Below are 115,343 nucleotides of genomic sequence, written 5' to 3' on the forward strand. Positions count from 1 at the left end.
GATTGAGCAAGGACTATGAGTTGTATTCGGAGACGAGTGAAGGGATGATCTATGGCTGCTTAATGCATTTGATGGTGAGAAGATTGGCTGCTCTAGATGCTTAATAATTGATTTATAAATCAGCTCTTAGAGGATGTTTGAAAAGTATCTTTTGGCCCGTGCCAAGCACCAATAATTGTGGGGGCAAGGGGCTTAGGGCCTGTCGTCATTTCCTAGGATCAGGCGGAAACGATTGACTTTCCATGTCCCAGTCGTTGTAGCAAGGGGCCTGAGCATCTTGTCCCCCACGATCTGCCAACGACGGAATCAAGGTTTCAGGCTAGTTTGACGACACACCCTAAACCCCTTGTCTACGTCGATCACTGGAGCGGACAGAGTAGCAATTTTGGCTTTTCAGACATCCTCTTAGACTAATTAGCTTTTATTTTTTAATTGATTATCTAAAATAATCGATCCTCGAAATCAATAACAAGCTCCAAAAAATGATTCGATGGGTAACCGAAAGTTATAAGATGCAAGGCTACCGATGATAAAACACAGCCTCCACAGTCAAAAATCAGTTTGACAATCTCTATCCATACATTGGTGAATATTTGCGATTCATCAGTCAGCACATTCACAAATCAACACAGTCACAAGTAAAAACATCACAGGTCAGCTTAAAAAGCAATGGAGATCTCCCTGAAATTTCATTGGGCGATCGCCTGGTTGTGGTTTTTACTTAACAAAAGTTCAAAATCAATGACACAAGAAACGATCGTGACCCGAAGCAAACAACCTTGGGGTAATCGTTGGCTCACATGGATTTTAGCCATGCTGGTTGGTGTAGGGGTTGTTCTCCGATTTAGCCATCTCGAAACGAAAGTGTATTGGGGTGATGAAGTATTCACCTCCTTTCGGATTGCGGGCTACACCCTCGCGGAAGTCAACAGGGAACTGCTGGATGAGCGCCCTCGCACTGTGGCTGAACTGCAAGCCACCTATCAGCAACCCCATGCACAGCGATCGATGAATGACACCATTCGATCGCTCGCGGAAGACGATCCTCAACACCCTCCTTTTTTCTATATATTCGCCAGGGTTTGGGAACAAATTTTAGGCAGTGAATTGGGCACAAAACGCGCTTTTGCAGCTTTTTGTAGCCTTTTGCTGATTCCAGCATCGGCCGGCATTGCTGTGGAATTGTTTGGTAGTCAATTGGCTGGCTGGATTGCGGCGGCCATGGTTTCCCTATCGCCATTTCACTTACTTTATGCCCAAGAAATGCGGGAGTATGGCCTTTGGGCAGCCATGATTGCTCTCTCCGGTTGGCTACTTTTGCGGGCACTCAGAACGGGTGGTGCTTGGGCTTGGGTTGGTTGGAGCTTGTCGCTCACTCTGTTGCTCTATACCCATCTGTTTTCAGTCTTAATTGCTGGGGGATATTGCTTGGTTGCAACCTATTGGCTCTGGCGATCGAGTCAGTCTGTTTCGGCTGATCAATCTACTCTCACTCGATCATCTTCTGCGGCCAATCCATCCGCAATAACCGAGCAGGTTGCTCTAGCAAATTCCCCCCCAGCTCCACTGCCCAGGCAATGGCAATCCTTTGGAATCAGTACCTTCAGTGCTGGTGTTTTATTTTTGCCTTGGATCGTTGCCACCCTCCAAAATCTCAGCACCATTTCTCGCACCAATGGATTCACTGCCCAAGCCGTTTCTTTCAACACATTGCTTTATAACTGGTGGCTGAATTTGGCCCGACCATTTGCAGATTGGGAGCCAACAGGACAGATTTTGAGCAACCCGATCGCAGCTCAGGCAACTGTCTTGGGTATTGCAATTTTGGTGGCCATCAGTTTTTGGAACTTGGCTTATCGTCAACCGCTGTTGAGTCGGTTGTTGTTGTGGGCAATGATGGGATCGCAGGGCTTGGCATTGGTGATTTTAGATCTCAGTCAAGGAGGATTTCGATCGACCATTATTCGCTATCTTGCGCCTTGTTATCTGGGCTTGCAACTGACCATTACGGGCTATTTGTCAACGCTGTTATTGTCAAAAACAATTCCCGATCGTCCTGATCAGCAAGCTCATCATTCATCCAAATTTTTGTTCATCAAGCAGAACATTGATCAGAGCATTCATCACATGCATCGGCGGCTCATTGCCTATAGCCTTTTGGCTATACTTTTGACTGCAGGTGGCAGTTCTTGCGCCATGATTCTGACTGCCAATACTTGGTGGAACAAACAAGGGAGCTATGCAATTCCTCCCTTGGCTCAAGTCATCAAGGACTATGAATCACCTTGGATTATTGCTTACGACACCATGCCGCGCATGTTCTCCCTCAGCTATCACCTCAATTCTCGGGTCGTGATGCAATTTATACATGCTCAATCACCTGTGAATGTGCCCCCCAATTATGATCTTCTGTTGTTTCGCAGTTCCCTTGAGGTGCGCGATCGACTGCAACGTTCTGGCTGGCAGCTCGATCGCCAATTTCAAACCAACACCATCTATCCCTATTTATCTCCCCTGAACGAACAGGCTCAGCTTTGGCTGGATTCGGCACAGCGCAATTCCTTGCTTCCTTAAATGGGCTTTCAACTGACCAAATCTTGATTGAGCACGATCAAACTCGATCAGTCTCAATGAATCTCGATCCATTCCGACCCATCCAGACAAATCGAAATTCATTGGGATTGATCCGACCCAGCAGCATCAGGTTAAGGGGAAATTTACCGGATTCAGCCTGTGTCGCCTGTCTAGTTAGTTATCAGTAATTTTGAAAGATAATTAAACCCAAGGAGGTGAATTAGTGCTAGAACAAATTTAGAGCGTTGCAGGAAGCTTCTATGCGATCGACTACCATTTAGTCCACAATGGAGAAGGTGCTCAGTTTGTTCTTTGTTTTTTTCGATTCGGATCGCCCTCGAATTCAACTGCCTCGTAATGTATAAAAAAGCTCTTTGCTATCACGGAAATAACGATTAAATGGAAATTGATAGCCACTTTGATAAAATTATCAGCGAGAATTGATACAACTCCTTTGCCCTAGATTTGCAGAACTCTTGGGCTGTTCCAGTCAGCAGCAGCGGATCCAGGAAAAAATCGGTGAAAAAACTTGAATCTCAAATGACGACGATCGACTCATTTTCTTAAAGATAGTAAGGCGCTGATAGTTGCATAATCTTTCAAGGAATTAAACTTCCAAGGAATTAGTAGTCATGAAGCCTATTCTCAGCTTGCTATTGTTTCAAGCCTCAGATGAGGATGTTTTATCGATTATTCGAGAACTCTATCATCATCACTTTAATTTAAGTTGGAAGTGGGTTAAAAACACCAAGCAATTACAAATCGCTTTGGCGAAACAGTCATGGGATTTAATTATTTCTAATCATCAAAATCCTGGATTAAGTGCCTTCGATGTGCTTAAAATCTTGCAATCATCCAAACGTGATATACCGCTGATTGTTATTTCAGAGGCGATCGAGGATAGTCTAGCCGTTGACCTCATGCAGGCGGGCGCGGTGGACTGTTTTGTTAAGGGAAATACAACCCGTCTCCCGGAAGTGATCCGTCGCGAAATTCGCGAAGTCCAAATTCGCAGGGAACAACGCTTAGGGGCATCCCAATTAGAAGCAGTTCAAGAGCGGTTGCAATTGGCGATCGAAAGTTCAGGGTTGGGATTGTGGGATTGGTTTATCGATCGCGGCGAGGTCACTCTCAACGAACGTTGGGCTGAGATGATTGGCTACACCCTCGAAGAACTGACCCCCATTCAATTAGGAACCTGGCAAAAATACACCCACCCTGAAGATTGGCCGAAGGCAGTCTCGGCGTTGGACAGCCATTTTCAGAATCAAACCAGCGCCTATGAATGTGAATTGCGAATGCGCCATCGATCGGGGCACTGGGTTTGGGTGCTAGCAAGGGGCAAAGTTGTTGAGCGCGATGCAACGGGTCGTCCTCTGCGGATCACAGGAACACATCTAGATATTACAGAGCGCAAAGAATCTGAATCCTTGCTCAGCAAACGGGAGCGTTATCTAACCGCAATTGTTGAGATCCAAAAGCAGCTTTTATCCAACCACACGGATCAGAATATCTATCAAATAATTTTGGAAATTTTGGGCCCAATTGCCGGAGCCGATCGGATCTATGTGTTTGAAAAGCATCAGGATCGGTTTGGCAATTCTCTCATTAGCCAACATGGAGAATGGTGCCGCCCTGGTATCCAACCTCAGCTCAATAATCCCAAATTTCAGAACTTGCGTTGCAACCCTGAGTCAAGCCATTGCCTTTCTCGGCTGACTCAGGGGCAGTCAATTAACAGCTTAGTTTCTGATTTTTTGCAATCGGAATTGCAGTCTTTAATTGCACCAGAGGTGGCGGCGGTTTTGATGCTGCCCTTGATGGTGGATGGCCAATTTTTTGGATTTGTTGGGTTCGATCGCGTCGCTCCAGATTTGTGGGATACGATCGAAATTAATCCCCTCAGTTCCGTTGCGGCTGCGATTGCCCTGTTCAAAGAACGGGAACTGGCGGTGCGGGCCTTGGCGCGCTTAAACCAAGAGCTAGAAGAGCGGGTGGAACAGCGAACCGCTGCCTTGCAGGACAGCGAAGCCCGATTACAAGCAATTATTGATTTTGCACCTGCTGTTATTTATGTTAAAGATCTTCAGGGTCGTCACACTTTGGTTAATCGATCGTTCTTGAAGTTTTTTAGCTGTACCAAGCGCGAGATTTTAGGTAAGACAAACCAAGACCTGTTTGAGCCAGAATTAGCAAAAATTCTGGATGAAAATGACAATGAGGTCTATCGGCTTGGTCGTTTTCAGCAATATGAAGAAGAGGTGGAAATTAATGGCAAACTCTATACGTTTTTGTCGAATAAGTTTTTGTTGCTCGATCGGGACTGGCAGCCCTACGGTCTTTGTGGAATTTCGGTAAACATCACATCCCGCAAAGAAGCTGAAAAAGCCATTCAGCGACAACTGGCAATGATGGAAGCTGCCATTGATGGCATTGCTCTCATCGAAAATGGTCAGTTGACCTATGCAAACCAAGCCCATGCCAATTTGCTTGGTTTTGATCGGGTTGAAGAACTCATCGGTCAGCCTTGGCAACGGTTCTATGACCCTCCAGAAACTGAACGATTTGAGCAGCATATTTTGCCCCAGCTCCAGCGCGATCGCTCCTGGCAAGGAGAGGCGATCGCCCGGCGCAAAGATGGCAGCACGTTCTATGAAGGGCTATCTCTCACACTGTCCGAAGATGGCACTTTAATTTGTGTCTGTCGGGATATTAGTCATCAAAAACACACGGAAGCACAGCTAACTAGTCTTTCTAATCGTTTGGCCTTGGCGTTGCAATCGGCAGCGATCGGGACATGGGAATGGAACTTTCAAGATGAAGTTCAATGGGATCAGCGAATTCGTGAAATCTATGGCTGGCATAACTCTGATCGCAATCCCACTTACCAAGATTGGCTGAACTGCTTACACCCAGAAGATGCCATGGCGATGGAAGCCTTGAAGCAGTGCTCCATGAACTATCAAGAGGAATTAAACCTGGAGCTTCGCATTAATCGCCCCAGTGGGGAGCAACGGTTTGTGCAGTGCTTTGCCATCATTGAGCACGACACCAATCATCAACCTTTGCGCATGGTTGGGGTTAACTATGACATCACTGAACATAAACAAGCAGAGCATGAAAATCAATCACTAAAGGAACGATTGGAATTTGTTCTTTCGTCCAACCCAGCGATTATTTACACTTGTCAATTAGGCAAAAATTATCAATTTACCTTTGTTAGCCGCAACATTGAATCAATTTTGGGCTATCCCAAGGAAGAATTTTTGAATAATCATGCCTTTTGGCTAGAGCATATTCATCCGGAGGATTTGACTTATGTTCTCGACAGCCTACACAACTTAAAAGATCTAAAATATCATGTTCGCGAATATCGATTCTTGAAGCACAATGGTGACTATTGTTGGCTGCATGATGAATTTCGGGTGGTTTACGATGCCCAAGGCAAGCCCCTAGAGCTGGTGGGCTACTTTGCCGATATCAGCGATCGCAAGGACACCGAAGAAGCCCTCAAGCAAACCAATGCACAACTGGAGCGGGCCACTAGACTCAAGGATGAATTTTTGGCTAGCATGAGCCATGAGCTAAGAACGCCTCTTAATGCCATTTTGGGCATGTCGGAAAGTTTGCAGGAAGATATCTTTGAACCAATTACACCAGAGCAAACGAAGGCCGTTGCCACCATTGAAAAAAGTGGACGGCATTTGCTGGAGCTGATTAACGATATTCTGGATTTGTCGAAAATTGAAGCCAATCGCTTGGAATTGGATTTAGATTTGGTTTCGGTCTGGGATCTGTGCGAAAACAGTTTAGCTTTTGTGAAGCAGTTAGCTTCGCAGAAAAAGATTTCCCTGAAAGCCTCGATCGCTGAAAATCTGCGAGATTTGTCGATTCAAGTGGATGGGCGACGGATGCGGCAGGTTTTAATTAACTTGTTGAGCAATGCGGTCAAATTCACGCCGGATTCTGGGGCCGTTGAGCTGGTGGTGATGATGGAAGAAGCACCGCAAAAACCACCCTATGAACCGCTCGATCGAGAACCGATCTCAACATCCATTTCAGCATCGCTTGAAACTTGCAACCCGCAAACTTCCAACCCACAAGCTTCAGGTTCCCAATCGTCAAGCTCCCAAAGTTCCTATTCAGATTTTCGACCGGCCCAAATTTGCTTCACCGTTCGCGACACAGGCATTGGCATTGCGCCAGAAAACCTATCAAAACTGTTCCAATCTTTCGTACAAATCGACAGCCGCCTCAGCCGCCAATATGCAGGCACAGGTCTAGGCTTAGCGCTGGTGAAGCGCATCACTGAATTGCATGGCGGTCGGGTCAGCGTCAGAAGCGAAGTGGGCCAGGGCAGTTGTTTTCAGGTGTATTTGCCCTGTTGGTCAAAGGGGCCAGCGCGATTGCCCAGTTCTTCTGAAATAGCCCCGGGACTCCATAGCTCACTGCCTGACTGCAATGGAACCCAATTAATTGACCTACAGGCGATTGAAACCGGTCAGCCATTGATTTTGTTGGCGGAAGATAACGAAGCCAACATCATGACCATTTCCAGCTATCTAAAGGCACAAAACTATCAGATTCTATCGGCCCAAAATGGCCGAGAAGCTATCGAAATGGTGCGATCGCACCAACCCGCTTTGGTGTTAATGGATATCCAAATGCCAGAAATGGACGGGCTGACCGCCATCGCTCAAATTCGCCAAGATCCTGACTTTCAATCCTTGCCGATCATTGCCTTAACGGCCCTCGCCATGGCAGGCGATCAGGAACGGTGCTTACAAGCGGGAGCTACCGCCTACTTGAATAAGCCCGTGAAACTCAAGCAATTGACTAACATGATCCAAGAGTTATTAAAGCAATAACCCAAAAACCTGGAGTTAAGAATCTGGAGTTAAGAATCTGGAGTTGAAACCTGGAGTTGAAACCTGGAATTAAAGATCTGGAATCAAGCCTCTAGAGCAAAACCAAGGGGCTGTGGCAAAGGCTCAGTTACCAATACCTAAAAGGATGTCTGAAGAGCCAAAGTTTCTCTCTGTGTGTCTTAGCAATCAACATAGATAAGATGCTTCAGCTCCTTGCCCCTACGATAATTGATGCTTGACCCGCACTAAAAGATCCCTCTCAGACCTCTTTTCAGCAAATTCAGCAAATATTTAAAAAGCCCAAAGTTGAATTTGGGTATGTTTCACGTTATCAAACCGGGCTGCATATCCTAATCTAGAACTGAATGAAACCTTGAATAGGCTTGCTACATCACCAACCATGACCCTTGCCCCCCTATCTTGGACTGATTTAGCAGCGCTGACCCAATGGCAACCGAACTTAGTCCATGGGCCCACCAACTCCCAGGCAAAATTGCGACTATTTGGGCAACCGGATGCTGAACCCCGCGTCACGCTCTATCGCGATCACCATGCTTGGTGTCCCTATTGCCAAAAGGTTTGGCTTTGGCTAGAGGAAAAGCAAATTCCTTACCGCATCGAAAAGGTCACGATGTTTTGCTACGGCCAAAAGGAGCAGTGGTATAAGCAAAAAGTGCCCTCGGGCATGTTGCCAGCCCTGGAACTAGATGGGTATTTGATCACAGAAAGTGATGATATTTTGCTGGCTTTGGAACAAGCATTTGGGCCATTGGTCTATGGCATGGAGTCGGCGCTGGTGTTGCCTTTGCGCCGTTTGGAACGATTGTTGTTTCGGGCTTGGTGTTCCTGGCTTTGCTATCCAACCTTGTCTGAGCAGCAGGAGGCTCGAAATCGGCGGCAATTTCTGGAGGTGGTGACCTCCGTTGAGGCGGCCTTGGCGGCAACTTCTGGGCCTTATTTTTTAGATCAATTCAGTACGGCAGATGTGATTTTCACGCCCTATGTGGAGCGGATGAATGCCAGCTTGTTTTACTACAAAGGCTATTCATTACGGGACGAAAATCCCCGTTTAAAAGATTGGTTTGCGGCGATGGAAACTCGATCGACCTATCGCGGAACCCAAAGCGATTTTCACACCCACGCCCATGATTTGCCGCCACAAATGGGCGGCTGTTGGGAAAACCAAGATCCACAAACTGCGATCAATCAAACCAAGGTGGATCATGGCCCTTGGTTGGGCTTGCCGGACGCAACCTATGAGGAGCCAGACACAGCCCGATCGGAGGCGCTGTTTCGGGTTTTGAAGCATCGGGCGAACTTAATTCGGGTGAATCCCAGTCACGATGAGTTGGTGGATCAGGCGTTGCGCTGTGCCCTGACGCGGATGATGACGGGTGAGGTTTGTGTGCCGCCGTCGGGGTCGGATGTGGCGTTGCGATATCTACGCGATCGAATCAGCGTGCCTCGGGATATGTCGATTTATGCGGCGAAATATCTGCGTGAAGCCCTGGAGGCGACGGCGGCTTTGGCGGGCGATCGCCAGGGGCCACCGATTCCCACCAAGCACCGCCGCGATCAGGATCCAGCGAATTTCTTGCGCTGAGGATCGATGCTGAGGTATCGATCGAGGGCGGTTGGGAATGGCTCAGTTGGCACACGATCGCGCCCCATACAGCCACAGCACCACCTGATCCAGCGCGGCCCGCAAGTCACGGGTGGGGGTGTTGGCATGGTCAATCATCAAACTGAAGGCCACGGGCCCCCACTCAGGATGATTCAGGTAGCCAGACAGGGCCGCCACGCCGGTCAGCGTACCGGTTTTGGCGCGTAACTGGCCCGCTAGGGGAGTGTCCCGAAAGCGGTTGGCCAACGTGCCGGTTTCCCCCGCGATCGGCAGGGAATTTTCGTAAACCTGGGCATGGGGCGATCGAGCCATGATCGTCAGCAGTTGCACGATCGCCTCGGGGCTAACCAGGTTTTGGCGCGACAGGCCCGCACCGTCCACCAGCCGATAGGCCGTTGGATCCAAACCCAAATCAGTCAAGACGGTTGTGAGCCGATCCATGGGGCGATCGGGATCCAACCAACGCAACAGGGCCTCCGCCCCCAAGTTATCGCTGGCTTGGTTCACCTGGCTGATCACCGCTGCCAGATTGGCCGATGCCAGTTCCGCCGTGGGCTGTCCCAAGGGCGTGGGCGGATTCCGCAGATTCACGATCGGGACAACGGGCGGATTCCGAAACCGATCGTAGGCAGGGGCAGGCAGGGGGGCCACTTCCAGGGGTGATCGCTGCCAATTCACGGGTGGCGGTAGTGGCGGGGCCGCCAACGGGCGCGATCGCACCTGGCGCAAAAATTGCTCCGACAGGCGATCGGCAATGAGCCAAGCGAATTGTTGGCCCGGTCGGGGATGGGCCACTTCCGCTTGGGCCGATGTGCCCATGGGCAGCCCCCCAGTGAACAGAATCAATCCCGTTTGTCGATCGCGTTGCAATTGCCAGGTGGGTTCCGCGTCGGCCGGCAAAGCCTGAAATCCCCGAGGCTGAAACCAATTCAACAACCCTTCCACTGGCTCTTGGGTTTGCACTTCCAAACTCGGCGCACCGTCCAAAAACTGAGGGCGAAAGGTCAAGGAAACGGCGTTGCGATCGACCATGGCCCGGTTCACCACGGGAGCATAACCATAGGTCAAATCATCCCATTCCCAACTGGGCGGAGTTTCTGAGCGATCGAACACCACCACATCCAGCGCCTCCGTGGGCGGGTGCAACGTCGCTAGGCGATCGGCCCAAGCCTGGAGTTGTTGGTGGGTGATGGTGGGGTCACCACCGGGCACAATCCACCAAGCGGGCCGGGGTTGGGTAGCGCTTTTGGGTCGCCAATAGGCCCGCGTGGGCGATCGAAACTCGGGGCCCAACACCGCCAGGGCCGCCGCCGTGGAAAACAACTTGGCATTGGAGGCCGGCACAAAAAATTGCTGAGCTTGCCCCTGAATCAAGGTTTGGGGATTGGCAGGATCCAAGGTGCGGGCCAAGAATCCCCAGTGTGATCGGGCCCAGCGGGGATCCTGTTGCCACTGGGCGATCGCGGAGGGCAAGTCCGCCAAGCAACGGGGTTGGGCTGGCTCCGTGGCCCCGGCAACTCCAGCCCCCAACAGCCCGATCGCCCCGATCGCCGCCAACCCTTGAGCAGCCCAGCGTCCCTTGATTCGATCGTCCATGACGATGTTTATTGACAAGATTGATTGGTAATGTTCGCTTGAAAACGCTCGTTAACCGTCCATTAGACTGCAATTCGCGCACCGGGCTTCAGCTTCAACTCAGCTTTAACTCAACGCCTAGTCAAGTCCTAATTCAGATCCAATCCAGATCCAATCCAGATCCAATTCAGATCTAAGTTGCAGCTATGACAGATTGCTCCCGCCGCCGCCCCCTACAATAGGAGGCAGTCGAGCTTCTGAACCGCCTGCCCAGTGCTAGGCGATCGATCCGCCCGGTCTCATTGGTAGCCATTCTGCCAGGGCGATCAACCCGATCGCGCCCCCCGTTTTCATTGCCCCATCCAACTGATCGCCGTTTTCGATTTTTCCTAATTTATGGAGTTTCAGCTCACCGAACGCCAAGAGCGCATTTTGTTCGCCACCATCCGTCACTACATCTCCACGGCCGAGCCGGTGGGGTCAAAGGTGCTGGTGGAAGAATATCAACTGGATGCGAGTCCGGCGACGGTGCGAAATGCCATGGGGGCCTTGGAAAAGGCCGGCTTGCTCTACCAACCCCACACGTCAGCCGGGCGCGTCCCATCGGACTCGGGCTATCGGGTCTATGTCGATCGTTGCGCTGTCCCGTCCGATCGCACAGCTCAAAAGGTAAATCAGCTCCTGAGCGATCGCCTGGATGCTTCGTCGCCCCACTTGGAAGTGTTGCTGAAGGGAGCGGCCCAATTGTTGGCTCGCCTCAGCGGTTGCATTGCGGCGATCGCCTTGCCCCAAACCCGCACGGTTCAGGTGCGCCACGTGCGACTGCTGCCCATGGAGGTCGATCGGGTGATGGTGTTGGTGGTGACGGATGATTACCAAAGCCACTCCGCGATCGTGCCCTTACCGAACACCGAAGAGGCTCCCCTACCGGATCCAGAAACCCTGGAGCGGGAGTTGGTGATTCTGTCGAACTTCTTGGATGCTCGCCTGCGGGATCACTCCCTCTTGGCCGTGGCCCATTTGGATTGGGATGAGCTGGGCCGGGAGTTCGATCGCCGGGGCCAAGCCCTGCGAGAAGCCTTGATTCATTTGGCGCGCCGGGCCCAAACCCCGATCGCCACCCGAATTTTGATTAGCGGCGTGTCGGAGGTGTTGCGCCAACCGGAGTTTTCGGAGCTGCAACAGGTGCAAACCCTGATTCATCTGCTGGAAGCGGAACAGGATCGACTGTGGTCGCTGATTTTTGATGAGCCAGAAGATGAGCGCCGGGTGCGCATCCGCATTGGCATGGAAAACCCCTGGGAACCCATTCAGGGTTACACGCTCATTTCTTCCCTCTACGGCAACGGCCTATCGCCCCTTGGCAGTGTGGGCATTTTGGGTCCGACTCGGCTGGACTACGATCGGGCGATCGCCGCCGTGGGGGCCACTGCCGACTATCTATCCGAGGTCATGGGCGCATCAGGATCGGAACTGCTAGCAAGTCGCTACCACCCGGCGATCGGCAACCCCGACAGTGCCAGTTAACCGCCCCCAAGCCATGGGCATCAGCCCTTGAGATACGAAATGGGAGTGGTTGCCAGACCCGATCGACCGGGGCGCTTCCGGGTGCAACGAACGGCCCCGCCCGTGGCAAGATAAGGGCGATCGATTCGCAGGAGCAGCAACCATCTTGGAAGTGACGTTTTTGGGCACGAGTTCTGGCGTACCGACCCGATCGCGCAACGTTTCCAGTTTGGTGTTGCGGTTGCCTCAGCGGGCCGAAGCTTGGTTATTTGACTGCGGCGAAGGCACGCAACATCAGCTTTTGCGCAGTGAAGTGCGATCGAGCCAAATCACCCGCATTTTCATCACCCACATGCATGGGGATCATATCTTTGGGTTGATGGGATTGTTGGCCAGTTCTGGCTTGGCGGGGCAACCTCACCCGATCGATCTCTATGGGCCCGCCGGCCTCTCGGACTATCTCAAAGCCTGTCAGCGCTATTCCCAAACCCGGTTTTCTTTTCCCGTCAAAGTCCACACCGTGGAACCGGGCAAAATCTTTGAAGACGACGAATTCACGGTGCATTGCCAACTGCTGGAGCACCGGGTTCCGGCCTATGGTTACGCAGTCACGGAAAAAGATCGCCCCGGCCGATTTGATATTGAAAAAGCTCGGGCCCTGGAAATTCCCGCCGGGCCGGTTTATGGCCGCCTGAAGCGCGGCGAAACCGTCACCCTGCCCGACGGCCGCACAATTGACGGCCAAACCCTCTGTGCGCCGCCGGAACCAGGACGCAAATGGGTTTATTGCACCGACACGATTTTTTGTGAGCGATCGATTGAGCTAGCCCAGGATGCCGATGTGCTGATCCACGAGGCGACCTTTGCCCACGCGGATTCACAATTGGCCTTTGAGCGGCTCCATTCCACCACCACCATGGCCGCCCAAGTGGCCTTGGCGGCGCAGGTCAAAACCCTAATCATCACGCACTTCAGCCCCCGCTACGCCCCGGGCAACGCGATCGACTTTCACGATTTGTTGAACGAGGCCCGAATGATTTTTCCCAACACGGAAATGGCCAAGGACTTTTGGAGCTATGAAGTGCCCCGCCGCCGGGCGATCGACCTGGCCTCGGCTTAGGCCAATCAGCCCGGGGCCCATTAATACTGATTCACAACATCGATGAACACTGATTCACAACATCGATCAATGCCGACCAGTGCCGATCAATGCTGATCAACCGATCGATGGGCGATGTCTCCGATCGATCGAGTCTGTGCGCCATGACCCGCCGAATTGCGAGTCGCACGGTATAGTTACCCCAATCCGTTTTTCGCGCAACCATGTACGACAAGATTACGCCCCCCACCGTCGGTGAAAAAATTCGCTTTGAAAACGGTCAACCGATCGTCCCCGACAACCCGATCGTTCCCTTCATTCGCGGCGATGGCACGGGCATTGACCTTTGGCCCGCCAGCCAGCGCGTGCTTGATGCGGCGATCGAACAAGCCTACGGTGGTCAGCGCAAAATCTCCTGGTTCAAGGTCTATGCGGGCGACGAAGCCTGTGAAGTCTACGGAACCTATCAATATCTCCCCGAAGACACCCTCACGGCCATTCGGGAATATGGCATGGCGATTAAAGGCCCCCTCACGACTCCCGTTGGCGGCGGCATTCGATCGCTCAATGTAGCCCTGCGGCAAATTTTTGATCTCTACGCCTGTGTTCGTCCCTGTAAGTATTACAACGGCACGCCTTCTCCCCACAAAAGCCCCGAAAAACTGGACGTGATTATCTATCGGGAAAACACCGAAGATATTTACCTCGGCATTGAGTGGAAACAAGGCACTCCTGGCTGCGATCAATTGATTGATTTTCTGAACAATCAACTGATTCCCGAAACTCCGGAACTGAAAAATAAACAGATTCGGTTAGATTCCGGCATCAGCATCAAACCCATCAGCATCACCGGTTCCCAGCGCCTAGTCCGTCGGGCAATTCAAAACGCCCTGCGGTTGCCCAAAAATAAACAGGCCGTGACCTTGGTTCACAAGGGCAACATCATGAAATACACCGAAGGAGCCTTCCGGGATTGGGGCTATGCGGTGGCAACCGGTGAATTTCGTGCCGAATGCGTGACTGAGCGGGAGTCGTGGATTCTGAGCAATAAAGAGAAGAATCCTAGCCTGTCGATCGAGGACAACGCCAAGCTGATTGATCCCGGCTATGACAGCTACCCCGCCGAAAAGCGGGAAGCCATTTGCCAAGAAGTGCGCGAAGTTTTGGAAGCAATTTGGGACAGCCACGGCAACGGCCAATGGAAGGAAAAAGTGATGGTCAATGATCGCATCGCTGACAACATTTTCCAACAGATTCAAATTCGCCCCGATGAATATTCAATTCTGGCGACCATGAACCTGAATGGCGATTATTTGTCCGATGCGGCCGCCGCGATCGCGGGCGGTTTGGGCATGGCTCCGGGGGCTAACATTGGTGACAACGCAGCCATTTTTGAAGCCACCCACGGCACTGCGCCCAAGTATGCCGGATTGGATCAAGTGAATCCGGGATCGGTGATTTTGTCTGGCGTAATGATGTTGGAATTCATGGGCTGGCAAGAGGCGGCCGATCTGATTAAGACCGGTTTGGCCAAGTCGATCGAACAGCGAGAAGTGACCTACGATCTGGCTCGACAGATGGAGCCGCCTGTCAATCCGCCGCTGAAGTGCTCGGAATTTGCTAGCGCCATCATCAAAAACTTCGACTAGGGCTTGATGGGCCAAGGGGCCAAACCCTCCTACCTAAAACAGTCTAAAACAGTGGGTTCATCACCCGCTGTGCTGTGGAAGGGCTGACCTTGGCCCCGGCTCGATCGGCTCTCAACCAATTTCCCTAAATAATTGCTGGTCAGTCATGGCCATGCCTGGCTGACTGGCTTTAATGGCGATTTTTGATGGCGATTACTTAATGCTGATCGATGGTATAAACCATGACTTCATCGCCCAAATTGAGTTAATCCCAAAGTGGCTTGCTGTTTACAATTTTTTGAAATTGGCCGAAGTGTCTGCAAAAAATGCTGTTAAGTTCTGGTTTATACAATTAGTCGCCAGTCTTTAAAAGTCGGGCTATGGTGATGAAGACTCCCTTCACAGGGGCTTCTTCTCGGCCAATCTCGATCAAATTCAAGTAATCGCAGTTTGCTGCGGTTTTTCACTCCTTTTGAACAGAAGCGTGATTTGGAACGAATGCTAATGGATACCGTGACTGTGCAAGATTTAGCAGCCTATTTACGCGAACCGACGGGACTGGTGCAACTGGTGGATGTGCGGGAACCCCAAGAATTGGCCTTGTCGCAACTCCCTGGATTTATTAATTTGCCTCTGAGTGAATATGAGCAATGGAGCACCATGATCGAATCGATCCTGAACTTTAATCAGGAAACCTGGGTGATCTGTCACCACGGGTTACGATCGGCTCAAATGTGTCAGTGGCTAGAGGGGAAGGGTTGTCAAGTCGTGAAAAATATCACAGGCGGTATTCATGCCTATGCCCTAGAGATCGATCGCTCAGTGCCCCTTTACTAGGTTTTCTTTGGAGTTACTGAGGTCTCTCAACTAAACAGATCGCAATTGGTTTGCTGATTGTTTGCTGAAATTCACTGAAGTGAAGTGACGTGATCTGAAAGTTGCTGAAATTGGCTGAAGTGAAGTGACTAAAGTTAACTGGTGTGATCTGAAAGTTGCTGAAATTGCTCAAGTTAACTGATGTGATCTGAGTTGATCCCACACCACAGAACTCAGTGGGACAACTCACCGCTCGGGCAAGCTCGGTTGCGACCACGGGTTTTAGCCTCAAACAGGGCCAAGTCAGCTGCGGCCACCAGCGCCGAGGGATCTAAATTGGCACGCGGAATCAGACTGGCGGCCCCTAAGCTCAGGGTCACGATCGAAGCCACAGGCGAATAGGCATGGGGAATTTGCAAATCGCGAATGGTTTCGAGAATGCCATTAGCAACTATCATGGCTCCGTCGATGTGGGTTTCCGGCAAAATTACCGCGAATTCTTCCCCGCCATAGCGAAATGTGAGATCCGTTGATCGCTTCACGGCCTGGGCGATCGAGCGGGCCACCTGGCGCAGACAATCATCCCCCGCCAAATGGCCATAGCGATCGTTATAGGTTTTGAACGAATCAATATCGCCCACCAAAATCGCCAGGGGCGATTGTTGGCGCAAGGCCCTTTGCCACTCTCGGGCCAGGGCCTCATCGAAACTGCGGCGGTTGGAAATGCCCGTCAGGCCATCCAACGTAGCCAGTCGCTCCAACTTTCGGTTGGCCAACTCCAACCGTCGATATAACTCCGCCTGTTGAATCGCGATCGCCAGTTGGCCGGCCAACTGCTTCAAAAACTCAATTTCCCAGGCTTGCCAACTGTGGGGTTCGTGCCACTGATACACCACCAATAGTCCCCACTGATCATCTCCAAGCGGATTAGGCGGATGTCCCGTGGTGGCCCCGCCCTCTGGGCGATCGTCCATTTTCAGCGGCAACACCGGCACCGCTTCCCCTCGCAAAATGGGCACGGCCAAGATGGCACGCACCCCCGCCTGGGCAATGGCATCCCGATAAGCCGCCGGCCAACGATCGTCCACCAGCACATCCTCCACCTCCCAGAGCTCATGCTTTACGAGGTAGAGCAACCGCTCCAGGCCCGCCCCGTCGGTCACCGCCTCGCTGCCACAGACTGGGCGAGCGGCATCGCGGCAATTCATTGCTGACAGTTCCAGCGCATGGGTGCTGGGTGGGTCAGAGTCCGATCGACTCGCCATCCCCGCCGGAGTCAAGTGACGATAGATGGCTGTTTGATCCACCCCCAACACTTCGCGCACCGTCTGCACCGTCGTTTGCAGAATTTCCCCCAAATCTAGCGATCGGCGAATTTGCTGGGTCACTTGGCTCAGGAGTTGTTCCCGTTCCGCCTGTTGCCACAGCAGGGCCTCCGCCTGTTGCCGTTCCGTAATATCCGTAATCACACCCAGCAGTTGCCGTTGGGTTGAATTGGGCAACATCAAGGGCTTTTTAATGGTTTGAAACCAACGCACTTCGCCCGTTGAGCTGCGGCGCGGTTCTTGGGCAATATATTTTTCTTGCATGGTTTCAATAATCGATTCTTCCTCTCGCTGGCTATGTTGCACCTGGGCCGTGTTTCCGCTCAGTTCCGCTTCTGTTTTGCCCAGCATTCGTCCCGGTGTTGTGTTATAAAAGGTCGCCAAAGCCTCATTCACCAGGGTGAATCGCCCCCGTTCATCCTTCACAAAAATAAAGTTTGGGTTCGCGTCAACAATTGCCCGCAAAAACGACTCCTGCCGTTGCAATTCTTCGCGGTTGTGGCGCAGGTCATCCAAAATTTGTTGTCGCTCGATCGCATAGCGCATGGCCCGCGACAGCAAATTTGGCCGCAATTCATCTTTTAAGAGGTAGTCTTGGGCCCCTTCGCGCAAGGAAGCCAACCCGATCGCCTCGTCATCCAACCCCGTCAGCACCACGATCGGCACATCGGCCACCGCCGATCGCACCCGCCGAATCGTATCCAACCCGTAGCTGTCCGGCAGGGCCAAATCCAACAGCACAATATCGTACCGCCGTTGATTCAGCAGCGTCAGGGCATCGCTCAGGCGATCGACCCTTCGCCAACGAAACCCTTGGGTCGTCACCTTCGCCAAAATCATCTCTAATAATCGCGCATCCGTGGGATTGTCTTCCACGACCAGCACTTCAATCGCTGAGTCCCCCACCGCTGAATTAACCTCCTAGATCCTGTGGCCGCGCGATCGTGAGTGGCATAGCATGACTGACCTCAAATGACCTCGATCGTTGTCAACTTCAGCCTAACCACCCAAACCTCAACCCCCAAGGGGATTGATTGGCAAAATTGCCGCCACCGGTTTGCCTAATCATTTCCGCCCATTCGACTCCAGCAGTCCTCCCACCCAGAAAGCAGCCAGCCCTTGGGGGCGGTTGTCCAGCAGAATCCCAGTGATCCTACTCATTTAACCAACCCCATGACCAGAACTTTCCCAAAGGTAAAGGCAACGTAAAGGCATAGCCGAACACCCTTGGAAGTTCGTCTCATTAGGCCTATCTCATGCAAATTCCTGCCCTATACATCATGACCCATCTTTTTAAGGCCAACCTTAAACTGGGAAGTCTTAGCAAGTGAGCTGATCAAACTCATGATTTTTGTCTAAGTATTAACGAGAGCAGCCTATCAATCAATATTCTTGGATTGTTTTTACTCTGTGATGGAAATATCACTGTCCTTGAACATTTTCAGAGTCAATCATGCTCTCTCTATAGGTCAATTGTTCAGTATTAACCCAAGCATGGTCAAGGGATATCTAAATGATGTGCGAAATGCTACCAGAGTGATTACATAGTGAAATATATCAATTTTAGTCAATGATTCGATCTCCAGCGGTCAAATTTGATCATGCGAGCCACTTGTCCAATTTACTTGATCAATTAACTCATTTAATTTATTGATTCAATCTTCATGTTCAACTTTTTGATTCAATCTGTCAATTTAAATGAATTATGTAATTGGCTTTTTTAGATTAATTTTGTAATCAAATGATTCATTTGAAAATTCATTAATTACTGTTTGGAGTAAACATTGAGTCGAATGTCAAATGTTGAATTTAGTATCAAATTTAGTATCAAATCAAAAAGATCTGATAAGATTTTCTAATAACAATTTTCTGTCAAAAATTTTTCTCAGGTTCAGATTAGGTTCAGATGATTTTTGAAAATCAATTCCACGAAAATTGATTAACTCGTCAAATAAATGGCAAAATGAATTGATTTTTTGTATCAGAAAGCCGCGAATTTTATATCATTGCTCCAAGCTTTATATGATCAACCTCGATCATTACCGAAGACTTAGTGTTTAAAACATGACATCAGATTTTCAAGATTTTGGTTTCTATTCAGGAATAATAATTTTGCTTCCTTTTCTTGTGGTTGTTTGAATGAAAAAGTTATTTGTTGTTATTCTCAAGCAGTAAGCCGATGATGCACTTTAGAATTTTGGAGAGGGTAATTTCACGGAACGTAACCAAAATGCCTCGATCGCCAATAGCGTTTCTAAAAGACTATGTAAACTGTCTGGCTTGGTGATGTAAGCATTGGCTTGCAATTCATAGCATCTGCGAATATCTTCTTCTTGGTCAGAAGTGGTCATGACAATGACAGGAATAATTTTGAGTGATGGGTGATTTTTAATGATTTCTAAGACTTCATAGCCACTACGACGGGGTAAGTTCAAATCTAAAAGAATTAAATCGGGCCAGTATTTTTCAGGAACTGATGCTGTTTTTTCTAGAAATCTAATTGCCTCTTCGCCATCTCGCACCAAATGTAATCGATGAGGAATGTTCAGCCGTCCAAACAGCCTTTCTGTTAGCCTGGCATCAACTGCTGAATCTTCAATGAGTAAAATTTCAATATTTTTTGCTGGCATTATAACGACATCCTAACAATCTGGTCACTGCCTGCTCATTTGCTGAAAGGGGTAATGATTCTGAAATTGGGGGTCATTATTAATGGGATTATATTCCTATTGACTCATCATCTCTATTCACTCACAAACTCACTCATTCACCAATCCTTCGATCGATCAACAAACCCTGCACAGCCCGATCGAGAACCCCTCGATTGAAAAATCCTGCTGATGTCTACCAATTACCCCATTAAACCCACTCAACCAATTCAGCCCATTGAACTCATGGCACTCCTTGGGCTGGCCCACCTCAAACGATTGGACAATTCAATAACAATCATTTGCTTTCAGGACACGGCCGAGAACCTATGGCACGGGTGATCGAGCGGAATTAAACATCAATCCTACAGGGTTGCGATCGCTAGCTGGGGCTAAAATTTAGCTCAGTGATGGGAATAGTTTCGGGCTGGTCGGGAATCGTAAACCAGAATGACGATCCTTGGCCTGGCTGAGATTGCACCCCGATCAAGCCGCCGTGACGCTCAATAATTTTCCGACAAATGGCTAACCCAATGCCAGTCCCTTCATATTCTTCACGGTTATGGAGTCTTTGGAAGATATTAAAAATGCGCTCGCTATATTGCGGGTCAATGCCAATGCCATTATCAATGACCCAAAAACGCCAATGATGTTCTTCATGCTCGGCGGTAATGGTAATGATAGGATTGGATTTGCCCCGAAACTTTAGAGCATTGCCAATTAGGTTTTGAAAAAGCTGTGCTAATTGCATGGAATCGGCCAAAACAATGGGCAAATTTTCTGCATAAATGGTGGCCTGATTATCTTGAATTGCTAGTCGCAGATTATTAAGCACAATATCAATAATTTGGCTGCAATCAACTGGCTCTAGGGTTCGGCCGCGAGTTTCTACTCTTGAATAGGCCAAGAGATCTCGAATTAGTTGGCGCATTCGTTGACCGCTGTCGATGATGAATTGCAAGTATTCTTGGGCATTTTGATCAAGCTGGGGTGTGCATTCCTCCGTGAGCATTTCTGAGAAGGCGATGATGCCACGCAGGGGTTCTTGCAAGTCATGGGAAGCAACATAGGCAAATTGTTGAAGCTGTTCATTGGAGCGCCGCAGTCCTTCAATGGCTCTGGTGCGTTCTTCAAGGAGGTGGGCTTGGTAAAGGGCAATGCTCAGTTGTCCGGCCAGTTGTTGCAACAGGTCAATTTCAAAGGAAGTCCAATGCCTTGGCCCCTGACATTGCTGAAGACAAAGAAGTCCCAGCAGGATGGTGGCTGGTTGTAGGCGATCGGTCAGCACTTCCGGGGGCACAAATCCAAGGGCACTGGGATTGAAGTGAACGGCGGCGATGGTGACGGGGACGATCACTTGGCTACGAATGCTGAGGCTGTCGATGCAACTGCGCTGTTCGGGGGACAGTTGCAGTTGGGTGAGGTCGTCTTCGCAGGAGATTTGCCCTTGCCAGTAGCGATCGAGGTTGGGGTGGGTGTTGTCTAAGTTCAGGGTGCAACACCAGGTGTGGCTGGGGTCGATCGCACCGAAGGGCTGGGCAATGGCTTCGGCAGCGATCGATCCGTTGCCGTCTGCTTGGCAACGGTAGAACATCACGCGATCGGCCTTGAGGGTTTTTTGCAGTTCGCTGACCGTGCGCCCCAAGATCACCTGAATGTCCAAAGATTGGCGAATTTTGAAGGCGATCGAGGCGAGCAGTTGCCGATAGCGGTTTTGGTTGTCGCGCTGGAGGGCGGCTTCCCGCTCTTGGGTGATGTCGCGGGCGCTGCCCAGGAGCTTAATCACACGGTTCCATGCATCGCGGATGGGGACTAAGCTGGTGTGCCAAATCCGTTGTTTGCCCCGAATCATCAGTTCTTCTTCGCAACGGATGGTGTCCCGGCCAGCCACGCAGGCCCGAAACCGGGCAACGATCGGGGTGGCACAACTGGGGGGAAACAGGTCTTGGGGCGATCGACCGATGATGTGGGTGGCGCGGTGTTCTAAGGCCCGTTCAAAGGCGGGGTTCACGGTTTCGTAGGTGAAGCGTCCATCTGGATGGACATTAACCAGAAAAATTCGTTCGTCCGATCGCTCAAAAATGCTGGAGTAGAGTGCTTCTGAGGCTCGCAGCCGATCCTGGGTGGCTTGGCGATCGTACCAGGCGTAGATGGTGTCCCCAATGGTTTGCAAAATTTGCAGGTCTTGGGCTAACCAGGAACGCGCTTGATGAACACAGAGCACCAAGGCTCCCCAGAGGGCATCCCGGCGATCGTGAATGGCGGCGATGAGCACGGAGTTGGCCCCCAAGCAGTTGAGCCACTCGGTTACGGCAGAATCTTCCGATTGCAGGGACTGTCGAGATTCAATCACGACGGCGCGATCGCGTCCTAACTGCTCTGTCCAAAGGGGCGGCAAATGGCCTCCAAGGCGGTTAAAGTCTCGTACCACGGGCATTTGATTCTCTTCATGCCACTCGCAGGCCAAGTTCAAAAGGGGTCGTTCCATGGGCCCATGGAGCAGCAAGACTCGATCGGCCAGCATGGCTCGCCCCACCGCTTCCAAAACAGACCCAAACCGCACATCATCATCAGCAGTGACCAACAGACGCGCCACATAGGCCACCACACTTTCCAGGCTAAGGCGATAGCGCAAGTCTGCCTCAACTCGCTTGCGATCGCTCACATCCCGAATGGCCACGGCATAGGCCGGTTCCCCCAACCACTCGATCGGGGACACATTCAAATCGCCCACGCCCACGGAACCATCGGGGTGCAGAATATCAATCTCTGTGGTCTTCTCGGAGCCGATCGGAATTCCAAGGTGTTCGCCCACCAACTGCTCCGGCGATCGCCCAAAAAGCTGACAGGCCGCCGGGTTGGCATAGTCAATTCGCCCCTCGCGGTTCACAATCACGATTCCATCGATTGTGTGATCCAACACCTGATCCAAGACCGCTAACCACGATTGGGATGCAGCTTGAGATCGATCGGCTGCTCCCAAGGCTGGCAGGCGATCGCCTTGAATGGCGGTAATTTCGCCTTCCGTGGGAACTATTTTCGGCCCGTTGCCCTCGGTACTTGGGACGGGCGGCATGGCAACCGCCTCGATCGAGTCTTCGGGGTTAATTTCAGGGTTAACTCCGGGGCTGGTGTCAATGTTAATTTCGGGGTTAATTCCGGAGCCAGAACTGGTTTCAGTCCTAATTCCAGGGCCAGTTAACAAACTCTCAGCGGCCATCCCAGCCCGATCGCTGTCAGGACTCGAAAAAACGCCCCCCAAGGCAATTCTCAAGCCGGGTAGCACAGTGGTTGACGGCACTCCGGGTCGCTTGGCAGGGTTGGCCGGTGGGGCTTGTGGTTGCCAGCCTATTGGTGTGGATGGCAACCCAATTGTCAATTCTGAATCGTCACCGGGCTGCAATCCTGATCCTGAACGAGCTGCCCAGTCCGCTGTCCATGGGGCGATCGGATGGGTGGAGTCATTGTCTTCCCGATCGCAACTGGCCGTGGCGAGCAGGGGTTGATCGATCGAAGGCAACCCCAAGGCACAATTGATGACTGCACCGGGGATGATGCCCGGAGTTGCCCCCGTCCTTGAGTGGAGAGCTGGGTTGATCGTCGAGTTTTCGATCGGGCTTGCGATCAAGCTGCTGGCAAATTGGATTCCTGAATTCGCTCCCTCCGCACTAGCACGCACAATCACCGCCGCTGAATCCGCGATTGCACCCATTTCTTCCGCAAAAGGAGCCGCCAACGCCAACTGCCGTTCCCAATTGGCCAAGACCCCTTGCACCAACCGCAACGATCGCCCCAACCGGATCAGTCCCCCCGTTGCCGCCAACGCCGACCACACCAAAGCATCTAGCGCACCCGCCTCAATGGCCGCCACCTCCGCAGCGGGCGAGTCCACCAACACCACCAACAAGCGGGCGATCGAGACCTGATATTGTTCATCAGTCATCCCGGACAAGGGCATCCCAACCGGCGACCCAGAGGGGAGCAAACACCGCCATAGCGGCTCTCCCTGCTCATTTACCACCGTCCCATCCACCACCAACAACCCCGTTGGCCACAGAGAGCTGTCACTCGCCAACCATTGCTGTTGGGCGATCGCCCCGTCAACGATCGAAGCAGCCTGGGCCCAGTGCGTATCCACCTGCGCCAGCCACCGCACCACCTGCTCTGCCCGATCGCGATCGGCACAGACCACCGTTGTTGGCAAAACCCGATATTCCATCTCCCAATGGTACGCAGAACCGCCAGTCGCGTGCTGCAACCTCAAGCACCCCAATCAGACTTCAATCCCACCGCAAATCCTGTCAGTCATCAGTCTTGTCAATTACCATTAACCGCCATGCCTTCGGCAGTGATCCACCGTTTTCCCCAGCGATTTTTGGCAGGGTTCCCTAATTGGGCGATTTAGAAACACCGACCAATATCCCAATCAATATCCAAGTCAATATCCAAATTAATATCCAAATTAATACACAGATCAATATCCAGACTGAACAGAGATCAAGCTTCAGTCCTTGAATCATCATCCCAGGGCCATTAAATTACCCTTAAAACACTATCAATTCGAATTAATCGTGGTTAAATAAACCATGAATGGTGATCAAGGGCCGATAAAAGCCACCAATTTTTCAATTTTTGATTCATCATTCTTCAGCTTTTTGTTAACTTCGATTCTTATTCAGATTTTCTTCTTTCTCAGAGCTATGGCCGAATCTCTCGCGTTGATTGACGATGACAACTGGGCAGCCAACTTAGAGCAAGTGATTCGTAATGCTCAAAATGGCGACACCATAATTGTCCCTAATTTCTCAGTTCAAGCCCTTGCTGAACGCGCCAAAGATGAATTATATCCTGATAAATTACTTCTTTTTGTGGTTCCAGAAACCGTTAATTCTGAAATCAGCAATTAGGAGCAATCAGAGCAGTTTCATTAAACACGAATCATCAGCCCACGCCAAACTAATTCAGTAAATTACAGGGACTTACTTGATCTCAAGTATTCATTTAAGTGTTCGGTTGGCTGTTAATCTGCTTGATTGTGTTTCGTGATAAATTGGGCTGGGGCCAAAACCAGAGCAATTGTGGCCAAATTGTTTGCAAAACCAAGGCGGTTCCCGATCGCCAGTGGTCGGGAGCCGCCTGTTGTTGTTTGAGGATTTGTAACCGATGACTCAGTGATCGCCAATAGGCGATCGAGAACCCCGTCAAATAGGTGGCCAAAATCAACCCCAAACCATGCTGAATGAAAAGCTCAATGAAAAAACTTTCCCAGTGGTGCCCAAGAATCATCGGAATGGCGACACGATTGTGAATGGTCACTCAAGCAATTCAAAATCTTGAAAACCCTGAGCGAATCCATTATATCGAAAGACTAGATCCCGTGAGGTCAGGTAGTACAAGGCCAGACACTACAGGGCCAGATGTTGCAGGGGCAAATATTGCAGGATGCGAGCAAGCTAGGTACCCAAAAACCAACTAGCAAATTAGTCGCCTAACTAATTGCCAAACTGATTGCCAAACTGATTGCAAAACTAATTCGCGCAACTGAGCCAGCCACGACGCACGGCATGAACAATTCGATCGATCGCGGCCAAATCTTCGAGATCTAACGAGCAGCTCAACAGAGCACGGGACAGGCCCCAGCGATCGCTCATGGTCAAGCACCGGGATTCCCAAACACGCGAAAACAGCTCTGCCAACATATCTTTGTAGAACCAGGTTGTCTGCGACATGTCTGTGAACCTCCCAGGGCATTTCAGAATTGGATTACTAACAAAAAATTCGATGTTGAGGTATCGGGTTTCAGTGCTCAGTGCCATAATCTTTGGGGTTGGTTAAGGATTAGCGAAACAGGATAAAAGCCAGCTATTGGAGACAACTAATTTTTAAGAGTGATGAAGGCACTGGGCACTTGCGAATTAGTTATCTCGATGACATTAAATATGCCGTGATTTTGGTTTGAATGTTGTGATTCATCTGTAATTCAATCCGTGATTATTTCCCTGCAATCACGTGACGAAAGCCCATGATTGGAGCGGGTAATTTCACAGGCTAAGCGTGATCCACCGACAGAGGTGTTGTGATCTCGATCGTCCGGTGATCCCCCCTCAGGACTCAACCCCTTGGGGCCGCCGCCTCTTGCTCGTTGGCAACCGCAGCGGCAATGGCCAATCTGGGACGATTGAGAAGGCTCGCTTGGATCCCGAGATCGTCAATACCTTTCACCGATTCCTGTAGCCTGGACTCAGCCTTCACCGAGTAATCGCCCCGAAACAGTCACGCCTTGGCCCAGCTTCCATGCATTTCTGGGCAACCGCGATCGCGTCAAAACTTACAGAATCACGGCCGGCCCCTGCGTTATCACGGGCCAAGGGGCGATCGACCCCATCACCCAACCCCCGAGCCTCCGTCAGCGATCGCCCAACCAGATTCATCCTTTATTGACCCAACCCCGAAAGCCCATGACTCGGCCCACGCATCCGCCTATGAATGTGGACTCCTACGATCCAGGGGACTTTTACGATGAGATGTTTGCCGGCCCCGGTCAGCCTCGCCCCGAAGCTCAATTTTTGGTTGATCGCCTCCGATCGCTATCGGCCGCCGAGTTAAGCCAACGCCAAGAAGCAGCTCAAATTGCCCTTTTCCGGCAGGGGGTCACCTTCAATGTGTATGGAGCCAGCGAAGGGATTGAGCGAGCCTTTCCCTTCGATATCATTCCGCGCATTATTAACGCCCAAGAATGGGAAACCCTTGAACAGGGGCTGAAACAGCGAATTCATGCCCTGAATTGCTTTTTACAGGATATCTATAGCGACCAAAAAATTATTGCAGATGGTATTTTGCCCCGCGACCTAATTGAATCAGCCAAGGGCTTTTTGCAGCCTTGCATGGGATTGCAGCCCCCCAAGGGTATTTGGTGCCATGTGACCGGAACCGACTTGGTGCGCGATCGCCAAGGGCAGTTTTATGTGCTCGAAGATAACCTGCGTTGCCCGTCGGGCATTTCCTACGTTTTGGAAAATCGGCGCGTGATGAAAAGTACCTTCCCCAAGGTCTTTGAAAACGCCAACATTCAGGCGGTGGATGAATATCCGTCGCGATTATTGGAAACGCTGCTGAACCTTACGCCCGATCGCCTGGCCAATCCCACCGTCGTTGTGCTCACGCCGGGAATCTACAATTCCGCCTATTTTGAGCATTCTTTCCTGGCTCAACAAATGGGCGTGGAACTGGTGGAGGGGCGAGACCTGGTGGTGGCCGATGGCTATTTGCAAATGCAAACCACTAAGGGCCTGCAACGGGTGGATGCCATTTATCGACGGATTGACGACGACTTCATCGATCCTCAGGTGTTTCGCCCCGATTCTATGTTGGGCGTGCCTGGGCTAACGGATGTGTATCGATCGGGACGAGTGGCAATCGCCAATGCGCTGGGAACCGGCGTGGCCGACGACAAGGCGGTTTATGCCTACGTGCCCAAAATGATTCGCTACTACCTGAATGAAGAGGCCATGATCCCCAATGTGCCCACCTATCTTTGTTGGGAACCGGCGGACTTGACCTATGTGCTGGAACATTTGGATTCATTGGTGGTCAAGGCGGCCAACGAATCCGGGGGCTATGGCATGTTGATTGGCCCCCAATCCACCGCCGAGCAACAGGCCGATTTTGCCGATCGAATCCGGGCCAACCCCCGCAACTACATCGCCCAACCCACCCTCTGCCTGTCGCGGGTTCCCACCCTGCTCGATGGGGAGTTTGAGGGCTGCCATGTGGATTTGCGCCCCTATGTTCTCTACGGGGAGGATATCTATGTGCATCCCGGCGGTCTGACACGGGTGGCCCTGCGTCGGGGATCGCTGGTGGTTAACTCTTCCCAAGGGGGCGGCTCCAAGGACACTTGGGTGCTGATGGATTAGGCATTGCAATCGAAAAAAATCACCCAACCGATCGGGCTGGGTGACTCTTGAAATGCCTTTTTGGCAATGGATCCAGAAACCTGAATCCCAAATTTGCATAGAAGTGGGGAATCTGGCCCCAACGAACCTAAGCTTGGCGAGAGTAGTACTCAACCACCAGCAGTTCGTTGATTTGCAGCGCCACCCACTCGCGATCGATCACGCTGTTCACCTTGCCGGTCAACTTTTCCTTGTCAAATTCCAGGTGGCTGGGCATGTTGGCCAAACCGGGGAATTGCAGGTTGTTTTCCACAATTTTGCGCGATTGATCTTTCGGCCGCACCGTAACCACGTCCCCAGGACGGCACTGATAGCTAGCCACGTCCACGCGCCGGCCGTTGACCATGATGTGGCCATGGTTCACCAACTGACGAGCGGCGGGAATGGTGGGAGCCATGCCCAAACGGAACACGGTGTTATCTAGGCGCATTTCCAGCAGTTGCAACAGCACCGTTCCCGTGGAACCGGCTGCCCGACGAGCTTTCCGAACGTAGCGCAACATTTGGCGCTCGCTGACACCATAGTTAAACCGCAGCTTTTGCTTTTCTTCCAAGCGCACGGCATATTCCGAACGCTTTTTGCGGTTTTGGCCATGTTGTCCGGGCGGGTAGGCACGCTTGGCACTCTTGCGGGTCAAACCCGGCAGCTCGCCCAAACGACGCACAATGCGGAGACGCGGACCTCTGTATCGAGACATAACTAAGACTTTAGATTCCTTTCCTTGTTGCGGTTTTTGCGCCTAATCGACAACGGGAAGGACGGTTGGAGATCAAGCAACGCAAGCTTCTGAGCCAGAAAGCTTATGACAAACGTGCCAGCCGCGGCATACGTTTCCAGACTGACCAGTATACAGGTATTGGCGCGATCGCCCTAATGTTTTGCACAAAATTCCCGCGCATTTTTTGCGTGGCGACGGTGCAGTCATGCGGGCTAGATTTTTGGGGCCATTGCTTGGCGGACTTGGATGATTTTGTTGGCTGGGCCGATCGATCCAAAATCGCCCGGGCCGATCGGTGGTTTGGCCCTGGATGATGGCTCCCTGTGCGATCAACCGGTGAGGTGGCTGCCGGATTCCGGTGAGTCTCGGGCTAGGATAGGACAATTGCGAATGACGGGCGATCGCCCCTTGGGGCCAGGCCCTCGCGCCGATTTCCCATCATCCGGTTGCAAACTACCTGATCGGGTTTTTGACATCCTCCCCGTCCTAAAGGAGCGGGGATTTCGGCCCTAGGCAAACAACCGAAGTTGCTCGACTAGACCACGGGTTGACGCTTCATCGGCTGCTACCAGCGAACTGGATTTACGCTGGCCTCCACGTCCGTTTTGAGTCTCGGACTGCCCGCCCGCGACTTTGATGTTGATGGCGGCATTCACATCGCGATCGTGAATTGCCCCGCAGTGCATACAGACCCACTCGCGTACATCAAGGGTTTTCTTGCCACCCAATTGGCCACAAGATGAACATCGCTGACTGGTCGGCTCCCATCGGCTAATCACCTGGAAATCCCGCCCGTAGCGGATCGACTTGCCCTCGATCATTTGGCGGAAGCTGTACCAGCCAGCATCAGAAATCGCCCTTGACAATTTGCGATTTTTCACCATGCCCGACACATTCAAATCTTCCAGAACGATCGCTTGGTTCTCGCGAACGATTCGGGTCGATAACTTGTGCAGGAAGTCGGTTCGTTGATCCTTGATGCGGGCGTGAATTCGGGCCACCTTACGGCGGGCGCGGTTACGTCGGTTGCTGCCCTTAACCTTGCGGCTGAGGGATTTTTGAGCGCGGCGCAATCGCTTCAGGGATTTGGCTAGAGGCTTGGGACTTAGTACCTTTTCACCCGTGGACAGAGTGGCGAAGGTTGTTAATCCTAAGTCGATACCCACTCCATCATTGATAGCCTTCAGAGCGATCAGATCCACTTCACAGACAAACGATGCAAAGTAGCGATCGGCTGCATCCTTGATGATCGTCACTGATGATGGATCCGATGGCAGCTCCCGTGACCACTTGACCCGCACACAACCGATCTTGGCTAGGTAAACCGAGTTGGGTTTAACCGAAAACCCATTGGTCGTGAATCGAATGGATTGAGTTGAGTGTTTCTTTTTGAACTTCGGAAACCCAATCTTGCGACCTTTCCGCTCACCCTTCAAGCTTTTGAAGAAATTGCGAAAAGCCAGATGGGCATCTTGCAAGGATTGAACTAACGGCACAGATGCAACTTCCGATAGCCATTCACGTTCAACGGTTAGCTTGGCTTGGGTGATGACTCGTTTCTGAATTTCAGTATCGCTAACTTTCTCCCCTTGCTGATAGAGTTCTTGACGCAATCGAATTGCATCGTTGTAGACCACACGAGCGCAACCGAACGTCTTCGCCAGCATTAATCTTTGCAGGCGATTGGGATAAATTCGGTAGCGAAATCGTGCTTTCATAACTAACATCATAAGCGGGGTTGATCGAAAAAGCCGCCCTAGAAGGGCGGGGCTTGTACCCTTTCTTTTGGTCAACCAGGTTCCTTCTGAATCCCTTCCCCGCTTGCCCATGCAACAAGATCCACCCTCATTGCCCACGGAGGTGATCGTCACCCACCCTCGTGAGTCCCTCGGTGATGTGCAACTTGATTGGCATCCTCAGCCCGGCAGCTACTTGGACTTGGCCGGCAAGACCTACGCAGTCTTGGAGCGACACCATCGCTATCAACTGCGATCGGGCCGCTACCATCTCTACAAGATTGCGTTGCATGTGCAGGCGACCCAGCGCCCCTCGGAGCAAAATTTCTTTGAAGGTCAATGGATCATTGGCGATCCGCGCTGTCGATTCAATGCGCGATCGGAACTGCTCCGTTGTGCCGTGAACCCGTCGGGCCCCTGCTTGGGCTGTCGCTCCTTTGAACTGATTCCCAAGCAGGCCTAATGATCAAGATGATCAAGCCCCATTTGGCCTGGCTGGGTCGAGCTGGCTGGGCCTAAATCATGGGGGGATCCCGCAGTTGGCGAGATCCCCCCAAAATGTTTAAGCGGCAGTTCAGGGCCCGGCCGGGCCTCAAAGCATTGGCTTCAAAACGCCAGTTTTAAAACTCCAACTAACGCCAACTTTAAAACTCTAACTGCCGATCCCGATCGCGGTAAAAATTCGGCTCCGACTCTGGGCCACCTTGCATCCGAGCTTTGGCCTTGGCGGCACTCCGCTTCAGGGATTGCAGTCGCGATTCATACCGGCTGCGCAATTTCTTTTTAGGGGTTTGTTCCACCAGGGTTTTCAGGGCGCTGCCCAAACTTTTGTAGGCATTGGGCAAGGAATACCCAAACCGAGCGGCTAGGGCGATCGCCTTTTCATCGGCCTCGATCGACTCTTTCAGTTGCCGATCGCTGTTGTTTTTCTGATAAAGCCGCCAGCCGGACACTCCACACAGCCCCAAGGCCAACAGTAGCAACAGGCCATCTTGTACCCACAGTTCACCCACCGCACCGCCTAGCCCGATCGCCAGGGCCGCCATTTCCCAGCCGTCGCGCGGGATAGTGTCGTTTTGAATGCGGGCCACCTCGTGCCAAAACAGCAAATTGCGCTGATCCTTCGCGAACTGCTCCCAGGCCACCAAATCCACCTGAATTTCCACCTGATCCTTGCCGATTTCTTCGCAACGAATCAGGGGCGGATTCACGTCCATGGCCTTTTCAACGGTTACCCAGCTCTGTAGCTCAGGGGGCAACAGGCTTTTGAGTCGTCGAAGTTCGCTGAGATCCGATCGAGCTGTGGAAAACGAGGTCATTGCAACTGGTATCCAAACCGAAAAAGCACCGGAAACAACCCGAATCTGGCTGGGGAGAGCAACCTGCCCCGGCATCCGTCGATCAACTGTTCTAAGGTTCTGGACAAGGTTCTGGACAATGGCGATCGCACCCTGGGCTGGTGGCTCCGTTTAACGGGAATTAGTGAAAACCAAGCCATCGATCGCTGGGAACCCTTGTCTGACTCTGGCTGGCCAGGGGCCAATGCCCACTTGTGGAACAGTGCTCGTTGATTGGTGATCTGATCGGGTATTTGCAGTATATCGCGCCCCGTTTCCGGCTCCCGGTCGCCAATCGCACATCTTCAGCGGTTGCCATGAGGTTCTGCCACGGTTCCACCACCCTTCGCCAGGGTTCGATCGAGTGGGGCGCTGGGCTGGATTGTGCCACTGGCAACCCTAACTGCTGATTCCCATTGATTAGTCTTAACAAGCCAGCCTTGATTGAGCAGACCCTAATCAGCAAAAACGCCCTTGTGCCAAGCGACAAGAGCGTTCCCAATCAACAGGCAGCCAAAATTACATCGACGAACCAAGACCGACGTAAGCGCCATAGAAAAACAAACCGACAACACCGATGACACCAATACCGGCGATCGTGCCGACAACCCACAGGGGAATTCGTCCGCCTCCAGACACAGCCGTGACCTCCTTAGTCAAAAAGTAGGGTTTGATGAGGACGCGCCACTAGAGCGCATCACACTGATAGTTTCCCCAGCTCAGGGCTGGAGGATGTTGATCATTCAACGAATGCTTCATCAATTCAGCAGCCAATCAGCAGCCAAGGCTTAAGCCGGAGCCTAAGTTCTTGCGCAACTCAGTTGACAAGCCTAGTTGAAGAAGTAGCTGGACATCAAAATGCCAATCACGAAAATGAACAGCAGACCCAGATAGAGCGAAGTCCGGTTCAGCTCTACGGGTTGCTTGTTGGGGTTAGGGCTACGTTCCACAGTGACAATCTCCTAGCGCTGAATGAACTGCATGGCCGCGATCGCGCCCAGGAAGAACACCGTCGGTACTGCCAGTGCGTGAACTGACAACCAACGAACGGTAAAAATCGGGTAAACAACGGGCTGGTTGGGATTCTGCGTCGCCATGATTGTTAAAAACGCTCAATAACTACTTCTGCAAGAACTGATCAATCTGAGTCTTAGCGCCTTGACGGATTTGCACGATCGGCACTTCGGTGCGCGTCTCGGTGAAGTATGCGTTGGGGCGGGGCGTTCCGAATGCGTCGTAGGCCAAGCCCGTGCTGACAAACAACCAACCAGCGATAAACAGAGCCGGGATGGTGATGCTGTGGATGACCCAATAGCGGATGCTCGTTACGATGTCCGAAAACGGACGCTCACCAGTTGATCCAGATGACATAGTCTCTTTAGTCTTCTCTCAATGGAAAATTAAACAAGAGCTAGCGGCTTGCCCAATCATTCAACCCGGAAACCGCTGAGTTTTGGGAACTTCAGCGACGGCCGGAGAATGGGCAATTGCTGGTTTCCATGATACAGAACGGGGGAAAAACTCCACAAGCCAATCCTGGGCGATCGAGCTTTTTGCGAGGGGCGGCGGGGATCGGGCGATCGCTGGGGATGCGTCTCGCGATTGTCATGAACCGGCACATGAACCGATGCAGAAACCGGCGACTAATCCACCAGCGATCGAGCACCAACAACGCTCCCGGCCGCAACTCACCGAAAATCGATGGGCAAAGCCGCGATCACCTTAGCTGGCAGCCGGAGCTGCGGCATTGAGCTTGGCTGTGTCATAGCGCAAGATTACGCCGTTTTGGCCCAGCACAAAGCCCTGATCCTGCCCAAAGAACAGAATTCGGTAAAAATTGGAGGGCACATCGCCGACAGCGCGATCCTTCTGCCAGGTTTTGCCGCCGTCATAGCTGGCGAGCAAATCGCCGCTCCCCCCAGTAATCCACAGCTCCTGATCATTGCGATAGGCCAAGTCCAGCAGCCCAAGGCTGTTGCGCAGCTCGGGGCTGGTGGTGGCGGCCCAGGTTTCCACATCGGTGGGGCTGCTGAATTGCACCTGGCCCCCGCGTGCGAGAGACCACAGGCGATCGTCAGGGCCAAAGCCCATGTTTTGCAGACGGCGCGAGCTGTTGCGGTTGTGTTGCTGCCAAGCTTCATCGCCAGGAGTCCAGGTGGAGTAGTAGCTCCCCCGTGAGGAAACGGAGACGTATTTACCGCTGCTCGATCGAGAAACGTTGCGCACCACCCCGATCGACTCTTGCACCATGGCTTTCCAATTGCGACCGCCGTCCATGGTGCGGTAAATGGCCCCCAAATCGGTCATCATTTCGGCCTGCTGGGGCCCCAAGGCCACAATCAAACGAGGATCGCCGGGCAGTTGGTTGCTGAGGGGAATCTCCGACCAGGTTTTACCCTCATCGGTGGTATGCAGCAGGATGGCGGGCTTACCGACAATCCAGCCCTCCTTGCCCGAGAAACTGACAGACTCCAAGTTATAGGGCGAGTCACCCAAATCCAGGGATTTGTCGGCCCAGGTTTTACCGCCGTCGGTGGTTTCCAGGATGGTGGCCCCTTTACCCACCATCCAACCGTGGGGCCCCTTGCCCACCAGGGTCACATCCAACATGGTTTGTTCGGTGGGCAGATTAATCACCTCCCAGGGGTTAGCCGCTACGGAGTCAATTTTGCGAGCGGTGCAGCCCACACAAAGCAGGGCCGCCAACAGGACAGGCAATAATTTGGGGAATAGATTACGAAGCCAGTGGGTCATGGGATGAATGGGATGATGAGGTGACCGGAATCGAGAGTTTCGGTGCGGTCTGAAAGGGGTGCTCAGCGGGAATTAGCCAAGGGAACTACCTTGGGCTAATTCAGACCATAAAAGCTCAGGAGCAACAGAATTCCCAGGCCCAAAACGCTGAAAATGAGGACGTTTTTGGCACCGGGAGTGAGGGTGTTAACCCCAATGCCGTAGCCGAGGTTTTCGTCAAATCCGGAGGCTTTGCCGGCGGGGCCGATGCTTTTGAATTGATATTTTTTCACGCCACAAACGGGACAGCGCCAATTTTCAGGCAGGGTCTCGAAGGGGGTGTTGGGGGCCACGTTCCGACGCTCATCCCCCTTGCCGGGTTCGTAGACATAGCCACAGGAGCGGCATTCATAGCGATCGGGCAGGGCGGGGGCGGCCGGTTCCGAGGAGGTGGCCTCGATCGCGCTGGAGTCGGCAGCCGCGATCGGTTCGATCGGTGAGTCCTCTGGTGGATGAGTCATGGGTCGCGACAGGAAGCGTGAAGATCGAAACGACGGGAATTCAACCGAGCCGATCGAGGTCAGGACTCGATCGGGTTTAGCCCCATGGAGCCGGGCCCAGGCCCATGCTCCGCCACCGTTAACCTGGGCTAGTTAACGTGGGCTAATTACTGGGATTAAAAGATTGTCTTAACGATTATCGCACAGGCGCGATCGCCCCTCTGGTCTAGGCTCTGGGGCGATCGGCCCTGCGCAAAATTCCTGAAAAAGCCATCAAATCCCCAGCATCCAAAGTTTTCATCGATTCGTTCATGTCAGAATAATGAGCGCCAGCTTCCAGCAGCTTCCAGCAAGTGATGGCCAGCCCTTGGGTTGGCAAACCCTGGGTGAATCCGACCCCAGGTTGGGAAAAAAGGCGCTGATCCCCGCTTTAGAGTTCTCCAGCAGTACCCCCAGATATGTTTACGCTGAGTGGCTATGAATACTTTCTAGGCTTCCTGCTGCTTTGCGGCATTGTGCCTGTGCTTGCCCTAGGTGCTTCTGCCGTTGTGCGCCCCAAGCGTCCTGGCAAGGAGCGGCGCACGACCTACGAATCAGGGATGGAGCCGATCGGCGGAGCTTGGATTCAGTTCAATATCCGTTACTACATGTTTGCACTGGTTTTCGTAGTCTTTGACGTGGAAACCGTGTTTCTATACCCCTGGGCGGTGGCTTTTAGCCGCTTGGGTCTGTTGGCTTTCATTGAGGCCCTGGTCTTCATTGCCATCCTGGTCATTGCCCTTGTTTATGCCTGGCGCAAAGGAGCGTTGGAATGGTCGTAACGCCGAACCCTAACCCGATCGAATCCGTGGGTCGTCCGCAGATCACGCAAGATCTGTCGGAAAACGTGATTTTGACCACGGTGGATGACCTCTACAACTGGGCGAAGTTGTCGAGTTTGTGGCCGATGCTCTATGGCACGGCCTGTTGCTTCATTGAATTTGCGGCCCTGATTGGCTCCCGTTTTGACTTTGACCGCTTTGGACTGGTGCCCCGTTCCAGCCCGCGCCAGGCGGATCTGTTGATCACCGCCGGAACGATCACCATGAAAATGGCCCCGGCCCTGGTGCGCTTGTATGAGCAAATGCCGGAGCCGAAATATGTGATCGCCATGGGGGCTTGCACGATCACGGGTGGCATGTTCAGCGTGGACTCACCTTCGGCCGTGCGTGGTGTGGATAAGTTGATTCCGGTGGATGTGTATCTGCCCGGTTGCCCGCCCCGTCCGGAAGCGATCGTGGATGCGATTATCAAGCTGCGCAAGAAGGTGGCCAATGAGTCGCTGGCGGAGCGCGGAGCCACGGCCCAAACCAACCGCTACTACACGATCGACCACCAAATGAAGCCAACTTCGCCGATTTTGACCGGTCGCTATTTGCAAGAGCCGGGCCGACAAGCCCCGCCCAAGAGCCTGACCGACGCGATCGGGCTGCCCGTGCCGCCCGCGCTGTTGACCGATCGGGCCAAACAGGAAGCTTAGGAGACGCAACGCATGGCCGACGAAACCCAACCCACCGATCTCGCCACCAACGAAGCCGGTGCGATCGCCCTCAAAGGGGACATTTCCCAATGGCTGACCAGCAACGGCTTCGGAAACGAACTGCTGGAAATCGATGATTTGGGTGTGGAAGTGATCAAGGTCGATCGGGACAAATGGCTCCCGATCGCCACCGCCCTCTACGCCTACGGGTTTAATTACCTTCAATGTCAGTGCGCCTACGACCTGGGCCCCGGTGAAGACCTCGTGAGTCTTTATCACCTGGTGCAGGTGGCCGACAACGTGACCAAGCCCAAGGAAGTGCGCGTCAAGGTGTTCCTGCCGCGGGCCAACCCAACCGTAGCCTCGGTCTACTGGATCTGGAAAGGTGCTGACTGGCAAGAACGCGAAGCCTACGACATGTACGGCATTGTCTACGAAGGTCACCCGAGCCTGAAGCGGATTCTGATGCCAGAAGATTGGGTGGGCTGGCCCTTACGCAAGGACTATATCTCGCCAGACTTCTACGAACTTCAGGATGCCTATTAGGCCGTCCCAATCAACGATACTCAAAGCCCTCGGATCGCGATTTGATCGATCCGAGGGCTTTGCAGCATATGGGGAATGATCAAAAGGTTGAAAACACTCGCTGATCGGCTACACAAGAGCCACGCAAATATAACCGGCTAGTTGGGTAAGCTATTGCGATTTGCGCCGTCCCGCGCCTGATTTTGGTTATTTGCCGGAGTGCCACCACGCTGATTGTTAGGGCGATTGTTCGATCGCCCCGGAGCCTGGCCCGCGCCGGGTGTGCCAAAGCGAGCCGACTGCACCGCTCCGGTGTTACCCAGTTTTCGTTCTGTGCCCTCGTTGTAGCTCAGGAATGTCCCTCCCGCATTGCCCGTCACCACCACCACATTGCGCTGGCCCGTGACCAAGCGCTGGGTTCCTTCGGGCAAGACTCCTTCATAGGTCACCTTGCCATCGGTCAAAATTCGCACCCAGGAGCGGGCCGTGAGCCGCACATTCACCCGCACTGGGGCGATCGGGGCCAGGCTGAGCCGCTGTGGAAAGCGAATTTGACTAGCAATTCCCTGTGCCACTAACACCCCATCACCGCCACTAGCTACGGCTGGAACGGGCGATCGCGCAGGACTACTGGTTGCAGCAGGGCGGGGCGACTGAGCCGCCGTGCGCCTCGGTGAAGGCGTGGGGGCAGTGGCGCGCGGGCTAGGACTCCTGGTGGGCTTCGGCGTGGCGGAAGCCGTAGGAGTTGGGCTGGGGGAAGAGCTAGGTGAAGGGCTAGGGCTAGGGGATGGTGAAGGACTGGGGCTAGGCGATGGGCTGGGAGTTGGTGAAGGACTGGGGCTAGGCGATGGCGTGGGGCTAGGCGATGGGCTAGCGGCCGCCGTCGGGCGAGCTGGGGCACTGGGGCTGGTGGTCGATCGGGGAGTAGGCGTAATCGCAGGGCTGGGTGAGGTAACCGGCGGCTGCACAATCACCGTGCTGGGGGCCGGCTGGCTGTGGCGCAACAGGGCCGACAGACCCAGCACCGACGCAATCAGGACACCGATATACAGCATCACCAAATGGGCCGGCTTGAGCTGGGGAGCAGGAATCACCGACAGCACCCGTTGAGAGCGCACGGGGACTATGCCATTTTGCAGCGGATATTCCTGGGCAATTTCTGAGCCATCCAACCCCAAAGCCGTGGCGTACTTGGCAATAAACCCGCGCACATAAACCGGCTCGGGCAGCGAGGACGAGTCGGCCGCCTCAAGTGCTTGCAGGATACGACGTTGAATTTTGGTGGTTGCCGCGACGGACTCGATCGTTAAGCCTTGGCTTTCGCGACATTCCCGCAGTCGAGTGCCAATTTCAACAAGGCGCTCAACTTGGGGCGAGTCAGCAGGCATCGTGCTGTCGTTCATATCCTTGTGGCTACTGCGGTGCGTGATGCGGCGGAACGGGGAGGAGTTGGAAGATTGTACCGAGAGTTGGGGAGACGAAGACTCGTGACTATCCTAGCGACCGAGAGGCCATCTTGCGAAGATTCAAGCAACCATCATCAGAATTCTGGGGGTGGTATTTGGGTCTGAGACTAGGATTGTCCCACGGGCTGGGTCTTGACCGATACCGCTCGCGACGCTTTTGGGAATTCAAGGAGAATTCCGATGATCATCCGATGACCAGATGATCAATCGACGGGAAATGAGTCGGCTTGGGATTAATGGGCTGATCTTAAGCCGGCCTGGCGGCGCAACTGCTGAATTTCAGTGGCTGTCAGATGCCGATGGGTGCCGATCGGCAGCTCTTGGCCCTGCTTTGATTTCAGGGTGAGCGAACCAATAGCAATACGGTGCAACTTTATCACCGGATGACCGAATAATTCGGCCATGCGTCGAATTTGCCGATTTCGACCTTCCATCAGAGTGATTTCTAATTCGGTACGATCGCCCTGGGGGTGATCCCTGCGCCCTTGCACCTCGCGGACTTGGGCCGGCAGCGTTGGACGGCCATCCAATAAAATGCCCTGTCGCCATTGCGCCAACACCTGGGCGTTGGGTTGTCCCTGCACCCACACGCGATAGGTTTTGGGTTGGTGAAACCGAGGATGGGTGAGGGCGTGGGTCAGTTCTCCATCGTTGGTTAACAGCAGGGCCCCAGTGGAATCCCAATCTAAGCGGCCCACAGGGTGCAGCCCCGTTTGTTCAACGAGCGATCGGGGAAGTAAATCCAGCACGGTTCGCCGCTGCCGATCGTCCGCACAAGCCGACAGCACCCGGGCAGGCTTATTCAACAGCAGATAGAGCAGTGCGGGGCGATCAGTTGGACGAACGGGCCGACCATCAACCTCAATTTGATCCACTTCGGGATTGACCACACAGCCCAATTGCGCCACCTGGCCGTTGACCCGCACTCGCCCTTCCGTAATCCAAACTTCCGCATGGCGACGGGAAGCCAAGCCCCATTGGGACAATACCTTTTGCAACCGTTGCCCAGCTTGGGGAGCGATCGCATGAGGGGCTGCCGTTGCCGCTGGGGCGATCGGCTGGGTCAAATCAGATGAGGACGATCGGGCAGGGACAGTAGGACGGCGGCGACGACTCACGGGCGGGATGCTGGGGTTTGGATGGGCGATGGGGCCGGTTCGCAACCCATCGTATGGCCTCGCAGCCAATCCAGCGCCCCTTGAGGACGGGGAATGGTATTGGTTTCCAGGGTGGTGATGGCCCAAGGATCATCAAGCCTTTGCTGCGATCGCCCCAAGGAGATCCCAAACCAGCGTCCGGAAACCGCCGCCTGGGTGCAAGCTGTTGTTTGGGGAATTTTGGCCGTGGTGCTCGATCGCGGTAGCAACAGAAGCTGCAAGCCGACCACGGTCATTAGGGTGGTGATCGCAAGGCTGAGATTGTTTCGCATGTCGATCGCACCTCAAAACGCAGGACTCCAAAGCGGCCCAGCCGCTGGGTAACCGTCGGTCAGCCTAAGGCCGCCAGATGTCAGGGGGTTGTCGATGGCGTGTCAGACGGCGTTTCAATCCATTAGCTTTCAGCAACTTTCGGCTTTCAGCAAATTCTGACTACCATCGAAATATCGAAATATCGAATTCTGATCCTCAGAAGATACAGGGATTGATTCGGTTCCCGTGCGATCGATTTAACAGGATGGTTGCGATCGAGATCGGTTGCGTCGGTTGCAATCGATCGGGCCCCAGCCGCCCACACCGGCCCAAGCCCCTATAATCTGAAAGCCAATCCTTCCGTCGAACCATGGTCGTTGAATTCGCCGACTCCGCCAAACTGGCTGTGGAAGTTAACCGCCGCCGCAACTTTGCCATCATTTCCCACCCGGACGCGGGGAAAACCACCCTCACTGAAAAGTTGCTTCTGTATGGCGGTGCAATTCACGAAGCCGGTTCCGTGCGGGCCCGTCGCGACCAGCGCCAAGCCACCTCAGACTGGATGGAATTGGAAAAGCAACGGGGCATTTCCATTACCTCCACGGTATTGCAGTTTGAATATCGGGATTGCCAAATTAATTTGTTGGATACGCCCGGTCACCAAGATTTCAGCGAAGACACCTACCGCACCCTGGCCGCTGCGGATAATGCGGTGATGTTGATTGATGCGGCTAAAGGTTTGGAGCCACAAACGCGCAAACTTTTTGAGGTTTGCCGGTTGCGGAAATTGCCGATTTTTACCTTTGCCAACAAGCTCGATCGCCCCTCCCAAGAGCCGCTGAATCTATTAGATGAAATTGAAAAGGAGCTAAAACTCGCCACCTATCCGGTGAACTGGCCGATCGGGACGGGCGATCGCTTCAAGGGAGTGTTTGATCGCCGCACTCGAAAAGTGCATCTGTTCCAGCGATCGCGCCACGGCAGCAAAATGGCCAGCGAAACCACCCTGGACTTGGACGCACCGGAACTGCTGGAATTGGTGGAACCGGACGTTTATCAAACCTTTAGGGATGAACTGGAACTGATTGAAGAAGTGGGTTCTGAGTTGGATCTCGAAGCGGTTTTGTCCGGCGAACTCACCCCCGTTTTCTTCGGCAGCGCCATGACCAATTTTGGGGTGCAACTGTTTCTCGATGCCTTCTTGGACTATGCGGCCAAGCCGGGCCCCCGCACCGCCCGAACTGGATCCGTTGACCCAACCCATGAGCATTTTTCGGGCTTTGTCTTTAAGTTGCAGGCCAACATGGATCCAAAACACCGCGATCGGGTGGCCTTCGTGCGGGTTTGCTCCGGCAAATTCGAGAAAGACATGGTGGTGACCCATGCGCGATCGGGCAAAAGCTTACGATTGGCTCGGCCGCAAAAGCTCTTTGCTCAGGATCGCGAATCCGTTGAGGAAGCCTACGCGGGCGATGTCATTGGCTTAAACAATCCTGGAGCCTTCTCGATCGGGGACACCATTTACATTGGCCCCAAAATTGAATACGAAGGCATTCCCTGTTTTTCGCCGGAACTCTTTGCCTATTTGCGAAACCCTAACCCCTCTAAATTCAAACAATTTCAAAAGGGAATTTCGGAACTTCGCGAAGAAGGAGCCGTCCAAATCATGTATTCCACCGACGAGGCCAAGCGCGATCCAATTCTGGCGGCCGTGGGGCAACTGCAATTTGAAGTGGTGCAATTCCGCTTGCAAAGTGAATACGGTGTGGAATCACGGGTTGAGCTGCTGCCCTATTCCGTGGCCCGTTGGGTCACCGCCGGCTGGGATGAGCTAGCCAAAGTGGGCCGGTTGTTTAATGCCATGACCGTCAAAGATATGTGGGATCGTCCCGTTTTGTTGTTCAAAAACGAGTGGAATTGTCAACAGGTGGAGGGAGATCACCCCAGCCTACAACTCCAGTCGATCGCGCCCTTAACCTAATGACTTCACGATCTGCGACATTTGGCTATTTTGGGGGCTGGTTTGACCAACGCTTTGGGTCAGCCCCCCAAGCCCGCTATCCAACGTTTAAGTCAGCGATCGGGCTATTTTTGCAGCACTTGGGTGATCGACGGGATGGGGTGATTGTGGAAACCGGCACCCAGCGACTACCCGACGACTGGGGAGCTGGCTGCTCAACCACCATCTTTGGTGAAACCCTAGAAACCTTTGATGGCGGTCGCCTTTGGACAGTGGATCTGTCGCCGGAAAATCTGACCACTTCCCAGCACTGCACCCAGCATGTGGCTCAGCGAATTGAGTATGTTTGCAGTGATTCGGTGACCTTCCTCAAACAGTTCGATCGCCCGATTGACTTGCTGTATTTGGATAGTTTGGATTGGTGGGATGATCCTCAAATTCAACAACAATCCCAGGCCCATCAACTGGCAGAAATTGAAGCCGCCTGGGATAAATTACGCCAAGGTTGCATCATTTTGCTCGATGACAATGGGTTGCCGGGCGGTGGCAAGGCCCGACTCACGAAGGAATTCTTAAGCCAGCAGGGTTGGAGCTGCATCCTCGACTATCAACAGAGTCTTTGGATTTCTGAGAAAGTCATGTTTTAAGTACATGTTCCAAATTTGTGTTCTAAATTTATGTTTTAGATACATGTTTTAGATACATGTTTTAGATGCAGGCCTTAAATTTATGCTTCAAAGTGCTGTTTGTAGGACTTTGATGGGATCACTGAAAAATTGAGACTGGAATTCTGTCACCATTTGAGGTAAACCTGCAATTAGAGTGCCTTGATGATGGGTGATGGGGCACTTCCCCGCGTTCCTTTGCTTGTTTCCTTCACCTTGGTTCTGCCCTGTGCCATACTCATCCACCCGATCGCGTGCCTTGTTTAAACGGTCTCAGCCGCCCGAGACCGACTATGCAGACTACCTGGAACTGCCGCCAGAGGGGCCAGAGCTGGACTTGTTGCGAGCGGCCCGGGCCATCTATGAGGCCTACTGCGTGATTATGGTCGATCGCGCTCGGCGGCCCTATGGAATTGTGGTGAATCGGCACACCTTTCGAGGGCGACCGATTTTTCAAGATCGAGTGATTCTTTTGCCTGACGAACGCTTCATTTCGATTCGGCAAATTGAATTGCAAATGTATTAGATCAATCAAGTTGGATCAATCAAGTTAGATCAATCAAAGATTGGAGCCATCAGCGATCAGGCGATCGATGTGCCCGGACAATGCAATAGCAAGAAATGTAACCAGGATCAGCACCGTTGGCCAAAAAAATATAGCCAGACTAATCCTTGAATCGAAATTAGGTCTGAGTCAGAAGACCTGATCAAGGACAAGATCAGCAATTTCTTAAATTTCCTAGATCTGTCTTTTGAGCTTGACCTTTACAATAAAAGAACCGCGCCGTTTTTCATCGCAATGACGTTAGGTTGCCTGTGTCTCCGTTGCCATCATCACTGATTGCTAATCAAGCTGAGTCGATCCAGATTGAAACCCTGGAATTGTTGGAATGGCCGCGCCTTTGCCAGCATCTGGCAACCTTTACGGCCACCAAGCTGGGGGCGATCGTGGCCCGACAGTTGCCAATTCCGGGCGATCGCCGCACCAGCGAAACCCTGTTGGCCCAAACCCGCGAGGCTTGGGAGCTGGAACGCAGCGCCACGGGAGGCCTGAATTTTGGCGGGATTGCGGATATTGGGGCGGCGCTCGATCGGGCCACGCGGGGCGGTGTGCTGGCCGGTGAGGAATTGCTGGAAGTGGCTACTACCCTATCTGGGGCCCGCAACCTGCGCCGGGCGATCGACCAGCGGGAAGATTTGCCGGCCCTGGCGGCCCTGGTCGAGGAGCTGCGGACTTATCCGGAGCTGGAGCAGGAAATTCACTACTGCATTGACGATCGGGGCGATGTGACCGATCGTGCCAGCCCCAAGTTGGCAGAAGTCCGCGAAAAGCTGCGGGCCGGCCGCGATTGGATTTACCAAAAGCTGCACAACATCATGCAGCAGCATTCCAACGCGATTCAGGAACCAAATATTAGCCAACGGGGCGATCGGTTCGTGATTCCCGTGAAGGCCAGCCACAAGGACGTGATTCGCGGCATTGTCCACGACACGTCCTCCACGGGCGCAACTCTGTACGTGGAACCCCACACGATCACCGAGCAAAACAACCGCCTGCGCCAATGGCAACGGCAAGAGGTGATCGAGTCGGAAATTGTCCGGCGGCGGCTAAGCGAGCAGATTGCCGAGGTGGCTCCCGATCTGGAGCGGCTGTTGGCGGTGGCCACGGAGCTGGACTTGGCCGCGGCCCGGGCCCGCTATTCCTTTTGGATTGAGGGCAATGCGCCGCGTTTTATTGAACCGGATGAAACCCTGACCCTGCGCCAGTTGCGCCACCCGTTGCTGATTTGGCAACAGAAGCACGAGCAAGGGCGGGACGTAATCCCGATCGATGTGCGAGTCGATCCGACGATTCGGGTGGTGGCGATTACGGGGCCGAACACCGGGGGCAAAACCGTCACCCTGAAGACCCTGGGTTTGGCGGCCCTGATGGCGAAGGCGGGGCTGTTTGTGCCTGCGCGGGAGCCGGTGGAGTTGCCGTGGTTTAGCCAGGTGTTGGCGGATATCGGTGATGAACAGTCGATCGAGCAGAACCTGTCCACCTTCTCGGGCCACATCCGCCGGATCGTCCGTATCCTGGATGCCCTCCAGCCCGATCGCCCTGCCACCAACGACGGGGTGGGTGCGATCGCCCCGGAAAGGGCGCACGGCGGTGCGCCCCTACAGGAACCTGGTTTGGACGATTCAAATGGATCAGAATCCGACGGAAACGAAACCGTAGGGGCGCAAGGCCTTGCGCCCTCCGCCGATCGCCCCGCCACCAACGACAATCCATCCGAATCGTTGGTGTTGTTGGACGAGGTGGGCGCGGGAACCGACCCGGCCGAAGGCAGCGCCCTGGCCGCCGCCCTGCTGGAAGCCCTGGCTGATCGCGCCCGCTTGACCGTGGCGACGACGCACTTTGGGGAACTGAAAACCCTGAAATATCGTGATAGCCGGTTCGAGAACGCCTCGGTGGAATTTGATGACCAAACCCTTAGCCCCACCTATCGGTTGCTGTGGGGAATTCCGGGGCGATCGAACGCCTTGAGCATTGCCCGCCGGTTGGGGTTGGATGAAGCCGTGGTCACGGCTGCGGGCGATCGGGTGGGTGGCCAATCAGAAGACATCAACCGGACGATCGCCGGCCTAGAAGCCGAACGCCGCCGCCAGGAAGCCAAGGCGAACGAGGTGGCGCACCTGTTGCAGCGGGCCGAGTTTTTGCATGAGCAAATCGATCGCAAGGCCCAAACCCTGAAGGAGCGAGAAGAGCAGCTCAAGCAAACCCAAGAAGCCGCCGTCCAAAAGGAAATTGAGCGAGCCCGCAGCGAAATTGCCCAGGTGATCCGGCAGTTGCAGCGGGGCACACCCACGGGCCAGCAAGCCCAGCAAGCCACGGCCCAAGTGGGCGAAATTGCCCAACGATTCCTGCCGTCTCAGCAGCCGAAACCGAAACCCAAGGGCTACAAACCCCAGGTGGGCGAACGGGTGCGCGTGCCCAAGCTCGGCGGCGCAGCGGAGGTGTTGGCGATCGATGAGGCCGATGAGGAAATCACGATTCGGATGGGGCTGATTAAGGCAACCCTCCAGTTTGCCGACGTGGAATCCCTTGATGGCAAAAAAATCGAGGTGCAAAAACCGGAGCCGAAACCCGCGCCCCCGCCGAAAACCAAGGAGCGATCGATCCTCCGCACCAGCAGCAACACCCTGGACATTCGTGGGGCCCGGGTAGCCGACGCGGAAATCGAAGTGGAACAGGCGATCGATCGGGCGATTTCCGCTGACTTTGGTTGCCTGTGGATCTTGCATGGCAAGGGAACCGGTAAACTGCGAGACGGCGTGCGCGCCCACCTCAAAACCCATCGACTGGTGGAACGCTTTGAGGATGCCCCCCGCGAGGATGGCGGCACGGGCGTGACGGTCGCCTATTTGCGTTAGGGTTCTGGCGAGGAGTGGTGTGTGTTGAATGCCGTTCGATCGAAGGGCTGGCCGTGGCTGGTGGTTTGGGTGCTGCCCGCGCTGCTGCTGGCGGCCTTGATGGTGCGTTATGGCGTAAACCTCCCCACCTACGACCAGTGGGACACGCCGGGGGTGTTGTTCGTGAAGTTGGCAGAGCATCAGCCGCTGACCTTCGTGGATTTTATTTCCCAACACAATGAAAGCCGCAAAGTCTTTCCCCGGCTGATCTTTTTGGGATTGGCTTATCTGACGGGCTGGGATATTCGGGCCGAGTTGGCGGTGATTTTTGCCCTGGTTTGTGGGGCGGCGGGGGCAATTTTTGCCTTGGGGCGATCGACGGTTTTAGATCGTAGATTTCAGGCGATCGCCTTTGCCTTAGCCAGTTGCTTACTGTTCAGCCCGTCCCAATGGGAAAACTGGGTTTATAGCATTCAAATTGTTGTTTTCCTGCCGATTTTTTGCATCACCACTAGTTTGTGGTTGGCGCAATCTTCGCTGAGGTTTTGGCAGAAAATTGCGATCAATATTGTGTTAGCCACGATCAGCACCTATTCCAGCGCTAGCGGGATGTTTTGCTGGTTTCTGTCGTTCCCGGCGCTGTTTTTAAAGGACTGGATCGTTGGCTTGAGTCGGGAAGATGCTGGTGGGCGCACGGCGGTGCGGGATGCTGGTGAAACTGGATCGTTAGGTGACAAAGATAGTGGTGGGCGCACGGCGGTGCGCCCCTACGGGATTGTTGGAGATTTGGGGCGATCGATTCAATCGTTAGGCGCGACGGCTCGCCAGTCCTGGATTGGGTTGGGGGTGTGGCTCGCGGCGATGGCGGCGAATTTACTGCTCTATTTTTGGGATTATTACAAACCCCCCAGCCACCCGAGTTTTGCGGGGCCGCTGCAACAACCGATCGCCGGGATTAAATATTGGTTTGCCTTGATGGGGGCGATCCTGGGATTTGATGATTTGGGGTTGAGTCAACTGCTGGGGGGCTTGGGGCTGCTGGGCTTTTTGGGGTTAGTAATCCTGGCTTGGCGAGGCGATCGGGCGCGATCGTTTGAGTGGGTGATTTTTGGGTGCTATGCGATCGGTACTGATGCGATCGTCACCCTCGGGCGGTTTGGGTTTGGGCCCGATGCTGCCCTGACTTCCCGTTACCAAACCTTTTCGCTTTATCTGTGGATTGCGATTATTCATCTGTCCGCGATTTTGTTGCCCCAATTCACTCAGCACCGCTTACCCAAACCCTGGCGAAAAGGGCTAGTTATTTTTGGGTTAACCCTGTTTTTAGTGTTGCATTACGCCAGCTTTGCGATCGGGTCGCGCAACTTGGCGAACTTCAGTCGCGATCGCCATCAGGGCAAAGCTTGTTTAACGTTTATCAACAGTTTCCAAGATGAACGCTGCTTCACCGAGTGGATTTATCCTGAGCTGAATGACCATGTTCTCAACACCATTCGCGACACCAATCAGCTCGGGTTTGTGCGTCCGCCAATTGCTCCCCCAATTCCCGAAAAAACGGATCTGAAAGCCTTAGCCCAAAATCAACCGATCGCTGGCAACTTCCAAACCCTCACGCTCCAAAAAAATGACGATACTTGGGAATATGTGGCCGGGGGCGAGCTGACTTTGGGTGCTGGTTGCCAGCCTACGCGATCGGTTTTATTGGCTTACGAAAAAGACGGTGCAACGATTCCGTTCACAGCGGCAAAAGTGGGCAAAAACTATCGCGGCATGGGGCAAATTCTCGGTGATTTTGTTTGTCCTAATAATCGCTGGAACAAGAGTTTTGAGCTAGAAAAATTGGTGTCTGATCCCCAAAAACGGCTGGAAATTGTGCGATCGCCCAAAATCACCGCCTGGGCCTTCGACACCGATCGCGGCACGGTCTATCCCCTCGCTGGTTCCTATTCTTTCCCGCAAAAATCATGAGTGAGCCAACCTACCGCAATCCAGCCCCCACGGTGGATTTGATTATTGAACTGGTCGATCGCCCCCACCGCCCGATCGTGTTGATTGAGCGGAAATACGATCCGCTGGGCTGGGCCATCCCCGGCGGCTTTGTGGATTATGGCGAATCGGTGGAGGATGCGGCCCGGCGGGAAGCCCTCGAAGAAACCTGCTTGACGGTGACCTTGGTCGAGCAATTCTATGTCTATTCCGACCCACAGCGGGATGCGCGCAAACACACCATGAGCGTGGTGTTTATTGCCACGGCTATGGGCGATCCCCAAGCGGCCGATGATGCCCAAAATTTAGCGATCTTTAATCCTTGGGAGCTACCCAAAAATCTTTGCTTTGATCACGATCGCATCCTCGCAGATTACCTCCGTTACCGCTATTATGGACAGCGACCTCGCCCCTGATTTTGATTACTAATTCTCTGGTTGCCCATTCGATCATGCCTAAACAAGTTATTCAAACCGACAAAGCGCCTAACCCCGTTGGCCCCTATAACCAAGCGATCGTCGCGAATGGAATGCTGTTTGCTTCGGGGCAAATCTCCATCGATCCGGCCACCAATCAACTCGTCCATGAAGGCGATGTGGTGGCCCAAACGGAACGGGTGCTGCAAAATCTGGAAGCAGTTTTGGAAGCTGGTGGAACCGGGTTTGCGAATGTGGTGAAAACCACGATTTTCCTGGCGAATATGGATGATTTCGCCATGGTAAATGCGGTCTATGCCCAATACTTTTCTGAGGTAACGGCTCCGGCGCGGGCGACCGTGGAAGTGGCTCGTTTGCCCAAGAATGTATTGGTGGAAATTGACTGCACCGCCATTGTTGATTAACCGAACTCGCCAGATCAAAGCCCGATCGATCTGTGATGGACGGGCTGTTCATGGTGAAGAGGTGCGGATTAACAGGGCGGTATTTTCCAGCCGACAAACCGGACGATCGAGCCGGCCCCAAGGTCAATCAATCTAAGATCTCGATCGTGCCGGTTGTGCCATCCAGCCGCAACAGTTGGCCCGTGCGGAGTCGTTGGGTGGCGTTGGGAATGTCCATCACCGCTGGGATTCGATATTCCCGCGCCACGATCGCTCCGTGGGACAAACGCCCCCCCGCCTCGCAAATGAGGCCGCCAGCTCGCACCAGAAGGGGCCCCCAAGCCGCATCCGCATGGGGAATCACCAAAATGGATCGTTGATCGATCGCCGGAGCCAGGGTCAGTTCACTCAGCGATCGAATCACAATCACACGCCCCTCCACCCGGCCGGGACTGCCGCCTAACCCACGGAGGGTCGATCGCGCCGCCGCCGCACTCCACTCCAGGGCGCAAAGGGGCGGCTCTTGGCCATAAACCAACGGAGCGGCCGGCGTTTCGCACCAATCAGCAAAGGCTTGGCGGCGTTGGGCAATCCGAGCGGTCAGAATCCGTTGCAGGTTTTGGTTTTGGGGGTGGGCCACCCATTGCCGAATTTCGGCTAATTCCAGATAAAAAATATCGCCTTCCTGCTGCAACAGGCCGGTCGCCTGCCACTGCTGCTCTAGGGCCACAAAAGTCCATCGCAGTTGCGCCAACAGCTTGTTGTAGAGTTCTGCTACCTGTCCTTTCAAATCAAGACGGCGCTGGGCGATCGACGTTTGACGGCGGGGGCTGCTGGGTTGGGTGATTGGGGTTTTGGCCAACTGCAACAGCATGGTCTGTGGAATCTCCACTGCCTCGCGCCAGGTGGGCACGGCCACATCGGTTCCCACTTCGCTCAAATAGCCATAGGTGTCCAGAAATACTTGAAAGCTAGCGAGAATTTCCCGCCCTTCCGGTGACTCCGCCAAGGCGGCCCAAACGGCCGGGGCCTGATCCAAGGCGCGAATTCGCTCCAAGGACAAAACCGCTTGCATCCGTTGAGCCAAATTCTGGAGCCAGCGGGTGGCGGCCACTTCCGGGTGGCGGCTGGGATCGAGTTGCTCCGGTTTGCGACGGCCGATCGCTTGGCGCAGGGCGGCACTCAGGGGGGCCAAAATGCTGTACTCCGTGGCGCGATCGAGCAGCCCCATAATCTGCTCTGCCCGCACCAGGAGGCGTTCTGGCTCTGAAAACTGTTCTGCTGGCAGGGTTTCCAGGTTTTGGAGTCCGGGTTCAAACCACTGTTCCCAGTCGCGCTGAAACGATCGATCCAAATTCCACTCCCGACCCAACAGCCGCCAAAGACCCGGCAAGTTACGCAGGGTGGCCGTGAGGGGTGGCCGGCTCATTTTGCCCCCGTGGGTGAGGGCTTCCAAACTCTCGGGCGGCAAGCCCATCCGCCGAAACAAATCCGCCAACAGGGTGACGTTGAAATAGGCGCGGCCGTGGAATAGGGTGGCCGTTTCCAAAAAATCCAATCCCGCTGCCCGATCGCCCAAAACCAGCGTGAACAGTCGCCCCCAGGCCCCACAGGTCATGGGCCGGTTAATGGACCAAGTGAGGGGCCGAATTACGCCGGGAATGGCTTCCGCGGCCATCCGCCGCGTCCAAATGGGTAGCAGGGTGGTGATGGGGCGAGCCTGCAAAATCCACAGGTGCTGGCCGTCAAATGTCCATTCCACATCCTGGGGAATGCCGTCAAAATGAGATTCCAAATCCCGCGTCAACAGGGCCACTTCCCGCACCAACCAACCGGGCACATCGCCGGTTCCGGTTTCGGCAGCCAGGGGGCGCGTGCTGGTGGCGAGAGCGCGCAATTCTGACTCGATCGACTGGGGCGGATTGGCCGGGCCCGGAAAGGCAACCGATCGGGACTCCCGCCAGGCCGTCACATCCAATTCACTCAAATCAATCCGGTACGATTCGGGGGTGATGCGCCCGGAAACCACTTGGGCAGCGGAACCGGGCAGGGCTTCCACCAAAACCGCTTCGCCCTGTTGCGTCACGGGATCGCGGCTGAAGGCCACTCCCGAAAAGGCTCCGGCAATTTGTGGTTGCACCAGCACGGCCATGCTGGCATCGGGCAGGTTGCGATCGCGCCGATACTCGATCGCCTCCGGTGCGTCATAGGACACAAAAACCACCGCCGCCGCTTCCACCAACTCCAAGGGGGTACGCACATCACTGACAGTGCAATACAAGCCAGCGGCAGCCGAGCGATCGCCGTCCTCCCCGATCGCGGACGAGCGCACAATCAAGGGCGGATCAAAAATGGCTTGGGCCACCCCTTCAGTTAACTCGCCCTGGCCCGCCAAGCGGTTGGCCAACAGCACGGGATCATCTCCCGGCAGCAAAATCCAACCGGGCAAAACCGGATAGCCCCAAGCCTTCAAGCGGGACAGGGTGGCGGCCTTCGTGCCGGCCCGTTGTGGATCCAGTGGTTGATCGAGAGAGAGCATTGAATCTGCCTTGCCTTGAAAAAAGCCCATGGCCCCTTGAGAACCGGCGGCCGCTCCCGATCGCCCCAAGGCCAGATCCTCGGGCATGGTTTGGCAAATCCAGGCCAGCAAAGCCGCCACCAACACAGATCCCACCACCCGATCGACCCCATTGGGATTCAGCAACCCCAACATCAGCGGATAGAGCGCCAGGGCCAGCAACCGACTGGTTTGGCGATCGCGCGTGAAGGCAAACCCGGACACCGACAGCAGCCCCGTCAGCAACGCCGCACTGGGTTCATGGGCGATCGCCCCCCAAGTGGCGTTGGTCATGCCCGCGCCTCGGCCCACCCAATAGCGCCCCAACACGACACCCCCGATCGTCAGCCATTCCCAACCCGACTCGATCGGGAAAAACTGCCGAGCTAACCACACCGCGCCCAATCCCTTCAGGGCCTCCCCCGACACGGCCAACAGGCCCCACCAAGGACCCGCATGGTAAAAAGCCGCCGAGACGCTGACATTTCCCGTGCCCAACCGTCGCAACCGTTTGCCTGTGCCCCAACGCACAATCCAGTCCGTGAGAGGCAAAGCTCCCAAAGCCGGACAAAGGGTTAGCAACAGTAGAAGGCCCAAAGTCTGTTCGCTGGTCATGGATGGCAACGGTCGAGGCAATGCTCAAACTAACTGTGGGAACTGACGAACCGCCACCTGTCCCCGGGAACTGAAACAAATCAGCCCCTGGCTTTCCGTCGTTTGTTGTTGGCTGAATCCCGTAATCTGATAACCCGTGGTGTCATAAAAGGTCACCATTCCACCCTGTCGCAGGGCCAGGCGATTGAACGGCGCAAAATAAGCATAATCCAGATGGTTTTGGCGGCCTTGGATTGAGGGCTGGCCCCAGTCCCTTGGCCACCAGCAATCGACCGCTCCGAAATCCATGGGCGGCATGGGGTTCCAGGGAAACGGCGACTGGCCAGGGGTTGCTTGACTGGGGGGCTGGCGAGGTGGCTGACTGGATGGGGCGATCGGGGCGCTTTGGTATTGCACCTGGGTTGAGTGGGCAACACCTGGAGTGGTTGGCAATTCTGTCGCCCAGGTCTGGCACAAGTCCTGGTACAAGTCTTGGCACAGGTTAGCCACCCGAGCTTTCAGGGACTGATTAAACAGATCCCCAATCATCATCATCCCTCCCTGCATCCATTGGCCCGCCCCGCCCAACTCCGGGTGATTAAACTGGGCCATGGTTCCGCGTCCCGATCGAATCCTGTCGGCCAAATGGCTGACCGCTGCCACCGAGAACCCGTGGCGATCGGCGATCGACTGTAGCCTTTGAATATCCATGCCCCTACCTCAGTCCCTGACGATTGGATTTACGGTTTTTGATTTACTTTCGATTTACTTTCGATCTACCTTTTTTGACTATGCTTTTCTGATCGTTCTTCTCGATTGCTCTTCTTAATTTTTCTGTTTGATGGCTCTCTGATTACAATTGGATCACTATTTGATCACTATTTGACCTACGTTGTGATTGATTGACAGTTGAATCATCGAAAATTCATCCATCGAAAATTCATCCATTGGGAACTGCTCGATTAGAAATTTATCGTAACTTCACCCATGCAATCTTCTCCTCAACCCCCTAAAGTTTCCCCAAAGCCCTTGATGTCGCAAATTCGGCGATCAGGAGCCATCTTCCGCGCCCTAAGCACCACCTATTACGCTTATATGTTGGAATATCGGGCGGAATTATTGCTTTGGGCCCTCTCGGGAGCCGTGCCGTTCATTTTGATGGGTGCTTGGGTCAAAGCGGCGGAAACGGGGCAATTTGGGCTGTCTTCCATCCAATTTGCTCAATATTACCTAGCCGCATTCATTGCTCGACAAATGAACGTGGTTTGGGTGGTTTGGGAATTTGAGAAAGAAGTAAACCAAGGTCTCCTTTCGCCCAAGCTTTTACAGCCGATCGACCCAGCTTGGCATCACCTGGTTTCCCACCTCACGGAGCGATTTGTGCGATTGCCGATCATTGGGTTGCTCGTGATTTTATTTTTTGTGCTCTATCCCCAATCATTTTGGCTGCCCAGCGCCACAAATCTCTTGGGGTTTATGATCATTACGCTTTTGGCCTTTGGCCTGCGATTTTTAATTCAATACACCTTTGCCATGGGGGCATTTTGGATGGAAAAAGCGGCCGCCCTGGAACAGGCTTGGTTTTTTATTTATCTGCTGGGTTCAGGAATTTTGGCTCCATTGGAGGTGTTTCCGCCCCTGGTGCGATCGATTGTGGAATGGACTCCGTTTCCTTATCTGATCCACTTTCCCGCTGCGTTGTTGATGGGTTTGCCGGTGGATTGGGGTAAGGGACTCTTGGCGATCGGGCTGTGGAGTGGCTTTTTCTATGGCTTGAATCGTTGGCTCTGGCGGCGGGGTCTGCGGCAATATTCCGGCATGGGAGCCTAGGGCCTGTCGTCATTTTCTGAGATCAGACAACAACGGTTGGTTTTCCATGCCCCAATCGTGGGGAACAAGGGGCTTGAGCATCTTGTTCCTCACGATCTGACAACGGTGGAATCAGGGTTTCAGGCGATTTGACGACACGCCCTAAGCGGCAGGCCTCAGCAACAAAAGCGCCCAAGTAGGAGCGTACGGGTGTACGGCCGTGCGCCCCCACAGGCATTTCCCTTGATCGCTATTCCGCGTTTTGGAAAACCCGCCGCAGATCAATCACGTCGCTCATCTTGCGAATGTGGGTAAAGACCCGATCGAGCTGGGCCCGATCGCAGATGTCAATGCCCAAGGTGATCATGGCCGTTTCGCCCGGCTTGGTTTTCACGGCGGCCCGGTTCACGTTCACATTCGAGTCCGCCAGTCGGGTCAGGATATCCTTGAGCACCCCCACCCGATCGATTGTTTCCACCCGAATTTCCACCGGATAGGTGGGCTGGCGACCCACATTGGTCACCTCGGGGTTCCAACTCACCGGAACCAGGCGATCGCCCGGCACATTCGCCAAATTGCTGCAATCTTGGCGGTGAATGGCCAAGCCCCGGCTGCTGCGGGTCACCACCCCCACGATCGGCTCGCCCGGCACCGCGTGACAACAGCCCGCCATGTGATGCAACAGCCCTTCCACCCCCAAAATGGGCGACAGGCGATGGCGATTTGACCCCGAATCCCCGTGGGGGCGCGGGCTAGACGACGGCATAATCACCGCCTCAGCCACCGGTTGCGCGGTTTTCACCACCTCGCGAATCCGCCCCAGCAGCATATTCAACGTAATTTCCCCGTAGCCCAACGCGGCCAGGGTGTCATCCACGCTGTGGTAGTTGCAGCGTTCCGCCACCGCCTGCATAGGTGCGGACTTCAGAAAACTTTCAAACCCCTGCTTACCCAGTTCCTTTTCCAGCAGTTCGCGGCCGCGGCTGATGTTTTCTTCCCGGCGCGATCGCTTGTACCACAGCCGAATTCGGTTGCGGGCCGTGGCCGTCACCACAAAGTTCAGCCAATCGAGGCTGGGGTGCGCATTTTTCTGGGTGATGATTTCAATGATGTCGCCGTTTTGCAGGCCCGTGTCCAGGGTCACCATCCGGCGATTCACCAGGGCCCCCGCGCAATGGTTGCCCACCTCCGTATGAATTCGGTAGGCAAAATCCACCGGGGTTGCATGGTTGCTGAGGGCAATCACATCGCCCTTGGGTGTAAAGACATAAATCTCATCCTCAAAGAGATTTTTCTTAACATTTTCCAGGTACTCATGCGCATCCTTCAGATCGCTTTGCCACTCCAGCAATTGCCGCAGCCAAATAAACTTTTCATCATCGGTGCTGGCGGCCAAGTGGCTACCACCCGTTTCCTTATATTTCCAGTGGGCTGCAATCCCGTATTCCGCCACCCGATGCATTTCTTCGGTGCGAATTTGCACTTCCAAGGGCCGTCCCGTCAAGCCAATCACTGAGGTATGAAGCGATTGATAGCGGTTGGGTTTGGGCAGGCCAATGTAATCCTTGAATCGGCCAGGAATGGGGCGAAATTCATCATGAACCACGGCTAAAGCGCGGTAACATTCATCAACCGATTGAACAATGACGCGCACGGCAGCAATGTCATAAATCTCCCAGAAGCTTTTATTCTGGCGCTGCATCTTTTGGTAAATGCCATAGAGATGCTTGGGACGGCCGCTGGTTTCGGCGCTTTGAATGCCCAGTTGGTTGAGCCGATCGCGCAGAATTTGCAACACCCGATCGAGCCGGGCCTCACGATCGGTGCGCTTTTCCGCCACCAGTTCTTGAATTTCCCGATAGGCATCCGGTTGAAGATATTTAAACGACAGATCTTCCAGCTCCCACTTAAAGCGCCCAATGCCCAGACGATTGGCCAAGGGTGCAAAAATGTCCATGGTTTCTTGGGAAATTCGGCGTTGTTTTTCTGGAGCCAAATGCTCCAAAGTGCGCATATTGTGCAGGCGATCGGCCAATTTCACCACAATCACGCGAATGTCCTTGGCCATTGCCAAAAACATGCGCCTGAAATTTTCCGCCTGCTGCTCTTTTTTACTAGAGAAATTAAACTTAGAAAGCTTCGTGACCCCTTCCACCAAAAATCGCACTTCTGCACCAAACCTGGCTTCCAAATCTTCCAGAGTTGTAGCCGTGTCTTCCACAATATCGTGTAAAAAACCTGCCGCAATCATCTCGGGGCTGCCCCCCAATTCTCGCAGCAAACCAGCCACTGCCACCGGATGGGCAATATAGGGTTCACCGGAAGCCCGATATTGATCTTGATGTAGATCATAGGCAAATTGAAAGGCTCGACAAATCAAGCTGTTGCCTAGGGGGCGTTCCGTGCCTTGGGGGTGATGAAAATCCTCCATTAAACATTGGCTAAGCCAGGTGGGCAACGACAGGCTGGGATATTCATCAATGGGCGAGTAATGGTGGGAAACGGCGACAACCATAGGATTTTTGAGGGAAAAAATTAGGGTCTGGGATGGAGGGTGAGGAGCGATCGAGCGAGTGATGGTCATTCCACTGGCCAATTCCCATTGATGAGAATGATCCCCAGCCTGAAGGGTGTGCAATCAAGCCCAATCCGCGCAAAGGGCGATCGGAAACGGCGATTCTTCAGGGCTGGAGCTGAACCAATGGCCAACCAATGACCAACCAAAGTGAATGCTTAGACGGGGAAAAGGATGGCTGAAATGGGGCCGAGTGATGACCCCAGGCTGAGGGAACATCACACATCAACTCAGCAATTCAAAACAAAGAGCCTGAAAGCAAAATGACCTGCGGAGACGACAAGAAGAGCCTCAAACTGCTAGGGTGCTGTTAACCCCCTGGCCCTGGCTGGAACATAGCGGCTGAGGCCGTTATCGCTAAAAGGAGTTTTAAATTTAGAGAACGCTGTAATTAGGTCTAACTTAGAAAGCTGGTTTCTGTCATGCTTCGACCAAATTTTCTAAGCATCCCTGACCTTTGGACTGTGGTTTGTGAACAGCCCTAAGGTTGGAGGAAATTTTTATGAAATGCCATAGATTCTACTAAATTCTCTTCGGTTTCACGCAATTGGGAATGATGTTTTTTGGATTACACCCGATCGCCCTGATCCCTGCCCTTTGACTACGACCGATCGCCCTATGCAATCTCCTAACCCAGCGGATGAAAAAATGTCAAACTCCGAACAGGAAGCAAGTTTCCAGTCAAAATCGATGCTTGATCGTAACTTGTCGAGTCAGGGCTACGAAAATCTGCGATTATCGCTGAAATGCTTTGAATTTCACTTGCAAGCAGCCACCCAGCCTCCGGTGGATCTGAATGAGGTGCTGGCCGATCTGCGGATGGCGGTGACGGGGCTGGCGGAAGGCAGCGGTCTGGAGCAATCACTGCAAGTGGAAATTTACAAACAGTTACGTTTGCTGGAAACGGATTGGGCGTTTTTGCGAATGGCTCGCCAACCAGCGACTTTTGCTCAGCGACGATCGACCATGCAAGAGCGGCTTAAGCTGTTGCAGAGCTATTGCACCCACGGCCAGGCCCTGATGGCAGGTGAAGGGGCGATCGCGTCAGATCACGGGCAATGAACAGGGGCAATGAGCAGGGGCAATGAATGCGGGGGCAATGAATGCGGGGGCAACTATCTTGGGGATGTCTTAGGGATTCTGTCCGTCAATGATCCAGCCATTTTGCATCAGCTCAGTGGTCAGGTTGGCAGCCCCAAGACGTGATCGCCACTGTTGGGCCATGGATTGGTCGGCAAAGGGGCCAATGCGCAGACCGCCGGTTTCGTTGGGGAAAACGCTGGAAGCCGGAACCCCCAGTTCACTGAGCTGGTTAATCAGTTGCGCGAGGGGCGATCGCTCGTTGGTCACCACCACAAAATAGGCCGGGTCATTGGTTGCCGTGGCGCTGGCGGCGGCCAGGGTGCTGGGGAGCTGATTGCTCGATCGAGGCAAAGGCGCAAGGCGGCTGGGGGCTGGCGCAAAGATCGGTTCCGAGTCCGGCAGGCTGGCCATGGGTTCCGGTGGTGGTTCAGGCAAACTGCGCGATCGGCTGGTGTTCCCCAAGGGGGGCAACCGGCGGCCCGCCATCGGGAGCGGAGCCGTGTTGCTGGGAGGTTGCCATTGGGGATCACGGTCAGCGGGTTCAAAATTGGCAAAAAGGGCGCTGGGATCCGGTTCATTCTGATTGGGGCCTCGCGTTGGCGACCACCCGGCCGCGCTTGATCGAGCGGGCAAGGGCGATCGAACCGGTTGCACCCGATTGAAGGAATTGACGCTGGCATTAACCGTGGCATCGGATCCAGAACCCGCCGATCCGGAAACCGCCGAGTCGCTCAATTCGCCAATTTCAGCGGTGATCCCCCGTTGAGCCAGTTCTCGCACCCGGGCAGTGGCATCGATCGATCGCTCAAATAGCCCAGCCCGCACGGCCGTTTGCCCCCGATAGGTAACAAAAGCTGCCGTGGGAGACAGTTGTTTAACCTGCTCAAAGAGTCCCAAGCTATCGCCGAGGGCATAGACCACATAACGGCCTTGGCTGGGAACCACCGGCTCAAAGAAGTTGCGATCGGTTGGGTTCGTTGGGGCGATCGCGCTGGAGGTGGTTGGAGGTTCCTGCACCATGGTCACCCCCGAGCCAGCTCCCTCCTCCACCACCCAGCCGGTTTCTTCCGCAGCCGTTGGGTTCGCGATCGGGCTGGGGCGCGGTGCTTCCAACACTTCCACATCAATCGGTGAGCGCGGTGGGGGCGCAGCAGCAGGCCTTTCAGCCTCGGAGATCGGCGCGGCCGGCGCACCGGGCAAGGGCGCACCAAAGGGAAGCGTGTCATTAGCCGAAGCTACGGGGGCGATCGCTCCCAGGCCGCAGCAGGTCAGCGCCATTGCCCCCAACCAACGCCCCCAGCTTTGGCCCATTGGGTTCTGGGGATGTTGACTCGGCTGATTCTGGCCCCGCTGGCGATATTTTGGAGGATGGGTGGGATGGGGTGCGCTCTCAATATCACCGTGGATATCCATAGAAACTTGAGAAACTTTGACCGCTTCGGGTTCCATATCCATTTCCATATCCATCACCATCTCGATCTGCATGGAATTGACCGTTGATTAGCCCACGACTAGCCCGCCGGTATCGGCTACGCACCCATCATCATCGCCGCCTATCATCATAGCCAGGCGATCACCGCAGCATCACCCATCCAATCCGCGATCCCAGGTGTTCATGGAAGTGGGCAAGTTTTGTGCCCCTAGGTCAGCGGATCCGGTTGAATCGGCAACTCCACCCGAAATTCCGTTCCTTCCCCGATCGCCGTGCTGAATTCAATGAGTCCGCCGTGGGACTTCACAATTCTTTCGCTCACGGACAAGCCCAACCCCGTCCCCCGGCCCACCTGCTTTGTGGTGAAAAAGGGATTGAAAAGCTGATCTCGCGCCGATTCAGGAATCCCCATCCCGTTATCCCGTACCAACACCCGCACCCGATCGCCCAAATTGACCAGGGATACCGTCAGCGTGGGTTGCCAATTGGAGTCTTGGCGCTGTCGATCTTGGCGAGTTGCCTCCTCCAGTGCATCCAGCGCATTGGTCAGTAAATGCAACAAAACCTGATTGATTTGGTTGGGATAACACAAAACCGGCGACACCGCCTCATAGCGCGTTTCGAGATTGACGCTCAATCCCGTTCTTTTGGCCATGGAATCGTTGCCCGTAAGCCGATGGTTCAGAATTAACAGAGCGTGCTTAATGCTTGACTGTAAATTCAGGGGCTTCATTCCCTCCTCATCCAGGCCAGAAAAGGAGCGCAAAGCCAAGACGATCGAATTAATTCGCAACACACCATTCTGCATGGAATCCATCAGCTTCAGAAAATCGTCTTGGATGAAGGGTAGATCTAACTCTGCCTCCAAGTTCTGTAGATGTTCCGGGCGATCGGGATAGGTTTCCTGATAGGCTCGCACCACATCAATTAAGTCTTTGGTGTAGTTTTTGGCATACAACAAATTGCCCCGAATAAAACTAACGGGATTATTGATTTCATGGGCAATGCCAGCCACTAACTGGCCCAGACCGGACATTTTTTCCGCATGAATAAGCTGACTTTGGGTGTTGCGCAAATCCAACAATACCTGATTGAGTGCTGCCGCTCGATCGCTCGATAAACGCTCCAATTCAGTTAGGGATTCATTGGCCCGTCGCAAATCCCCGATCGCCACGGTGCGCTCTCGATTCACCTGCACATAGCTCAAGCAAAGGCCACTGAAGGGAACCAAATAGGCCACGATTTTCAGAAAATGGGCAATATTAAACCCCGAATCGAATAGGGCCATTGACCCAAACACCATGTGGAGCTGAGTGGCAACCTGGGGAATCATGCTGACCCAAAGGGCCAAAGAAAAATAGCTGGGATATTTTTCATAAAACCGAGGCAGTCCCCACAAACCCAAAAGGGCAAACAGCACCAACGGCCCCAAATCCCAAGGACGAGTCACGATCGCATCGGGAAACAAGGTCGGTGGCAGTTTCTGACTGGTTAAGCACAGCCAAATGGTTAAATAGGCGAGCACACCTAACCCTAAGGATGCGAAACCAATTAATGCTGAACTACCCAGCCAAGACCGGCCCACCCATTGCCAGCGATCGGGCAAAAGATGGCTGTTGGTGTTCGTAATCGCAACCAATCCCAGGGTCAAAATAGTGCCAGAAAATAACCGGCAGAGCACCCAAGTAAAAGGAATTAAGTCCACCGAGCTATCGACAGAATCAATCAGGCGATCGGCGGCCAGGGTGTGAAATGCATCCATGCAACCGGCATAAAACAACACCAGCCCAATCAGCGGAGTGACCAAATCTCGATGCAACGTAAAGTGCAAAAAGGCCAACACCGCCGTTAGGGTAGCGGCTGCAAAGGCACTCCATTCCAAAATGGTGTGGATGAAACTACCCGCCAGCATGTGGTGCAACCCATCCACCAATTCCGGATCCTGCACAAAGCGAGGATCCGTCATGGCAGGAATAACCGTCGGATCCAAGGGCTGAATCACCGTGGAAAAAGACACCCCTGCCAACTCAAACAGTGACGGCAGAATGGTGATTACCAAAACAGCCCCAACCCAAACTTGAATGATGCGTGGTTGAATCATGGGGTCGCGATCAAAACTTTCAGGCAAACTTTCCAGCAAACTCTCAAGCCAATTTTCAAGCTAATTCTCCAATCAGTTCTCAAGCCAATTCTCCAGCCAGTTCTCAAATCAAGTTCGCAGCCCACTCCTCGGTCAGTCCCTTGGTCAATTTCTTTCTAAGAGGATGTCTGAAAAGTGTTTTGGATGAGCTGCCAAGCACCAATCGTGGCAGGGGCAAGGGTTTGAGGGTCTGTCGTCATGTCGTCGTAACAAGGGGTTTAAGCCCCTTGTCCCCCACGATCCACTAGCGATGGAATCAGGGTTTTAGGTGATTTGACGACAGGCTCTAAGCCCTTTGTGACAGCGATCGGGGCGCGAAAGATCAACTGTTTCGGCATCACCCCGCACAATGACGACACCCCCAAGCCCCTGGTTTGTGTCGATCGATGAGGCCGATAAGTAGTAGCTGTGGCTTTTCAGACATCCTCTAAGCGAGTCTTTGAGGCCATTATCAGGAGCGTCCCCAACTCAACCTCTAGGTAAATTTTTGGGCAAATTCCTGGAAAAAAACAGTCTTGATGGCCAGTTTTGACTCCCAAGGGCGTTGGTGGCCCAACGGTTTCCAAGGGAGCTAACTGTCCATAAAGTACCCATCAGACAAACCAGAAAAAATCCGGGAAGGGCAATCGAAATCATCCAGAAAATTGAAGCATCAATGGTCGCCCTTGGATAGCGATCGTTCGGGACAGGTAACGATCGCGGGGTTACTCGTGACGGTTCAACGAGCCAAATTTTGAAAGGGTTTGATTGATTTTTCGCCCTAAGGGGCCCCAACGGTGATAAAAGCAGACCAATCTCGAGGATTTGGATGCTGTTTGATGGTTTCCAGCATGGCGCTGCGCAGGGCGACAGCGGTATCGGGATTGCGCTGAAGTGCTTGATAAAAGGCAATCATCAGCGTTTTAGTGGGGTTGTCGGGCACTTTCCAAAGGGAAGCTACCACCGTGGGCACGCCGGCCACTAGGAACGATCGTGCCAGACCCATCACCCCATCACCCGTAATGCGACCCCGACCAGTATTACAAGCACTCAACACCACGAGCTGGGCTTGCAAGCGCATGGTGGCGATTTCTGCGGCTCTTAACAGACCATCATCCCCTTGGGAGGGAGCCAGGGCCAAGAGGCCAGGCACGGCCGGCTGCACCACGCCTTCTCCCGCCAAAGCGAGGTTGGCATTGTTGCCATTGACCGTTACGTTGCCACCAATGATCACAGAGCCAGGGCTGACAATTACGCCGCCGTGGCGAGCTTTGGGGGCGTTGGGATCGCGTGGGCGGCCAAACTCGTTCAAATTGGCATCCAGATCCAAGACCCCATGGGTAGCAAAATGCAGGATCCGTTGATTGGGCATTTCAGCCACGATCGCGCTTTTGGTGGCCTGGTCGGTCAGCAGCGGTTGCACGCCCAACATTTGAGCCACCGCTTGGGCTTCGGTTTCGGCTCCGGGCAAAGGAGCCAGCCGCTCCCGTTGGCCATCCGGGCCGGCAGGCACTTCAGGCATTAGGACCGGGTTACCCACCACTAGGCCGGGCTGGGCCGCGGGCGTTTGCGTTTTACGGCGTTGCTCGGCGATGGCTAACACCTGAAGGGATGGCGTTGTGGCGATCGTCTGGGTTTGCACGAGGTAATCGCCGTTGGGATGCTGGAGAGCCGCAAAGGGAACCAGGTTAGTGGCCCCTTGCACCACAAATACTAAGCGCTGGTTTGGATCGCGGGGCAATTGAGGGGCGATCGGGGCAATTAACAATTGGTAGAGCCGTTTTAGCTCGATGGTGGCGCTGCCAGCGGTGGGCAACACAGCGGTCATGGCTCCCCGAGCCGCCAGCACCAGTTCCGTGAGGGATTTGGCGGACACTTGGGCGAGATCCACTTCCTTGAAGGTGATCGACCCATTGGGTTGCACGGCCCAAATGGCGACGATCGAGTCATCTTCGAATTCATCGCCAATAATCTTCGGGTTTTTGCCCAAAACCGCATAGGTGATGAGGGTTGCGTTGAGCTGTTTGGCCAGTTGGCGAATTTGCCCGATCGACAGGGACTCGGCCGTGGGCTGGCGGGCGGCCTGTTGCATCAACACCTCCACCAAGGCCCGGGCCCGACCCCGTTCCGCCCACTCCAAAGCCGCCTCGATTTTGCCTTGGGCAATCAGCGTTCGCAGCAGTTGGCGATAGGCGTAGCTTTGCTGCTCCAGCAGCGTCACCCGTTGAATATCGTTTAAGTCGCCGCTGGCTCGTTTGGTTTCCCAAGACTGAATCGCCATCAGCAAATGCTTTTCGGCGGCGGCATAGTCGTGGGTGCGATATTCCGCAATGGCCAACCGACTCAGCCAAGTTTCGTTGCCCGGGTTTCCGTTGGCAAAGCGCCGCAACAGGGGAATGGCCTCCGCATCCCGCCCCAACAGCATCAGACATTGGGCCAGGGGGCCAACGGCCTCGGGCCGATTCACACCCCCTTGGTCGATCGCCTGTTGGTACAACCGGGCAGCTTCGGCGTATCGATCTTGGCGATAGAACAATTCATCGGCTTGTTGAATGAGGCGATCAACCTCGGGACTTTGGGCCTGGTGAGGAAGCAGGGGGCGGGGCTGGGGAAGTTGATCGTTGGGGATCAAACGCCCGGCCGCCGTCGCGGGCCCGCTGAAGCTGACCGATCCCCCCAGGAGCGAGATCGTCACCATTGCTAACCAGTGCCATCGCCAAGCCACCATAGGGCGCTCTCCGTTGATTAACCCAAACCGGGCTACCATTACTGCAATTCCATACTGCAATTCCACTCCTGTTCTATCAGATCCATCAGATCCATCCGATCTATCCGATTGCGTTGCCCATGGCTCGGTTGCCCCGCTTAAGTTTCGATCGCGGCACTCTGATTTTGCATCCACCGCCCAAGGGCCGCAGTTGGATTGAATGGGCCGTTTGGGACGATCGAATCGAAAAGTTTCGGATTCCGGCGCACCAATACCGATCGCTGGTAGAACGCTTGCGGGCCGAGGCGATTGAGTTTCAGGACGAGGCCAAGGAATTTGCCCCCTTGGAACTGCAACCCCGGTTGCAAATGGAACCCTATCCCCATCAGCAAGAGGCCCTGGCGGCCTGGAAGCAGGCGGGTCGCCAAGGGGTGGTGGTGTTGCCAACGGCGGCGGGCAAAACCTACTTGGCCCAAATGGCCATGGTGGCTACGCCGCGCAGCACATTGGTGATTGTGCCCACGCTGGATTTGATGCATCAGTGGTATGCCCATTGGTCGGCGGCGTTTCCCGATGTGGCGGTGGGGTTGTTGGGGGGTGGCTCGCGCGATCGAACGCCCCTGTTGGTGGCCACCTACGACAGCGCCGCCATCCATGCCGAAACCCTGGGCAATCAGTATGGCCTGTTGATTTTTGATGAATGTCATCACTTGCCCAGCCAGTTTTATCGGGCGATCGCCGACTGTTCGATCGCCCCATACCGCTTGGGACTGACGGCCACGCCCGATCGGGCGGATGGTCGCCATGTGGACTTGGATGAGTTGATTGGGCCCGAGGTCTATCGCAAAGCGCCGGAGGACTTGTCGGGCCAAGCCTTGGCCGATCACGAGGTGGTGCAAATTCGGGTGAACTTGGCCGATCGGGAGCGGGCCCGTTACGAGACCTTGATTCAAACCCGGAATCAATTTTTACGATCGCAGAAAATTAGCTTTGGCTCCTTGGATGGGTGGCAGCGGTTTATTCAGGTTTCTGCCCGATCGACCGAAGGCCGCCGGGCCCTGCTGGCGCACCACGAGGCCAAAGCGATCGCCCTCGGCACCGACGGCAAATTGCGTCTGTTGGCGGATTTATTGGCTCAACATCACCCCGATCGAGTGTTGATTTTCACCAATGACAACGCCACGGTCTATCGAATTTCCCAGGAATTCTTGATCCCCGCCATCACCCACCAAACGCCGGTTAAGGAGCGCCACGAAATTCTGCAAAAGTTCAAACAGGGGGACTATTGCACGATCGTTGTGGCCAATGTGTTGGATGAAGGGGTGGATGTGCCCGATGCGAAGGTGGCGATTTTCTTGGCGGGCAGCGGTTCCACTCGACAGTTCATTCAACGGTTGGGACGAATTTTGCGCAAGGGCAGTGAACCGGGCAAACGGGCCATCCTTTACGAGGTGGTGGCAGCAGACACGGTGGAGGAACGCACGAGCGATCGCCGCCGCCCCACTGCCCAATCGGCGGCCCCACCCGATCGCGCCAAGGGCCAACTCACCTTGCTGCCCAGTCCATCTTCCGGGCGATCGCCCTTGAAGGCCGCTGAGGCCAAACCGCGCTATGGATCTCGCCAGCCGCCGGAAACGCCTGCGCCCGATCCTGATCCTGAAGAAGCTGAGCAGTAACGGAGGGTACCTGCAAAGCGCCAATCGTCCTCGGGGCAAACAGAGGGTATCTGCAAAGCACCGATCGCCGTCGGGGCAAGGGGCTTAAGCCCCTTGTCTGCGTTTCGAGCCTGGTGTGGAATTTAGAGCGCGTTACGCAGTTCCCGCAATTGTTGCAAACCGGCTTGATCCTGCCGATCGCGGTAGATCACTTCCGCCGCCTGGAGATCGGCCCGCGCGGCCACCCGATCGCCCAAAGAACGATGGGCCCTGGCCCGATTCAACAGGGCATTGGCATAGGCGGGCTGTAACCGCAGGGCCTCGGAATAATCCGCGATCGCCCCGAGCCAATCGCGTATTCCGGCCCGAGCCAACCCCCTGGCGTGGAACGCTTCCGCATAGTCCACATTCACCCGCAGGGCCGCTGAATAGTCCGCGATCGCGGCTTCAAAGTTGCGCCGTTGATGATAAACCATCCCTCGGTTGACGTAGGCATTGGCATAGAGCGGATCGAGTTCGATCGCCCGGTTCAAGTCCGCCAGGGCTTCCCGAATTTGTCCCATTTGGAAATAGCCTAAACCGCGCAAATTATAGGCCTCGGCCACCTGGGGATCCACCGCGATCGCCTGGCCGTAGTCGGCCATGGCTCGATTGCGATCGCCCGCAATGTGGCGCAACAGGCCGCGCTTCACCCAGCCGCTGGCCTGTTGGGGCCGCAGGGCCACCACCCGATCCAAATCCGCCGCCGCGCCCGGTCGATCGCCCCGGTCAAACCGCAACACGCCACGATTAAACAGGGCTTCCGCCGATTGGGGATTTCGGTCGATCGCCGCATCAAAATCTGCCAAGGCCGCTGCCCCATCGCCCCGTTGACGGTGAACCGTTCCCCGGTTGATGTAGGCATTTACATAGTTGGGATCGAGGGCGATCGCCCGATCGTAATCCGTCAAAGCCGCGGCCCAATTTTGCTGATCGCGATAGGCATTGCCCCGGTTGTAGTGAATGGTTGGGTCATCCTCTTTTTGACTCAGGGCCGCTGAATAGTCCGCGATCGCCCCGGCCAGGTCGCCTCGGGCCCGACGCACCACCCCTCGATTAACCAGGGCATTGGTCAATTGCGGATCCAAACGCAGGGCTTCGGTATAGTCCGCGATCGCCGCTTCCGCCGCCTGCAAGTTCCATTGGGCATTGCCCCGGTTGTAATAGAGCCGAGCCAGTTGGGCCGGGGGCAGTTGACCCGCCGGTTGCAGTTCGATCGCCTTGGAAAAATCCGCCACCGCCCCGGCGAAGTCGCGATTACGGAGCCGTTCTTGGGCCCGGTTGGCAAAAAAGTCCGCAGATTCCTGACCGATCGCCCCTTCGGAGTTAGGGGTTTGGGCCATCCAGTGATCGGCGGCCGGAGTCAAATTGGGTTGTGGCAGCGACGGCGCGATCGCCCTAGTCGTTGTGGCTAAGCAAAAACTCGCAACGGAACCACTGATTAGGATGATCCCTTTGCGCCATTGCCCTTTGCGCCATTGCCCTTCGCGCCATTGTTCTTGTCTCATCAATTGGTCTCTCAAGCCTTAGGTCAAACTGGGCACGCGATCGACCGCCCGTTGACCGCCCCAGCGCGAGACGATCGCATCGTCATATTCATCCGCCAAGGACAAAACCGCCTGCACCGACGCTTCCAATTCCGGGCGATCGCACTCAGAACCCACGATCGCATGGTTTAGGAAAATATCACCATCGGCATCAATTCCAAAAGCCCCAAACAGCAAGCGATCGTTCTCACGTAACAAATAATGCATCAGCTCCGGTGACAGATCCACATTGGTCACCACATAGGAGCGCGTGTTCACCACCGCATCATCATCCCCCCAGGGCAACACCTCCACCAACACACAGGCAGAACCGGCGGTGATGTAAGCCGTGGGATGGGGCGCTTCCATATCAATCACCACATCAGACCAAATCCCTTGGAGCCAAGGAAAAATTTTCTCGTAACAGCTTTTTTGGGCTTCGGTTTTAAATGTCGCCATGCGGATCACCCCAAACCTATGTTGAAAAACAATCTCCTAAGCGGCAGATGATCCGCCAACGACTCCAGCAACTGTCCTGAATCACCGGGATGGGAGCTTGCTGAATTGGGCTGGCTCGATCGGGCTGCAATATTGCCGTTTTAACAAAAATCCGGAACTGCCGTCCTGATGTGGCCAATCATTACAGCTTTTATCGGCTTACGAGCCTACTAGCATGACAGGCTTAATACATTGGATCGAAGTTGCGGAGCCAGTCGTGATAACAAGGGGCTTGAGCATCTTGCTGCTTAACGATCAGGTGACGATAACAGCCATGTCATTTAACCCAGTGAATTAAGGCAGCCACGCTACTACGTGCCGATCGCCTTTAGCAATTCTGCGAAGGGTTGCCAATCATCAGCCTGGTCGATCGCCTCCCAAACGCGCTCAATTTCTGGCCGGACGATCGTGATCAACGGGTTGGCTCGCTGGAGTTGGTCGGCCAAGGCAGCCAAATCCTGATCCGATTGTTGTTGCAAAATTCGCCCATAAACTTCACACCATTTTCCCCAATAGGCCAGGGTTTCCCCTTGGGGGTTACTGTCAGCAGGGCCCACCCAAAAGGGGCGATCGCTGGCATAGTCTTCCGGGCGATCGCGCCAACTGGGGGAAAAATGACTGCGAAGCTTGGCAAAGAAAGCGTGATAGGGCGTTTGGGAAACGGCTAAAAATTGCACCGTTGCCTCCACCAAATCATCCGCCTCCGCTTCTGCCAAATGCTCAAACCCTAGCCGGGCCGCCATTAACCGGCGATATTCTTGAGCATATTGCTCTGGGAATCGCTCCAGTCCGGCTTCCAGATCCGCCACCGGCATCACCATCCCCAACGGCCGTTGCAACAGCTCTAAATTCAGGCGACAAATGGTGGGCTGATTGCCATAGGCATAGCGGCCGTAATAGTCAAAATAGGCCGCCGTAAATCGCAAATCGTAAGTGGGAATGAAAGCATAGGGGCCATAGTCAAAACTCTGGCCCGTGATCAGCATGTTGTCTGTGTTCAAAACCGCATGGCAGAACCCCGCCACCATCCATTGGGCACAAAGCCGCGCCACTCGCTCCACCAATTCGGCATAGAGCTTGGCTTTCCAATCCCGATCTCCCACCCAATGGCCATAGTAGATTTCCAACACGTGGACCAACAGGCGATCGATTAAATCGGGCCGCTTCAGATAGTGCAGTCGTTCAAATGTGCCAAATCGAATGTGGCTTGCTCCCATCCGCACAATCACAGACGATCTCGTGGGCGAGGGTTCATCACCTCGCCATAGTTTTTCGCCCGTTTCAATCAGTGACAAGGTGCGTGATGTGTTGACCCCCAACCGAGCGAGCATCTCCGTTGCCAACACTTCCCGCACGCCACCCTTGAGGGTTAAGCGCCCATCACCGTTTCGGGAGTAGGGGGTTTGGCCAGATCCTTTCGTGGCCAAATCATAAAGAACGCCGTCTTGGCCCCGCACTTGGCCATATAAAAAACCCCGTCCATCGCCCAATCGCGGGTTATATTCCCCAAACTGATAGCCGTGGTAGCGCATAGCCAGCAGCGGTTCCCGCCCGACAAATTGCCCAAAGGCCGCCACAAAGTCATTGTCACGAACCGCCGCAGGATCTAGCCCCAGCTTCGGCAGCAGGTGATCATTCCGAAAGCGCAGTTGATGCATCGGAAATTCAGCGGCCGCCACCGGGTCAAAATAATCGTCCCCCAGTGACTGAAAAGCGGGTTCGTAATCCAAACGCAGAAATGGATTGGTGGGGGTCATGGTTACGAATGGGAATCGGTTGGGAATAATTTAGAAAACTAATTTCAAAAATTAAATCGTAACTGTTTGGATCGATCTGGTGGATGATTCACACATTTGCGGTATTCTGGGGTGCGATTATTTGCGGAGTAGCCGCGCGAAGCCTGTTCGCAAGGCACAGTTTTGGGTGCTCACTGCGGGACGATTGACGACCCAAACAACCGCCGCGATTCTCCCAATGCGGGGCAGGATTCACGGAAAAATCTTGCCATCTTGGGCCCCAATTGCGGTGAGTTCAGACCCGGCGCGATCGCCCATCTGGGCCAAAGCAAGGGCCCGGAAAAGATCCTTTGATTGCGGTCAAGGGGCATTGCTGTGTTGCTGAATTTTACAGTGGGAATGGGCTGGGATCGATCGCGCCAGCCAAGGGGTCTGGTAACCTTGAATCTCCCTAGATAATGAAATTGTTGTCTTGGCCTTTAGCCGCCTGCCAACTGCGAGCATCAAAGTAAAGATCCTCTAGGGAAATTCGATCGAGCGCGTCACCAATTTTCTGAGCCAGCCGCTTCCAGAGCGATCGCATTACCCAATCTTCTGCCAAATCTGCACCCATCTCTTGCCCCAGTGCAGCGGTGAATGATTCGCCCACCGCTCGTAGAATTTCTCCCAAAAAAATTTCCTTAGGGTCGCGGGCCAGTTGATAGCCACCTCGAGTTCCCCGCAGCGACTCCACCAACCCTGCCCGCCGCAGCTCAATGAGCAATTTTTCCAGATAGGGCATTGGAATATTTTGGCGCTGGGCAATGGCGCGGACAGGACAAGGGCCAAGACCGCGTTGCAAGGCGAGATCCAGCATCGCCTTGATGCTGTAGCGTCCGCGAGCGGTTAGCTTCATGGCTGGAACCATGACTCCCGATCGCTCCGTTTTGCTCCCAGAACCGGCGCTAAATCGCCCCCAGTGCGCCGTTCTTGTCCCGCAAAGATTATCAAGATCATTCCTCAAGTTTGCTGCTGACCACGGTACTTCGATGGCTCAAGAACGCCAGAATCGCCATCTGATCTTGCAAAATTCTGATGGTTAATCCCTCCTCAGACGAGAATAGGGATGTTTGGAGATCCTGTCAGCAGATCTACTGAATCAGACAATCATTGATTTTTTGAAAAAACCACTAGCGATTTAACACAAATCGTGTACCATGATGGAGCCTGATGCTAGCATGAAATTACCTTCTTGAAGTTTAAAAACACCGTTCGGCTTGGTTGGTGGAACTCATCGCCCCAATCTCCCGATTCAAGCAACTTGTCCCAGGGAATCTTTTGGAAATCGCTGGGATGTTCAAAGGCGTTTGCTGGCAAGAAGGAAGCTGCCGATCGGAATAACTCTGGTTTGCAGCCATTGCCGCGATCATCTTCGCCTTTCGCCTGAGATCCGGCAAACGCTGTATCAGTGAATTCATTCATTACTCTCTAGATTGACCAGCCTGTTGGATTAAAACAGCAATGAGCAAGCGCAAAAAGACCGACCCGCAACCCCTGACCGGTGCCCAACTACTGGAAAAGGTCAAGGAACTGGAAAACGCCAGCAAGGAAGAAAAGGCGCGGGCCTGTGGTTACTACACCACGACTAAGGATGGCGTTGATCGCGTCAACATGATGAAGTTCTATAACGCGTTGATTGACGCGGAAGGGATTGAACTCGATAACAAAGCAAAGCCCAATGGTCGGGGTGGCCGGAGTGCAAGTTATCGGATTACGGTGCAGTCGAATGGCAATTTGTTGATTGGCTCGGCTTACACCAAGCAAATGGATCTGAAGCCGGGTGATGAGTTTGAAATTACCCTGGGCCGTAAGCATATTCACCTGAAACAGGTGGAAGGCAACTAAGCTCGAATCTGGTTGTTTCGGCTAATCGTGATCGTGACGATTTCCATTAAGCATTGCGTGATCATGCAGTGCGCATGATCCAATTGCATGATCGGTGCATGATTCATCGGTAATCAGGAATGCTGACTGACAAGGGGCTTTGGCCCCTTGTTTTGTTTTGCGGGTGTTTGGCTGTGGAGCGATCGGGTTTTGGAGTTGGTGACGGATTGGCTCTTTCGTTTCTCACATCGATTGAACCAGGCGTGCGGCTCCGTGCCCGCTGGCAGATCCGATGGTGTGGCAATGGCTAGGTTCCGGCTTGGGCGATCGGGCAGGGAGTGCATTCCTGTTGGCGACGCTGCACGGCGGATTCGTAGAAGGCTTCTAAGGCCCGGACACCGTGAATTTGGTTAAATATGCGGGCCGATCGTTGGGCAATTTCTAAGCGAAGATTCTGTCGCCAAGCTCGATCGCACCCTAGCCCGATCGCCAAATCACAATAGTCTTCGGGGGTTTGGGCAATGGTTTCCGTCAGCCCCAATTCCGTGAGGATGGCGGCGGCATGGCGACCGCGCATCAAGGCTCCGGGGAGGGTGACGACAGGAAGACCAGCGGCGATCGCCTCCAGGGCGCTGTTGCAACCGGACCAGTCGATCGAGTCGAGGAAAACATCGGCCAGTTGATTCAGTTGCCAAAATTGCGTTTGGGACTGGGGCGGCAGGATTGTGCAGTGGTCGGCAAAAGCGAGGCCGGCGGCCGCAAAGGCGGCCGCGAGGCGCTGGGCAAATGGCGGGGCCGCTTCTGGAAAAGGGCTGGCCAGGAAAACGAGGCGCGATCGGGGAACCGCTTGGGCAATTTCCACCCAGAGCCGATCGGCTTGGGGCAAATACTTATACAACGATTGGCAACAGAGATAAACCACTTCGTCGTCAGCCAGACCCAGTTGGGCCCGATCGAGCTGAGGCTGGGGGGCGATCGGGGGGCGATTATAGGCGATGCCCAATCCCGGTAAACAGATCAGGGTTTCGCTGTAGTGGGTTTCGGCTTGGGGCGGTTCCATTCGATCGCTCGAGAGGTAATAGTCCACCGTCGGCAGGCCGGTGGTGACCGGATGGCCCCAGGTGGCGCATTGGACGGGTGCAAACCGCCAACCCCCAATCAGATACATCACCGAATCCATACCCACATCCAGCATCACCGCCACGTCGAGTTGATCTTGCCAGGCGGCCCGACAAAAGGCGGCATAGCGCTGGGGATTGAAGTCGTTGCCCGTTTCCCAAAAGGCAAAGCGATCGCTCAGGCGGCGGGCCTCGTCTGTGGTGTTATCCCAGCGATTGCCAGCATAGTAGCTATAGATTTCCAGTCGATCGCGATCGGCGTGGCGCAACCAACCCAGGTGGGTTTTCATCACGGAGTGGTGATAAAAATGGCTGCTGAAATAGCCAATTCGTAATCGATCGCCCGAGGATCGCTCGCGGGTCCAGCGGGGTTGCAAGGGGGCTAAATCAGGAAAAACGGTGGCTAAGGTTTGGCACACCCAAGCGCCATATTGTTCTTGCAAGGCCCGATCATTCTGGCCCTGGTAATTCAAATAGAACGGAACCCGCAGGGCGATCGCCTGGAGTGCCAACTGCATGAGGGCTGGATGTGATCGCGTGAGGCTGATCAGCCGATCCAATCCCTGGGCATAGTTCGATCGCGCCTGCCAGAGGGCGGCCTCGGTTTCATAAACCGATGGCAGCTTTAACCACCCATCAAAGGCCGCCAGGGCCCCCGCATACCAAGTTTCTCGTTGGGGTTCCAGGGCCAAGGCTTTGCACCAGGCCTCGATCGCCCCGGCCACCTGGCCCGACTGCCGCAACAGTTCTCCCAAGGCCGCGTAGGGTTCGGCAGCCATCGGATTGGTCAAAATTTGCGATCGCCAATGGGCCCGATCGACTCCCACGGATCCCAGGGCAGCCGATGGATCAAAATTGAACGGTGGGGATGGGGTGGGCGAATCCATAGCCATCAACGGGAACCAAAGGGGCGATCCAACCATGCCCCGATCGGGCGGCGGGCGCAATAGGCGTTCTGGGTCATGGCCAAAGATTTCAGCCCAATCAGCCTCAACCCAGTCCCGAAAAAATCGCCCAGATCATGATCCAGAAAACACATCATTCAGAAAATACATCACTCAGAAAATATCCAAAAAACACCAAAAAACACTAAAAAACACTAAAAAACCGCCAGATGTCTAGCATCCGGCGGCTTGTCGTTTGAAGTGCCATTAATCGGGAAAAACCATTGCCCGATTTGGGTTCCTCAATGTTGTCCAGAGTATTGTCCAGAATGTTACCCAGGCTGGCCTAGGGTTCAAGGGTCGGAGCCAAGGACACCGCCCGATCGACCACCGGAACCTTAGCCGTTGCCGCCGGTAACTTCAGCGAGGCTTGCAGCATCGGCGATTGGGCCACGGCATCATTGGCGATCGCAAACAGCGGATTCGACAAAATCCCCGCCAGCGATGTGGCAATCACCGACAACACCAAGCCCACTTGCAAAGGACGCATCCCCGGGAGTTTCCAGCTAATGGCCGGGTAGTTCTTCACCGAATCGGACATTTCGTGCGGTTCCTTCACCACCATCATCTTCACCACACGAATGTAGTAGTAGATGGAAACCACGCTGGTGACCAAACCCAACAGCACCAGGGTATATAGGCCCGCTTGCCAGCCCACCCAGAACAGGTAGATCTTGCCGAAGAAGCCAGCCAGGGGCGGAATGCCACCCAGGGACAGCAGCGACACACTCAGACCCAAGGTCAACAGGGGATCTTTTTGGTAAAGCCCCGAGTATTCGCTGATCTCATCCGTACCCGTGCGCAGGGAGAACAGAATCACACAGGCGAAACCGCCCAAGTTCATGAACAGATAAACCAACAGGTAAAACACCATGCTGGCGTAGCCGTCGGCGGTGTTGGCCAACAGCCCGATCGTCACGAAGCCGGCCTGCCCGATCGAGGAATAAGCCAGCATCCGCTTCATGCTGGTTTGAGCCAGTGCCACCACGTTCCCCAACACCATACTCAGAATGGCCAGGGCCGTGAATACAAAGTGCCATTGTTCCGACACCAGCGGGAAAGCCGTCACCAACAGGCGAATGGCCAGGGCAAACCCAGCCGCCTTGGAACCCACGGACAAAAAGGCCACCACCGGAGTGGGCGAGCCTTCGTACACGTCGGGAGTCCATTGGTGGAAGGGCACAGCCGAAATCTTGAAGGCAATCCCCGCGATCGCGAAGACCAGCGCCACCACAATCCCAATTTGGGGCGTGGTCGGGTTGCTGGCAATCCCGGCGGCAATTTCGCTCAAGCGGGTGTGGCCGCCCGAGAGGCCATAAAGCAACGAAGCGCCGTAGAGGAAGATGGCAGAGCTAGAAGCCCCAATCAGCAAATACTTGAGAGCTGCTTCGTTGGAGCGCGGATCCCGCTTCATGTATCCCGTCAGCAAGTAGGACGCGATACTGAGGGTTTCCAACGCCACAAAAATCATCACCAACTCGTCAGCGCCCGACAGGAACATCCCGCCAACCGTTGCCGTGAGCAAAATGACGATGAATTCGCCCAGGGCCGTGCCGGTGGATTCCACATAGGCGATCGACATCAAGATTGTGAATGCCGACGACAGGGCGACGATTCCCCGGAAAACACTGCCCAGGGTGTCGTTGCTGAAGCCGCCCAGGAAGGAAACCGGGTCTTCCGGGTTCCACTGGAGCCACAGGGCCACCACGGATCCCAACAGACCGGCCACGGCCACATAAGGAGTCCAGCGCGATGCGGCCCGCCCGGACACGAGATCAATTAACAAGACTGCCAGGAGGGTCAAAATGACAATACCTTCTGGCAGGATTGCCCAAGCGTTGAGCTGTGAGGCAACGGTTGAGAAGTCCATAGGGAATTAAATCCGTTGAGCGCTTGAAACAATTGCCATTTCTAGGTTGCAGGGAAATGCGGCCTGCGTTCGGTTAACCATTTTAGGGGTTGGCGTGTGGATCGCTACGCGATCGCGCTGGATAGGCGATAACAATCCCCAAATGCCCCGATAACTAGCGAGTAATCGATCGCCCTTGGAGCATCACCCGATCGCCACCCGATCGCCCGGTTCGTGAATCTGAAAAACAGCTCTGGGTAGCCCCAAATTGCTTCAAGGGCTGCTGAAATTGCCTCAAGTTGCCAAAGTCTCTCCGCAATCTCCCCGCCATAGCTCCGCAAAAGTCCCAGAAACTGCTCCCTACCTTCAGCATCTTCCCAGTCTTTAAGCAAATTGCAGCCGTAGTAAGGAGAGGTCATCCTCAAAATAGCTGCGGCCACTGTTAAAGTCCTGCACCCGATTCACGATTTGCTCCACGGCTCCCCGCTCAGGAACCGCCCAACATTCCCGCAGCACTTCCACGAAGGGATCCAGCCCCCAAACAGTGCCATCGGGCATTCCCAGTTCGTAAATGCCATCGCTGAAGATGTAGAGCGTGCTGCCGGGGGGAACTTCGCAAAAGGCCTCGCTATATTTCGCTTCTGCAAACATGCCAACGGGCAGCCCCACCGTTCGGAGGCGTTGGGCCGTTGGTAACGATTCTTTGCTGGGCGAGAGCAAAATTCCGGGCGGATGGCCAGCGCTGGCATAGGCCAGGCTCCGGGTGCGGCGGCTGTAGACTCCATACCAAGCGGTGAAGTATTTGTCGTTGCGATCGTTCATTTGAAACGCGCCATTCAGGGCCCGCAACACCTCGCTGGGGCTGCCATAGTCTTGGATTGGGAGCGATCGGGAACGCAGCAAATTCAACACTGACAACGAGGGCAGCGCCGCCTTCAGACCATGGCCCGCCGCATCGACCAGATAAACCACGAGTCGATCATCATCGAGCCAATAGAAATCGAAACAGTCTCCCCCCAAACGGCTGGACGGTTCAAATTTGGCCGAAATATCCACTGCGCCGTCCATGGGTGCGGGTAGCAGGGTTTTGACATAATCGGCCGCTTCGGCCATTTCCTCTTCCAACAGCCGCTTTTGTTCCTTCAAGTCCTGATTCAGTTGATGCAGCCGCAGACCCGCCCGCACCCGGGCCTTCAGTTCATTCATCTCGATCGGCTTGGATAGGAAGTCATCGGCTCCGGCATCCAACCCTCTGACCCGATCGTCCACGGAGCCGAGGGAGGTCAACAAAATGAAGAACGTGGAGGATAAACTGGCCTCCAGCTTGACCCGCCGACAAACCTCAATGCCGTCCATCTTCGGCATCATCCAATCGCAAATGATCAGAGCGGGCTGCTGACTACAGGCCAACTCCAAACCAGCAACACCATCTTCTGCAACCAACACCTCATAGCCCTGTTTGGTCAGGGTGCGCTCTAGCAGGCGGCGGATGGTGGGATCGTCATCGATAATCAGCAGACGGAACATAGGTCAAGGCAGTGGTGGCAAGATGGAACAAGAGGAGCAGCCCAAGTGTTGATCAATTCAGGCGTGATGTCTTAGGCGTGATGTCTTAGGCGTAATGTCTTAGGCGTAATGTCGGCGTAAGATGCAGCCGTTGAAATGAAATGAACCGAGTGAATGAAATAAGCCAAATGAAATACACCGGATGAAATACGCCGAATGACGTAAATCAGATGAAATACGCCGAATGACGTAAATCAAATGGGGTCAATCGAATGGCATCAGGCGAACCAAATTGAGCCGATGACAACGGGATCGCGCTGAGTCCGATGGGCCCTTGAGTAGATGAGCACCAAGAATGGGCACCAGGGATGAGCTTCGATGGGGATTGCCGCCATTCCAGCCGAATAGTCCGGAAGGGTTGAGCCATCCTCCGAAGCAAGTTAGCCTGGGGAGTAATGCGTGATCCTTCACGAATTGTCCCTGGGATTGGCGGCTGAGGGTTGAGTCGGCTGGGCCTGGGCCGCAACGTGCAACGGGTTGCGATCGCACCCCGAAACGGACGAGTCTCGGTCACGGGAATTCCGCCCTGGCTGGAGTAGGAATCGTGAGCTATCAGTGGAGTACCTGGAATGGTACGGACTACGGCTGATTTTGGCACAATGCCTTGGATGGCGTGGCTAAAATTCAGGGTTGAGACTGAAGGCCTGAGAATTCCGAACGCTTTGCTTGAACGCGCCGCAGAGGTTGGATGCTTTGACTCCCAGCGTAAACCAAACGATTCGACTTCGCATTGCTAGCGATTTGGCGGTGCTCGATCGCGTTTTGAACTGGTTTGACACGCTCGATCGCCCCCATGTGCCTCGTACTGTGTGGCTCCAATGCCTCTCGGTGCTGGCGGAGGTTTTCACGAATGCGGTGCGCCATGCCCATCGCCAACACCCTTGCGACACGCCGATCGACCTGGAGGCAGAACTCACGGCCACAGCCTTGACGTTGCGCCTTTGGGATCATGGGGAACCGTTTGACTTGCGGCAGGCGGTGTTGGAACGGGGGCAAACTCCCGAACCCCCAGAAACTCTTGATATTGAGAAGCTCAGCGGTGGCGGACGGGGCTTGACCATTCTGAATCGGGTGGCCGATCGCCTGAGCTATGATCCCCAGCCGGATGGTCGCAACTTGTTGGAATTTGTGAAATATTTTGAACCGGTGCTCCCGATCGCGGATTGAATCAAGCCTCGCCGCCAAACTCAATTGCTTCGTACAAATCCGCAAGCGGCAATTCCACCGACACCGCATCCAACAGCACCCGATCGCTCAATTGCCCATATTCACTGAACAGCCACTGCTGATCCCCCGTTCGGGCATAGAGTTCCACATGGGGCTGATATTGATCAATTAACAAATAGTTTTGCAAGCTCGCAATCGTCCGATAGGCGGCAAATTTTTCAGTGCGATCGTAAGCCGCTGTTGATTTGGAAAGTACCTCAGCAATCAGGATCGGATTCATTACCGTATCGGTGCGATCGGGCTTCCGCTCGATGGGTCGCTTTGCCACCATCACATCAGGATAGGTATATAAATTTGGCTCCGGAATCCACAGCCGCTGATCCGCCAATGCCAGATCATAGGCTTGTCTTCGCAAGGCAAATTTCAGAATCGTAATCAAATTAATCGCAATAAAATTATGCTCCGGTGTACCCCCTGTCATTGGAACAACTACCCCATTGCGATATTCATTGCGAGTTTCAGCCAAAACTTCTTGGGCTAAATAATCATCAGCGGTGATGATTGCAGGTTCCGGTAATAGGGCGATCGGCATCATTCACTAAAACTCCAGCGCTTCATAGAGGTCAGAGAGATTTACTGTTACCGTAAGTGGATCGAGCAACACCCGATCGCTCAATTGCCCATATTCACTGAACAGCCACTGCTGATCCCCCGTTCGGGCATAGAGTTCCACATGGGGCTGATATTGATCAATTAACAGATAGTTTTGCAGACTCGCGATCGTGCGGTAGGCGGCGAATTTTTCAGTGCGATCGTAAGCCGCTGTTGATTTGGAAAGTACCTCAGCAATCAGGATCGGATTCATTACCGTATCGGTGCGATCGGGCTTCCGCTCAATGGGCCGCCGCGCCACCATCACATCAGGATAGGTATATAAATTTGGCTCCGGAATCCACAGCCGCTGATCCGCCACAAAAATACTGTATCCCTGACCTTTTAAAGCGGTTCTGAGCAGAGCATTCAAGACACTCGCAATTTCGTTATGCTCCGGTGTACCCCCTGTCATTGGAACAACTACCCCATTGCGATATTCATTGCGAGTTTCAGCCAAAACTTCTTGGGCTAAATAATCATCAGCGGTAATGATTGCAGGTTCCGGTAATAGGGCGATCGACATGGCAAACCTCCTAGAAGATTGCTGGGGGTATTGACCCAATGACCTCAATCGAGTTGTTTGCTCCAAACCCAAAAGAGGGAGAGCAGATCCCCCTCTTCATTTATTTTATGGTGCAAATTTGGGCAAGCGATCGCGCTGAGTCTTTAGGAGTCGATCGCGCATGATTCTGACGACTGCAACCGGCGCGATCACATTTCCATCAATTAAGTAACTTATTACCTGTCGCGATCTGGTTCCGTAATTTGTGCAGCTCTTAGGCGATCGCCCGTCAGAATTAGAGTTTTGTTACAACACCACGCCCAGAACTTGGGTTTGTGCGCCTCGGGCTTGGGTCACACCAATCACCCGATCGGACGCTTCAATGGTGGGGCGGCGCAAACTAACCACGATGAACTGTGCTTCGGCGGCCTGTTGTTTCACCATTTTGGCCAGGCGCTCCACGTTCGACCCATCCAGGAACATATCCACCTCGTCGAAGGCATAGAACGGCGAGGGGCGGTAGCGCTGAAGGGCAAAAATGAAACTGAGGGCCGTCAAGGATTTTTCGCCGCCGGACATGGAAGCCAGCCGCTGCACCGGTTTGCCCTTGGGGTGGGCGACCAGGTTGAGGCCGCTTTCTAGGGGGTTTTCGGGATCATCCAGTTGCAAGCGGCCGTCGCCTTGAGATAGCTCGGCGAAGATGATTTGAAAGTTGCGATCGACCGCATCAAAGGCCTCATAAAATGCCTGTTGGCGCAGAGTGGTGAAATTTTCCACGCGCAACAACAACTCCGTGCGTTCTTGCTCGATCGTGGCCAGTTTTTCACTCAGTTGATTCAGCCGGCCTTGCACTTGATCGTATTCTTCCAGGGCCAGCATATTCACCGGCTCCAGACTTTCCAATCGGCGCTGTAAGGTGCGAATCGTTTGATCCAGTTGCTCGCGGTGGGCGGCCAATTCAGCGGGATCACTGGGCAGGGGTTCCGAGTCGGGTGGCAGATCGGGCTGATCGCCCTCGGCTCGATTTTCCAACTCTTGCAATTCCGCTTGCTGTTGTTGTTGGGTTTCTTGGAGCCGATCGCGCTGAAATTCCAGAGTTTGGAGCGCTTGGCGTTGACGATTCAGCACTGTTTCTTGGCGATCGCGCTGTTGTTTGGTTTCGCCAAGGGTGGTTTCCAAAGCCGCAATTTGCCCTTGTAGATTGGCGATCGCTTGATCCAATTCTGTTTGGGTTTGCTGAAGCTGTTGGAGTCGATCGCCCGCTGTAGTGAGCTGATCTGTGGCTTGGGCGATTTGTTGCGCCAGTTGTTGGCGCTGTTGGCTGAGGCGATCGGCTTCGCGGGTTTGGTCGGCCTGCTGGGCTTGGGCCGATCGCAAATTGTCCGCCAATTGTGAGAGCACCGATTCCCGATCGCGAATTTCCGTTTGGGCCTCGCTCCATTGGCTGTGGGCGGGCGAGTCCTCCAGTTGAGCGATCGCCTGGCGCAGGTTGGCCAACTGGCGCTCGGCGGCCGGCAAGGCCCGATCGAGCTGGGCCAAGCGTTCCCGGCTAGTGGTCAGTTCCGTGGTTAGCCGATCGCGCTGTTGGGCCAGGCGATCGCGCTGGCCCGTGGTGGCCGTCAGGGCCGCTTGCAGTTGCTCCAGTTGCCGTTGGGCATCGCGGCGGGCCTGGCGCAAATCGTTCAGGGCTTGGGTGTGGCGCTGGCTGTCCACCTGGGCCTGGGCGATCGCCCCATCACAACGGCCCAACACCCGATCGATATCCCGCAGCCGATCGCGCAGTTCCGCCGCCGCCTTTGCCTCCTCCGTCAGTTCGCCCCCGCCGAACCGCAGGCCACCCCGGGACTTTTGCACCGTGCCGCCGGTCATGGCTCCGCTGGTTTCCAGCAATTCCCCATCCAGCGTCACGATCCGATGGCGACCCAGGAGCGATCGGGCCTGATCCAACCGCTCAAACACCACCGTCCCGCCAAACACATACTCAAAAATGTTTCGGTAGCGATCGTCAAAATCCACCAGGTTGACCGCGTAATCCAGCCAACCCGCCACCGCCGCCCGACCCCGAGTCATGGCCGCCGACTCGCCGCCGCCACCGCCGCGAATTTTGTTCAGGGGCAAGAAGGTGACACGCCCAGCCCGCTCCCGTTTCAGGATTTCGATCGCCGCCGCCGCCACCGCATCATCTTCCACCACCAAATGGCCCAGACGCGCCCCGGCCGCAATCTCCAAGGCCACCTGATAGCGCGGTTCCACCTGCCCCAAATTGGCCACCAGGCCGCAAATGCCCGGTAAGTCACTTTGCAGCAGCAATTGCACCCCAAACGTGCCTTGGGCTTCCCGCTGGGCCTGGGTTTGGGCTTCCAGTTTGTCCAGTTGCCGTTGCACTTGCCGCTGCTCGTCCTGCAAGCGGCTGCGGGTTTTCTGTTGGAGCTGCAACTCCTGCTCAGCGGCGGCCAACTGTTCGGCGGCCGTTTGGATTTGGGGTTCCAAGCTGCGGGTTTGCCGATCGACCGTTTGGAATTCCCGATCGTGCTCATTGAGGCGATCGCCCGCCCGCTCCCATTCCGTGGCGATTTCCGCCAATTGGGTTTCGATTTGCTTCAGCCGCTCCTGCAAGGTGGCCCGTTCCGTACGCTGGGGATCGATCGACTCTTGGATCGTCTCCAACTGGTGGCGCAAGTCCGTTTGCTGTTGCACCCAAGCCTGGGACGCTTCCGCCAACTCCGCCGCCTCGGCCCGGGCCCGGTTCAGGTTGGCCGCTGCCCGATCGTGGGCCTGTTGCAACTCCTCCAGGCGCTCTTGCAATTCCGGCCCCGTGGCGGCCAAGGCGGCCTCGGTGCGATCGACCTCCGCCACCTCCGCCGTTAACCGGGCGATCGTCTGTTGTTGGGTTTGCTGCTGGTGGGTCAGCTCCGTTTGTTGGCGTTGCACCTGATCCCGTTGGGCCCGGTGGGTGGCCAGCTCCGTTTGCAGGGCGATTTGTTCCGATTCCCCCAGGGATTTCACCATTTGGTTTAGCCGCTCCAGTTCCGCCGCCTGGGTTTCGACTGCCGCCCGTTCCGCCACCAGGCGATCGGCTAACTGCGCCAAATCCTGTTCCCGCTGGGCGATCGATTGGCGCAGTTGCTCCACCTTCGACTGTTCCAGCAGCCAATCCACCACCGCCAAGCGCCCTTGCTGGCCCTGCATTTCCTGGCGAATTTGTTGATATTTCAGAGCCTTGGTGCGGTCTTTGGCCAGGCGATCGCACTGAATTTGCAACTCTTGTTCCAGGATGCGGCAGCGATCTTCGCGCTCCTTCACCTCTTCGAGGGTTTGCTTGGTTTGGATAATTTTGCGATCGAAGTTGGCTACCCCCGCCAGTTCATCAACAATCTGCCGCCGCTCCCGGGGGTTCATGGAAATAATGCTGGTCACGTCCCCTTGCAGCACCACGTTGTAGCCCTCGGGATAGATCCGCAGCTTCGAGAGGGATTGGTGCAACTCGCTGAGGGTGCAGGGTTCGCCGCCAATGTAGTAGTTGGAGGTGTAGGTTCCCTGTTGGGTGACGCGCAATTTGCGGGTAACGGTCCATTCACTGAGGGGCTGGCCGTCGGCATCGCGCAAACCGGGCAAGTCTTCGGCGGCTTCGGCGGAAACGGTGGCCAGCAGGGCGGCTTCTTCGCTCAGATCAAAGGTGACAGTAACGGCGGCTTCTACGGTCGATCGCTTGCCTTTGCCTTGGCCCTTGCCCATTTGTCCCTGGTTCACCAAGTCGGGCAGGCGATCGGCCCGCATTCCTTTGGAGGAGGAGAGGCCGAGGGCAAACAGCAGCGCATCGAGAATGTTGGATTTGCCGGAGCCGTTGGGGCCCGAAACCACGGTGAATCCGGGCAGCAACGGAACTCGCGTCGTGCCGCCAAAGGATTTGAAGTTCGTGATTTCAACTTGCTTGATGTACAACGCGCCCGCCGCTGAAGGACTGAGACTCAACCCAGGCAAAAGCTCTGTAACGGGCTATCTTACCGAAAACTCTCCCCCAACGGCGATCGGCCTGTCATGCAGTCTCGTCGCCTGTGTGGTGCGTTCACATTCATTGGGTATGGGTTTAGCAATGCATTGCATCTCGATATCTGACCGCCGCAATGCATGCTTGCTGATAGTTTATAAAGTGAGTTACTAGTCTTGCTACCGACAGAAAATCTGTCTATGATTTAGTATCAAGTTCGATATCGGCCAGTAATTCATTTGTGCCTGTCATGACATTTACACTAAATAATCGCTATCAGGTTGAGAAGAAAATTGGCTCTGGAGGCTTTGGTGAAACATTTTTAGCTCGTGATATCAACCTTCCTTCTCGTCGCTACTGCGTCATCAAACAACTTAAGCCTGTTGCAACAGATCCGAATCTTTATCAGCTCATTCAAGATCGATTTAATCGAGAAGCTGTCACTTTAGAGAAAATTGGTGACTCCAATAGCAATATTCCAAGCCTATATGCTTATTTTGAAGAAGGGAACCATTTTTATTTAGTTCAGGAATGGATTGATGGCGAAACACTCACAGAGAAGGTTCGCCAAGAAGGAATTTTCAGCAGTGAGCCAGCTCAAGATATTTTGACTCGGTGTCTACATATTTTAGATGCAGTTCACAATCAAGGCATTATCCATCGAGATATCAAGCCAGATAATATTATTTTAAGAAAATCAGATGGACAGCCTGTCCTGATTGATTTTGGAGCTGTTAAGGAGACCATGAATACAACAATGTCTCCCAGCAAGTATCAAGCCTCTTCAATTGTAATCGGTACACCTGGCTTTATGCCCTCAGAACAGCTTATTGGCAGACCTGTATTTAGCAGTGACCTGTACGCACTAGCTTTAACTGTGATTTATTTACTAACTAGCAAACTTCCTCAAGAGCTAGGTACAGATCCAATTCATGGGTTTATTAACTGGAAACAATATGCTTCTGAAGCTAACCCCCGATTAGTTTCAGTTCTAGACAAAGCAATTCAGCCCCATTCCCGTGATCGTTTTCTTTCTGTCCACGAGATGATTCACGCACTCAATGGAAGTGTTTCTATGCCGACAGAACTAGTTACCCAAAAAATACAGCATCCATATCCAGACACTACCATAATTGAGAAATCATCTCCCCAGTCAGAAGCCTGGCAAAAATTTCTGATTCTAGGGATTACAATCGGAAGCTTTACTTTGATTGGCTTGGTGGCAGTTGCTTTCATCTTAAAGCAATCTGCAATGAGTCCTGTAAGTTCTTCCTCTAACACAGAAGCAACGCCTGAAAAGAAAATTACTCCTAATAATCCTATTCAGACTTCTGGCACTCTGAACACAGAGATCGCACCCCAAGAAAAGAAAGAGCAGGTTCAGACGGAGAAATCTTTTCAGCCTGAATCTAATAGATCTTCGGCTCAAGAAGTTATTACGGAATATTATACATTTATCAATCAAGGAGAATTTCAAAATGCATGGAGTATGCTGCCGTCTGATTTACAGGAAAATCGAAAGGTTCATCCTAATGGCTATAACTCCTTTGCAGAATGGTTCCAAAAAGTTAGTCCAGTTAACATTAATAGTTTAAAAACAATTCAGCAATCGTCTCAATATTCAGTAGTAGATATTAGCTACAGCGGCTATTTGAATAATAAGCTTTTGTCAATGAAACTTAGGTATCGACTGAGGTGGAATGCGTCTCAGAATAAATGGCTAATCCAGTCTGTTCAAAAAATTTGATTTGCACACAGCTAGTAAGGTAGGAAGTAGAAGTAGGGTGGGCAATGCCCAGCACTTCCCCACAAACAGAATCAACTTCAGGATCAGAGCTTATTACCTTGGGTGCGATCGCGTTGCTTTAGAGCAGCGGCGATTGGTGGGCATTGCCCACCCTACAGCTACTTTCATTCGCGCACCATACCTTCTAGATAGTCGGGATTTGTCGAGAGATCGCTAGGGCCTTCAGCACTACCAATTAAAGAACCCGCGAGGTCAAATACTGAAGGGGACGGCTCTGATCGACTGAGTAATGGGTCAACTTGCGATCGCTCGGCCAATAGCAAGTTGATGAATTGAATCACCAGTTGTTGGAGTGCCTGGGGAAGCTGACGAAACTGGTTTAGGAGGGTTTGCTCGATCGGGCTGGGAGTCATAGATTGTAATTTATCTATAGGGAGAAATTCGCTGCCTGAGCCATTCTGTAAGCTGTTGTCGGGTTAGCCTACCAGCAGCTAAATCGAGAAAGGTTGACTCTGAATCATCAACTGACGCAACCACCTCATAACCATTAAGCACCAGGAAAACTTCCATAGCTGTGTAGGCAACTCGCTTATTGCCATCAATAAATGGATGATTCAGTGCCAGAAAAAATGCTAAGGCAGCCGCCTTATCGACCAATCCCTCATACAAATCAATGCCTGAAAAGGACTGTTGAGGTTGGGCCATGGCCGATTCGAGGGCTGCTTGATTCAGAATTCCTAAAGAGCCACCTGAGCGTGCAACGACTTGCTCATGAATTCGGATGATATCTTCAACCAACAGGAAACGCATCAGGCCAAGCGATCGAGCAACTCAGCATTCTTCTCTAAGACATAATTGATCGCATGATCGAGATCAATTTCTGCTTGAATTGGCTTCGGTTCACAAGATACTGATCGATCGCCAGCAGGTGTCAATCGCGCCTGGAGCTGTTGCAGTAGCACCAAGATCTGTTGTTGGATGGCCAAGGGCATTTGGCGAAGGATTACCAAGATCGATCGCTCCAGATCGGTTTGTTCCGTTTCAGGGGTCAGCATCACAGAATTGAGATAGCAATTTTCTGTAGTTTAGCAAGGCCGATCGCCCTGATCTTCGGAACACCGATCGCCCCCCAACACAAAAACAATCATCAAAAAACCGGGGTTATCCCCCGGCTCTCGTGATCAAAGTTGTGTTTCAAAACTGGTTGTGCTTCAAAACTGATGGTCTAGCAGCCCTCAGGCCCACAGAAACTGTGCGCATACAGCACCTCCGCATCACAGATGTAGATGATGCCTGCGTAATTCAGGAAGAACTCCGCCGCCACGCGATCGGCGATCGCCTCAGCCAGGGTGCGAGTGTCGGTCAGCACCTCAAACTTGATATTCGCTTGGGTGTCGGAAACATTGGGCTGCCCAGACGATCGCACGTTGCGGCTGCCCTTGCCGCCCGTTTCCAACACCGTATACCCCTTGGCCCCGCACTCTTCAATGATCTTGGCGACCTTCTTCAGCAACACCTTCTCGGTGATGATGACAAGCTTTTTGGCTGGTTTAGCCATGTTGGTTACCTCTTGTGTCTACTAATCTAACGAGTCTGTCGGGCCATGAGAGAGCGCCGACAGACCCCACCTGCTCGGGGCGACTAACCCCCGAGTGCTTGAGCCAGCCCGATAAAGAACGGAATGCACAGGCCGATCGCGATCGGTGTACCAACGGCCGTGGAAGCGCCAATGTAGGCGGAAGGGTTAGCCGACGGGATCCCGGCTCGCAAGGTGGGCGGGCCCGAAATATCTGAGCTGGAGGACGCAATGACCGCCAGAACAACCACGCCACCCAGGCTGAAGTTCATCGTGTAGTGAGCAATCATGCCCAGGCCAAAGGCAATCAGCCCATGGAGAAAGGGGGCCACCACACTGTAAACAACGTACCACTGAGCCACTTTGCGCAGTTCGCCAATCCGCGACCAAGCTTCCATCCCCATCACCAGCATCAGGATTGAAAGCAAACCCCGGAAAGCCGGATCGTAGAAGCTTTCGTAAACGCTTTCCGGCTTGGTGAGAATCCCCAAGGCCAAACCAAGCAACATGGCAGACAAAGCGGGCCCTTGCAGGCTTTCTTCGATAATCGGCCAGATTTTGACCTTACTATCACCCTGCTGCTGGTCGCGATATTCCTGACGGGTGCTGGGCTGCTCCTGGGAATTCACAGCGGCGGCTTTGCTGCGCTTTTTCTGGTTGAGATAAATGTTGGCTACAACAATTGCCGTGACCAGCGCCGGAATATCCATGAAGGGATAAAGTGCGCCCGCCCATGCTTCATACCCAATCTTTTGTTCTTCGAGTAGGGTCAGAGCTGCCGCCATGGTGGAACCACTAACCGCCCCAAACAAGCCACCCGTCGCGATCGCATCAACGGTTTTGACCTTGGGTAATTTGGCCAAGGTATAGCGCGCGATGAAGACAACTAGAATCCCTACGGTTGCTGCAAATATTACAGGTAAAACCATTTCGGTCAGGTTGGAATTCCGAATTGCAATTCCACCGGTTAAACCGATTTTGGTGAGCAACATGAAGACGATGATTGTACAAATCGACTCTGGAATTACCAATTGGCTTCCAAGTGCTGCAATCACCATCCCCCCAATCAAAAAACCCAGTGTGGGGGACTGCAACTGAATAATGAAGTCCTTGACGAAAAGGGACAAGAAATCCACGGATACCTCCTAGTCCACTGCATGAACTTTAAAAGCGTTAAAGAAAGTCAGAGGGAGGCACTTCATGCCCATAGTGCAGGTGTTGCCCAAAAAACCTGTATCTAGGGTGTTGAGAAGGGGCCGATCTCCAGGCGGGTCTCGAAATAGTTGTGTTGAACTAATTTCTATAGACTCGTTCATCAGTTTTCTATAAAGGTGTACGTGATGTAAATCCTTATTGGCGCTGGATTATCTTGAAAAACTGATTACGGGGTAAATCAGAACAAATATCGTGATGCTTGACTTTTAATGGCTTTGAATAGTTGATGATTGGGACAATTAGAGCAACTAATTGTTAGATCAATCAGGGCAAATATATTTTCGTTAGCTCGGGAGCATCGGGTGATTTTTTGTCTCATTTTGCCTGAAGGTTCTTGACTTTAATGCCGGATTTTGCTGAGCCGGCCAGTTTCAGGTGATGGTTTTCCACCTACGGAGGGCGAAACCGTGGCTTTGGGCGCAGATTGGGGGCAATGCCTCACGGGTGTGGTTCCCCGGAATTCATGCTAGGACTGAGGGGGTATGATTTTGGGGCAATGGCTGCCCGGTGTTTCCCGGAACGGCCGCGGCGGCTGAGGAGTATGTCAAAATGCTCTCTGGATTGCTGCAACCTGTTTTGAGCCGTATTTTGCGAGCCGGTTGATGGTTGGTTGCCCGCCATTGATCAGGCCCCTAGGGGAGGTGTGATGCATCTTGTTTCGATCGCGATCGCACCCTATTGCCCCTGATGCACCCCACTTGCTATGAACAAACTCATCGTTGACCTCGAAGGCCTTCGCGAACAGTTGAAAAGCGCTCGCCGTCCCCCCAAACCCAAGATGCTCGTCGTCGATGACGAGCCGGATAATCTCGATTTGCTCTATCGCACCTTCCGCCGAGATTTCAACGTGCTCAAGGCCGAAAGCGGGGCCCGAGCCTTGGAGCTGTTGGCCGAGGAAGGGGAAGTGGCCGTCATCATTTCCGATCAACGGATGCCGGAGATGAAGGGAACGGAGTTTTTGAGTAAAACCGTGCCCCAGTTTCCAGACACCGTGCGGATTATTTTGACCGGCTTCACGGATGTGGAAGATTTGGTGGAAGCGATTAACTCAGGGCAGGTGTATAAGTACATCACCAAGCCTTGGGATCCTGATGAGTTGAAAACCGTGGTGCAACGGGCGGCCGATAGCTACGATTCTTTGAAGAATCGTTCGATCGAGCTGGAGCGGGCGCAGGCCCAAATGCAACTGTTGGCGGCAATTTTGGCCGCGGCTGACAGCGGCACGTTTGAGGTTTGTGCGGAGCGGCTGGCGACGGCGTTTGTGGAACGGTTTGAGGCCGATCGCTGTACCATTCAGCTCGTTCAAGAGGGGCAATTGGGCAACCACGGCGGCCAGGCGGGGGCCGCTTCCCTGGTGGGCGATCCGCTCAGCCAGCAGGCCATGGTGGAGAAAAAGCTGCAAGTGTGTTTGAATGCGACGGCGAATGCAGATTTGGCCGGAACAGCATTTTATCAAGAGGGCGGGGTAGCAACCCATGTGGTGATTCCAGCCATCTATCGCGATTCGGTTGGGGCTTTGGTGTCGTTGCAGTTTGCCAATCCCATCACCCTGGAAGAAAGTGAAGCAACCCAAATGTATTTGGCGGTGCAACAGGCGGCCTTTGTGCTGACCACGCTGCCCTAGTAGCACGGCAAGCTGATTTTGAGCTGATTTCGATCGGTCAATTCAGGTCAGTTCATCAGGTTAATTCAAATAACTGTTGCTGTTGACAGATCGCTGACCTGATCGCTCGGCAATAAGGGGTTTGCGCATCTTGTTATGACGACTGATTCCGCAATGTTGACCCCATGAATTAAGACAGCCGCGCTACTAGGTTGGGTTGTGAATTTTTGGGGGGATAGATTTTTGAAGGGTTGATCCCTTTGGGGGGATTGTTAACGAACATGTCGATCGCTCGATCGCGATCGCGCCCGAACGGTACGCTAGACCGCGCCTGATCCCACCGGATGCTCGGGTTTGCTTCTCCCAGTTAGCGAGCAAAGTCCCACAAAGATTCCAACCGGATGCGCCCGATGGCGCTGAGGAGTGGCCAGATTGGCTCGATCGTCCGCCAACTGCCGATCTAGACAATCTGAGGATTGCAACTAACGTTCGTTAACCGACCTCCAACCGTATGTCCGTCGCTAGTCCCACCCGTACCATCCGCATCGGCTCTCGTAAAAGCCAATTGGCTCTTGTGCAAACGCACTGGGTACAAGGAGAATTGCAGCGGCATTTTCCGGACATTACGTTTGAGGTCTGCGCGATCGAAACCCAAGGGGATAAGGTGCTGGATGTGGCCCTGTCCAAAATTGGGGACAAGGGTTTGTTTACCCGCGAGTTGGAAGATGGAATGCGCGACGGGATCTATGATCTGGCGGTGCATTCCCTGAAAGATTTGCCAACCCGCCTGCCGGAAGGGCTGACCTTGGGCTGCGTGACAGAACGGGTGAACCCGGCTGATGCGGTGGTGCTCCATGCCCAACATAAGGGCAAAACAATCGACCAATTGCCCGCAGGCGCTGTGATTGGTACGTCGTCCCTGCGGCGGCTGGCTCAGTTGCGCTATCACTACCCCCATCTGAGTTTCAAGGACATTCGCGGCAATGTGAATACTCGGCTGAAAAAGCTCGATAGCGGCGAGTATGATGCGACGATTTTGGCGGCGGCCGGTTTGCAGCGGATGGATTTAGCCGATCGCATCGATCAGTTGTTGCCGTCGGATGTGTCGCTCCATGCGGTGGGCCAAGGGGCCTTGGGCATTGAGTGCCGCGAGGGCGATGAGGACATTTTGCGCGTGCTGAAGGTGCTGGAGCATGAACCCAGCAAGTGGCGCTGTTTGGCGGAAAGGGCTTTCCTGCGCGATTTGGAGGGGGGCTGCCAAGTCCCGATCGGGGTGAATACCAGCTTGGAGGGTGACACCTTAATCCTGGCGGGCCTGGTGGCCAGTGTGGATGGCAAGCAACTGATTAAAGACACCGTGAGCGGCCCCCACACCAGTGCTGAAGATCTGGGCACAGAGTTGGCCCAAAAGCTGCGTGCCCAAGGGGCCCAGGAAATTTTGAATGAGATCCTGGCTCAGGTCAATCGGGGCTAAGGATTTGCCTGCGGGCGATCCTGATACGGCAATCTTGGGGCCAAGGTTTTGGGCCCACGGGTTTTGGATGTCGGTTAATTCGGCCTGCTGGCTTAACCCGGTTCATGCTGAATTTTGCTTGAGGATCATGGGGGCGATCGGGCAAGATGGAACTGTCTTGCTCGATCGCCCCTTTGGCTCATGGATATTGCCAGTCTTTTGCTGCGTGCGGCCGTTGCTCACATTCCCCAAACGGTGATGATTCCCCTATGCTTTGGGGTGGCTTGGTGGTTGGTGGCCGTTCTGGTGCGATCGATCGCCAGCTTCACCCAAGAGGGCGTTTCGCGGGTGCGCACTTTGCACCAAATTCCCTGTGCAGACTGTGCCTTTTTCACGGGCGATTACCACCTCAAATGTCCTGTTCGTCCCAGTGAGGCCCTGTCAGAAGCAGCGATCAATTGTCCAGATTTTCAGCCCAAAACCACCCCCCTGGCTTAGGGGGCCTGAGAAGTATTGTTGGGCATAGGTCGATCCATAACCGTCTTCAGGGCAAGGGGCTTCAGCCCCTTGTCTTTGTTGGTTGGTCAGACCCGCAAGGCAGCCGTTTAAATTTCCGCTGGGGGGTGATTTTGACTTAGGGGTGAATGGGGCATTGGGTTTGGGGCAATGGCAATCGGTGCTGCTGTTTGAGTTAGATGGCTCCCGATCGCGCTCCGTGTCTCTGCAAATTTGGGGTATTTAAACGGTTGATTAACCCATTCTGACTTGGGAAATTGCCCCCGTTGTATTGATGGCTTAGCCTGCGGGATTGGGGTCTGGCCCATAGCTCTCGGCCAGTCGATCGATCCAAGGTTGCCAGGTGGGCATCTCCGCCCAATCGGTCAAGTTGAAATGCAAGGGAGTGAGGGTGATGTAGTTTTGCCGAATTCCTTGCACATCGGTGATCAGGGGTGAAGTTTGGCCCCCGGGCATGGTTTCCGGGTCAATTTCTTCAAGTACTTCTCCCGACAGCCAATAGTAGGTGCGGCCACGGGGATCCACCCGCTTTTCGAATAGGTCATGATAGCGCCGGAAGCCGAGTTTAGTGAGCTGCACGCCCGCGATCGGGCCGTCGGGCGCTGGAATATTCACATTCAGCAGCATTGGCCGGGCAGGCGGCTGGGCAATGAGTTGGGCCACCGCTTGCACGGCAAACTCGGCGGCGGCGCTGAAGTCAAGATGGCCAAACTTGGCCAGACTGAAGGCAAAGCTGGGAATATCCTCTAGCAGTCCTTCCATGGCCGCCGAAACGGTTCCCGAGTAGAGCACATCGGTTCCCAGGTTGGGGCCGTGGTTAATGCCCGACAGCACCACATCGGGCTTGCGATCGAGCAAGGCCCCCAGGGCCAGCTTGACGCAATCGGCAGGCGTTCCAGAACAGGCCCAAGCGGTGACGCTGGGGTGAAACAGGTTGGGAACCAGTTCCGTGCGAATCGGATCCTGAAGCGTCAGGCCGTGCCCCGTGGCGGAACGTTCCCGATCGGGACAAACGATCGTCACTTGGTGACCCGCTTCAGCGCAGGCATTGGCAAGGGCGCGAATGCCCAGGGCAAAAATCCCGTCATCGTTGCTAATCAAAATATTCATGGCGAGACATGCATGGCGGATCAAGAAGGAATTGCAGATCGAGGAGGGGTGGCCGGGAGCCGTTGGAATTCCGAAGAGCAGAACTATTATTGACTATGACCCATTGAGTAATCTTCATGGGTTGCAGCCATCGTTGAAGCCAAATATTGGAGCCATTTGAGGTTTCCGGCTTCCCAAACGTTCCATCCGTTGATTGGCACCATCATGGCAACCGAAATCGCAATGCAACCGGCCGCTGCGCAACTGCTGGAACAGACGGCGCGATCGATCCAAAATCCCCAGACCGAGCCTGAGCGGCCGCGGCCGGCCGCCGTGGTGACCGCGCTGAAAACTGTGGAAACCCAAACCCGCCGCGATCGGGTGCAGTTCTCAGAAGGGTCGCTGGTGGGTCGCTGGCGTTTGGGGGTGGTGTCGCCCAAAAAGTCGGCCCAGCGCGATCGGGGGTTTTATTTTCCGGCCTTTGCCCCGGCCTATCTGACCTTTTTGGCCAACGAAGCCACGGGGGCGATCGCCCGAATCAAGAACCGAGTGCAGGTGGGGCCAATTTTTATGGAGTTTTCGGGCCCGGCCCGGTGGGTGGGCCAGCGGAATTTGCTGGCTTTTGATTTTTTGGAACTGGCGATCGGGATTGGCGATCGGGTGGTTTATCGCGGCCCAGTTCGGGGCGATCGTCCAGCCACAAAGGCCCTAACCCAGGAGCCATTTAACCGCCGGGCGATCGGCTATTTGCCCTTTTTTGCGTTCTGCTGGGCTGGTGAGTCAGGGCTGGCGGCTCGGGGGCGCAGTGGTGGTTTGGCCCTATGGGTGCGGGATCCAGATCCAACCAGCCCCGATCGGCCCTAGCGATGGGCCACCACGGGCGTGCCCACCTCTGCCCAGTTGAAATACCAGCGGGAGGTGGATACCGGGAGATTGGTGCAACCGTGGCTCATGGGTGTGCCGAAGTTGTTGTGCCAGTAGGCTCCGTGGATGCCATAGCCCCCGTCGTAATACATCGTGTAGGGCACATTGGGCACGTCATAGCCGGGGCCACGCATCCGGGTTGATCGCAGCTTGGTGTAAATCGTCCAGGTGCCGGGCAGGGTGGGTGTGCGGGCTTTGCCGGTGGAAACCGCATCCGTGCGGACTTGGCGATTTCCTTCCCAGGCGGTTAAGCGTTGGTTGCCAATATCGACTTGGAGCCAACGAACATTATCTAGCCGCTTCAGAATCGCCATCGATGCCTTGGGATTGAAGGGCAGTTCCTTAAAGTTCACTAGGCCGGTGCTGGCGGCTTGGGCCATGGCCCGGGTCGATCGCTCCAAAAAGCTCCAGCGTTGATCGGTGATGGCGGCCCAGCGGGGTTGTTGGTCGGGCGTGGGCTGGTTCAAAACGGCCAGGGTTTTGGTCAGTTGCGCCCGCTCCCACTGATCGAAGTAGTAGTGAGCGGCACTGGATTGGGCCCCGGCCCAGGAGGCGGCAAAGGTCACCAGTGCCCCCGCAATCAAAAACTTGGGCCGACGCAACCACTGGGGCGGCCGTTGTCTGAGTTCTCGGGTGCGATCGACCACTCGATCGCGGGTGTCATCGAGTTTTGCCAGCAGCCCTGTCATGGAGGTTCCTAAAAAAAATTTGCAAAATCTGCCAAGTCTGCAAAAAAATCTGCCAAGTTCGCAGCACAGCGATCGAGCAGGCAGATTGTTTCGCATTTTAACCGGGCAATTTTCGTGGGGCCAATGATTGGGGCCACGAAGTGCTTGAAAGATGATCGGTTTCCCAGTTGATTTTCTGCTGTATCCGGTTGATTGGCCAGAATGTTGCCGGGCGGTTGGTCTAGGGGCGGAGATCTTCGAGCGGCGGGGTTGTCTCTGGAAGACAGTGGGGGGCCACTTGTTCAGCCAAGCGACGGGCCCGATCGCGCACTTGATCCCAACGACCAGCGGCCACAGCTTCCGCTGGAAACAGTTCCCCCGACAGGCCGATCGCGATCGCCCCGGCCGCCAGAAATTCCGCCGCATTGGCCAAAGTGACCCCCCCGGTAGGAATCAGCGGCATGGGCAACACGGGCACGAGCGATCGCACGTAGGCTGCTCCGCCGACCGCCGAAATGGGAAACACCTTAACGCTGCTGGCTCCGGCCCGCCAAGCCTGGGCAATTTCCGTGGGGGTCAAGGCTCCCGGCACGATCGGAATGCCGGCCGCCACCGCCGCCGCGATCGCCCCCGAGTCGCCAAAGGGCGCAAAACCAAATTGGGCCCCCGCTGCCACCGCTTCCCGCACCATGGCCGCATCCAGCAGCGTGCCGGCCCCAATTTGGCAGTGGGGCAAGCGATCGCGCAGTTCGGCCACCAATTCCGCCGGCCGAACACTGTTCCAAGTAATTTCAATGAGTCGCAGGCCCCCTTCGGCGGCCGCCTGGGCCATGGCCAGCCCCTGAAGCCAGTTGTGCGATCGAATCACGGCGATCGCGCGATCGTGCCGCAGCCGCTGTACCCAGCGCGATCGCACCGTTGCCAAGGTTGTTGTTTCCCCTGTGTCCAATGGTCCCCCCGATTGGAACTGACTGCCCTCCTGCGGTTTCATGGGGTCTTCCGCATCGCCCTTGATCAACGCCACATCAACACCACCAGCTCACCACATTCTTAGGGGGCAATTTCCGTGGGCCCATCAAGGGGCAAGGATTCCAAATCGATGATTTCGTCCGCTTCGGAAGGGGCTTCCGAGATCACACTCTCGATCGGGGTTTCCATGGCTGCGGCCGCTTCCTCCGAGGATTCATTATCCGGGTGCACCCGCCGAATGGGCACATTGGCAATCAACGCCGTGGTGCGCAGGTCGTTTTCCAGCATGAATTGCAATCCCTCGCTATCAATTTCCACATAGCGAGAAATCACATCCAAAATCTCTTGGCGCATTCGATCGAGCGACTGCGGCGAAAGATCAGTTCGGTCATGGGCTAACAGCAATTGCAACCGCTGTTTCACCACGCTGCGGCTGTCGGGATCGCGGGCAAAAAGTTTATCGAGAAGTTCGCTTAACATGACGCAGATAACGCAGCGCGCTGGATCGAAGGGCGATCTGAGGGAAAAAACGAGTTGTGGGTTGAGGGCTGGTTGCCAACGGAGCCAAAACCGCCCGGTTGCTTGGTTTTGTGCCGGTCATGGGCCCCGGGCGATCGCAACAGCCCTTGCAGTCAAGACACACCACCCAATGGATGAGACAGCTTGGCCAAGGTTGAGCCAGCGGTCAGGGAAGCTTCCAGCGGCCGATCGGGAGCGGCTCGCCCATCCAGGCTAACCGCGAGGGCTACCCTTCAGCCAGCGCTTCAGCCGCTTCAGCAAGGAATCGTGGCTGGCGGTGAGATCTAAAAATTCCACGTTTTGACCCTCCAGACGGCGCGCAATGTTACTAAACGCCATCTTGGGCACGGAGACTTGCTCCGACAGCACCAGCGGTTCCCCTCGGTTGGTGGAGGTGATCACCCGTTCATCGTCGGGCAAAATTCCCACCAACGGGATCGCCAAAATTTCGCGCACATCGTCCACGGACATCATGTCGTTGGCTTGCACCATTTGCGGCCGCAGCCGGTTCACCACCAACCGAACATTTTTGATGCCCTCGGCCTCCAGCAGGCCCACCACTCGATCGGCATCGCGCACGGCGGCAATTTCGGGGGTGGTGACGATGATGGCTTCGCGGGCGGCAGCGATCGCGTTGCGGAAGCCCATTTCAATGCCCGCCGGACAGTCCACCAACACATAGTCAAAGCTTTTGGCCAGGGTCAAAACCAACGCTTTCATTTGGTCGGGGGTGACCGATTCTTTGGTGCGGTTTTGGGCGGCGGGCATCAGCACCAATCGGGGCTGTCGTTTGTCGCGCACGAGGGCCTGTTCCAGGCGGCACTCACCGGCCAGGTATTCCACGGCGGTGTAGACCACGCGATTTTCCAGACCCAACAACAGGTCTAGGTTACGCAGGCCAAAGTCGGCATCCACTAGCGCCACTTTTCGCCCCAGTTGCGCCAGGGCCATGCCCAAGTTGGCGGTGCAGGTGGTTTTGCCTACGCCACCTTTGCCGGAGGTGATTACGATGATGCGGCTCATGGGATTGCCTGATAGTTGACAACGGCTGAAGGGTCGATCGAGAAGGGTGGATTCAGAACGGCCAAGGGCGGTGCGATCGGGCGGAACCCGAGAAGACACCTCAATTTAGCATGGCGATCGAGGGGCAATTTGACTATATGTCGGGGGGTGGAGGCAAGCGTTTAGGCGGGTGGTTCCCCCAGGCGCGATCGCACTTCATTTTTGGCAAAGTCGGCGGCCGGTGAGATTCGGATCCCTTTTCCGGAAATGTAAGCCACTTCCGGACAGGGCACATCGAGCTTGGACTCGGGAACCCGGGCCGTGCGGCTGGCAATGCGCACCTGATTGGTTGCCAGGTTCAGGGCCATGATGATGGCGCTTTCGTTGCCATTAATGCCCGCATGGGCCACGCCACACAGCCGCCCCCAAACGAGGATGTCACCCCCGGCCACGATCGCGCTGCCGGGGTTGGCATCGCCGCGAATCACCACCGTGCCTGGATAACGAATTTCCACCCCCGATCGCAAGGTTTTGTCCAAATACAAACAATCGGGCGCAAGGTCGAGGTCAGGATCGGCTGCGATCGGTTCCTGGGTGGGTTCGGGCGGTGTGAACTGAAGTGCATAGCCCATGCTGATCGCCAGGGCTGCGGTGGCGGGATGGTTGGTTTCCACCTGGGTCAGCCGCAATTGCACCTCCTGAAGGGCATCGGCGATCGCCTTCAGTTGCCTGGCTTCCAAGGTGCGATCGATCGCTTGCAGCGTGACGGGCCCGTCGGGTGTCCAGCCCCGCTCCCCCCCATACAGCCGATGCATCAATTGTTGCCATAAATCGGTCCAGGCCAAGCCCCGATCGGGCTGTTCGGCCACAAAGTCCGGCGGCAACACCAGGCGCACCGGTTGGGTTTGATCGGCGCTTTCTTTGCTTTCTTGGCTGTCTTTGGTGCTGCTGGTTTTAATCTCGGAGGGTTTGACCTCGGAGGGCTTTTGGGCAGAAGGATTGATCTCGGCAGCCTGGATAGCTTCGACAGCCTCAGGAGTCGCCGCTGGCAATTCTGGCTGGGATTCGGCTGGGGATTCTGGCGGCGATTCCCGACTCGTTTCGGGTTCTGTCTCCGCAGACTCAGCAGATTTGGTAGATCCAGTAAATCCAGCAGATCCAGTCAATTCAGCCCAGCCCGGAATCCAAAGGCGCACTTGGGGCCCCCGTTCCCCGGTCAGATCCGCCACGGGGCGATCGGCTCCCGTCAGCAATTCTCGCGCCAGCTTGGCCGCTTCCGGCGACAGGGGCGGCAACTCGGCCACGGGAACTTCGCTGCCGGTTTCCGAGCTGGGTTCGGTGGGCGATTCAGCCGGGTCATGCCCAGTTGAAGGCTGTTCGGCCGGCTGCTGGGTGGTTGCGGAGGTGGAGGACAATTTGGCTCCCCGCAAGGGCATCGCCAAGGCCGACACTAAATCATCGGGCAAGTCATCGCCGTGGGCCACCGGCCGATCGGGTAATTCCTCCGGCTCTGGCAAATCTTCTAAGGCTTCCAGGTTTTCTTCTGCAAGGGTTTCTAAACTTTCTAAATTCTCTAAACTTTCTAAATTCTCTAATTCTTCAGGATGTGGGTGCTCAGAAAATGCAGCAGCTTCAACCATGATCAGCAAACCGGGCGATCGACCCGACAACGGATCTATGCAGTGTACCGGACGGCCGCCGGCTCCGTTGCTTGCGGCTCCAAAACGGCAAATTTCGAGCACGGGGTGGACAATCCCAAATTCCAACTCAAATCGCAACTCAAATCGCAACCCAAATCCCAAGTCGGTGACCCCATAGACCTCTTGCGCGAATCAGCCGCGCGATCGCCCTCGGGATGATTCTGAACAGCACCGCATCCTAGTGATTTTTTGGAATCGGGTGATCTAGCATTGGTCGAAGTTCGATCGAGAGTAATTCATGGGGCGGGTTCTCCTTTCAGCGGGCCATGGGGGCTATGAAAACGGGGTTTTGGATCCTGGCATTATGGCGGCAGGAACCACCGAAGCCAGGGAAATGATTTGGCTGCGGGAAGCCACGGCCCAAACCCTGCAACGGCGGGGTATTGAAGTGCTGATGGTGCCCGATGACTTGAGCCTGCAACAGACGATCGCTTGGATCAATGCCCGAGGGCGTGCTGGGGATGTGGCCTTGGAAATTCACCTGGATGGTTCCAGCAACCCCGCCACCCGAGGCACGACGGTCTATTTCATTGCGAATAATCAGGTGCGCCAAACCCAGGCAGAAATTCTGTTGCGATCGACCCTGGCGCGGGCTCCCCAACTCCTTTCGCGGGGGGCATTGCCCGACACGGCCACGGGGTTGGGGAATCGGCTGTTTTGTCGTCAACTCACGGTTCCTTCGCTGTTGGTGGAAGTGGGTTTTTTAACCAACGAGACCGATCGCACGATTCTCAGAAATCAAGGCTGGGGCATTGCCACCGGCCTCAGCGATGGCCTGCAACAAATTTTGCTGGAATTCCCCGCCCAGCCCTACAGCAGCATTCAAATTGAGGTGAATAATCAGCGCTATCCCGAGCGGGGGGTGCTGATCAATGGCAATTCCTACATCCCGATCGACCTGGCCGATCGCCTGGGCATCAAAGTGGCCACCAACCCGCAAATCGTCCGGGTGCGCTACCAAAACATCGTTTATTTCAAGGCGATCGACCTGCGGCAGTACAACATCTCCGTGGGCTGGAACAGCCAAACCCGCGCCGTCACCCTCCGCACCAACCTCTTGGTTTCCAACACCTTGAAGGGGCAAATTATGGGACTGGGCAGCACCGTTGATTCCCAAATGCTGACCTTTCTGAGGGCCTTTAACCCCAACGCGGGTAGCCAATTTCCCGATTTACCGCGTCTTTACCGCGAAGAGGCGATCGCCGAGGGGGTCAATTTTGATCTAGCCTTTGCTCAAATGTGTGTGGAAACGGACTTTTTGCAATTTCCGGGCCCCACCAAATCCAGCCAAAACAACTTTGGGGGGCTGGGGGCCTTGGGGGGCAATCCCGAGGGGGCTTCCTTTGCCAGTGCGCGGCTGGGCGTGCGGGCCCACATCCAACACCTCAAGGCCTATGCCAGTACGGAACCCTTGGCGAATGCGGTGGTGGATCCTCGGTTTAGCTTTGTGCCGCGCGGCGTGGCTCCCACGGTGGCGCTGCTGAGTGGGCGTTGGGAGGCGGATATGAACTATGGCGATAAGATTTTGTCCCGCACGCGCCAGCTCTACGAGGTTTCTGGGCTGCTGTAGGGGTGATCGGGGCCACAATCCCGATGGCTGCGAGCGCTGATGGTGGTAGCTCGGGCTGGTTGCTCGGGCTGGTAGCTCAGGGTTCTAGGGGGCGATCGCGTCGGGATCCAAACCCAGTTCCCGCAACCAGGCCGCCAGTCGATCGGCCCGCTCCCGTTCCCGATCGGCCCGTTGCCGCTCTTCCAGCAAGGTGGAAAAGGGCCGGCCATCGGGCCCAAACAGGGTGAGAGTTTCTTCATCCAGTTGGCAGCGAATGCCCAGCCGAGGACTGACCCAGTTTTGGGGATTCTCAACGGGTTCCAGATCGCCCCTGTCTCCCCGCGTCAAAATGTTCAATTCATTGCGATCGGGGTCATAGATGTAATATTCCTCAACGCCATAGCGGTTATAGAACATCTGCTTTTTCAGCATTTCCCCAAAGCGATTGCCCGGCGACCAAATTTCAAACACCACTTGAGGGGCGATGTTGTGTTCGCGCCACTGCATATAGGAACCCCGATCGCCCTTGGGAACCCCAAAGACAACCATCACATCGGGTGCTTGGCGAATGGTGTTGCTACCTTCCACGGGATACCAAAGCAAATCACCGGCCACAAACACCTGCGGATCGTCACTGAAAATGGTGGCGAGGTTGCTTTGAATGGTTTGGATCCAGTGAAATTGCTGAGTGTTGTCTGCCATCGGCTGGCCGTCACAGTCGGGATATTCGATCAGCTTGGGCTGGACTTTTCCCGGCTCACTGGGGGGAGTTTGAGCAACCATCGGTTTTTCCTCAAGATTGCGATTGGTCTCATTATGCCAATGGCCGATCGGCTGGTTTGGACTGGGGGTATTGAAGGGGCGGAGTTAACTGGTTCAACCTGATCAATTTCTAGATAAAGCTTTTTCAGCGTCCTTTCGGGGCGATCGCGCGTAAAAGGCCCCAAGTCCCTAAAATGAATAGGCATTTTGCAACCTTGGCATTCTGCACCCATCTTTTTCTGTAACCATTACCTCGTCATCACCGCCCCACCGCCATGAGTTTCTGGGCAGATAAAATCGCCGCCGACGCACAGGGTCCACAGATCGTTAACGATTCCAAAACGCCATCGGGGCGTGTTCACGTTGGCTCCTTGCGGGGAGTCGTGATTCACGACACGATCTATCGCGCTCTGAAACAGGCCGGCAAGCCCGTGAAATTCATCTACGGCGTGGATGATTACGACGCGCTGGACACCGTGCCGCGCTATTTGGATCGGGAAAAGTTTGAGCGCTATTTGGGCTGGCCCCTCTGCAATGTGCCCTCGCCCGATGACACCGCGCCGGGCGATCGCGCCAGTGATTACGCCAAGTATTTCATGGGCGAATTTCTGGATGTGTTTGAGTATTTGGGGGTGCGGCCCGAGATTTATTACCTGCGGGACTTGTATCGATCGGGCAAGTTGAATCCCGCGATCGATCGCTTCTTAAAAAACGCCCATTTGGTGCGCGAAGCCTATAAGGAAGTCAGCAAGGCCGATCGCCCCAGCAACTGGTATCCCTTCCAGGTGATTTGCGAACATTGTGGCAAAATCGCCACCACCCAAGTCACCGACTATCAAGACGGCAAGGTATTCTACACCTGCGATCCCAACGCCACGGACTACACCCAAGGTTGTGGCCATTCCGGTTGGGTTTCGCCCTTCGATGGCAACGGCAAACTGCCCTGGAAAGTAGAATGGGTGGCCAAGTGGGAATTGTTGGGCGTGACGATCGAGCTAGCTGGTAAAGACCACTCCCAAAAGGGTGGCTCCCGCGACGTGGCTAATGTCATTTCTCGAAAGGTTTTGGGTCAGCAACCGCCCTTCCACTCGCCCTACGAATTCATTTTGGTCAATGGCACGAAAATGAGTTCTTCCAAGGGAATCGGCTCCAGCGCTCGTGAAATTGCTGATCTGTTGCCACCGCAGTTGTTGCGCTTTTTGATGTTGCGCACACCGCCCCGCACGGCCATCAATTTTGCGCCCAACTACGAAAGTATTACGCGCGTGTTCCGGGATTACGACAATTTGATCGACAAATATCGCCGGGAAACGATCGCCAATGGTGGCCAACCGCCGGAACTGAATGAAGACTGGATGGCACTGTTTTATGCCCAGTTGAATGGGGAAATTCAGCCCTACCAACCCTTTGAATTGAGCACGGCAATTTCTCTGTTGCAAGTGCCCCATTTGGATGTGGAAAAGGAAGTGGCGGCGCGATCGGCTGAACCTTTGAGTGATTACGATTGGCAAATTGCTCGCGAACGGATTTCGGCTGCTCAAAAGTGGCTGAATGACTACGCCGACGAAGAAGAAAAGTTGGTGCTTTATCTGGATACGATTCCGGAGCGGGCGAATCAACTTTCGCCGGAACAAGTCGGCTACGTGGAAGCTTTGCTGAAGACATTGGCAACGGTGGAAAGCTGGGACGGCGAATCCTTACAAACGGCGCTGTTTGCCACAACGCGGGAGCTGGATTTGAAAATGCCGGTGGCCTTTTCGGCGATTTATCTGGCGTTTTTGAACAAGGAACGGGGGCCGAAGGCGGGGCCGCTGCTGTCCTATTTGGATCGGCAACTGGTGCTCGATCGCCTGCAAGCGGTGTTGGATCTGAATCGCGCGGCGGTTTAAGGAACCATTGGAGCGCTGATCCGGGCTGTGATCCTGGGGGGCAAGGGGCTTAAGCCGCTTGTCTACTTACCTTTGGGGCGAGTGGAGATGGGCAAATCGAAGAAACGATCGGCTAAACCAGCGGCAACGGAGGCGATCGCAACGGGGCCGTCGCGTCTGTTGCTGAAGCTGGCCGATCGCCTGTTTGGGGAAGCGGCCGATCGCGCGGCCTTTGTCCACAGCCTCGGCCAAGCCCAGCGGTTTGCGCCCTGTTTGTTGTGGTTGGCCGATCGCCCCGATCCGTTTCCCTTCGCGGCCCTGCCTCCTTTAGCGATGCAGCCGGACTGGGTTGATCGGCTCGATTTGACCGCCGACCAACCGGCTAACCGGCGACCCGGCAAGCATCCCCTGCATGAGGCGGGGGCATTCTATTGTTTGGATTTTTCCTCGGTGTTTGCGGCTTCGGCCCTGCTGGCGATTCCCGATCGGGTCGATCGACTGGTGGATCTGTGCGCCGCGCCAGGGGGCAAAAGTGTCTTTGCTTGGCGGGCGCTGCAACCGTCGCTGTTGGTGGCCAATGAGGCGATCGGCAAACGGATCGGCATGTTGGTCAGCAACCTGAAGCGCTGCGGCCTCAGCCCGGCGATCGCCACCTGTGCCGACCCGGAAACCTTGGCCCAGACGATTCCCGGCTGGGCGGATTTGGTGATTGTGGATGCGCCCTGCTCGGGCCAATCCCTGCTGGCGAAGGGGGAGAAAAATCCCGGTTGTTTCCATCCCCTGACGATCGGGAAAAATGCCAACCGCCAAAAACGAATTTTGGCCAACGCGGCGGCCCTGGTGGCTCCCGGTGGTTGGCTGGCCTACATGACCTGCACCTACGCGATCGAGGAAAACGAAGGGGCCACCCAATGGCTGCTCGATCGCTTTCCCCATCTGGAGCCACAACCCGTTCTGGCCCTGGAGCCTTGGCGATCGATCCACGCAGCCTTTCCCTGCTATCGAATGTTTCCCCAGGAAGGCTTGGGGGCCGGTTCCTTTGTGGTGTTGCTGCGGGATGGGCGAAATGGGCCAGCCAATCCAGAGCCGGCCAATCCAGAGCCAGTCAATCCAGGGCCGGCTAATCCAGGGCGATCAAGCTTATTCGGTGACCACGAAGCCTTGCAGTCCCTAATTCGTTGGCGATCAGACCGATCTAAGCCGATCTAAGCCGATCCAATTAGCAGCAGGGCAATCAGCAACGCATAATGGAGGGCGTTTCGGGCCCAAGCCTTTTTGCTGTTTCACTGTCGGCGTTCCATGCTCGATCGCATTCTTCCGTTGTCTGTTCAGTGGTTTCGCCCGATCGGGCCGATCCTGCTCAGTTTGGGTCTGGGTAGCCTCTCGATCGGCTGCACCAACCAAGTCACCACCTCCCAGCCCGCCGCCCAACCGGGAAGCATCACACTGCCGGACATGGCTCCGGAGGCCCTGTTGCCCAGTCCTTCCGCCACCCCCAACACGATCGCCGGATTACTGAAAACCTGGCCGCGCTACCAATCGCCCCAGGCCGGCTTTTCCGTGGCTTTTCCCGCCAAGCCCCAGGAAGAAACCAGCCGCGTCCCCACCGAAGTGGGCCCGGCGGAAGTGATTATGCTCCGCTACCAAGACCGACCAGCCAAGCGGTTTTATCTGTTTGCTCACAATCGCTTTCCGGTTCCGGCGGGCACGGGGGTGGATGTGGCCAAGGCTCTGGATGCCAGTCGCGACAGCATCGCCAAGGGCATTTCCGCCAAGGTGGTTTCCGAAAAGCCCTTGCAACAAAGTGGTTTTCAGGGGCGCGATCTGGAATTGTCGCGATCGGGCGGTTTTGCGGCCCGGGTGCGAATTTTCTATGCCAACGGAATTTGGTATCGGGCTATTGTGGCGGCCGAAGACGGCAAACTCAAGGTTCCCCAGGTGCAGGCTTTTTTTGACTCAATTCAACTGATGTCGCCTACAGAGCCACGTAAACCTAATGCAGCGCCTGCCCCAAGCAACCCCAGCCCCACCGGCACACCGCGACCCTAAGGGGGTGACGATCGAGCACCAATGCCACAAGTACCAATGCCACAATAGGGATATCAACAGAGATATTGACAGGAGACGTATCGATAGACGTATCGATCGCGGCCGCAAGCCAACGTCAGCAAACGAATCAGCAAACGAATCCGATCCCATTGGTCTAGACGATGCAAACCTGCGCTGGGATGGGTGCATTCAAGGAATCAGCAAAGAATCTGAAACTCCTGGCCTACGATTGTCTTGCTTGTGGCATCTCAGGGAATGATGAATAAGAGCCTTGGTCTTTAGGCGCTTGTAAGCGTCTGTTCCAGGTGTTTTCCGCAAGTTTTCTGCAAATTTCGCGCCCCCTTTCGATCGGTTGTTTATGAAGCGAGCTAGTTGGACAGGAGCCAAATCCCACACCCGCGATCGCGCAGCCCGGGCCATGGCGATCGTGATGTTGGGCAGTTTGGCGACCCCCGGCGGTGGACTGGCGGCCACGGAAACGGTGGCCCAAGCCTTGCTCCAAGCTCAACCGGCCATCAGCGGCCCCAACCGCAGCTCTAGCCAGTCTTCGCCATCCTCCGCATCGATGCCCGTAGCCCAAGCGGCTCCCAATGAATCTCAACCGGCGGATGCTGGGCAAAATTCTGGGCAAAACAATTCGGGTAATCAAGGCAATTCCAATAACGGTTCAAATAATAATTCCGATAGTGATAATTCCAATAGCCAAAATAATCAAAATAATCAGCCTAATAATTCAGGTAACTCAGGCGATACTCAAAAGAATAATCAGAATAATAATCAAGAGCAGCAAAATAAAAAGCCCAAAAAACCCAAAAACGATCAACGGGCCTTCCAGCGCCGAATTGTGTTGTTGGGGGCGGCGGGAATTGGGGGACTTGGTTTGTTGGGGGGCTTGGTTTGGTTTGTTCGCCAAGTTCGGAATAATGAGCATTTTGGTTGGGATGAGGTGGATGCGGAGTCGGATGCGGATTTTGACCCTTTGGCGGATCCAGATTCCGTAGAGGATTTGGAGGCGATCGATCCTTGGGGTGCTCCGTTGGCTCCGGCGGCGCGATCGACTCGGCCCCGGGATATGGGCCCCACGCTCGATGCCCACAGTGCGGCAGCCCACAATGGTCAAAATGCCATGGCGTTGGAAACGGCCGCCCCGATCGAATCTAAGCCAGGATCCAAATCGGAATCCAAATCGGAATCCAAGCCAGAGTCAAAACCCCGTCGCCGGTTGTTTCCCTGGCAAAAACCAACCCCAGCAGCCGATTCCGAACTCTCTGCCGACCCTTCAGAGGTGGCGGCTCCGGTTCCTGCGGAATCCAAAGCGCCTGAACCGGCAACGCATGCGACCTTGCCCAATCCGGCGGCTAATGCTGCTGCGCCGAAAGCCGCCCCCAATGCCGCACCCAACCCGACGGCTCCCTTGCCCAGCCCAACGGCCCTTGCGCCTACTCGGGTGGTGCAACCGAGCCTGATTGAGCGGGCAATTCAAAATCTCCGCAGCGACAACGCGGCCGATCGCCGCAAGGCCATTTGGGAATTGGGACAACGGGGCGACTCTCGGGCCCTGCGCCCCCTGATGGATGTGTTGCTGAATGGGGATTCCAAGCAACGAAGCCTGTCGATCGCGGCTTTAACCTCGATCGGGTCGCGGGTGTTGGAACCCACCCTGGAGGCGATGGCCCTGGCCCTGCGGGACCCAAATCCGGAAGTGCGCACCAATGCGATTCGGGATTTAACGCAGGTTTATGAACAAGTGACTCGCCTCAGCCAAATGATGGGCATGGCGGCCCGCGACCCAGATCAACAGGTGCAACAGACTGCTAGTTGGGCCCTGGGCAAGTTGGAGCAGGTGCGGGCGATCGCGGAAACGGTTCAAACCGGCGGAAGCAGTGCGTTTAATGCTTCATCTTTGACGGAATCGCCTCTGATGGCGGGCATTGCGCTGCTGGACAATGACCAACCGGCGGAAGCGGCTCCCCTGCTGGAGGCGGCGATTCGGCAACATCCTAGCGATCCCGATGCTCATTTGGCTCTGGCGAAGGCCCTGGAGGCCCACGGCGCACAGGCCCAGGCCCTGCAAGCGGCGATCGCGGCGAGAGATCTTTACGCCTATCAAGGCCGTGGCGAAGCGGCTAAGGCAATTGAACAGACTTGGCAAGCAAGGGGGCTTGACCCGGATCAGGCGGCCTATCGGGTGGCCTGGGCTGGGGTGCTGATCCAACAGGAACAGTGGGACGAGGCAACGAAGGAACTGGAGCAGGCGATCGCCCATAATCCTCACGACCCGGAGCCACACCTGGTGCTTGCCCGCCTACGTCGATCTCAACACCGTTCTGCTGAGGCGATCGAGCATCTGAAACAGGCCCGAGATCTTTACTTGGCCTTGGGAGACCAACCGGCGGCCGATCGATTACAAACCCTGATTCAGTCTTCCTGATCAGTTTTCCTGAGAGGATTTGGGTCGGGTTTTGCTCGATTGAATTTGCCTGATTGAATCTATCTAGTTAAATCTGCCCGGTTGAATCTATCTGGTTAAATTTGCTCGATTGAATTTGCCCGATTTAGCTTGCTTGGTTGAATCTATCTGGTTAAATTCGCCCGGTTTAACTTGCCTGATTGAATTTGCCTGATTGAATTTGCCTGATTGAATTTGCCTGATTGAATTTGCCTGATTGAATTTGCCCGGTTGAACCTGTCTGATGCAATCTGCCTAACTCAATCTGCCTAACTCAATCTGCCTAACTCAATCTGATCCGTTTTCAAACGCTTCTGATCCCACATGCTTCTGATCAAGGCGATCGGCTATGGAACCCCTTCTCAAAACATTGGCGCAGTGGCTGCGGATTACGATCGCGCTCTGGGCCGATAACAGCTACTGGATGGCTTGGAATTTATTCTTGGCCATTGTCCCTTTGGGAATTGCCGCTTGGCTCTTTCGACACCGCCCCGCTCGATCGCCCCGATCTCCCCTGTGGTGGGGGCTGGCGATCGTGTTCATTTTGTTCTTACCCAATGCGCCCTATGTCTTGACCGATTTGATTCATCTGGTCAATGACATTCGCTATCGCTACACGTCCCTTTGGGCCACGGTGATGATCGTGATTCCGCAATACGTTCTGTTTGTGGCCGTGGGCTTTGGGGCTTATGTTTGGTCGCTGGTGTGGCTGGATGGATGGCTCCGAGCGATCGGGCGCAGCCGCTGGATTCCGCTCATGGAACAGTTGCTCCATGGCCTGTCGGCGGTGGGGGTGTTTGTGGGTCGGTTTTGGCGCTTCAACAGTTGGGACTTGTTCACCCAGCCCCATACCCTGCTGGAGCGGATGGCCAATGACTTGGCGGCCCATCGTCCGGCCCTGGTGATTGGGTTGACTTGGGGCGTGTTGGCTGGTTTGTATGGGCTGCTGAAACCCTTCGCCATTGGCTATGGTCTCTATCGCCAGCAACAACACCAGCCCGATCGCCCCTCGTCTCCGGGCCAGCTCTGAGCCATTGGTGACCGGGCCCTTTGGCTACAAGGCCATCACAGCGCTGCTGACCAATTGGGACAGCAATTGCAGCGCCAAAATGGCCAGCATGGGCGAAAAATCTAAGCCACCCAGGGGCGGGATGATCGATCGAAACAGGTTCAGGTAAGGATCGGTTAACTGCCCCACTGTGGCAAAGGGCTGGGAGAACCAATCAATGTTCGGAAACCAACTCAGCAGAATCCGAATGAAGATCACCAGCGTATAGATATTGACGAATTGCAGGATGGTGTTGGCCAGCAGGTTGATTGAAGTATCCATGGGCAAGTACCGGAAAAAAATCGCGCCTTCAAAGGCAGCAGCGCAAAAGTGCAACGCACACCATAGGCATCATAGGCGCAAACACCCGTGGCGGGGCGATCGGGATCCTGTCCGGCTCTGAGGAGATAACCGATCGTCCCCAGGAATTGCCCCCAGGAATTTAGAGGGCCCCCCTTGGCAGCGATCGGGATCCAGCCCTTAAGCTGGGAACAGCCCCTCAAGTTGGCCACTCGATCGCATCACCGAGGTGGCGGCAGTTGGTGAAATGGGGCCCCAAGCGGAAACGCGGAGATATGAATGGACGATTGGAGAGATGATTGGGCCGGGAACTGGGCTAAGAATCTTGAACAGTGGTTGACTCCCATCGCTCGGGATTGGGAGCCGATCGCCCGGGAAGTGGAAGCCACGTTGGATGCAGTGATCATCACCATGGCCGAGTCGGTGGAATCAACCGTGACCCAGGTGGATCAATGGCTGACGGATTCGGCCCGGGAACTGGAGCAAACGGCCCTTGACCTTCAGGAGCAAGTGGAAACCCATTTGGCTGAACAGTGGGGAATTGAGGTCGATCGACTATGCCAGGAGGTGGACGGGGCGATCGAACAGTGGGCCACCGAGGTGAACGATTGGTTAGCGCCCCTGTGGTCAGACTGGGCGGAAACCGGTTTTCCGGCCAATCCTTTCACCACCGAAGAACCGGAATCGGAGGGCGATCGGGCAGCGTTGGCCCCGCCGACTCTGAACCAATACGATGCGCTTTACGACCAACTCAACCCCAAAGTGCCGCCGGTTGACCGCCATGCTGCCTGTGTGGGCTGTCGTCACTACCACGGCCGGGTCTACAACGGCACGCTGCTGATCTGTGGGATGTATCCCTTTGGTTGGACGGAGGGCGCTTGTCCCGATTGGGAAGCTTAGGTGTAATTCCAGGACTGGGGTGCAATCCTGACCCGTTTCTAGGGCGATCGCCTCAGATCCGCCGGAACGATCGCCCCATCTAGCTTGGCCCCCGTTAACCGCACCATCAGCCGCCCACCAACGGTCATTTTGGCATTGGTCAAATTGGCTCCTCGGAGGTCAGCCCCACTCAGATCAGCCCCGATCAAGTCCGTGCCGCTCAGGTCGGCCCCGCTCAGGTTCGCCTGCAGCAGATTGGCCCGAAACAACCGGGCCCCGCTCAGGTTGGCCCCGCTCAGGTTCACGCGGTGCATAAATGCATCCGTCAAATCAGCTCCCGCTAGGTCAGCCCCGCTGAGGTTTCGGCTCGCAAAATCCCGTTCCCGCAGGTTAGCCCCGCGCATCTTGGCTCCGCTCAAATCGGCAGCGGGACGAGGCGGCGGTTGATCTTGCCATTGGGGTGGCACGATCGGGGGGCGCGGTCGTCGCGGGGGCGGTTCGGGTGATCGATTGGCGGTCGCTTCTACCGTAGGGTCGCCGGGGGGATGGCTATTAAAGGGCGATCGGCGTGGTGTTTTCCAAGCGAACGGTTCCGGTTCGGGATGGATGCCTTGGCCATGAACCGAACCCGTTGATGGGCCTTGGGCGCTGTATCCATAGGTGCTGTATCCACCGGAGCCATTGGCACTGGCTCCATAGGCCCCCGCCTTGGGGGCTGATTGCCCATTGGCCCCAAATCCTTGAGCAGCGCCGTTATGGTTCGCATGGTTCGCGCCGTGGTTTGTGCTGTGATTCGCACCGTGGCTGGCACTATGGCTAGCCCCTTGGTGATGCACACCGGCATGATACGGGTTTTTGTGGTGATGGGCCGTCGATCGCCCATGGGGTTGGGCGGGGGGGCGTTCCGTTGGGGCCCCGCTGTTGGGTCGCTGCCGAAAATGGGCCCGAAAAAAGCCCCGCGCTTCATTGAGCTGCTTCAGCTTTTCCTGGGCCTTGGCTTTCAAACGGGGGTTGTCGTCTGGGATCCGATCGGGATGCCAAACGAAAGCCAGGTCTTTGTAAGCCTGGTTCACTTCCTCGGCTGAAGCGCCAGGTTCCAATTCCAAAATTTGATAGTAGCGCCGACTGTCGCTAAAGGCCATGTAGCGCAAGCACTTGCCCCAACCATGAGCAAGTGGTGAGTTGTTGCCATTTTAGCCGGGTGGCTGCCATCGCGCGATCTGGGTTTCGCGGCGTTGGGGGATGATGGGCTGTTTTGATCAAAAATTCAACTCAACAATCTTAGGGTTTGTCGTCATTTCCTAAGGATCAGGCGGAAACGATTGATTTTCCATCTCCCAGTCGTCGTAACAAGGGGCTTGAGCATCTTGTCCCCCACGATCCGCTAACGGTGGAATAAGGGTTTCAGGTGATTTGACGACACACCCTAAGATGCTGTATGGGTCGCGATCGCCAATCATGTGGCTCAGGAGTCTGATGGCTCAGGGGCCTGAGGATCATCGCCAGCGCCAGCCACGGCCGCCGGTAGCGCCTGTTCTGAGTTGGCTGCGATCGCCCCTTCGCGGCTCGATCGCAGCCAACGCGGCCCCTGATCCCAATGATCCAGTACATCCTCAACCAACAATGCCTGGAACCAAACTTGGGCCACCACGGTCAGCGGCAACGCCAACACCAGCCCCGTGAACCCAAAAAAGGTCGCAAAAAAGATTTGGGCAATCAGCGTCACGGCCGGTAGCAGGGACACCTGCTTAGACATCACCATCGGCGTGAGCAAATTGGTTTCCAACTGCTGCACAATCACGTACCAACCCAGCACCAACAGGGACTTGAGCGGATCATCCAACAGCGCCACCAACATTGGCGGCAACACGCTCAACACCGGCCCCACATTGGGAATGAACGTCAACAAACCCGCCAAAACCCCGTGGGCCAAGGCCAGCTTCACCCCCATCAAGGCCAACCCCGTGCCGCTGAGGACACCGATGATCGACATGTTCAGCAAAATGCCCAACAGCCAAGCATCGAGAGAATTGCGACAGCGATCGAGAATTGTGATCACCCGCCGCCGATAGAAGGAGGGAAAGAGCTGCACGAAGGCATTGCGATAGGGCAATGGATCGAACAGCATCATCAGGGCCAAGATGGTTACCAACAGCAGGTTGAAGAAGCCGCCCAGGGTGCTGGCAAACAGGGCAAACCCACCCCGAAAGAGCGGATTAATGGCCGGTTGGGCCTGGGTGAGCAAGCTGCGGAAGTCGGGGTTGGGAAGAACCGTTTGTAACCACTGGCCCAAGGGTTGTTGGGAAAGGTTGCTGAACCAGGTATCGAGGCGATCGAGCGCCACGGGAACCAACTCGGTCAGCTCCCGAAACTGAGCCGCAAAGGGGGGCACGACCAACAACATGGCCCCCAAGAAAAAAGCCACCAACAGCCCGATCGCCCCAAAAATTGCCTTTGTTCGATCTTGGAGCAGGTTGCGCCCCCGAAACTGGAGGGTGAGCAGGGCGCGGGCCAACCGGTCGATCGCGACGGCAATGGCGATCGCCCCAAAAATCATCAGCACCAACTGTCGCACAGCCCACAGCACATACAGGGCCGCAATAAAAACCAGTAAGCCTAACCAGCGTCCGAGGGTCATGAACCGAGCGTCCTGTGCGATTTCTTATGCAATTTCCTGTGCAACTGTCTGGGTGATTTGCGGGGTGATTTGCGGGGCAGTTGTTGGTGTGATCTTATGGATGTTGGGGGAATTTACGGGCGATTTACGGGCGATTTACGGGCGATCGGGTTTGCTCTGCTGCCACATCCAACCCGCCAAAATCAGTGATGGCAACAGGATCATGACCCAAGCCACCCAGTCTGGCGGCGTGCTGATCGATCCATAGGCAGTTAGCTTGATGGCCACCGACAGCACCACGGACAAAACCGCGACTTTCAGCACCATGCTCAAGGTTTCTGGGTTGGGCGATCGCATCGAGATTCAGGGTTTCTTCCCTGGGCGGCGGTTTTCGCAAATTCAGGCAGCATCATAGCTCACGGCTTGGGAAGCGACCAACTGCGCGATCGCCCTGTGCGATTCAGTTGCCTTGGCGGTGGGGGCGATCGAACCGCAACCGTTAGGACTGATACAATATCCAAAAAATCCAAATCCAACCCTCAAAACCCGATCTTCAAAATTCAAAGAAATTCAAAAAACTTTCAAAAACTCAATTAGCCCCAAAGATTCCATCCCAAAGATTTCACCCTAAGAATTTCATCCCAAGGCTTTAACTCAAAGAAGCTTTAACCCAAACAACTATCGCCTGACCTTTCCATGACCGCCACTGCCTTTGTGAAACCCGGCCCCGCCTCGCGTTTGGTGAATGGGCTGTTGTCCATCAAACCCCTGGCTAATTTTGCTCGTAGCCGTGCCCGCAAGATGATGATTGAGCGGGCCGAAAGCATGGGCATTCCCTGGCGCAAGACGGCCGCTGAGTTGCAAAGTCGGGATTGGTCGGCGGAACTGGCCCAGGTCAGCAACCCCAATCTCACCTATCCGGACTATTACCTCAATCCTTTCCACGCCTATCCTGAGGGGAATTTGGGCTGGGAGCCGGCCAGCGAGGTGGAAGTGGCGGCCTATTCGGTGCATTCCACCATTTTTGGCGAAAAAACCCCGGAAGGGGACGCAAAATTGCGGACTGCTTATCATGACGTGCTGAAGGCCACGGTGGCGATCGAGCCTCGGGAGATTGTGGACTTGGGATGCAGCGTCGGGATGAGCACCTTTGCCTTGCAGCGAATTTATCCCCAAGCCCAACTGACGGGGGTGGATCTGTCGCCTAATTTCCTGGCGGTGGCCGCCTACAACACTCATCATTCCCCGATGAATCCTGATCGGGCCCAGCCCCGTTGGGTTCATGCGGCAGCGGAAAACACCGGCTTACCGGCTGCGAGCTATGACTTAGTTTCGGCTTGCCTGCTATACCATGAGCTGCCCCAGACGGCGGCGATCGCGATTTTGCAAGAGGCTCGGCGGTTGCTGAAACCCGGCGGCTATCTGGGCATTATGGACATGAACCCCAAATCCCAGATTTATGCCCAAATGCCGCCCTATATCCTGACCCTGCTCAAGAGTACGGAGCCGTTTTTGGATCAGTACTTTGCGCTGGATTTGGGCAAGGTGATCGAGCAAGCGGGCTTTGAGCTGATCACCATCCAATCCACTACGGTGCGTCACCGGGCTTTGGTGGCTCGGGCGCACTAGGGTTGCTGGGCTATCAGGCTCAGGAGTTTGTCCACGGCGTGATCCCAGGTAAGCCGGCTTTGCACCCAAGCGGGGCCGGCCGCCCGGGCGGCCGTTTGCCATTGGGGGCGATCAAGCCAGGTTTCGAGACAATCAACCAAGGCATCGCAATCCGGCTCCCACATCCAAACGGTTTCGGAAACGCCATCCGGGTATTGAACGGGCTTCTCAATCAGTTGGCTGGCGATCGGGAGGGTGAAGGCGGGGTTAGTGAATTCATCGGTGGGCCCCCCTTGGGTGCAAATGACCGGTAACCCACAGCCGATCGCTTCCAACACGGGCAGGTTAAACCCCTCCGCGCGGTAGGGCGACACATAGCCATCGGCCGCTTGATAGAGCTTGGCCATGTCTTGGTAGGACAAAAATTTGTTGAGGTAAATCGTTCGATCGAGCAACCGTTGGGCCCGATCAGCCGGCAACAGCGATCGCACCTGATTCACCCAGGCGGCTCGCCCCCGATCGCTTCCATAAACCGCGTCATTGGCCTTCAAAACCCAGCGCAATTGGGGCGATCGCTCCATCGCTGCCCCCACCGCCAAAATCAACAAATCGCCACCCTTGCGGGGAATCGTGCCCCCCACGTTCAGCAGGACTTGGCAACCCTCCCAACCCCAGGCCCGTCGCAGATTCGCCCGATCGACCGCTGCCAAGGGATGATAAATCTGGGGATCGACCCCATGGGGCAACACCACGACCCGATCGGGCGCTGCACCGCTGTGGATTAGCCCTTGTCGCGACCAAGCCGAAGGGGTGAGCACCACGGCTCCCCGATCGCCCCCGGCCGCCGCCCACTTGCCCGTTTTTTGGGCGCACCCCATCCATTGCCAATATTCATGGTGCAGCTTGCCAAATTCCGCCGTGGCAAACACAAACGATCGACGGGCGATCGGGTCTGGCTCCAATCGATAGGGCGAATCGATCCGCAACAGTCCATCCACCGGGTCGCCATCGGGGGCCGGAATTTGGGCCAATCGACGCGATCGCTCCGGATCCAATTGCCCCGCGATCGGCTGCCAACCATGAGCCAACGGTTGCTCGCGATGAAACAGTTGCAGCCCCGATCGCTCCAGCAGCGCCAAACATTGGAACTGATTCACCGTTGTGTAGGAGTGGGGAGCCGACAGCCAACCTTCTACTAAAAACCGCATTGCCGATCTGCTCGCCACCACAACGCCATCAGTCCCCACTTTCGCTTGTTAAGATTAGGCCGAAACAAGAATGGACTCAACATCCTGTTGGCCACAGTCCTCAATTAATCCTTCTGAATTGATCTTGCTGAATGACTTTTAACCACCACTCGGCCAACAACAATCATCACATCCATTCATCGCAGGCCAAAATCATGAATGAAGAGCTAGTCACACCTGATAATGCTTCAAAAGCCCTGTTGCAATCCATCTTTGATGAAGCGCTGATGGATGTTTCGATCGATGACGATGGCGACATTCTGATTCAGGAAGAAATCAAGTGCTATGTGTTCCTGAGCGAGAACAAGGATCGGGTGCGATTGCTGACTCTTTTTGGCATTGCGGAAACGGCCACCCGCGCCCAATGTTTGGAGTGCGTGAATGCCATTAACAGTGAATATATTATGGTCAAGGCCTATATTGCTTCCGAAAAAACCTTGGCCATGGAATATGACATTTATCTCAAAGGCGGCGTTCCTAAAAAGACAATTGCCCTGACGGTCAAGCGTTTTTGCACCATTCCCCGCCGGGCTGTGAATGAAGAATATGCCCGTGATGTGGTTGAGTAGCTGAGTGGTTGCTTAGTCGTCACAACGATCGTTGCGCCCGGCTCGCAGGGAACCCAGCAAGGTTTCCACATAAACACAGCTTCGATCGGTCAAATCAGGACGGCCCGCCATCTGGAAGGTAATGCGATTCCCAGCATTGTCGTCATTGCCTTTGTATTCCGCGCCGTCCTGAGAAGAAGCTAGCCAGCCGCGACCATTAAACTGCACCACATAACTCCCGCTGTCGCGAGTGAAGTCTGATTTCCCGCCGTCGATCGCGGCATAGGTCGATGCTTCGGCTCCCAGGGGCCGCCAAACGGCTTTGCTGCATTTTGCCCCCACGGCGGGATGCACAGAATATTGAATGGCACGCTTGTCCTCTGGGTTGGTGCGAAAACAGGCTTCCCAGGGTCGTCGTTGCTGTCTGGCTTTGGATTGGGCCGATCGCAGGGCCCGAAACGCATCGTCTTGGGCGGCTCCGAGCCGTTGGCCATCCACCATCGACAGCCAAACGGGCGCGCTAATGGCCATCAGAATGGTCACCATCAACAACACCACCAACAGTTCCAGCAAGGTAAAGCCCGATCGGGCGGTTGGTTGCGGGGTTGCCTGGCGATGGCGCAGGGTTTGGGTCAACAGCCAATGGATTGTTTGGCTTCGAGATTGGCTCCGAGATTGACTCAGAAATTGCAATAAGCGATCGGGACGGGGAAAACGGCGAGAGGCAATCATAGGAAACCTCGGGTTCGGGGAAGGGCAACAAACAGCAGAACAAGAAGCAGAAACCCACTGGGCGCTAAGGTTCGGTGTCGCGCCGCTGGTAATGCAAGAACACTTCTTGGCCTTGGGCTTCGGCACTGACCAAATTGAGCCACTGGGCCCCGTGAAGCGGCAAACCCACACCATCCATGGGCGTGGGGGCGGCGGCTCCACCCACCAACAGGGGGCAAACCGTCAGCCACAGGTGATCGATCGCTCTCATTGACAACAGGGAGCCGACCAAGTTCCCACCACCCAAGACGGCGAGCTGTTGGATTCCTTCCTGGGCCAGTTGGGCGAGAATTTCGGG

97 protein-coding genes and 2 pseudogenes (1 of these 99 running past the window's edge) are annotated in these 115,343 nt (G+C 54.8%); 43 read left to right on the forward strand and 56 right to left on the reverse strand.

The annotated features are described in order from the left end of the window. From VPK24_RS07980 to VPK24_RS07995, 4 genes and pseudogenes are all read left to right on the forward strand, one after another. Nucleotides 1-104, forward strand: a pseudogene (locus tag VPK24_RS07980) (IS5/IS1182 family transposase); the annotation flags it as partial. Between the two features lie 709 nt (nt 105-813). Next, entirely contained in the window at nt 814-2,574 is a 1,761-nt protein-coding gene (locus VPK24_RS07985; RefSeq protein ID WP_393011970.1) for a glycosyltransferase family 39 protein, read from the forward strand. Nucleotides 2,575-3,206: 632 nt separating this feature from the next. Continuing rightward, nucleotides 3,207-7,442 (forward strand): PAS domain-containing protein, encoded by a 4,236-nt coding sequence (locus VPK24_RS07990; RefSeq protein WP_393011972.1) that lies wholly within the window; start codon nt 3,207-3,209, stop codon nt 7,440-7,442. Between the two features lie 400 nt (nt 7,443-7,842). Beyond that, the gene (locus VPK24_RS07995) at nt 7,843-9,045 is read left to right on the forward strand and encodes a glutathione S-transferase family protein (RefSeq protein ID WP_393011974.1); all 1,203 of its coding nucleotides are present in this window, start codon (nt 7,843-7,845) and stop codon (nt 9,043-9,045) included. Nucleotides 9,046-9,087: 42 nt separating this feature from the next. Here VPK24_RS07995 and dacB read toward each other — a convergent pair whose 3' ends face one another. Next, entirely contained in the window at nt 9,088-10,662 is a 1,575-nt protein-coding gene (gene dacB, locus VPK24_RS08000) for a D-alanyl-D-alanine carboxypeptidase/D-alanyl-D-alanine endopeptidase (protein WP_393011976.1), read from the reverse strand. 375 nt (nt 10,663-11,037) lie between these two features. Here dacB and hrcA point away from each other — a divergent pair, with 375 nt between their 5' ends. The 5 genes from hrcA to VPK24_RS08025 all read left to right on the forward strand — a co-directional run bounded on the left by hrcA (nt 11,038) and on the right by VPK24_RS08025 (nt 15,711). Beyond that, complete coding sequence (gene hrcA / locus VPK24_RS08005) at nt 11,038-12,168, forward strand: heat-inducible transcriptional repressor HrcA (RefSeq protein ID WP_393011978.1); 1,131 nt, start codon at nt 11,038-11,040, stop codon at nt 12,166-12,168. 145 nt (nt 12,169-12,313) lie between these two features. Beyond that, nucleotides 12,314-13,267, forward strand: coding sequence for a ribonuclease Z (locus VPK24_RS08010; RefSeq protein ID WP_393012133.1), 954 nt, complete (start codon nt 12,314-12,316; stop codon nt 13,265-13,267). A gap of 203 nt (nt 13,268-13,470) precedes the next feature. Next, the gene (locus VPK24_RS08015; RefSeq protein ID WP_393011980.1) at nt 13,471-14,895 is read left to right on the forward strand and encodes an NADP-dependent isocitrate dehydrogenase; all 1,425 of its coding nucleotides are present in this window, start codon (nt 13,471-13,473) and stop codon (nt 14,893-14,895) included. 172 nt (nt 14,896-15,067) lie between these two features. After that, on the forward strand, nt 15,068-15,244 hold the full coding sequence (locus VPK24_RS08020; RefSeq protein ID WP_393011982.1) for a hypothetical protein: 177 nt from the start codon (nt 15,068-15,070) through the stop codon (nt 15,242-15,244). 134 nt (nt 15,245-15,378) lie between these two features. Then, complete coding sequence (locus VPK24_RS08025; RefSeq protein WP_190530690.1) at nt 15,379-15,711, forward strand: rhodanese-like domain-containing protein; 333 nt, start codon at nt 15,379-15,381, stop codon at nt 15,709-15,711. A gap of 212 nt (nt 15,712-15,923) precedes the next feature. Here VPK24_RS08025 and VPK24_RS08030 read toward each other — a convergent pair whose 3' ends face one another. The 3 genes from VPK24_RS08030 to VPK24_RS08040 all read right to left on the reverse strand — a co-directional run bounded on the left by VPK24_RS08030 (nt 15,924) and on the right by VPK24_RS08040 (nt 23,882). Further along, the gene (locus tag VPK24_RS08030; protein ID WP_393011985.1) at nt 15,924-17,921 is read right to left on the reverse strand and encodes a diguanylate cyclase domain-containing protein; all 1,998 of its coding nucleotides are present in this window, start codon (nt 17,919-17,921) and stop codon (nt 15,924-15,926) included. Nucleotides 17,922-19,204: 1,283 nt separating this feature from the next. Beyond that, nucleotides 19,205-19,645, reverse strand: a complete 441-nt coding sequence (locus VPK24_RS08035) for a response regulator (RefSeq protein WP_393011987.1) — start codon at nt 19,643-19,645, stop codon at nt 19,205-19,207. A 400-nt stretch (nt 19,646-20,045) separates the two neighbouring features. Further along, complete coding sequence (locus VPK24_RS08040) at nt 20,046-23,882, reverse strand: PAS domain-containing protein (RefSeq protein ID WP_393011989.1); 3,837 nt, start codon at nt 23,880-23,882, stop codon at nt 20,046-20,048. 367 nt (nt 23,883-24,249) lie between these two features. On the opposite strand from VPK24_RS08040, the gene VPK24_RS08045 reads away from it, so the two are divergent. Further along, entirely contained in the window at nt 24,250-24,570 is a 321-nt protein-coding gene (locus VPK24_RS08045; RefSeq protein WP_393011991.1) for a hypothetical protein, read from the forward strand. Nucleotides 24,571-24,664: 94 nt separating this feature from the next. Here VPK24_RS08045 and VPK24_RS08050 read toward each other — a convergent pair whose 3' ends face one another. The 3 genes from VPK24_RS08050 to VPK24_RS08060 form a co-directional block, all read right to left on the reverse strand. Then, complete coding sequence (locus VPK24_RS08050; protein ID WP_393011993.1) at nt 24,665-24,949, reverse strand: hypothetical protein; 285 nt, start codon at nt 24,947-24,949, stop codon at nt 24,665-24,667. A 242-nt stretch (nt 24,950-25,191) separates the two neighbouring features. Further along, nucleotides 25,192-25,392, reverse strand: coding sequence for a hypothetical protein (locus VPK24_RS08055; RefSeq protein WP_099534289.1), 201 nt, complete (start codon nt 25,390-25,392; stop codon nt 25,192-25,194). 519 nt (nt 25,393-25,911) lie between these two features. Beyond that, on the reverse strand, nt 25,912-26,094 hold the full coding sequence (locus VPK24_RS08060) for a hypothetical protein (RefSeq protein ID WP_393011995.1): 183 nt from the start codon (nt 26,092-26,094) through the stop codon (nt 25,912-25,914). A gap of 51 nt (nt 26,095-26,145) precedes the next feature. On the opposite strand from VPK24_RS08060, the gene VPK24_RS08065 reads away from it, so the two are divergent. After that, complete coding sequence (locus VPK24_RS08065) at nt 26,146-27,579, forward strand: circularly permuted type 2 ATP-grasp protein (RefSeq protein WP_393012135.1); 1,434 nt, start codon at nt 26,146-26,148, stop codon at nt 27,577-27,579. Nucleotides 27,580-27,706: 127 nt separating this feature from the next. On the opposite strand, the gene rpsD is transcribed toward VPK24_RS08065, so the two are convergent. After that, on the reverse strand, nt 27,707-28,315 hold the full coding sequence (gene rpsD, locus VPK24_RS08070) for a 30S ribosomal protein S4 (RefSeq protein WP_099534291.1): 609 nt from the start codon (nt 28,313-28,315) through the stop codon (nt 27,707-27,709). A gap of 267 nt (nt 28,316-28,582) precedes the next feature. Between rpsD and VPK24_RS08075 the strand changes: the two genes are divergently transcribed. After that, nucleotides 28,583-28,849, forward strand: a complete 267-nt coding sequence (locus tag VPK24_RS08075) for a hypothetical protein (protein ID WP_393011997.1) — start codon at nt 28,583-28,585, stop codon at nt 28,847-28,849. On the opposite strand, the gene VPK24_RS08080 is transcribed toward VPK24_RS08075, so the two are convergent. Then, nucleotides 28,846-30,054, reverse strand: coding sequence for an RNA-guided endonuclease InsQ/TnpB family protein (locus VPK24_RS08080; protein ID WP_393012137.1), 1,209 nt, complete (start codon nt 30,052-30,054; stop codon nt 28,846-28,848). The two genes, VPK24_RS08075 and VPK24_RS08080, sit on opposite strands and share 4 nt — an antisense overlap. Nucleotides 30,055-30,163: 109 nt before the next feature. On the opposite strand from VPK24_RS08080, the gene VPK24_RS08085 reads away from it, so the two are divergent. Continuing rightward, nucleotides 30,164-30,535, forward strand: coding sequence for a DUF6464 family protein (locus VPK24_RS08085; RefSeq protein WP_393011999.1), 372 nt, complete (start codon nt 30,164-30,166; stop codon nt 30,533-30,535). Nucleotides 30,536-30,716: 181 nt separating this feature from the next. Here VPK24_RS08085 and VPK24_RS08090 read toward each other — a convergent pair whose 3' ends face one another. The 7 genes from VPK24_RS08090 to VPK24_RS08120 form a co-directional block, all read right to left on the reverse strand. Next, nucleotides 30,717-31,391 carry a DUF3318 domain-containing protein gene (locus VPK24_RS08090; RefSeq protein WP_099534294.1) on the reverse strand — a complete coding sequence of 225 codons (675 nt, stop codon included), beginning with the start codon at nt 31,389-31,391 and terminating at the stop codon, nt 30,717-30,719. Nucleotides 31,392-31,928: 537 nt separating this feature from the next. Beyond that, nucleotides 31,929-32,048, reverse strand: coding sequence for a photosystem II reaction center protein J (locus VPK24_RS08095; RefSeq protein ID WP_099534295.1), 120 nt, complete (start codon nt 32,046-32,048; stop codon nt 31,929-31,931). A 191-nt stretch (nt 32,049-32,239) separates the two neighbouring features. Then, entirely contained in the window at nt 32,240-32,359 is a 120-nt protein-coding gene (locus VPK24_RS08100; protein ID WP_099534296.1) for a photosystem II reaction center protein L, read from the reverse strand. Nucleotides 32,360-32,371: 12 nt separating this feature from the next. Further along, the gene (gene psbF, locus VPK24_RS08105) at nt 32,372-32,506 is read right to left on the reverse strand and encodes a cytochrome b559 subunit beta (protein WP_099534297.1); all 135 of its coding nucleotides are present in this window, start codon (nt 32,504-32,506) and stop codon (nt 32,372-32,374) included. Between the two features lie 22 nt (nt 32,507-32,528). Beyond that, on the reverse strand, nt 32,529-32,780 hold the full coding sequence (gene psbE / locus VPK24_RS08110) for a cytochrome b559 subunit alpha (RefSeq protein WP_099534298.1): 252 nt from the start codon (nt 32,778-32,780) through the stop codon (nt 32,529-32,531). 351 nt (nt 32,781-33,131) lie between these two features. Further along, the gene (locus VPK24_RS08115) at nt 33,132-34,163 is read right to left on the reverse strand and encodes a photosynthesis system II assembly factor Ycf48 (RefSeq protein ID WP_393012003.1); all 1,032 of its coding nucleotides are present in this window, start codon (nt 34,161-34,163) and stop codon (nt 33,132-33,134) included. A 95-nt stretch (nt 34,164-34,258) separates the two neighbouring features. After that, complete coding sequence (locus VPK24_RS08120) at nt 34,259-34,663, reverse strand: rubredoxin (RefSeq protein WP_393012005.1); 405 nt, start codon at nt 34,661-34,663, stop codon at nt 34,259-34,261. 437 nt (nt 34,664-35,100) lie between these two features. On the opposite strand from VPK24_RS08120, the gene ndhC reads away from it, so the two are divergent. The 3 genes from ndhC to VPK24_RS08135 are packed head-to-tail and all read left to right on the forward strand — an operon-like array spanning nt 35,101 to nt 36,707. After that, entirely contained in the window at nt 35,101-35,463 is a 363-nt protein-coding gene (ndhC, locus tag VPK24_RS08125; RefSeq protein ID WP_099534302.1) for a photosynthetic/respiratory NAD(P)H-quinone oxidoreductase subunit C, read from the forward strand. Continuing rightward, nucleotides 35,454-36,161 carry an NADH dehydrogenase subunit K gene (locus VPK24_RS08130; RefSeq protein WP_099534303.1) on the forward strand — a complete coding sequence of 236 codons (708 nt, stop codon included), beginning with the start codon at nt 35,454-35,456 and terminating at the stop codon, nt 36,159-36,161. Before ndhC ends, VPK24_RS08130 begins: the two co-directional genes overlap by 10 nt. A 12-nt stretch (nt 36,162-36,173) precedes the next feature. Further along, nucleotides 36,174-36,707, forward strand: a complete 534-nt coding sequence (locus VPK24_RS08135; protein ID WP_099534304.1) for an NAD(P)H-quinone oxidoreductase subunit J — start codon at nt 36,174-36,176, stop codon at nt 36,705-36,707. 137 nt (nt 36,708-36,844) lie between these two features. Here the strand turns inward: VPK24_RS08135 and VPK24_RS08140 are convergent, their stop codons facing one another. The 3 genes from VPK24_RS08140 to VPK24_RS08150 all read right to left on the reverse strand — a co-directional run bounded on the left by VPK24_RS08140 (nt 36,845) and on the right by VPK24_RS08150 (nt 39,581). Beyond that, nucleotides 36,845-38,089, reverse strand: a complete 1,245-nt coding sequence (locus VPK24_RS08140) for a helix-turn-helix domain-containing protein (protein ID WP_393012008.1) — start codon at nt 38,087-38,089, stop codon at nt 36,845-36,847. A gap of 296 nt (nt 38,090-38,385) precedes the next feature. Next, on the reverse strand, nt 38,386-39,174 hold the full coding sequence (locus VPK24_RS08145; RefSeq protein WP_393012139.1) for a pseudouridine synthase: 789 nt from the start codon (nt 39,172-39,174) through the stop codon (nt 38,386-38,388). Nucleotides 39,175-39,266: 92 nt separating this feature from the next. After that, nucleotides 39,267-39,581, reverse strand: coding sequence for a hypothetical protein (locus VPK24_RS08150; RefSeq protein WP_393012010.1), 315 nt, complete (start codon nt 39,579-39,581; stop codon nt 39,267-39,269). Between the two features lie 350 nt (nt 39,582-39,931). On the opposite strand from VPK24_RS08150, the gene prfC reads away from it, so the two are divergent. The 7 genes from prfC to VPK24_RS08185 all read left to right on the forward strand — a co-directional run bounded on the left by prfC (nt 39,932) and on the right by VPK24_RS08185 (nt 48,409). After that, complete coding sequence (gene prfC / locus VPK24_RS08155; RefSeq protein ID WP_393012012.1) at nt 39,932-41,542, forward strand: peptide chain release factor 3; 1,611 nt, start codon at nt 39,932-39,934, stop codon at nt 41,540-41,542. After that, nucleotides 41,542-42,168, forward strand: a complete 627-nt coding sequence (locus tag VPK24_RS08160) for a class I SAM-dependent methyltransferase (RefSeq protein WP_190354729.1) — start codon at nt 41,542-41,544, stop codon at nt 42,166-42,168. Before prfC ends, VPK24_RS08160 begins: the two co-directional genes overlap by 1 nt. Nucleotides 42,169-42,415: 247 nt before the next feature. Then, the gene (locus VPK24_RS08165) at nt 42,416-42,712 is read left to right on the forward strand and encodes a hypothetical protein (RefSeq protein ID WP_393012014.1); all 297 of its coding nucleotides are present in this window, start codon (nt 42,416-42,418) and stop codon (nt 42,710-42,712) included. 290 nt (nt 42,713-43,002) lie between these two features. Next, nucleotides 43,003-45,603 carry an endonuclease MutS2 gene (locus tag VPK24_RS08170; protein ID WP_393012016.1) on the forward strand — a complete coding sequence of 867 codons (2,601 nt, stop codon included), beginning with the start codon at nt 43,003-43,005 and terminating at the stop codon, nt 45,601-45,603. Nucleotides 45,604-45,624: 21 nt separating this feature from the next. Beyond that, nucleotides 45,625-47,550, forward strand: a complete 1,926-nt coding sequence (locus VPK24_RS08175; protein WP_393012018.1) for a hypothetical protein — start codon at nt 45,625-45,627, stop codon at nt 47,548-47,550. Continuing rightward, on the forward strand, nt 47,547-47,984 hold the full coding sequence (locus VPK24_RS08180) for an NUDIX domain-containing protein (RefSeq protein ID WP_393012020.1): 438 nt from the start codon (nt 47,547-47,549) through the stop codon (nt 47,982-47,984). The genes VPK24_RS08175 and VPK24_RS08180 overlap by 4 nt, the downstream gene beginning before the upstream one ends. A 35-nt stretch (nt 47,985-48,019) precedes the next feature. Further along, entirely contained in the window at nt 48,020-48,409 is a 390-nt protein-coding gene (locus tag VPK24_RS08185; protein WP_393012022.1) for a RidA family protein, read from the forward strand. A 127-nt stretch (nt 48,410-48,536) separates the two neighbouring features. Here the strand turns inward: VPK24_RS08185 and VPK24_RS08190 are convergent, their stop codons facing one another. Continuing rightward, on the reverse strand, nt 48,537-51,560 hold the full coding sequence (locus tag VPK24_RS08190; protein WP_393012024.1) for a glycerol-3-phosphate acyltransferase: 3,024 nt from the start codon (nt 51,558-51,560) through the stop codon (nt 48,537-48,539). Nucleotides 51,561-51,584: 24 nt separating this feature from the next. Then, nucleotides 51,585-52,250, reverse strand: a complete 666-nt coding sequence (locus VPK24_RS08195) for an SHOCT domain-containing protein (protein ID WP_393012026.1) — start codon at nt 52,248-52,250, stop codon at nt 51,585-51,587. A 321-nt stretch (nt 52,251-52,571) separates the two neighbouring features. On the opposite strand from VPK24_RS08195, the gene VPK24_RS08200 reads away from it, so the two are divergent. Then, nucleotides 52,572-53,369, forward strand: coding sequence for an ABC transporter permease (locus tag VPK24_RS08200; protein WP_393012141.1), 798 nt, complete (start codon nt 52,572-52,574; stop codon nt 53,367-53,369). A 229-nt stretch (nt 53,370-53,598) separates the two neighbouring features. Here VPK24_RS08200 and VPK24_RS08205 read toward each other — a convergent pair whose 3' ends face one another. Next, complete coding sequence (locus VPK24_RS08205; RefSeq protein ID WP_393012028.1) at nt 53,599-55,863, reverse strand: RelA/SpoT family protein; 2,265 nt, start codon at nt 55,861-55,863, stop codon at nt 53,599-53,601. A 750-nt stretch (nt 55,864-56,613) separates the two neighbouring features. On the opposite strand from VPK24_RS08205, the gene patD reads away from it, so the two are divergent. After that, entirely contained in the window at nt 56,614-56,985 is a 372-nt protein-coding gene (gene patD / locus VPK24_RS08210) for a heterocyst frequency control protein PatD (protein WP_393012030.1), read from the forward strand. A gap of 69 nt (nt 56,986-57,054) precedes the next feature. Here the strand turns inward: patD and VPK24_RS08215 are convergent, their stop codons facing one another. The 3 genes from VPK24_RS08215 to VPK24_RS08225 form a co-directional block, all read right to left on the reverse strand. Further along, the gene (locus VPK24_RS08215; protein WP_393012032.1) at nt 57,055-58,491 is read right to left on the reverse strand and encodes an SPOR domain-containing protein; all 1,437 of its coding nucleotides are present in this window, start codon (nt 58,489-58,491) and stop codon (nt 57,055-57,057) included. 155 nt (nt 58,492-58,646) lie between these two features. Next, nucleotides 58,647-60,539 (reverse strand): ATP-binding protein, encoded by a 1,893-nt coding sequence (locus tag VPK24_RS08220; RefSeq protein WP_393012034.1) that lies wholly within the window; start codon nt 60,537-60,539, stop codon nt 58,647-58,649. Between the two features lie 799 nt (nt 60,540-61,338). Continuing rightward, nucleotides 61,339-63,285: a CHAT domain-containing protein gene (locus VPK24_RS08225; RefSeq protein ID WP_393012036.1), complete on the reverse strand. Its 1,947-nt coding sequence runs from the start codon at nt 63,283-63,285 to the stop codon at nt 61,339-61,341. Nucleotides 63,286-63,404: 119 nt separating this feature from the next. Here VPK24_RS08225 and VPK24_RS08230 point away from each other — a divergent pair, with 119 nt between their 5' ends. After that, nucleotides 63,405-64,940, forward strand: a complete 1,536-nt coding sequence (locus tag VPK24_RS08230; protein WP_393012038.1) for a DEAD/DEAH box helicase — start codon at nt 63,405-63,407, stop codon at nt 64,938-64,940. A 122-nt stretch (nt 64,941-65,062) separates the two neighbouring features. On the opposite strand, the gene VPK24_RS08235 is transcribed toward VPK24_RS08230, so the two are convergent. The 5 genes from VPK24_RS08235 to VPK24_RS08255 form a co-directional block, all read right to left on the reverse strand. Further along, nucleotides 65,063-66,466 (reverse strand): tetratricopeptide repeat protein, encoded by a 1,404-nt coding sequence (locus VPK24_RS08235; RefSeq protein ID WP_393012040.1) that lies wholly within the window; start codon nt 66,464-66,466, stop codon nt 65,063-65,065. Nucleotides 66,467-66,484: 18 nt separating this feature from the next. Next, nucleotides 66,485-66,943: a T3SS (YopN, CesT) and YbjN peptide-binding chaperone 1 gene (locus VPK24_RS08240; RefSeq protein ID WP_099534564.1), complete on the reverse strand. Its 459-nt coding sequence runs from the start codon at nt 66,941-66,943 to the stop codon at nt 66,485-66,487. A 350-nt stretch (nt 66,944-67,293) separates the two neighbouring features. Continuing rightward, the gene (locus VPK24_RS08245; protein WP_393012042.1) at nt 67,294-68,739 is read right to left on the reverse strand and encodes a protein adenylyltransferase SelO; all 1,446 of its coding nucleotides are present in this window, start codon (nt 68,737-68,739) and stop codon (nt 67,294-67,296) included. A gap of 430 nt (nt 68,740-69,169) precedes the next feature. Next, nucleotides 69,170-69,613 carry an RrF2 family transcriptional regulator gene (locus VPK24_RS08250; RefSeq protein ID WP_393012044.1) on the reverse strand — a complete coding sequence of 148 codons (444 nt, stop codon included), beginning with the start codon at nt 69,611-69,613 and terminating at the stop codon, nt 69,170-69,172. Nucleotides 69,614-69,930: 317 nt separating this feature from the next. Next, nucleotides 69,931-70,179: a hypothetical protein gene (locus tag VPK24_RS08255; protein WP_393012046.1), complete on the reverse strand. Its 249-nt coding sequence runs from the start codon at nt 70,177-70,179 to the stop codon at nt 69,931-69,933. A gap of 39 nt (nt 70,180-70,218) precedes the next feature. Between VPK24_RS08255 and VPK24_RS08260 the strand changes: the two genes are divergently transcribed. Continuing rightward, nucleotides 70,219-70,602, forward strand: coding sequence for an AbrB family transcriptional regulator (locus VPK24_RS08260; RefSeq protein ID WP_099532113.1), 384 nt, complete (start codon nt 70,219-70,221; stop codon nt 70,600-70,602). Between the two features lie 286 nt (nt 70,603-70,888). Here VPK24_RS08260 and VPK24_RS08265 read toward each other — a convergent pair whose 3' ends face one another. The 4 genes from VPK24_RS08265 to VPK24_RS08280 all read right to left on the reverse strand — a co-directional run bounded on the left by VPK24_RS08265 (nt 70,889) and on the right by VPK24_RS08280 (nt 76,019). After that, nucleotides 70,889-72,586 (reverse strand): O-linked N-acetylglucosamine transferase, SPINDLY family protein, encoded by a 1,698-nt coding sequence (locus VPK24_RS08265; RefSeq protein ID WP_393012048.1) that lies wholly within the window; start codon nt 72,584-72,586, stop codon nt 70,889-70,891. 343 nt (nt 72,587-72,929) lie between these two features. Further along, complete coding sequence (locus tag VPK24_RS08270; protein WP_393012050.1) at nt 72,930-74,513, reverse strand: NAD(P)H-quinone oxidoreductase subunit N; 1,584 nt, start codon at nt 74,511-74,513, stop codon at nt 72,930-72,932. A gap of 104 nt (nt 74,514-74,617) precedes the next feature. Then, on the reverse strand, nt 74,618-74,911 hold the full coding sequence (locus VPK24_RS08275) for a hypothetical protein (protein WP_393012144.1): 294 nt from the start codon (nt 74,909-74,911) through the stop codon (nt 74,618-74,620). Beyond that, on the reverse strand, nt 74,877-76,019 hold the full coding sequence (locus tag VPK24_RS08280) for a PP2C family protein-serine/threonine phosphatase (RefSeq protein WP_393012052.1): 1,143 nt from the start codon (nt 76,017-76,019) through the stop codon (nt 74,877-74,879). The genes VPK24_RS08275 and VPK24_RS08280 overlap by 35 nt, the downstream gene beginning before the upstream one ends. 732 nt (nt 76,020-76,751) lie before the next feature. On the opposite strand from VPK24_RS08280, the gene VPK24_RS08285 reads away from it, so the two are divergent. Then, on the forward strand, nt 76,752-77,225 hold the full coding sequence (locus VPK24_RS08285) for an ATP-binding protein (protein ID WP_190528962.1): 474 nt from the start codon (nt 76,752-76,754) through the stop codon (nt 77,223-77,225). A gap of 1 nt (nt 77,226) precedes the next feature. Here the strand turns inward: VPK24_RS08285 and VPK24_RS08290 are convergent, their stop codons facing one another. The 3 genes from VPK24_RS08290 to smc form a co-directional block, all read right to left on the reverse strand. Next, nucleotides 77,227-77,820, reverse strand: coding sequence for a Uma2 family endonuclease (locus VPK24_RS08290; protein ID WP_393012054.1), 594 nt, complete (start codon nt 77,818-77,820; stop codon nt 77,227-77,229). Nucleotides 77,821-77,823: 3 nt separating this feature from the next. Further along, nucleotides 77,824-78,402, reverse strand: coding sequence for a Uma2 family endonuclease (locus VPK24_RS08295; protein ID WP_393012056.1), 579 nt, complete (start codon nt 78,400-78,402; stop codon nt 77,824-77,826). A gap of 285 nt (nt 78,403-78,687) precedes the next feature. Beyond that, the gene (gene smc, locus VPK24_RS08300; RefSeq protein ID WP_393012058.1) at nt 78,688-82,353 is read right to left on the reverse strand and encodes a chromosome segregation protein SMC; all 3,666 of its coding nucleotides are present in this window, start codon (nt 82,351-82,353) and stop codon (nt 78,688-78,690) included. A 266-nt stretch (nt 82,354-82,619) separates the two neighbouring features. On the opposite strand from smc, the gene VPK24_RS08305 reads away from it, so the two are divergent. Then, nucleotides 82,620-84,116 carry a protein kinase domain-containing protein gene (locus VPK24_RS08305; RefSeq protein WP_393012060.1) on the forward strand — a complete coding sequence of 499 codons (1,497 nt, stop codon included), beginning with the start codon at nt 82,620-82,622 and terminating at the stop codon, nt 84,114-84,116. 164 nt (nt 84,117-84,280) lie between these two features. Here VPK24_RS08305 and VPK24_RS08310 read toward each other — a convergent pair whose 3' ends face one another. The 5 genes from VPK24_RS08310 to VPK24_RS08330 all read right to left on the reverse strand — a co-directional run bounded on the left by VPK24_RS08310 (nt 84,281) and on the right by VPK24_RS08330 (nt 86,828). After that, nucleotides 84,281-84,529 (reverse strand): hypothetical protein, encoded by a 249-nt coding sequence (locus VPK24_RS08310; protein ID WP_393012062.1) that lies wholly within the window; start codon nt 84,527-84,529, stop codon nt 84,281-84,283. Between the two features lie 10 nt (nt 84,530-84,539). Further along, nucleotides 84,540-84,926, reverse strand: coding sequence for a type II toxin-antitoxin system death-on-curing family toxin (locus VPK24_RS08315; RefSeq protein WP_393012064.1), 387 nt, complete (start codon nt 84,924-84,926; stop codon nt 84,540-84,542). Continuing rightward, nucleotides 84,926-85,174 carry a hypothetical protein gene (locus VPK24_RS08320; RefSeq protein ID WP_393012066.1) on the reverse strand — a complete coding sequence of 83 codons (249 nt, stop codon included), beginning with the start codon at nt 85,172-85,174 and terminating at the stop codon, nt 84,926-84,928. Before VPK24_RS08320 ends, VPK24_RS08315 begins: the two co-directional genes overlap by 1 nt. Nucleotides 85,175-85,341: 167 nt before the next feature. Continuing rightward, entirely contained in the window at nt 85,342-85,674 is a 333-nt protein-coding gene (locus VPK24_RS08325; protein WP_393012068.1) for a P-II family nitrogen regulator, read from the reverse strand. Nucleotides 85,675-85,757: 83 nt separating this feature from the next. Next, nucleotides 85,758-86,828: a sodium-dependent bicarbonate transport family permease gene (locus VPK24_RS08330; RefSeq protein ID WP_190354749.1), complete on the reverse strand. Its 1,071-nt coding sequence runs from the start codon at nt 86,826-86,828 to the stop codon at nt 85,758-85,760. Between the two features lie 782 nt (nt 86,829-87,610). On the opposite strand from VPK24_RS08330, the gene VPK24_RS08335 reads away from it, so the two are divergent. The 4 genes from VPK24_RS08335 to VPK24_RS08350 all read left to right on the forward strand — a co-directional run bounded on the left by VPK24_RS08335 (nt 87,611) and on the right by VPK24_RS08350 (nt 90,705). Continuing rightward, entirely contained in the window at nt 87,611-88,531 is a 921-nt protein-coding gene (locus VPK24_RS08335) for a response regulator (RefSeq protein ID WP_393012070.1), read from the forward strand. Nucleotides 88,532-89,021: 490 nt separating this feature from the next. Further along, complete coding sequence (hemC, locus tag VPK24_RS08340; RefSeq protein ID WP_393012072.1) at nt 89,022-89,984, forward strand: hydroxymethylbilane synthase; 963 nt, start codon at nt 89,022-89,024, stop codon at nt 89,982-89,984. Nucleotides 89,985-90,164: 180 nt separating this feature from the next. Continuing rightward, nucleotides 90,165-90,461, forward strand: coding sequence for a hypothetical protein (locus VPK24_RS08345; protein ID WP_393012074.1), 297 nt, complete (start codon nt 90,165-90,167; stop codon nt 90,459-90,461). A gap of 142 nt (nt 90,462-90,603) precedes the next feature. Next, complete coding sequence (locus VPK24_RS08350) at nt 90,604-90,705, forward strand: YjbQ family protein (RefSeq protein WP_393012076.1); 102 nt, start codon at nt 90,604-90,606, stop codon at nt 90,703-90,705. 53 nt (nt 90,706-90,758) lie between these two features. Here the strand turns inward: VPK24_RS08350 and surE are convergent, their stop codons facing one another. Then, on the reverse strand, nt 90,759-91,589 hold the full coding sequence (surE, locus tag VPK24_RS08355; protein ID WP_393012078.1) for a 5'/3'-nucleotidase SurE: 831 nt from the start codon (nt 91,587-91,589) through the stop codon (nt 90,759-90,761). A gap of 204 nt (nt 91,590-91,793) precedes the next feature. Between surE and VPK24_RS08360 the strand changes: the two genes are divergently transcribed. Continuing rightward, the gene (locus VPK24_RS08360; protein WP_393012080.1) at nt 91,794-92,432 is read left to right on the forward strand and encodes a hypothetical protein; all 639 of its coding nucleotides are present in this window, start codon (nt 91,794-91,796) and stop codon (nt 92,430-92,432) included. On the opposite strand, the gene VPK24_RS08365 is transcribed toward VPK24_RS08360, so the two are convergent. The 5 genes and pseudogenes from VPK24_RS08365 to VPK24_RS08385 all read right to left on the reverse strand — a co-directional run bounded on the left by VPK24_RS08365 (nt 92,429) and on the right by VPK24_RS08385 (nt 97,392). Next, nucleotides 92,429-92,872 carry a L,D-transpeptidase gene (locus VPK24_RS08365; RefSeq protein ID WP_190529780.1) on the reverse strand — a complete coding sequence of 148 codons (444 nt, stop codon included), beginning with the start codon at nt 92,870-92,872 and terminating at the stop codon, nt 92,429-92,431. The two genes, VPK24_RS08360 and VPK24_RS08365, sit on opposite strands and share 4 nt — an antisense overlap. Before the next feature lie 529 nt (nt 92,873-93,401). Beyond that, on the reverse strand, nt 93,402-94,184 hold the full coding sequence (locus VPK24_RS08370; protein ID WP_393012082.1) for a bifunctional 4-hydroxy-2-oxoglutarate aldolase/2-dehydro-3-deoxy-phosphogluconate aldolase: 783 nt from the start codon (nt 94,182-94,184) through the stop codon (nt 93,402-93,404). Between the two features lie 167 nt (nt 94,185-94,351). After that, nucleotides 94,352-94,609, reverse strand: a pseudogene (minE, locus tag VPK24_RS08375) (cell division topological specificity factor MinE); the annotation flags it as partial. 252 nt (nt 94,610-94,861) lie between these two features. Then, nucleotides 94,862-95,671 carry a septum site-determining protein MinD gene (gene minD / locus VPK24_RS08380; RefSeq protein WP_099533566.1) on the reverse strand — a complete coding sequence of 270 codons (810 nt, stop codon included), beginning with the start codon at nt 95,669-95,671 and terminating at the stop codon, nt 94,862-94,864. Nucleotides 95,672-95,832: 161 nt separating this feature from the next. Further along, nucleotides 95,833-97,392 (reverse strand): septum site-determining protein MinC, encoded by a 1,560-nt coding sequence (locus VPK24_RS08385; RefSeq protein ID WP_393012084.1) that lies wholly within the window; start codon nt 97,390-97,392, stop codon nt 95,833-95,835. A gap of 196 nt (nt 97,393-97,588) precedes the next feature. Between VPK24_RS08385 and tftA the strand changes: the two genes are divergently transcribed. Next, nucleotides 97,589-98,920 carry a hormogonium tapered terminus morphoprotein TftA gene (gene tftA / locus VPK24_RS08390; protein WP_393012086.1) on the forward strand — a complete coding sequence of 444 codons (1,332 nt, stop codon included), beginning with the start codon at nt 97,589-97,591 and terminating at the stop codon, nt 98,918-98,920. An 84-nt stretch (nt 98,921-99,004) separates the two neighbouring features. Here the strand turns inward: tftA and VPK24_RS08395 are convergent, their stop codons facing one another. After that, complete coding sequence (locus VPK24_RS08395) at nt 99,005-99,682, reverse strand: Uma2 family endonuclease (protein ID WP_393012088.1); 678 nt, start codon at nt 99,680-99,682, stop codon at nt 99,005-99,007. A gap of 254 nt (nt 99,683-99,936) precedes the next feature. On the opposite strand from VPK24_RS08395, the gene lysS reads away from it, so the two are divergent. From lysS to VPK24_RS08420, 5 genes are all read left to right on the forward strand, one after another. Beyond that, a complete protein-coding gene (gene lysS, locus VPK24_RS08400) occupies nt 99,937-101,550 on the forward strand; it encodes a lysine--tRNA ligase (protein WP_393012090.1) in 1,614 nt (537 codons plus the stop codon). Nucleotides 101,551-101,637: 87 nt separating this feature from the next. Next, on the forward strand, nt 101,638-102,738 hold the full coding sequence (locus VPK24_RS08405) for an RsmB/NOP family class I SAM-dependent RNA methyltransferase (protein WP_393012092.1): 1,101 nt from the start codon (nt 101,638-101,640) through the stop codon (nt 102,736-102,738). Between the two features lie 90 nt (nt 102,739-102,828). Further along, nucleotides 102,829-103,578 (forward strand): hypothetical protein, encoded by a 750-nt coding sequence (locus VPK24_RS08410; protein WP_393012094.1) that lies wholly within the window; start codon nt 102,829-102,831, stop codon nt 103,576-103,578. 358 nt (nt 103,579-103,936) lie between these two features. Then, complete coding sequence (locus tag VPK24_RS08415) at nt 103,937-106,009, forward strand: tetratricopeptide repeat protein (protein WP_393012096.1); 2,073 nt, start codon at nt 103,937-103,939, stop codon at nt 106,007-106,009. A gap of 367 nt (nt 106,010-106,376) precedes the next feature. After that, nucleotides 106,377-107,057 carry a DUF1361 domain-containing protein gene (locus VPK24_RS08420; protein ID WP_393012098.1) on the forward strand — a complete coding sequence of 227 codons (681 nt, stop codon included), beginning with the start codon at nt 106,377-106,379 and terminating at the stop codon, nt 107,055-107,057. Between the two features lie 24 nt (nt 107,058-107,081). On the opposite strand, the gene VPK24_RS08425 is transcribed toward VPK24_RS08420, so the two are convergent. Continuing rightward, entirely contained in the window at nt 107,082-107,357 is a 276-nt protein-coding gene (locus VPK24_RS08425) for a YggT family protein (RefSeq protein WP_099532210.1), read from the reverse strand. A 297-nt stretch (nt 107,358-107,654) separates the two neighbouring features. Between VPK24_RS08425 and VPK24_RS08430 the strand changes: the two genes are divergently transcribed. Further along, nucleotides 107,655-108,275, forward strand: coding sequence for a hypothetical protein (locus tag VPK24_RS08430; RefSeq protein ID WP_393012146.1), 621 nt, complete (start codon nt 107,655-107,657; stop codon nt 108,273-108,275). 38 nt (nt 108,276-108,313) lie between these two features. On the opposite strand, the gene VPK24_RS08435 is transcribed toward VPK24_RS08430, so the two are convergent. The 3 genes from VPK24_RS08435 to VPK24_RS08445 form a co-directional block, all read right to left on the reverse strand. Next, nucleotides 108,314-109,396: a pentapeptide repeat-containing protein gene (locus tag VPK24_RS08435; protein ID WP_393012101.1), complete on the reverse strand. Its 1,083-nt coding sequence runs from the start codon at nt 109,394-109,396 to the stop codon at nt 108,314-108,316. Nucleotides 109,397-109,719: 323 nt separating this feature from the next. Next, on the reverse strand, nt 109,720-110,892 hold the full coding sequence (locus VPK24_RS08440) for an AI-2E family transporter (protein WP_393012103.1): 1,173 nt from the start codon (nt 110,890-110,892) through the stop codon (nt 109,720-109,722). 135 nt (nt 110,893-111,027) lie between these two features. Continuing rightward, nucleotides 111,028-111,228 carry a hypothetical protein gene (locus tag VPK24_RS08445; protein WP_393012105.1) on the reverse strand — a complete coding sequence of 67 codons (201 nt, stop codon included), beginning with the start codon at nt 111,226-111,228 and terminating at the stop codon, nt 111,028-111,030. 339 nt (nt 111,229-111,567) lie between these two features. Between VPK24_RS08445 and VPK24_RS08450 the strand changes: the two genes are divergently transcribed. Further along, nucleotides 111,568-112,500, forward strand: a complete 933-nt coding sequence (locus VPK24_RS08450; protein WP_393012107.1) for a class I SAM-dependent methyltransferase — start codon at nt 111,568-111,570, stop codon at nt 112,498-112,500. On the opposite strand, the gene VPK24_RS08455 is transcribed toward VPK24_RS08450, so the two are convergent. After that, nucleotides 112,497-113,687 carry a glycosyltransferase family 4 protein gene (locus VPK24_RS08455; RefSeq protein WP_393012109.1) on the reverse strand — a complete coding sequence of 397 codons (1,191 nt, stop codon included), beginning with the start codon at nt 113,685-113,687 and terminating at the stop codon, nt 112,497-112,499. The genes VPK24_RS08450 and VPK24_RS08455 overlap by 4 nt on opposite strands. 194 nt (nt 113,688-113,881) lie before the next feature. Here VPK24_RS08455 and VPK24_RS08460 point away from each other — a divergent pair, with 194 nt between their 5' ends. Then, the gene (locus VPK24_RS08460; protein WP_158234344.1) at nt 113,882-114,295 is read left to right on the forward strand and encodes a YbjN domain-containing protein; all 414 of its coding nucleotides are present in this window, start codon (nt 113,882-113,884) and stop codon (nt 114,293-114,295) included. Between the two features lie 12 nt (nt 114,296-114,307). Here VPK24_RS08460 and VPK24_RS08465 read toward each other — a convergent pair whose 3' ends face one another. After that, nucleotides 114,308-115,006 (reverse strand): prepilin-type N-terminal cleavage/methylation domain-containing protein, encoded by a 699-nt coding sequence (locus VPK24_RS08465; protein ID WP_393012111.1) that lies wholly within the window; start codon nt 115,004-115,006, stop codon nt 114,308-114,310. A gap of 64 nt (nt 115,007-115,070) precedes the next feature. Continuing rightward, on the reverse strand, nt 115,071-115,343 hold the 3' portion of the coding sequence (locus VPK24_RS08470) for a RibD family protein (RefSeq protein ID WP_393012113.1). The gene runs 468 nt beyond the window's last position; the window shows 273 of its 741 coding nt (coding positions 469-741); its start codon lies off the right edge, out of view — the gene reads right to left on this strand; the stop codon is at nt 115,071-115,073.

Source organism: Limnothrix redekei LRLZ20PSL1 (assembly GCF_043235035.1).
Lineage (GTDB): Bacteria > Cyanobacteriota > Cyanobacteriia > CACIAM-69d > CACIAM-69d > CACIAM-69d.

Coding starts and splice junctions, on each gene's coding strand:
- VPK24_RS07985 (WP_393011970.1), top strand. CDS start 814: ATGCTGGTTGGTGTAGGGGTTGTTCTCCGATTTAGCCATCTCGAAACG.
- VPK24_RS07990 (WP_393011972.1), top strand. CDS start 3,207: ATGAAGCCTATTCTCAGCTTGCTATTGTTTCAAGCCTCAGATGAGGAT.
- VPK24_RS07995 (WP_393011974.1), top strand. CDS start 7,843: ATGACCCTTGCCCCCCTATCTTGGACTGATTTAGCAGCGCTGACCCAA.
- dacB (WP_393011976.1), bottom strand. CDS start 10,662: ATGGACGATCGAATCAAGGGACGCTGGGCTGCTCAAGGGTTGGCGGCG.
- hrcA (WP_393011978.1), top strand. CDS start 11,038: ATGGAGTTTCAGCTCACCGAACGCCAAGAGCGCATTTTGTTCGCCACC.
- VPK24_RS08015 (WP_393011980.1), top strand. CDS start 13,471: ATGTACGACAAGATTACGCCCCCCACCGTCGGTGAAAAAATTCGCTTT.
- VPK24_RS08020 (WP_393011982.1), top strand. CDS start 15,068: ATGGCGATTTTTGATGGCGATTACTTAATGCTGATCGATGGTATAAAC.
- VPK24_RS08025 (WP_190530690.1), top strand. CDS start 15,379: ATGGATACCGTGACTGTGCAAGATTTAGCAGCCTATTTACGCGAACCG.
- VPK24_RS08035 (WP_393011987.1), bottom strand. CDS start 19,645: ATGCCAGCAAAAAATATTGAAATTTTACTCATTGAAGATTCAGCAGTT.
- VPK24_RS08040 (WP_393011989.1), bottom strand. CDS start 23,882: ATGGAATATCGGGTTTTGCCAACAACGGTGGTCTGTGCCGATCGCGAT.
- VPK24_RS08045 (WP_393011991.1), top strand. CDS start 24,250: ATGAATGGTGATCAAGGGCCGATAAAAGCCACCAATTTTTCAATTTTT.
- VPK24_RS08050 (WP_393011993.1), bottom strand. CDS start 24,949: ATGATTCTTGGGCACCACTGGGAAAGTTTTTTCATTGAGCTTTTCATT.
- VPK24_RS08055 (WP_099534289.1), bottom strand. CDS start 25,392: ATGTCGCAGACAACCTGGTTCTACAAAGATATGTTGGCAGAGCTGTTT.
- VPK24_RS08060 (WP_393011995.1), bottom strand. CDS start 26,094: ATGAATCTGGTTGGGCGATCGCTGACGGAGGCTCGGGGGTTGGGTGAT.
- VPK24_RS08065 (WP_393012135.1), top strand. CDS start 26,146: ATGAATGTGGACTCCTACGATCCAGGGGACTTTTACGATGAGATGTTT.
- rpsD (WP_099534291.1), bottom strand. CDS start 28,315: ATGTCTCGATACAGAGGTCCGCGTCTCCGCATTGTGCGTCGTTTGGGC.
- VPK24_RS08075 (WP_393011997.1), top strand. CDS start 28,583: ATGATTTTGTTGGCTGGGCCGATCGATCCAAAATCGCCCGGGCCGATC.
- VPK24_RS08080 (WP_393012137.1), bottom strand. CDS start 30,054: ATGAAAGCACGATTTCGCTACCGAATTTATCCCAATCGCCTGCAAAGA.
- VPK24_RS08085 (WP_393011999.1), top strand. CDS start 30,164: ATGCAACAAGATCCACCCTCATTGCCCACGGAGGTGATCGTCACCCAC.
- VPK24_RS08090 (WP_099534294.1), bottom strand. CDS start 31,391: ATGACCTCGTTTTCCACAGCTCGATCGGATCTCAGCGAACTTCGACGA.
- psbF (WP_099534297.1), bottom strand. CDS start 32,506: ATGGCGACGCAGAATCCCAACCAGCCCGTTGTTTACCCGATTTTTACC.
- psbE (WP_099534298.1), bottom strand. CDS start 32,780: ATGTCATCTGGATCAACTGGTGAGCGTCCGTTTTCGGACATCGTAACG.
- VPK24_RS08115 (WP_393012003.1), bottom strand. CDS start 34,163: ATGACCCACTGGCTTCGTAATCTATTCCCCAAATTATTGCCTGTCCTG.
- VPK24_RS08120 (WP_393012005.1), bottom strand. CDS start 34,663: ATGACTCATCCACCAGAGGACTCACCGATCGAACCGATCGCGGCTGCC.
- ndhC (WP_099534302.1), top strand. CDS start 35,101: ATGTTTACGCTGAGTGGCTATGAATACTTTCTAGGCTTCCTGCTGCTT.
- VPK24_RS08130 (WP_099534303.1), top strand. CDS start 35,454: ATGGTCGTAACGCCGAACCCTAACCCGATCGAATCCGTGGGTCGTCCG.
- VPK24_RS08135 (WP_099534304.1), top strand. CDS start 36,174: ATGGCCGACGAAACCCAACCCACCGATCTCGCCACCAACGAAGCCGGT.
- VPK24_RS08140 (WP_393012008.1), bottom strand. CDS start 38,089: ATGAACGACAGCACGATGCCTGCTGACTCGCCCCAAGTTGAGCGCCTT.
- VPK24_RS08150 (WP_393012010.1), bottom strand. CDS start 39,581: ATGCGAAACAATCTCAGCCTTGCGATCACCACCCTAATGACCGTGGTC.
- prfC (WP_393012012.1), top strand. CDS start 39,932: ATGGTCGTTGAATTCGCCGACTCCGCCAAACTGGCTGTGGAAGTTAAC.
- VPK24_RS08160 (WP_190354729.1), top strand. CDS start 41,542: ATGACTTCACGATCTGCGACATTTGGCTATTTTGGGGGCTGGTTTGAC.
- VPK24_RS08180 (WP_393012020.1), top strand. CDS start 47,547: ATGAGTGAGCCAACCTACCGCAATCCAGCCCCCACGGTGGATTTGATT.
- VPK24_RS08185 (WP_393012022.1), top strand. CDS start 48,020: ATGCCTAAACAAGTTATTCAAACCGACAAAGCGCCTAACCCCGTTGGC.
- VPK24_RS08190 (WP_393012024.1), bottom strand. CDS start 51,560: ATGACCAGCGAACAGACTTTGGGCCTTCTACTGTTGCTAACCCTTTGT.
- VPK24_RS08195 (WP_393012026.1), bottom strand. CDS start 52,250: ATGGATATTCAAAGGCTACAGTCGATCGCCGATCGCCACGGGTTCTCG.
- VPK24_RS08200 (WP_393012141.1), top strand. CDS start 52,572: ATGTCGCAAATTCGGCGATCAGGAGCCATCTTCCGCGCCCTAAGCACC.
- VPK24_RS08205 (WP_393012028.1), bottom strand. CDS start 55,863: ATGGTTGTCGCCGTTTCCCACCATTACTCGCCCATTGATGAATATCCC.
- patD (WP_393012030.1), top strand. CDS start 56,614: ATGCTTGATCGTAACTTGTCGAGTCAGGGCTACGAAAATCTGCGATTA.
- VPK24_RS08215 (WP_393012032.1), bottom strand. CDS start 58,491: ATGCAGATCGAGATGGTGATGGATATGGAAATGGATATGGAACCCGAA.
- VPK24_RS08220 (WP_393012034.1), bottom strand. CDS start 60,539: ATGATTCAACCACGCATCATTCAAGTTTGGGTTGGGGCTGTTTTGGTA.
- VPK24_RS08225 (WP_393012036.1), bottom strand. CDS start 63,285: ATGGTGGCTTGGCGATGGCACTGGTTAGCAATGGTGACGATCTCGCTC.
- VPK24_RS08230 (WP_393012038.1), top strand. CDS start 63,405: ATGGCTCGGTTGCCCCGCTTAAGTTTCGATCGCGGCACTCTGATTTTG.
- VPK24_RS08235 (WP_393012040.1), bottom strand. CDS start 66,466: ATGAGACAAGAACAATGGCGCGAAGGGCAATGGCGCAAAGGGCAATGG.
- VPK24_RS08240 (WP_099534564.1), bottom strand. CDS start 66,943: ATGGCGACATTTAAAACCGAAGCCCAAAAAAGCTGTTACGAGAAAATT.
- VPK24_RS08245 (WP_393012042.1), bottom strand. CDS start 68,739: ATGACCCCCACCAATCCATTTCTGCGTTTGGATTACGAACCCGCTTTT.
- VPK24_RS08250 (WP_393012044.1), bottom strand. CDS start 69,613: ATGAAGCTAACCGCTCGCGGACGCTACAGCATCAAGGCGATGCTGGAT.
- VPK24_RS08255 (WP_393012046.1), bottom strand. CDS start 70,179: ATGAATGAATTCACTGATACAGCGTTTGCCGGATCTCAGGCGAAAGGC.
- VPK24_RS08260 (WP_099532113.1), top strand. CDS start 70,219: ATGAGCAAGCGCAAAAAGACCGACCCGCAACCCCTGACCGGTGCCCAA.
- VPK24_RS08265 (WP_393012048.1), bottom strand. CDS start 72,586: ATGGATTCGCCCACCCCATCCCCACCGTTCAATTTTGATCCATCGGCT.
- VPK24_RS08270 (WP_393012050.1), bottom strand. CDS start 74,513: ATGGACTTCTCAACCGTTGCCTCACAGCTCAACGCTTGGGCAATCCTG.
- VPK24_RS08275 (WP_393012144.1), bottom strand. CDS start 74,911: ATGACCTCTCCTTACTACGGCTGCAATTTGCTTAAAGACTGGGAAGAT.
- VPK24_RS08280 (WP_393012052.1), bottom strand. CDS start 76,019: ATGTTCCGTCTGCTGATTATCGATGACGATCCCACCATCCGCCGCCTG.
- VPK24_RS08290 (WP_393012054.1), bottom strand. CDS start 77,820: ATGATGCCGATCGCCCTATTACCGGAACCTGCAATCATCACCGCTGAT.
- VPK24_RS08295 (WP_393012056.1), bottom strand. CDS start 78,402: ATGTCGATCGCCCTATTACCGGAACCTGCAATCATTACCGCTGATGAT.
- VPK24_RS08305 (WP_393012060.1), top strand. CDS start 82,620: ATGACATTTACACTAAATAATCGCTATCAGGTTGAGAAGAAAATTGGC.
- VPK24_RS08310 (WP_393012062.1), bottom strand. CDS start 84,529: ATGACTCCCAGCCCGATCGAGCAAACCCTCCTAAACCAGTTTCGTCAG.
- VPK24_RS08315 (WP_393012064.1), bottom strand. CDS start 84,926: ATGCGTTTCCTGTTGGTTGAAGATATCATCCGAATTCATGAGCAAGTC.
- VPK24_RS08325 (WP_393012068.1), bottom strand. CDS start 85,674: ATGGCTAAACCAGCCAAAAAGCTTGTCATCATCACCGAGAAGGTGTTG.
- VPK24_RS08335 (WP_393012070.1), top strand. CDS start 87,611: ATGAACAAACTCATCGTTGACCTCGAAGGCCTTCGCGAACAGTTGAAA.
- hemC (WP_393012072.1), top strand. CDS start 89,022: ATGTCCGTCGCTAGTCCCACCCGTACCATCCGCATCGGCTCTCGTAAA.
- VPK24_RS08345 (WP_393012074.1), top strand. CDS start 90,165: ATGGATATTGCCAGTCTTTTGCTGCGTGCGGCCGTTGCTCACATTCCC.
- surE (WP_393012078.1), bottom strand. CDS start 91,589: ATGAATATTTTGATTAGCAACGATGACGGGATTTTTGCCCTGGGCATT.
- VPK24_RS08360 (WP_393012080.1), top strand. CDS start 91,794: ATGGCAACCGAAATCGCAATGCAACCGGCCGCTGCGCAACTGCTGGAA.
- VPK24_RS08365 (WP_190529780.1), bottom strand. CDS start 92,872: ATGGCCCAAGCCGCCAGCACCGGCCTAGTGAACTTTAAGGAACTGCCC.
- minD (WP_099533566.1), bottom strand. CDS start 95,671: ATGAGCCGCATCATCGTAATCACCTCCGGCAAAGGTGGCGTAGGCAAA.
- tftA (WP_393012086.1), top strand. CDS start 97,589: ATGGGGCGGGTTCTCCTTTCAGCGGGCCATGGGGGCTATGAAAACGGG.
- VPK24_RS08395 (WP_393012088.1), bottom strand. CDS start 99,682: ATGGTTGCTCAAACTCCCCCCAGTGAGCCGGGAAAAGTCCAGCCCAAG.
- lysS (WP_393012090.1), top strand. CDS start 99,937: ATGAGTTTCTGGGCAGATAAAATCGCCGCCGACGCACAGGGTCCACAG.
- VPK24_RS08405 (WP_393012092.1), top strand. CDS start 101,638: ATGGGCAAATCGAAGAAACGATCGGCTAAACCAGCGGCAACGGAGGCG.
- VPK24_RS08410 (WP_393012094.1), top strand. CDS start 102,829: ATGCTCGATCGCATTCTTCCGTTGTCTGTTCAGTGGTTTCGCCCGATC.
- VPK24_RS08415 (WP_393012096.1), top strand. CDS start 103,937: ATGAAGCGAGCTAGTTGGACAGGAGCCAAATCCCACACCCGCGATCGC.
- VPK24_RS08420 (WP_393012098.1), top strand. CDS start 106,377: ATGGAACCCCTTCTCAAAACATTGGCGCAGTGGCTGCGGATTACGATC.
- VPK24_RS08425 (WP_099532210.1), bottom strand. CDS start 107,357: ATGGATACTTCAATCAACCTGCTGGCCAACACCATCCTGCAATTCGTC.
- VPK24_RS08430 (WP_393012146.1), top strand. CDS start 107,655: ATGGACGATTGGAGAGATGATTGGGCCGGGAACTGGGCTAAGAATCTT.
- VPK24_RS08435 (WP_393012101.1), bottom strand. CDS start 109,396: ATGGCCTTTAGCGACAGTCGGCGCTACTATCAAATTTTGGAATTGGAA.
- VPK24_RS08440 (WP_393012103.1), bottom strand. CDS start 110,892: ATGACCCTCGGACGCTGGTTAGGCTTACTGGTTTTTATTGCGGCCCTG.
- VPK24_RS08445 (WP_393012105.1), bottom strand. CDS start 111,228: ATGCGATCGCCCAACCCAGAAACCTTGAGCATGGTGCTGAAAGTCGCG.
- VPK24_RS08450 (WP_393012107.1), top strand. CDS start 111,568: ATGACCGCCACTGCCTTTGTGAAACCCGGCCCCGCCTCGCGTTTGGTG.
- VPK24_RS08455 (WP_393012109.1), bottom strand. CDS start 113,687: ATGCGGTTTTTAGTAGAAGGTTGGCTGTCGGCTCCCCACTCCTACACA.
- VPK24_RS08460 (WP_158234344.1), top strand. CDS start 113,882: ATGAATGAAGAGCTAGTCACACCTGATAATGCTTCAAAAGCCCTGTTG.
- VPK24_RS08465 (WP_393012111.1), bottom strand. CDS start 115,006: ATGATTGCCTCTCGCCGTTTTCCCCGTCCCGATCGCTTATTGCAATTT.